This window comes from Pseudomonas sp. CFBP 8758, from assembly GCF_014841725.1.
Classification (GTDB): domain Bacteria; phylum Pseudomonadota; class Gammaproteobacteria; order Pseudomonadales; family Pseudomonadaceae; genus Aquipseudomonas; species Aquipseudomonas baltica.
The window spans coordinates 338,928-454,270 of record NZ_JACYUK010000002.1; the positions used below are offsets into that span (position 1 = coordinate 338,928).

The following is a 115,343-nucleotide window of genomic DNA, read 5'->3' on the forward strand; positions in this document are numbered from 1 at the left end:
TACTACCGCACCGAAGTCTATTCCGTGGACAGTTCGCCCAGAGGCGGCTACTACCCCTACAGCCAGCCCTACGGCAGCGGTTACTACGTGACGCCGGCGCCGCGCTATTACGAGGGGCCGCGCTACTTTTCTTCGCCTCGGTATTACGCGGTGCCGCCGCCGCGCTACTACGGTCCGCCTGCTCCGCACTACCGGCCGGGGTTCAGGCCAGGGCGCGGCCCCGATCCACGCTGGCGCGACGGGCCGGCGCGGCATTACGGCCAGGATTGGAACCGGGGTCGAGGCTCCGACCGCGGCCCGGGCCGGGGCGGTCGGCACTAACCAGCAGCGGCGCCCTCAGGGCGCCGTTTTCGTTTTTCACCTGCCATTCAGTAATCACAAAGATCCGCCAGCGGATGACGGCCTTCCCAGGCCTTGCCGAAATGCGCCTCGACCACTGCCTGCGGTACATGGTCGACATCGGGCCAGTGCCAGTGCGGCTGGTTGTCCTTGTCGATCAGGCGTGCCCGCACGCCTTCGCTGAATTCGGGATGACGGCAGCAGTTCAGGCTCAAGCTGTATTCCATCTGGAACACCTGGGCCAGCGACAAGTGGCGGGCACGGGCCAATTGCGCCCAGATCAAATGGGCAGTCAGCGGGCAGCCCTTGGCGAGGTTGCCGGCGGCCTTGGCCAGCAAGGGGTCGTCGTGTCGTTGCCATTGCACCAGTGCATGCCAGGCGCCCGGCGCATCGCTGACGTCCAGCTGGGCGTCGATGGCGGCACGGCGCGGCAGCCATTGCGCTGCTGGGGCACTGTCGCGCGCATCGTGCTCGAGGGCCTTGAGCAAGCTGTTCAGCTGCATGGGTGTCTGCTCCTGCCAGTTCAGCTGCAGCAGGCCGTCGAGCAGGTCTTCGTATTGGTCGTCGCGCAGGCAGCGGTCGGCTAGGCCCAGGTCGAGGGCATCGCGGGCGTTGATCTGCGCGCCGGTCAGGCCCAGGAACAGACCGAGCTTGCCGGGCATGCGCGAGAGGAATCCGCTGGCACCCACGTCCGGGTACAAGCCGATGGTGATCTCGGGCATGGCCAGGCGGCTGCTCGGCGTGACGATGCGAATGCTCGAAGCCTGCAGCAAGCCCATGCCACCGCCCAGTACGTAGCCGTGGCCCCAGCAGATCACCGGCTTGGGGTAGGTGTGCAGGCGGTAGTCGAAGCGGTATTCGGCAGCGAAGAATCGTGCCGCCAGCGGCGGCACCTCACCGGGGTGGGCTCGGCAGGCCTGGACAAGGCTGCGTACGTCGCCACCGGCGCAAAAGGCTTTCTCGCCTTCGCCGCGCAGCACCACACAGACCACCCGGTCATCCTGCGCCCACTCATCGAATTTTCCCGCGAGCGCTTCGAGCATCGGCAAGGTCAGAGCATTGAGGGTTTTCTCAGCATTCAGGGAGGCGACGCCGATCCGCGCGCCATTACCGGCGCTGAGTTCTTCGAAATTCAAATCCATCCTGACCTCGCATCAAAAGGGGCGGCAGCAGCGCAGCGATGACCGCGAAGGGCCGACGGAGGGTCGCAGTGCGCTGTCCAGTCTGGATTTGACTTTCTGTGTCCGCATTCCTACCGTCCGCCCACTGATTTCTGGTGCCTGTTGTTTTAGGGTGCCTGCTTCTTGTTGAGGAACATATGAGCACAGACGACCGCATCAAACTCGAGCCTAGCTGGAAAGCTGCACTGCGTGAGGAATTCGACAAGCCTTACATGGCCCAGTTGCGCGAATTCCTGCGCCAGGAGCATGCGCTGGGGAAAGAAATCTATCCGCCCGGGCCGATGATCTTCAACGCGCTCAACACCACGCCGTTGGACCAGGTGAAAGTCGTGATTCTCGGTCAGGATCCCTACCACGGTCCGGGCCAGGCGCATGGCTTGTGCTTCTCGGTGCAGCCGGGCATTCCTACGCCGCCTTCGCTGGTGAACATCTACAAGGAGCTCAAGCGCGACCTCAACATCGACATCCCCAAGCATGGCTATCTGCAGAGCTGGGCGGAGCAGGGTGTATTGCTGCTCAACACCACCATGACGGTGGAGAGGGCAAACGCCGCCGCCCATGCCAAGAAAGGCTGGCAGCCGTTCACCGACCGCATCATCGAAGTGGTCAGCGAGCAGCAGTCCAGCGTGGTGTTCATGCTGTGGGGCGCGCATGCGCAGAGCAAGCAGAAGCTGATCGACAACAGCAAGCACCTGGTGCTGACCTCTGTGCATCCCTCGCCGTTGTCGGCGCACAAGGGCTTCATCGGCAACGGCCACTTCAGCCGCGCCAACAAGTTTCTAGAACAGAACGGTCTGACCGCCATCGACTGGCGCCTGCCCTAAGGCACCGGTCGACGCTTCTGCCACTGGCGAAACAGCGGTTCGGCCAGAAACAGCACGAACAGCAGGCGCATCACCTGCATCGCTGTCACCAGCGGTACCGACAGCTGCAGCACCTCGGCGGTCAGGCTCATCTCGGCAATGCCACCGGGCATCATGCCCAAGGTCAGCGAACGCAGGTCGAGGTTGGTCAGGGCGCTCAGGGCCAGTGCGCAGCCGCCGGCAATGGCCATGGTCAAGGCGGTGCTGACCAGCGTACGCGCGAGAAACGATGGCGCGCGGCGGAAAAACGCGCGATTGAAGTGGCAGCCCAGGCCGCTGCCGATCAGCCACTGGCCGATCTGGCTGCCACCGTCCGGCAGGCCGATGTGCAGATCGAAGCTGACGCTCATGGCAGCGCTGACCAGCAGGGGGCCGAACAGCCAGGGGTTGGGCTGGTCCAGTCGCTGCCAGATCCAGGCCGCCACCCCGGCGAGAGGGAAGATCAACGCTAGCCAGGCCCAGTCGACGCCGCCTTCATGGCTGATCGGTGTGCCGTCGCCCATCAGGAATTTGAACAGCGCCGGCACGCACAGCACCACGGCCAGCACCCGCAGGCTCTGCCCTGCAGCGACGCGGCTGAGGTCGGCGCCATTGCGCGCGCCCAGGTTGACCATTTCGCCGGAACCGCCCGGCATGCTGGAAAAAAAAGCCGTGGCCCGGTCTTCACCGGTGCGCAGCATCAGCCACACGCCCACGGCACTGGAAACGCTGGTGATCAGCGCTCCGAAAAAAATCAGGCCGAAATGGCCGCCAACCTGCTCCATCACCAGGGGGGTGAAGTGCAGGCCGATGCCTATGCCGACGATCCACTGGCCCAGCTTGCGGCCATTGGGTATTTCCGCCAATTGCCACGGTGTCAGGCAGCGCACCAGGATGATCGCCAGCAACGAGCCGATCATCCAGGGCAGCGGCCAGCCGATCAGGCTGGCGACATAGCCGCCAGCCAGACCTACGAACGGTGTACCCCACCAGTTGTGCAGGAACCGATCAAACATCGGCAGCGGCACGACGCATGGCAGCGCGCTTGCGCCAGATACGAACCACCGGCAGCAGCAGCATCAGAACGGTGAGTATCCAGACACCTGCGGTGATCGGGCTGCCCCAGAGAATCTGCAGCTCGCCGTTGGAAATCGACAGCGCGCGACGCAGGTTCTGCTCCATCAGGCCACCCAGGATGAAGCCGAGCAGGACGGGCGACAGCGGGAAATCCAACTTGCGCAGGATGTAGCCGAAGATGCCGATGCCGATCATCAGGAACAGGTCGAAGGTGGTCGCGTGGACCGCGTAGACGCCGATGCCGGTGATGATGGCGATGACCGGTACCAGTGCCCAGTTCGGCACGGCGAGGATCTTGGTGAAGATGCGGATCATGGGGATGTTCAGGATCACCAGCATGATGTTGGCGACGAACAGCGAGGCGATCAGGCCCCAGACGATGTCCGGTTGCTGTTGGAACAGCAGCGGGCCTGGCGTGATGTTGTACAGCGACAGGGCGCCGATCATCACTGCAGTGGTGCCCGAACCCGGTACGCCGAGGGTCAGCATCGGCACCAGGGCGCCGCAGGCAGTGGCGCCGATGGCGGTTTCCGGCGCGGCCAGGCCACGCTTGTCACCTTGGCCGAACTTGCCGCTGGCACCCGCCAGGCGCTTCTCGGTGGTGTAGGCCACGGCGCTGGCCAGGGTGGCGCCGGCGCCGGGCAGTACGCCCATGATGAAGCCCAGCACGCCGCAGCGGATGTTCACCCAGAACACCGAAGCGGCTTCCTTGAGGTTGAACATCATGCGCCCGGTGGCTGTGACGGCCACGCTGCCGTGGTGAGTCTTTTCCAGCAGCAGGAGGATTTCACTGATCGAGAACAGGCCCAGCACCAGCACGACGAATTGAATACCGTCGGTCAGGTGGATGTTGTCGCCGGTGAACCGGTACACGCCGCTGTTGGCGTCGATGCCGACACTGGACAGGAACAGGCCGATCAGCGCCGCAATGAACGTCTTCAATGGCCTGTCACCGGCCATGCCGCCCAGGCAGACGATGGCGAACACCATCAACACGAAGTATTCCGCAGGGCCGAAGGCAATCGCCCATTTGGCCAGGATCGGGGCAAACATGACCATGCCGCAGGTGGCGATGAATGCACCGATGAACGAGCTCCACGCGGACAACGACAGCGCAACGCCGGCCAGGCCCTGGCGGGCCATCGGGTAGCCGTCCAGAGTGGTCATCACGGTCGATGCTTCGCCAGGGATGTTGAGCAGGATCGAGCTGATGCGACCGCCGTATTCGCAGCCCAGGTACACCGCCGCCAGCAGGATCAGTGCCGATTCCGGCGGCAGGCCCAGGGCGAAGGCGATCGGGATGAGCAGGGCGACACCGTTGATCGGTCCCAGGCCCGGCAGCAGGCCGACCACGGTGCCGATCAGGGTGCCCGACAGGGCGGTGATGAGGTTGTAAGGGGTCAGTGCAACGCCGAAGCCCTGACCCAGGTAGCCGAGAGTATCCATGTCAGTTCTCCAGAACGCTGAGCAGGCCCAGGGGCAGCGGCACGTCCATGACTTTGTCGAAGAGCACGTACAGGCCGATGCTCATCAAGGTGATGATGATCACGCTGGGCATTGCGCGGCCGCCATACAGCAAGGCCATCGGAATGCCGATCAGGATGCTGCTGAGAATGAAGCCCAGGGGTTCGAACGTCCCGGCGAACACCAGCAGCAGGCCGATGCACATGGCGATCTTCTTCAAGGTCGGACGGTCCAGCGGCGGTTCTTCCTCGCTGTGCACGATCGGAGTGGGACGAAACACCAAGTACAGCAAGGCCAGGCTCATCAGGCCCAGCATCAGCAACGGGTAGGCGCGCGGGCCTACCGGCTCATAGGAAAAGGGTGCCTGGTAAGGCCAGGCCATCAGTGCCAGACCGGCACAGACAAGCAGCAACAGCAGGGCGAAAAGCCGTTGAACGATCATGATCATGGTCATGTTCCTTCGTGAAGGAGGACGATGGTGGTGTCGGCAGGGAAGCCTTCGCGGGCAGAGATCCGCTCTCACGGTGGGCTTGTATATCCAGCCCTGTGGGAGCGGGTCTCTGCCCGCGAATGGCTCCCCGCGGACCCAGGCCGATTACTGAACCAGCCCGAATTCCTTGGCCAGGGTCTTGTACTCGGCGACCTGTTTCTTCACGTAGGTGTCCAGCTCCTGTCCGGTCATGGCGAACGGGAACAGCTCGCGCTGGTCACGCAGCTTGGCGAATTCTTCGGAGGCCAGCAGCTTGTCGAACGCCGCTTTCCACCAGTCGTATTCGGCGTCGGTCACCTTCGGCCCCAGGTAGAAGCCGCGCACCACAGGCCAGACGATGTCGTAGCCCTGCTCCTTGGCAGTGGGGATGTCCTTCATTTCCGGCTCGTCCAGACGCTTGTCGGAGAACACCGCGAGCAGACGCATGTCACCGCTGAGGATGTGCGGCATGGAGTCGGAGATGTCGGTGCTGCCAACCTGGATGTGGCCGCCGAGCAGGGCCGTGGCGATTTCGCCGCCACCTTCCAGGGCGACATAGCGCAGGTCGCGCGGGTTGATCCCGGCGGCCTTGGCGATCAGCGCGGTCTGCATCCAGTCCTGGCTGCCGACGGTGCCGCCGGAGCCGATCACGACTTTGCTCGGGTCGGCCTTGAGCGCCTTGACCAGGTCGTCCAGGGTCTTGTAGGGCGAGTCGCTTTTGACCGCGATGGCGCCATAGCTGGTGCCTACCGCAGCCAGCCAGCGTACGGCGTTCTCGTCGAAACGGCCGAACTTGCCTTGCGCCAGGTTGAGCAGCGAGCCGCTGGACCAAGCCACCAACGTGCCTGCGTCGGCCGGGCGCTGGGCGACTACCGCGTTGTAGGCCACGGCGCCGACACCGCCGGGCATGTAGGTGACGCGCATCGGTTTGGACAGCAGTTTCTCGTTGACCAGCGCGCTTTGCGCAAGTTTGCAGGTCAGGTCGAAGCCACCGCCAGGCGAGGCTGGGGCAATGCATTCAGGACGTTTGGGTTCTTCCTGAGCAAGCAGCGGGGCACTGATGAACAGGCAGCTGACAGCCAGGGCAAGCGGACGCATGGCGCGAATCATGGGTATTTCTCCATTGTTGTTCTTGTTATCGAAAACGTATCGTGACGTTTGCGTGGCAGGTCTCTACGGACTCGCCTTGCTGAAACCTTATGTTGCGAACCTTTCACCAAGCTTTCAGTGGCGGTCAATCTGCCAAGACTGCTTCACAGTCCGGCACGGGCCTGTAAACTCGGGCACATAAAGCGGTTGATGAGCCTTCGCGGCTGGCTCTGGCAGCAGCGAATACCGTACTACGGCAACATCATCCCGACATAGAAAAGATTGGCCGTGAGGAATACCGATGCGTGTCCTGCTTGTAGAAGATCACCTGCAGTTGGCCGAAAGTGTCGCCCAGGCGCTGAAGGCCACCGGCTTGACCGTCGATGTGCTGCACGACGGCGTCGCGGCAGACCTGGCCCTGGCCAGCGAGGAGTACGCCGCCGCGATACTCGACGTCGGCCTGCCCAGGCTCGATGGTTTTGAAGTGCTGGCGCGCCTGCGGGCGCGGGGCAAGAATTTGCCGGTGCTGATGCTCACGGCGCGCAGCGACGTCAAGGATCGCGTTCATGGCCTGAACCTGGGCGCCGACGACTACCTGGCCAAGCCGTTCGAGCTCACCGAGCTGGAAGCCCGGGTCAAGGCCCTGCTGCGGCGCACCGTGCTTGGTGGTGAGCGCCAGCAACGCTGTGGTCCGCTGACCTATGACCTGGATACGCGACGCTTCACCCTGGGCAAGGAACTGCTGACCCTGACCTCGCGCGAACAGGCGGTGCTCGAGGCGCTGATTGCCCGTCCGGGACGGGTGATGAGCAAGGAGCAGTTGGCGGCCCAGGTGTTCGGGCTGGACGAAGAGGCCAGTGCCGACGCCATCGAGATCTACGTGCACCGCCTGCGCAAGAAGCTCGACAAGCAACCGATCGCCATCGTCACCTTCCGCGGTCTGGGCTACCTGCTGGAAAGCCGCGATGCGTGAAGTCAGCAGCCTGCGTTGGCGGCTGCTGTGGAACCTCGCCATGCTGCTGGTCTTCCTGATGCTGGCCAGCGGTCTGAGTGCCTACTGGAATGGCCGCGAAGCGGCCGACACGGCTTATGACCGGACCCTGCTGGCCTCGGCGCGCACCATTGCCGCCGGGCTGTCCCAGCGCGACGGCACGCTCAGTGCCGACGTGCCCTACGTGGCCCTGGATACTTTCGCCTACGACAGCGCCGGGCGCATCTACTACCAGGTCAACGACATCGACCACAAGCTGATCTCCGGCTACGAAAACCTGCCGGCGCCGCCGCGCGGCACTCCGCGCACGGACGACTACCCGGCCCTGGCCACGTTCTACAGCGGCCGTTATCTGGGGCAGAACGTACGTGTGGTGAGCCTGCTCAAGGCGGTCAGCGAACCGAACATGATCGGCATGGCAGAAATTCGCGTGGCCGAGACCGAAGAAGCGCGCGTGTCGATGGCCCGTAGCCTGATGGCCGACACCCTGCTGCGCTTGGGCATGCTCGGCGGCGGCGCCTTGTTGTTGGTGTGGGTCACGGTCAGCGCCGCCCTGCGCCCACTGGAGCGTCTGCGCGACGAAGTCGAAGACCGTCAGCCCGACGATCTGCGGCCCCTGCCGCTGGTCGAGGTCCAGCGCGAACTGTGGCCGCTGGTGCAGGCCCTCAACCATTTCACCGAACGCCTGCGTGTCCAGTTCGAGCGGCAGGCGCAGTTCATTGCCGATGCTGCCCACGAGCTGCGCACGCCGCTGGCAGCGCTCAAGGCGAGGGTGGAGTTGGGCCTGCGCGCCGAACAGCCGGAAGTCTGGCGCACCACTCTGCAGCAGGCAGTGGAAGGCACCGACAAACTCACCCACCTGGCCAATCAGTTGCTGTCACTGGCCCGCGTCGAGAACGGCGCACGAGCCATTGCCGAAGGCGGCGCCCAGCGCCTGGACCTGAGCCAGCTGGCCCGCGAACTAGGCATGGCCATGGCCCCCCTGGCCCACGGCCGGGGTGTGGCGTTGGCGCTGGAGGCCGACGAGCCCATCTGGCTGCGCGGCGAGCCGACGTTGCTCAACGAACTGCTCAGCAACCTGGTGGACAACGCCTTGGCGCATACCCCGGCCGGCGGTAACGTCATTCTGCGCGTGCTGGCCCCTGGCGTCCTTGAGGTCGAGGACGACGGGCCAGGCATTCCGGCGGATGAACGCGATCGAGTCTTCGAGCGCTTCTACCGGCGCAATGCGCAGAGCAGCGGAACCGGGTTGGGGCTGGCCATCGTCGGTGAAATCTGCCGCGCGCACATGGCGCGCATCAGCCTGCACGATGGCGCCAGGGGCGGCTTGAAAGTGCGCGTCGACTTCGCGCTCTAGTTCAGCAGCGACTGTGCCTGCAGCAGATCGCTGGCCAGCAGCACCGGGCTTTGCTTGATTTCCAGGCGTTGATACGCCGGATGCTCGACCAGGGTCGGCAGGCCCGTATTGTGCGGCAGGCGCAACAGCGTGACGATCATCACCAGATCGCCATAATCGGTTTCCGTGTTGTGCCGGTTCAGGTCCAGGAACTGGCCTGGCACCTGCGCGAGCATGGCCGGAAAGTCCCACTTGTGCAGGATGTGGTCGCCTATCCGCGGATGGATATGCTCGATCACATGGGTGAGGCTCACCGGGTCGGCCAGCAGTTCGTTGTGCTCCTGGGCGTAGGTCAGGATCGGCAATACGCCGATCTGGTGCACCAGGCCGGCAAGAGCAGCGCGGTCGGGCTTGAGCGTGGTGAATCGCCGCGCCAGCTCGGTGCACATGCCGGCCACCTCCAGGCTGGTCCGCCAGGCCTCGCGCATGCGGCTCTGCACAGCGGGCGCGCGGGCGTGGAAGATCTGTTCGATGACCAGGCCGATGGCCAGATTGCTGCTGTAGTTGACGCCCAGCCGATTGATCGCCGTGCGCACGTCGGTGACCTCGAAGCTGGCGCGCAGCAGCGGGCTGTTGACCACCTTGAGCAGGCGCGCCGACAGCGCCGCGTCCTGAGCGATGACCTGGCTCAGGCGATTGACGCTGACGTTGTCGTCCTCGGCCGCTTCACGAATTTTCAGGGCCACTTCCGGCATGGTCGGCAACACCAGCTCGTCACGGTCGATGGCGGCCAGCAAATCCCTTTGTACTGTATCGGCCAGCTGATTCATTCGACGCCTCGGCATAGCGGGAGAGGGGTGCGCAGGCCCTGCTACGGGCCGTGTCAGCGCTGTATTTCACGGTCTCGATCAAGTGTATAGGGCAAGGTCAGAAGTGCCAGCGCAGGGCCTTCGAGACTGCCCAGATGAATGCGGCCATCCTCGACGGCGTTGTCCTGCAGTACGGCCAGGGCCTCGTAGCCCTCGGCCGTCGGTGCGGCCAGGGCAATCTCGCCGATGGCACTGCCATGCACCGGCGAGAACAGCGCAGCACCCGGTTCCGGCCGTGTCGGGCCGGCCAGTTGCACGTGGTAGAGACGTCGCTTGAGTTTGCCCAGGTACTGCATGCGCGCCACGATTTCCTGGCCGGTGTAGCAACCCTTCTTGAAGCTCACGCCGCCCACGGCCTGCAGGTTCAGCATCTGTGGGATGAACAGCTCGCGAGTCGGCTCCAGCACTTGGCCGATACCGGCGCGGATCTGCCCCAGCAGCCAATCGTCGAGCGAGCCCTGGGCCAATTGTTCGGCCAGCCGCGTGGCGAGGTCCTCGGCCTGCTCGGCAGGCGCCCACAGTTCGGCCCGAGCCGGCGAGACGCGCACCGCGATCAGCGCGCCGTGACGCACCACGGCATCGGTTTCCAGGGGCAGGTCGAGGCCCAGCGCATTCAGCGCGCCATCGCCGTGCTGCACGCCGAAGCGCACCCAGGCGTCGCTCTCGTCGGTGAGCTTGGACTTGGAGAACACCGCGTACTTCTTCAGGTCCGCCAATTGTGCTTCGAGCAGGCCGCGAGCCATGGCCAGAACACAGCCATCGCCCTGCAAGAGGATGCGAAAGCTGGACTGCATGCGGCCTTTCTGCGTGCAGCGCGCGCCGAGGCCGGCCGTGTGCTCGTCCAGGTAGTTGAGGTTGCAGGTGAGCTGGCCCTGCAGGAACTTGCCGGCGTCCGAGCCGCGAACGGCGAGGACGCCCTCGTGGGTCAGGTTGCAGAACATAGCGCTATCGGACATGGGTCATCGCTGAGTTGAAAAGACTGGACGTCATCATAGAGCCCCGCGCCGGGGGAATGCTATCCCCTCCGCCCTGACACCCCACCGGCGCCTCTGTATACTGCGCGCCTATTCAAGGAGCCCCCCATGGTCGAAAACGTTGAACTCAACCGGCTGTACTGGCACAGCCGTCGCGGCATGCTGGAGCTGGACGTGTTGCTGGTGCCTTTCGTCAAGGAAGTCTATCCCCACTTGAATCAGGTGGATCGCGATGTCTACGTACGCCTGCTCGAATGTGAAGATCAGGACATGTTCGGCTGGTTCATGGAGCGTAACGAGTCCGATGACCCCGAGTTGCAGCGCATGGTTCGGATGATCCTGGATCGTGTCCAGCCCAAGTAACCGCTTCGAGTGCCACTGGCAGCCCTCGCGGAGGCTGCTGGCCTTCTACGTGCTGGCGCAGGCCTCGGCGTGGCTGGCAAACCTGCTGATGGATGCGCCCGTACTCGTGCACCTGGCCGCGGCGGCGCTATGCATCGCGCACGCACTGTACGTATTGCCGCGGCAAGTGTTGCTCGGCAGCCCCCACGCCGTGACCGGCCTGCGCCGTGATCGGAGCGGCTGGTCCGTGTGGACCGAGGCTGGTAGCTGGCAAACGGTGCAGCTGCGCCCCGACAGCATGGCGCTGCCCCATGTGGTCGTGCTGCGCTTCCGCCTGGCCGGTCAGCGACGGGTGCGCAGCGCCTGTGTCATGCCTGACTGCCTGGATGCAGACACCCATCGACGCCTGCGCCTGCGGCTCAAGTTCAGTCGGCAAAGGTGGGCGGTTCCAGAATAGTGTCGTGCGCCTCGGACAGCAGGTCTGGATAGTCGAGCGTGTAGTGCAGGCCTCGGCTTTCCTTGCGCTGCATGGCCGACGCGATCATCAGCTCGGCCACTTGCGCCAGGTTGCGCAGTTCGATCAGGTCGCGGCTGACTTTATAGTTGCTGTAGAACTCGTCGATCTCGTCGAGCAGCAGGCGCACTCGGTGCTGCGCGCGCTGCAGACGTTTGGTGGTGCGCACGATGCCCACGTAGTCCCACATGAAGCGCCGCAATTCGTCCCAGTTGTGGGCGATGATCACGTCTTCGTCCGAATCGGTCACTTGGCTGGCGTCCCACTGCGGCAACGGTCCGGGCGGTGCGACTTCGGCCAGGCAGGAAACGATGTGCTCGGCGGCGGAGCGGGCGTAGACGATGCATTCGAGCAGGGAATTGCTGGCCATGCGGTTGGCGCCGTGCAGGCCGGTGCAACTGGTTTCGCCAATGGCATACAAATGGGGGACGTCGGTGCGGCCGTGCCGGTCCACCTGCACGCCGCCACAGGTGTAGTGAGCGGCTGGCACCACGGGAATGGGCTGGCGGGTGATGTCGATGCCGAACGTCAGGCAGCGTTGGTACACCGTCGGGAAATGGCTGCGGATGAAGTCTGCCGGTTTGTGGCTGATGTCCAGGTACACGCACTCGGCGCCCAGGCGCTTCATTTCGTGGTCGATGGCGCGCGCCACGATATCGCGCGGGGCAAGCTCGGCACGCGAGTCGAAGCGAGGCATGAAACGCTCGCCGTTGGCCAGCTTGAGCAGGGCGCCCTCGCCACGCAGCGCTTCGGTGATGAGAAAACTCTTGGCCTGGGGGTGATACAGGCAGGTCGGGTGGAACTGGTTGAATTCCAGATTGGCGACCCGGCAGCCCGCGCGCCACGCCATGGCAATGCCATCGCCGCAGGCACCGTCGGGGTTGCTGGTGTACAGGTAGACCTTGGCGGCGCCACCGGTTGCCAGCACGGTGAAGCGCGCCGCGTGAGTGTTCACCGCGCCGCTGCGATGATCCAGCACGTAGGCGCCGAGACAGCGGTCCTCAGCGCGGCCCAGGCGCCGTTCGGTAATCAGGTCGATGGCCGCGCACTGCTCCATGAGTTCGATGTTGGGCCGCAGGCGCGCCGCTGCCAACAGCGTGTCGAACATCGCCGCGCCGGTGGCATCCGCCGCATGAATGATCCGGCGCTGGCTGTGGCCGCCTTCACGGGTCAGGTGAAAGGGGAAGCCGGTGTGCTCGGGATCCGATTCGTGTTCACGGGTAAACGGCACGCCCAACTCGACCAGCCACTCAATCGCCGCCCGGCTGTGCTCTACGGTGAAGCGCACGGCCTCTTCATCGCACAGGCCGGCGCCCGCTTCGAGCGTGTCCTGAACGTGAGCCTCGACGGTATCGGTATCGGCCAGTACGGCCGCCACGCCGCCCTGTGCCCAGGGCGTCGAGCCATCGCCCAGCCCACCTTTGCTGATGACCGCGATGCGCAGCGTGTCGGGCAACGCCAGCGCGAGGCTCAAGCCTGCGGCTCCGCTACCGATCACCAGAACATCGTGTTGCAGTTGCTTGCCCATTCGAAGGTCATCCGCAGGTCGAAAGTAAGGTTGCGTGAAGCGCCATCCAGCGTGCCGTTCGCGCCTGTTGTGCACGTCCCGCTGGTATATCCAAGGGGGTAGCGGCACAATAGCGGCACCTTCGACGCACGGAGTCCAGGGTTTTCCGCTGGCGTGGCGCGGCATTTATAGCAGCCGCATCGACGCTTGCGCTACGCGAACAGGCGCTCGACCTGGGCTGCGCGAGCTGAATCACTTCAGTTATAGGAACGGTTGTAGGACCGAGTAAGCCGTGCGTATAGGCCTAAACCTTCGTTTTTGTGGGAACTTTCCAAGAAAGCCTGCAATCAATAGAAGGTTGCCTATAGGAAGGAAACAGCGTCGAACAGTGGTTGCATTGGCAATGCCAGGTTGCAGCGCTCGACGGAAAGATTATCGGCGCAGCCCGGCACGTTCGAGCTGCGCTTTCCGTGCAGGCTTGATCCAGGCCTGCGGGAAACTTGCCTGGAGGGGAGAACTTTTGCGAATAGCCCGAGTCTATGGTTGCAAGCCTGAACGATGGCCTGAGCAGCGCTCCTTCCGGACCCATGAGGAGTGTTCATGCTAACCCAGGAAGAGGATCAGCAGCTGGTCGAGCGTGTACAACGCGGTGATCGGCGAGCGTTTGATCTGTTGGTGCTGAAATACCAGCACAAGATTCTCGGGTTGATCGTGCGGTTCGTGCACGACACCCATGAAGCCCAGGACGTGGCGCAGGAAGCTTTCATCAAGGCTTACCGCGCGTTGGGCAATTTTCGCGGAGACAGCGCGTTCTACACGTGGCTGTACCGTATCGCCATCAACACGGCGAAAAACTATCTGGTGTCCCGCGGACGCAGGCCACCGGACAGTGACGTAAGTTCCGAGGACGCGGAGTTCTATGACGGCGATCATGGCCTCAAGGACCTCGAGTCACCGGAACGTTCACTGCTGCGCGATGAGATCGAGGGCACCGTCCATCGAACCATCCAGCAGCTGCCTGAAGACCTGCGCACGGCATTGACCCTGCGCGAGTTCGACGGTTTGAGTTACGAAGACATTGCCAGTGTCATGCAGTGTCCGGTGGGGACCGTGCGGTCGCGGATTTTCCGTGCCCGGGAAGCCATCGACAAAGCCCTGCAGCCGTTGTTGCAGGAATCCTGAGACAGCGGCGATAGCCAAGAGAGGAACGCCATGAGTCGTGAAGCCCTGCAGGAATCGCTGTCCGCAGTGATGGATAACGAAGCGGACGAATTGGAACTGCGTCGGGTACTGACCGCGCTGGACGATGCCGGAACCCGTGCCACATGGGCACGTTTTCAGGTCGCTCGTGCTGTCATGCACAAGGACCTTCTGGATCCGCGCCTGGACCTGTCGGCTGCAGTGTCGGCAGCCATTGCCGAAGACGTTGCGCCGGCACCGGCTACTCGCGGCCCATGGCGCAGCCTCGGTCGTCTGGCCGTGGCTGCTTCGGTGACCGTCGCCGTGCTGGCAGGCGTGCGCATGTACAACCAGGACGACATTACCGGCGCCGAGCTGGCGCAACAGCAGCCTGCGCAGCAAGCGCCGTCGACGCCGATGGTGCAAGGTCCGGCCGTTCTGGCGGGCTACACGCCCGACAGCTCCGACGCACCAGGGCCGATGGCCAACGGTGTGCTTAAAGGTGAGGAAGGTTTGAACGACCAGCGCCTGCCGGGTTATCTGCGTCAACATTCGCAGGAAGCTGCCGCCAAAGGTTCGGAAAGCGCTCTGCCTTATGCCCGTTCCGCGAGCATGGAAAACCGTTAATCCCGATCATGCGTGCGGCTCTGCTCCTGCCATTTCTCCTTGGCCTGGCCGCACCGGCCGCTGCTGCACCCGATGCAGCTCAGTGGCTCGAAAGCATGACGCGCGCCGAGCGCACGCAGAGTTTCGAAGGCACATTCGTCTACGAACGTGACGGTGATTTCTCCACTTATCAGGTTTGGCACCGTGCTGGCGACGGCGGGGTGCGTGAGCGTGTGCTTAAGCTGGATGGTATCGCGTCCGAGCGTGTCCAGGCCGGTGGCCGTACGGCCTGCGCAACGGGCAACCCAGTGCTCGGCGTGGTGCAAGGTCCTGTTGGCTCCGATGGCGTTGTCGATCCGCTCAAGTTGATGTCGTGGTACGACCTGCGCGTTGCCGGAGCTTCCAGAGTGGCCGGCCGCGAGGCGGTGGTGGTGACCCTGGTTCCCAGGGATCGCGACCGCTATGCCTTCGAGATGCATCTGGACGCACGTACCGGCCTGTTGCTCAAGTCTTTGTTGATCGACGCGCAAGGGCGACTGCTCGAACGCTTGCAGTACACGCGTCTGGCAGTGGGAACCCCTGCGTCTGCTGACTTGAAGGCGACACCAAATTGTAAGCCTGTATTGCACGCGCTCGCTGCCACTGCACCGCGCGATGTCTCCGCGTGGCGCTCCAAATGGATCCCGGCTGGCTTCGAACTGGCCCAGACAGGCCTGCGCAAATCTTCGGCCAGCAATGCCAGTGTGACCAGTCTGCTGTATGCCGATGGGCTTGCGCATTTTTCTGTATTTGTTGAACCGCTCAATGGTGCATCTGCGCGCGATACCCGCGTCCAGCTTGGCCCGACGGCGGCAGTGTCGCGACGGTTGAAGACCTCGGAGGGTGAAATGATGATCACGGTAGTGGGTGAAATCCCGCTGGGCACCGCTGAGCGAATAGCCCTGTCGATGCAACGCCAGGATGTTCAGGCTCGGCGTTGAACTGTGCGCGCCCCAAGGCACCGTCCATGCTTCGCGACAGGCCTTCATGCTGGTTTAATCATCGCGACGTAACGTGAAAGCTGTTTCATGCAGGTTGCAAACCGCCGGTTTTTTTCTTATAGGTCTGTGCTTCGGGGGCGAACCGTTATGCAGTTGCTGGTTCGCTGCCGTGCGCCGCGCTGGAACACGGGATTGCCAGAGGGCCGAATCCCGGTCTTGCCGACCGCACAACCCTATTGCTCAACCATGCTCGTTACGAACGGGAGCCGTATGTCGATAACACGTTTCAACCCCTTTCTTTCACTGTTCGCGGCAGTGCTGATGCTGGGCAACGTTGCCAGCGTGCAGGCTGAAGCGTTGCCTGATTTCACCACGCTGGTCGAACAGGCTTCGCCTGCCGTGGTGAACATCAGTACCACGCAGAAGCTGCCGGATCGCGGTGTGGCTGCCAGCCAGATGCCAGATCTGGAAGGCCTGCCGCCGATGTTTCGCGAGTTCTTCGAGCGCAACATGCCGCGCGGTGGGCCGCGTTCCCCGCAGCGCGGCGATCGTCAGCGCGAAGCGCAGTCGTTGGGTTCGGGTTTCATCGTGTCGGCTGACGGCTATGTACTCACCAACAACCACGTGATCGCCGACGCCGACGAAATCATCGTGCGCCTGTCCGATCGCAGTGAGCTGAAGGCCAAGCTGGTCGGCACCGATCCGCGCACCGACGTGGCGCTGTTGAAAATCGACGGCAAGAACCTGCCTACGGTCAAGCTGGGCGATTCGGCCAAGTTGAAAGTAGGCGAGTGGGTATTGGCCATCGGCTCGCCGTTCGGCTTCGACCATTCGGTCACCAAGGGCATCGTCAGCGCCAAGGGCCGTACACTGCCCAATGACGCCTACGTGCCGTTCATCCAGACCGACGTGGCGATCAACCCGGGCAACTCGGGTGGCCCGCTGTTCAACATGAACGGTGAAGTGGTGGGTATCAATTCGCAGATCTTCACCCGTTCCGGCGGCTTCATGGGCTTGTCCTTCGCCATTCCGATCGACGTTGCTCTGGACGTTTCGGACCAGCTCAAGAAGGACGGCAAGGTCAGCCGCGGCTGGCTGGGCGTGGTCATTCAAGAGGTCAACAAGGACCTGGCCGAGTCGTTCGGCCTGGACAAGCCGGCCGGTGCACTGGTTGCCCAGGTGCTCGAAGAAGGCCCGGCAGCCAAGGGCGGCCTGCAGGTGGGTGATGTGATCCTGAGCATGAATGGCCAGCCGATCGATATGTCGGCCGACCTGCCGCATCTGGTCGGAGGGCTCAAGGCCGGTGCCAAGGCCAGCCTGGAAGTGATCCGGGAAGGCAAGCGCCGCACGATCGACGTGACCGTTGGTGCGATGCCGGATGACGATCAGGATCTGGACACAGGCGCCAAGGCCCAGACCGAGCGCAGCAGCAATCGTTTGGGTGTGTCGGTGGCAGAGCTGACCACCGAGCAGAAAAGGGCACTCGAGCTCAAGGGCGGCGTGGTCATCAAGGAGGTGCAGGACGGTCCCGCGGCGCTGATCGGCCTGCAGCCCGGCGACGTCATCACGCACCTGAACAACCAGGCCATCGAGTCGTCGAAGCAGTTCGCCGATATCGCCAAGGGCCTGCCGAAGAATCGTTCGGTGTCCATGCGCGTGCTGCGTCAGGGCAGGGCGAGCTTTATCACCTTCAAGCTGGCTGAGTAAGCAGGTTGGCTGTATGAACGAAAGGCGGCCTTCGGGTCGCCTTTTTTGTGAGCGGTGGTGTGGCCTTCGCGAGCCCTGTGCCCGCGAAGACGTCCGTACAACCACCCCTCGACCCACCGCTCCCACACCCGAACGTTATTCAGGTACAATTCCCGGCTATTTTTCGTTGGGCGTTCGGCCCGCAGCCTTTTTGAGTGTTGACCCGTGAGTGATTTGAGTCATATCCGTAATTTCTCCATCATCGCCCACATCGATCACGGCAAGTCGACCCTCGCCGATCGGTTCATCCAGATGTGCGGCGGCCTGGCCGACCGCGAAATGGAGGCCCAGGTCCTGGACTCCATGGACCTGGAGCGTGAGCGCGGGATCACCATCAAGGCGCACAGCGTCACCCTGCACTACAAGGCGCAAGACGGCAAAACCTACCAGCTGAATTTCATCGATACCCCAGGGCACGTCGACTTCACCTACGAGGTCAGCCGCTCGCTGGCGGCCTGCGAAGGCGCGCTGCTGGTGGTGGATGCGGGGCAGGGCGTCGAAGCCCAGTCCGTGGCCAACTGTTACACGGCCATCGAGCAAGGCCTGGAAGTGATGCCGGTGCTGAACAAGATGGACCTGCCCCAGGCCGACCCGGACAAGGTCAAGGACGAGATCGAGAAGATCATCGGCATCGACGCCACCGACGCCGTGGCCTGCAGCGCCAAGAGCGGCATGGGCGTGATCGACGTGCTCGAGCGCCTGGTGCAGACCATTCCAGCCCCTACCGGCGATATCGAAGCACCGTTGCAGGCGTTGATCATCGACTCCTGGTTCGACAACTACCTGGGCGTTGTCTCGCTGGTGCGCGTGCGCCATGGCCGGGTGAAGAAGGGCGACAAGATTCTGGTCAAGTCCACCGGCAAGGTGCACCTGGTCGACAGCGTCGGCGTCTTCACGCCCAAGCACACCGCCACGGCCGACCTCAAGGCGGGCGAGGTGGGCTTCATCATCGGCAGCATCAAGGACATTCACGGCGCGCCGGTCGGCGACACCCTGACCTTGAGCAGCACGCCCGATGTTGCCGTGCTGCCCGGCTTCAAGCGCATTCAGCCGCAGGTCTACGCCGGGCTGTTCCCGGTCAGCTCGGAAGACTTCGAAGATTTCCGCGACGCGTTGCAGAAACTGACCCTCAACGATTCCTCGCTGCAGTACCTGCCGGAGAGCTCCGATGCCCTGGGCTTCGGTTTCCGCTGCGGGTTCCTGGGCATGCTGCACATGGAAATCATCCAGGAGCGCCTGGAGCGCGAGTACGACCTGGACCTGATCACCACCGCGCCGAGCGTGATCTTCGAAGTGGTCATGAAGACCGGTGAAACCATTTATGTGGACAACCCGTCGAAGCTTCCGGACGCCTCGTCCGTCGAGGACTTCCGCGAGCCGATCGTGTCGGCGACGATTCTTGTGCCTCAAGAGCACCTGGGCAACGTCATTACCCTGTGCATCGAGAAGCGCGGCGTGCAGCGCGACATGCAATTCCTCGGCAGCCAGGTTCAGGTTCGCTACGACCTGCCGATGAATGAAGTGGTGCTGGACTTCTTCGACCGCCTGAAATCCACCAGCCGTGGCTATGCCTCGCTGGACTACCATTTCGAGCGTTACCAGTCGGCCAACCTGGTCAAGCTGGATGTGTTGATCAACGGCGACAAGGTCGATGCCCTGGCGCTGATCGTGCACCGCGACAATGCGGCCTACAAGGGCCGTGCGTTGACCGAGAAAATGAAGGAGCTGATCCCTCGGCAGATGTTCGATGTGGCAATCCAGGCCGCCATTGGCGGACAGGTCATTGCCCGGACCACTGTCAAGGCGCTCAGAAAGAACGTACTGGCCAAGTGTTACGGTGGCGACGTGAGCCGTAAGCGCAAGCTGTTGGAGAAACAGAAGGCCGGTAAGAAACGCATGAAGCAGGTCGGCAACGTGGAAATTCCACAGGAAGCCTTCCTTGCTGTGCTCAGGTTGGAATAGTCGAGTCCTATGTCACTAAATTTCCCGCTGTTGCTGGTCATCGCCGTAGCCGTTTGTGGTCTGCTGGCCTTGCTTGATCTGGTCGTCCTGGCGCCACGACGACGGGCTGCGATCGCCACCTACGAGGGCAGCGTCAGCCAGCCCGAGCCGGCGGTGGTCGAGCGCCTGGACAAGGAACCGCTGCTGGTCGAGTACGGCAAGTCGTTCTTCCCGGTGCTGTTCATCGTGCTGGTGCTGCGCTCGTTTCTGGTCGAGCCATTCCAGATTCCTTCGGGCTCGATGATCCCGACCCTGGAAGTGGGTGATTTCATCCTCGTGAACAAGTTCTCCTACGGCATTCGCCTGCCGGTGGTGGACAAGAAGATCATCGAGGTCAACGATCCCAAGCGCGGCGACGTCATGGTGTTCCGCTACCCCAGCGACCCCAACGTCAACTACATCAAGCGCGTGATCGGCTTGCCGGGCGACCAGATTCGCTACACCTCGGACAAGCAGCTGTACGTCAACGGCGAATTGATCGCGCGGCAACTGGTTGGCAGCGAGCCGGGCAGCCTGGGCAGCGCCGAGTTGTACAAGGAAAAGCTGGGCGAAGTCGAGCACGTCATCCGCCAGGAAATGTCGCGCTATCGCGCGCCGCCCGACAGCCAGTGGACGGTGCCTTCCGGGCACTACTTCATGATGGGCGACAACCGCGACAACTCGAACGACAGCCGCTACTGGGACGATCCGTCGATTCCCAAGGAACTGCTGGGCATGGTCCCCGACCAGAATATCGTCGGCAAGGCCTTTGCCATCTGGATGAGCTGGCCCGAGCCCAAGCTCAGCCACTTGCCCAACTTCTCGCGAGTCGGGCTGATCAAGTAGCGCCGCCGGCGCCGTCCACGGACGGCGCCGAATGTTTTCAGAGGTGTCCAGCATGAACGCAGTGAAGTCCCAGCAAGGCATGTCCATCGTTGGCTGGTTGCTCACCCTGGCGGTGATCGCGTTCGTGGCCAGTACGGCTTTCAAGCTGGTGCCGCACTACATGGACTACCGGACGCTGACCCAGGCCATCGAGTCGGCGGGTGCCGACAAGTCCACCCGGGTCGATACGGTGGGTGAATTCTATGGCCACGTCAGCCGGGCCATGCAGGTCAACAATATTCAGGATCTGGATTTGAACAAGGTTTTAAGCATCACCGAGGCGGGTAACACGTTCAAGGCCCACCTCAAGTACGAAAAGCGTGAGCCACTGATCCAGAATCTGGATGTGGTGGTCAAGTTCGATCGTGAGTTCAGCGTGGTCAAGCCGTGACTGCTTCCCTGGGCCGCCTCGAACGCCAGCTGGGCTACACTTTCAAGGACCAGGACCTGATGGTGCTGGCACTGACCCATCGCAGCTTCGCCGGGCGCAACAACGAGCGCCTCGAGTTTCTCGGCGATGCTATCCTCAATTTCGTCGCTGGCGAAGCGCTTTTCGAGCGTTTTCCGCAAGCCCGCGAAGGCCAGCTTTCACGCCTGCGGGCGCGTCTGGTCAAGGGTGAAACCCTGGCCATACTGGCCCGCGGCTTCGATCTGGGCGATTACCTGCGCCTGGGCTCGGGCGAATTGAAGAGTGGTGGCTTTCGCCGCGAATCGATCCTGGCCGATGCCCTCGAAGCACTGATCGGGGCCATCTACCTGGACACCGGTATGGATGCAGCGCGTGATCGCGTGCTGGCCTGGCTGGAAGGGCAGTTCGAAGGACTGACGCTGGTCGACACCAACAAAGATCCCAAGACCCGCCTGCAGGAGTTCCTGCAGTCGCGCGGTGCTGAACTGCCGCGCTATGAAGTGGTGGATATCCAGGGCGACCCGCACTGCCGACAGTTCTTCGTCGAGTGTGAAGTCGTCCTTCTGAATGAGAAAAGCCGGGGCCAGGGCGTCAGCCGTCGCATCGCCGAACAGGTGGCCGCCGCGTCTGCCCTGATCGCCCTGGGCGTGGAGAATGGCAATGACTGATGCACCCGTTACCCGTTGTGGCTATGTAGCCATCGTCGGCCGTCCGAATGTCGGCAAGTCGACGTTGCTCAACCACATTCTGGGGCAGAAGCTGGCGATCACGTCGCGCAAGCCGCAGACCACCCGCCACAACATGCTGGGCATCAAGACCGAGGGCGAGATCCAGGCCGTCTATGTCGACACCCCGGGCATGCACAAGGGCAATGAAAAGGCCCTGAACCGCTACATGAACAAGACCGCCTCGGCAGCGTTGAAAGACGTCGACGTGGTGATCTTCGTGGTCGACCGCACCAAGTGGACGGACGAAGACCAACTGGTTCTGGAGCGGGTGCAGTACGTGCAGGGGCCGGTGATCCTGGCGATCAACAAGACCGACCGCATCGAGGACAAGGCTGAGCTGATGCCGCACCTGGCCTGGCTGCAGGAGCAGCTGCCGAACGCCGAGATCGTGCCGATTTCCGCGCAGCACGGGCATAACCTCGAAGCGCTGGAAAAAGTGATTGCCGGGCATCTGCCGGAGAACGAGCATTTCTTCCCGGAAGACCAGATCACCGACCGCAGCAGCCGGTTTCTCGCTGCCGAACTGGTGCGCGAGAAGATCATGCGCCAGCTGGGCGCCGAGCTGCCGTACCAGATCACCGTCGAGATCGAGGAATTCAAGCAGCAGGGCAAGACGCTGCACATCCATGCCTTGATCCTCGTCGAGCGTGATGGTCAGAAGAAAATCATCATTGGTGACAAGGGCGAGCGTATCAAGCGCATCGGCATGGAAGCGCGCAAGGACATGGAGGTGCTGTTCGACTCCAAGGTCATGCTCAATCTATGGGTGAAGGTGAAGGGCGGCTGGTCCGACGACGAGCGAGCGCTGCGTTCGCTGGGTTACAACGACCAGTAATTTCACATCGCGGACGACACCCTGTAGCAGCGGCGCAAGTCGCGTCACAGGGTGCAGCAGATCTTCTGTTCGTTCGCGTGGGTTCGTGACGCGGCTTGCGCCGCTGCTACAGGTTTGCGTAAGTCATGTCCAATGCCCCGACGCCACAACCTGCCTACGTCCTGCACTCGCGCGCCTATCGCGAAACCAGTGCCCTCGTCGATTTCCTCACCCCCCAGGGCCGCCTGCGCGCCGTGCTGCGCAATGCGCGCGGCAAGGCGGGCACCCTGGCGCGTCCGTTCGTACCGCTCGAGGTCGAGTTTCGCGGCAAGGGCGAACTCAAGAACGTTTCGCGTATGGAGTCCGCCGGGGTGGCGGTGTGGATGCTCGGCGACGCGCTGTTCAGCGGCCTGTACCTCAACGAGCTGATCATCCGCCTGTTGCCCAGTGAAGACCCCCACCCCCAGCTGTTCGAGCATTATGCCGCCACCCTTCAGGCACTTGGCGCAGGGCGGGCGCTGGAGCCTTTGCTGCGCTCCTTCGAGTGGCGCCTGTTGGATCAGCTCGGTTATGGCTTTGCCTTGGACGTTGACGTCAATGGTGAGCCTGTGGCGGTCGACGGCTTGTACCGCTTGCTGGTGGATGCTGGCCTGGAACGGGTCGAGCTGTTGCAGCCAGGGTTGTTCCAGGGCGCCGAGTTGCTGGCCATGGCCCAGGCCAGCTGGGAAACGCCAGGTGCACTGGCCGCGGCCAAGCGCCTCATGCGCCAGGCCCTGGCGGTGCACCTGGGCGGTCGGCCGCTGGTCAGTCGCGAGCTGTTTCGCAAGCCCTGACCAACACGTATGCTGTGGCCTGGATTTTTCGGAGAGTTCTCGTGAATACCTGTAACCGCATTCTGCTGGGCGTCAACATCGACCACGTGGCGACGCTGCGCCAGGCCCGTGGCACGCGCTACCCCGATCCGGTCAAGGCCGCGCTCGACGCCGAGGAAGCCGGAGCCGATGGCATCACCGTGCATCTGCGTGAAGACCGTCGGCACATCCAGCCGCGCGACGTGCTGCTGCTCAAGGACGTGTTGCAGACCCGAATGAATTTCGAAATGGGCGTTACCGAGGCCATGCTGACCTTTGCCGAGCAGATTCGCCCGGCTCACGTCTGCCTGGTGCCTGAAACCCGCGAAGAACTGACCACCGAGGGCGGCCTGGACGTCGCCGGTCAGGAAGCCAAGATCAAGGCCGCCGTCGAGCGTCTGGGCAAGCTGGGGTGCGAGGTGTCGCTGTTCATCGATGCCGACGAGCGCCAGATCGAAGCCTCGAAGCGGGTGGGTGCGCCGGCTATCGAACTGCACACCGGCCGCTATGCCGACGCCCAGACCCCGACCGATGTCGCCGATGAGCTGCAACGAATCGTCGACGGCGTGGGTTTCGGTCTGGGCCACGGGCTGATCGTCAACGCCGGCCATGGTCTGCACTATCACAACGTCGAGCCGGTGGCCGCGATTCGCGGGGTCAACGAGCTGAACATCGGTCACGCGCTGGTGGCCCACGCGTTGTTCGTGGGCTTCAAGGCCGCGGTAGCCGAGATGAAGGCGTTGATTCAGGCGGCAAGCAAGCGCTAGTCGCCCAGTGGTTGCAGATAGTCTTCCACCAGTTTCGCCCAGCACGCGGCGCCCAAGGGAATGACCGCGTCGTTGAAGTCATAGTGGTCGTTGTGCACCGAGCAGCCATTGAACGATCCAGTGCCGTTCCCCAGGACGAAATAGCAGCCTGGGCGCTCGTTCAGCATCCAGGCGAAGTCCTCGCTGCCCATCAAGCGCACCGGCATCTGCTCCAACACATTGTCCGCACCCAACACCGCGCAGGCTGCGGCATGCATACGTGCGGTTTCTTCGGGCGCATTGACCAGCACGGGTGCCAGCAACCGGTATTCAATGGCTGCGGTGACGCCGAAGCTGGCTGCCTGCCCCTGCACGATTTCGCGGATCCGTTGCTCCACCTTTTCGCGTACGGCAGGCGTTGCGGTACGCACACCGAGCATCAGGGTGGCGCTCTCTGGAATGATGTTGTAGACGGTACCGGCGCGGACCTTGCCCACACTCACCACCGCAGCGTCGCTGGTCGAAAGGTTGCGCGAAACCACCGTTTGCAACGCCGTGATGATGCCTGCCAGGGCTGGTATAGGGTCAATGGCGCGTTCCGGCATGGCGCCATGGCCACCTCGGCCTGTCAGGGTAATCTGCACTTCTTCCGAAGACGCCATGAAGGCGCCGGACTGAACCACGGCCACCCCGACCGGCAAGCCGGGCATGTTGTGGAAGGCATAGACCGCGTCGCAGGGAAACCTGGCGAACAGGTCGGCTTGCAGCATCGAGCGCGCCCCCGTCAAACCTTCCTCGTCCGGCTGGAAAATCAAATTCAAGGTGCCGTCGAATCGAGCGTCTGCCGCCAGATGCTCCGCCGCCGCCAACAAGGTTGCAGTATGCCCATCGTGGCCACAGGCATGCATGCAGCCTGGGCGCTCGCTTGCCCAGGGCAGCCCGTTACGCTCCAGGATGGGCAATGCATCCATGTCCGCTCGGATGCCCAGCGTACGTGTGGATTGCCCGCGCCTGAGTACGCCCACAACGCCTTTGCCCACGTCGGCATGGACTTCATAACCCCATGCAGCGAGCCGTTCGGCCACGATTGCCGCGGTGCGACAGGTGTCGATCCCCAGTTCGGGGTGGCGGTGAATGTCTTGGCGCAGTGTCGCAAATCGTGTTGCAGTGCTGAGCAGGTGCGGGTGAACCATGGGCTCGCTCATGGGCATCTTCCTCTGTGTTGCAGTGTATTGAACGATCAGTCGCGGCCGGGATGCTCTGGCAGCAGGCGCAGGGCACACAGACTGAGCGCCACGGTGGCCAACAGGTACAGCGCCGGGGTCAATGGGTTGCCGGTGACGTTGATCAGCCATGTCACCAGCAGCGGTGAGAATCCACCGAACAGCGTCACACTGATGCTGTAGATGATCGACATGCCGGTCACGCGCTGTTCCCGGGGGAATGCTTCGAGCAGCATGGCCATGCTCGGCGCCAGTCCGATCGCCATCGGTAGAATCAGCAGGATAATGGCCACGATGCACAGCAGAACGTTCTCGTGGCTCAAGAGCATGAATGCCGGGTAGACCGTCAGCAGCGCCAGCCCGGTAACCCCATAGAGCAACGGCTTGCGGCGAATGAAACCGTCCGCATAACGGCCGGCGATGGGCGTAATGACGACGAGCAGGGCGCTGGCCAGGCCGACCAGGGCAAACCCCAGGCTCTGCGGGCGGCCAAGTGTCTGGGTCAGGTAGGTGGGCATGTAATAGACCACCATGTACATGGTCACGGTGGTCGCCGACATCCAGGCGATGCCTAGCATCAGGGTGCGGCTTTGCGTCTTGAGCAACTGTCCCAGCGAGGGTGCAGTGGCGGTGGCCGTGTGCGTTTCATCCAGATGCTGGCGGATGAACCAGCCGACCGGGCCGATCAGCAGGCCGATCACGAAGGGCACCCGCCATCCCCACTCCAGCAACGATGCCTCGCTGAGACTGCTGGTCAGCAGCAAGCCCGTGCCCGCACCCAGCAATGCGGCAGCGCCTTGACTGGCGCCCTGCCAGCTGACCACGAAGCAACGGTTGTCGGTGCGGCCCGACTCCATCATGAACGCCGACGCGCAACCCACTTCGCCACCGACCGAAAGCCCCTGCAGCAGCCGGGCGATCACCAGCAGGACACTGGCACTGATGCCGATACTGGCGTAGGTGGGTGTGAAGGCGATGATGCCGGTACCCACCGTCATCAGGGCAATGGTCAGCGACAGTGCAGCCTTGCGCCCTCGGCGGTCGGCGACTCGACCGATGAGCAACGCACCCAAGGGCCGCATGACGAAGCCGACGGCAAATGTCGCCAGAGACATGAGCAGCGAGGCCATGGGCGAGGACCCGGGAAAGAACAACTGACCGATGATGACTGCGAAAAAGCTGTACACGGTGAAGTCGTAGATCTCCAGGCCGTTGCCCAGGGAAGAAGCGATGATGACCCGACGCATCTTGTTGGGCTGCGGTGCGGGCGGTGCATCGGCGACAGGAAGAGGTGAATCGCTGGCAAGAGTGCTTTTCATAGGTAAGGCCTGTACCCGGAATCGTGGTGCGGGCCAGTGTCGGGGATGGGCTCAGTCACTGCACATCACATTTAATCAAGGGCTTATGGCTTGGTTTCGCTGGAGGCGTCGACTGATACCGGATGGCGCTGCTGGCGGGGAATGAGCGACCCGAAACCATCCAGATGAGTAGCGGAAAATGGGAAGGTTGGTAACCGTGGGAGCCGTTGCCTGCTGAGCTGAAGCCGTTTCATTCACTGACCGTAGGCTCTAGCCTGGGGATTCGGCAAAGTTGAGGGTCTGAAATTACGGTCCGTGCAAGGGCTTGAGTATTGCTCAACTCGAAATGTCTGAATCCGCTGTTTTGAAGGGGTCGCCGTCAGGGTATTGGTCCAAGTGGCCGTTTACGCAAAGCTGGCCTGCAGTTGACCGAACAACAGGCTCGCGGTCCGGGTCAGGTAGGCCTGGTTCACGCACACCACATTGACCGAAAAATCGGGAACCGCCTCTTGCAACCCAAGCGTATGCAGGTAGTTGGCCATATCGGTCATGCCCGCCCAGCAGGGTCCGAGAGCACTCTCACTGACCACCATCACGGCATCGCTCTCGATCAGCATCTTCAGCGCCAGATTCATTGCGGTGCATTCGAACACCTTGGACGGGCGGCCGAGCGCGCTGCCAGCGAACAGTTGATTGAACTGGGATTGGCTGTCTGCAACAGGATCGACGCTGATCCACTGGGCTTGCTGCAGTAACCGCAGCGATCTCACGTGGCGCAGCGGATGATCCTTGCGCACCGCCACGCTGCCGGGAATGCGGCACAGCGGCTGCCAGTCCAGGCCTACGGCATGGCTTGGCACTTGCGACGTCAGGGCAAAGTCCAGCAGGCCATCGCGCAGATGCTGCAGCAACTGGGCAGGGCGCATCTCCAGTACCTTCAGCGCGGCGTTTGGGTAGGTCTGCTGGAAACGCAGAAGGGTCTGTTGCAGTGGCGGCAGCAGCGCGGTGACGGGCGTCACTCCCAGGGTGATCTCGCTCACGGTCAGCCCCTTCATGTCTTCGATTTCCTGACGCGCTCGCCGCACGCTTTCCAGCGCCTGGCGAGCGTGGGTCAGCATGCGCTGGCCATGCTCGGTCAGGCTCATGCCTTTGTTGGAACGAACCAGAAGGGTAACCCCCAGTTCGTTTTCCAGTTCCTTCATCGCCCGGCTCAATGCCGACTGCGTCAGGTGCAGCACGTGCGAGGCGTCTTGCAGGCTCCCGGTTTCATGAATACAGACAAGTGCGCGCAGTTGATGCAATTTCATTGTGGGTTGATCTCCCTGACCTGTTCAGATGATCAACCGCACATCGAAGGGAAATCAAGGCGAAAACGGCAACACACGTTTGTGATGCGTCTGGTCGTACGCCTTCACGATAATCCCATAGGCTTCGTCGCCCACCGGCTCACCGTGGAGGAACGCGTCGATCTGCTGGTAGCTCACGCCGTGGGCGTCTTCGTCCGGCTTGCCGGGTCGCAGTTCTTCGAGGTCGGCCGTTGGCACTTTCATCACCAGATTGTCCGGTGCCCCAAGCCGGCGGGCGATGGCACGAACCTGGTTTTTCACCAGCCCGCTGAGCGGCGCCAGGTCGCACGCCCCATCACCGAACTTGGTGAAGAACCCCATGACGGCCTCGGCGGCATGGTCCGTGCCGATCACCAGCCCATTGTTGGCATTGGCGATGGTGTACTGTGCGACCATGCGGATCCGTGCCTTGACGTTGCCCATGACGAAATCGCGACGGGCATCGCTCAGACCGTGCAGTTGTGCTGTCTGCTGGGCAAGGCCTTGCACGGCATCGGCGATGTTCACCGTTTCTTCGACATCCGCCTTGATGAAGCGCAACGAGGCGGCAGCGTCGTCCTCGTCGTGCTGGACGTTGTAGGGCAGGCGCACTGCGATGAATCGGTAGTCAGGGTCGCCGCTGCTCTCGCGCAGTTCCTCGATGGCCACCTGGGCCAGGCGCCCGGCCGTGAGCGAATCGACGCCGCCGCTGATGCCCAGTACTAGAGCCTTCAAGCCGGCCGTGGTCAGACACTGCTTGATGAACGCCTTTCGGCGTTCCATTTCCTGGTCGATGGCGTGGTCGTCGGCGAACGGCGGGATCACGGCCAGGGCGGCTGCGATTTCGCTTTGGCGGTTGCTCATGGGCGGACTCCTTGAAGTGGGGGGCGAGCGCGATAGGGCGAAAGCTTACATCACTTCTGATGCTTCTTGACCCACGTCTCCATCTGATCGATTTCCGCCTGCTGGGCTTTGATGATGTCCTCGGCCAGCTTGCGCATCTCAGCGTCCTTGCCGTATTTCAACTCGATCCTGGCCATGTCCAGTGCGGCCTTGTGGTGGGCCAGCATGCCTTTGGCGAAAGCAACGTCGGCGTCGGTTTCCATGCCGCCTTCGTGCATGGATTTCTGCATGGTCTCCATGCTCATCATGTACTCGTGCTGCATTGGGGTCATGTCGCTGTTGCTGTGCGACATTTCGGCGGCAAAGGCTGGGGCGGCCATACAGGCCAGGAGCAGGGCAGCGGTGGTTTTCATGGTAGTGACCAATCCGAGGTGGGTTCGAGGGGTTGACGGGTAACCGTGGGGAAGGTTCCCCGTGCGGTGTTTCGGGATGTGCGAGAACAGCGTCCGCGCGCCGAGCACAAAAAAGCCCGCTTCACGTTACCGTGAGGCGGGCTTCAGGGTCTAGCGGTCGCTTACTGGCAAGCTTCGCAATCCGGCTCGTCGATTGCACAGGCCTTTGGCACGGGTGCCGGGCCTGCTGGCGCGGCCTGCATCGGCGCGCTGTTGCCGCCGCTCGACACTGCATTGAGATTGCTGGTGCTGATGGTCGACTTCTCGGTGCTGGTCGCGGCCAGGGCACGGAGGTAGTAGGTGGTCTTCAGACCACGGTACCAGGCCATGCGGTAGGTCACGTCGAGCTTCTTGCCCGAAGCGCCGGCGATGTACAGGTTCAGCGACTGGGCCTGGTCGATCCACTTCTGGCGACGGCTGGCTGCGTCGACGATCCACTTGGTGTCCACTTCGAACGCGGTCGCATAGAGGTCTTTCAATTCCTGCGGGATGCGTTCGATCTGCTGTACCGAGCCGTCGTAGTACTTCAGGTCGTTGATCATGACCGAGTCCCACAGGCCGCGCTCTTTCAGGTCGCGAACCAGGTAGGGGTTGATCACGGTGAACTCGCCCGACAGGTTCGATTTCACGTACAGGTTCTGGTAGGTCGGTTCGATCGACTGCGACACGCCGGTGATGTTGGCGATGGTCGCGGTCGGCGCGATGGCCATGATGTTCGAGTTGCGAATGCCTTTCTGCACGCGCGCACGTACCGGCGCCCAGTCCAGCGATTCGTTGAGGTCGACATCGATGTACTTCTGGCCACGGGCCTCGATCAGGATCTGTTGCGAATCCAGCGGCAGGATGCCCTTGGACCACAGCGAGCCCTGGAACGTCTCGTAGGCGCCACGCTCGTCGGCGAGGTCGCACGACGCCTGGATGGCGTAGTAGCTGACCGCTTCCATCGACTTGTCGGCGAACTCGACGGCGGCATCGGAACCGTACGGGATGTGCTGTTTGTACAGCGCATCCTGGAAGCCCATGATGCCCAGGCCGACCGGGCGGTGCTTGAAGTTGGAGTTGCGCGCCTGCGGCACCGAGTAGTAGTTGATGTCGATCACGTTGTCGAGCATGCGCACGGCGGTGTTGATGGTGCGCTCGAGCTTGGCGGTGTCCAGCTTGCCGTCGGCAATGTGGTTCGGCAGGTTGATCGAGCCCAGGTTGCAGACCGCGATCTCGTCCTTGTTGGTGTTCAGGGTGATCTCGGTGCACAGGTTCGAGCTGTGGACCACGCCCACGTGCTGCTGCGGCGAGCGCAGGTTGCACGGGTCCTTGAAGGTCAGCCATGGATGGCCGGTTTCGAACAGCATCGAGAGCATCTTGCGCCACAGGTCTTTGGCCTGGACGGTCTTGAATACCTTGATCTTGTTGTACTCGGTCAGCGCTTCGTAGTACTCGTAGCGCTCCTCGAAGGCCTTGCCGGTCAGGTCGTGCAGGTCCGGCACTTCGTTGGGCGAGAACAGGGTCCACTTGCCGTCGTCGAAGACGCGCTTCATGAACAGGTCGGGGATCCAGTTGGCGGTGTTCATGTCGTGGGTACGACGACGGTCATCACCGGTGTTCTTGCGCAGCTCGATGAATTCCTCGATGTCCAGGTGCCAGGTTTCCAGGTACGCGCAGACCGCGCCCTTGCGCTTGCCGCCCTGGTTCACTGCCACGGCGGTGTCGTTGACGACCTTCAGGAAAGGTACGACGCCTTGGGATTTACCGTTGGTGCCCTTGATGTACGAGCCCAGCGCGCGAACGGGGGTCCAGTCGTTGCCCAGGCCGCCGGCGAATTTGGACAGCATGGCGTTGTCGTGGATCGCGCCGTAGATGCCCGACAGGTCGTCCGGTACGGTGGTCAGGTAGCAGCTCGACAGCTGCGGACGCAGGGTGCCGGCGTTGAACAGGGTCGGGGTCGAGGCCATGTAGTCGAAGGACGACAACAGGTTGTAGAACTCGATCGCACGGTCTTCCTTGTTCTTCTCTTCGATCGCCAGGCCCATGGCCACGCGCATGAAGAAGATCTGCGGCAGTTCGAAACGCACGCCATCCTTGTGGATGAAGTAGCGGTCGTACAAGGTCTGCAGGCCCAGGTAGGTGAATTGCTGATCGCGCTCGTGGTTGATCGCCCGGCCCAGTTTTTCCAGGTCGAAGGTGGCCAGCACGGGGTTCAGCAGTTCGAACTCGATACCCTTGGCGATGTAGGAGGGCAGCGCTTTGGCGTACAGGTCGACCATCTCGTGGTGCGTGGCGCTTTCAGCCACTTCCAGGAAGCTCAGGCCTTCGGCGCGCAAGGTGTCCATCAGCAGGCGGGCGGTGACGAACGAGTAGTTCGGCTCGCGCTCGACCAGGGTGCGCGAGGTCATCACCAGGGCGGTGTTGACGTCGGTGAGGGCCACGCCGTCGTACAGGTTCTTCAGGGTTTCCTTCTGGATCAGGCCACCGTCGACTTCGGCCAGGCCTTCGCAGGCTTCGTTGATGATGGTGTTCAGGCGGCCCATGTCCAACGGCGCCAGGCTGCCGTCGGCCTTGGTGATGCGGATGCTGGGGTGCGCTTCGACCGGTGCATCGGCCGGAGTGCGGGTGGCGCGCTCCTTGGAGCGCTCGTTGCGGTAGATCACGTAGTCGCGCGCGACCTTCTGCTCGCCGGCGCGCATCAGGGCCAGTTCGACCTGGTCCTGGATCTCTTCGATGTGGATGGTGCCACCCGATGGCATGCGCCGCTTGAAGGTGGCGGTGACCTGTTCGGTCAGGCGCGCGACGGTGTCGTGGATGCGCGACGAGGCGGCGGCGTTGCCGCCTTCAACTGCAAGGAACGCCTTGGTGATGGCCACGGTGATCTTGTCGTCGGTGTAGCCGACCACGGTACCGTTGCGCTTGATCACGCGCAGTTGGCCTGGAGCGGTCGCGGCCAGATCCAGATTGGCATCGTTGGCCTGCGGCGCCTTGGCCGGCGAGTTCTCGCGAGTTGTGTCGGTTTGCATGGGGTGAGTATCTCCACGTTCAAAAATTTGAGCGGACGCCAATCGTTGGGTCCGTCACCGAAAAGCTGTCCGCGGAAGGCCGAGGCCTTCAGCCGGGTGTAGGAAAGAGCGGAAAATGCGGCCGTCCGCAGGTAGCGGCAGGCGGAGAATTCGTGGGCGAAAAAACTCGGGGAAAGCACGCTGCAAGGGCTTGAGTTCTTGCTTTGACTTATGCTTGGTTTTTCAGGCGAAACCCTACATGTAGTGGTTTTGCGCGCCGGGGATACAAGATAATGCGGTCTGGGGGTCATTGCAAGGTGCCAGACTGTGGATAACATGTGGGTATTGTGTGGGTGACGGCGCTAGCCCGCGCCGTGTCTGGACTGGAGGCAAATGACCGTTTGTCCCCAGACTTTTGGTGAACCTCGCCACAGGCCCACTAGACAACTGACGCTCACCGGGCTTGGCAAGCGACGCTGTCACTTCATGGCTCGACAGGGCGGCGACATGCCGCCCTGCGAGCAGTGTCCGCCGGGCTAGCGGCGGCAGGGATCAAGCCTCGGCAGCGCGCATCGCCAGCACCTCCTCGGCCGTGTCGTTCTCGTCTTCGCTGATGCTGTACCAAGGGGTATGGCGCTGGCGGCGCAACCAGCCCGCCGCAGTCCAGGTTTCCGTCGGCCGTCCCAGGGCGTCATAGCGCTGCAGATCATGGTAGCTGTGCTCGGCATCGCGATGGCTGGCGTCATCGATATAGCGATCACTGTTGGCGAAGTACGGACGGTACACACGAATCACCTGTCCCTTGGTGTCGTACTCCACGCGCTGGCTGACCCGCCAGCGTGGATCGGCATGGGCATCCTCGGCCAGCAGCATGCCGTCACCGTCCACCTGGTGGGCCTTGCCGGGCTCGACCCGCTGCTTGCTTTGCAGGTTGCGCCCGAAGCCGTCGAAGCTCTCGATGCTCATGCGTACCTGGCGCTCGGGGTCGCCGGGGTAGCGATCGGCCTGGAACGCCGCCACGCGAACCGGCTGGCGAGGATAGCTGGCCAGTGGCGCCAGAGTCTCGGCGACCGCGTCGGCCAACAGGCCCTGCTGCCATCCCTTGCGAGCCGAGGCACGCAACTGCCCACTCAGGGTCACGCGACCGGCCATTACCTGCTCGCCCAGCGCGTAGCTGTCGGTCACACCAACGGCGGGCACCTCGCCCATCCAGGCATCGCCTTCATGGATATAGGCCATGGCCCAGTCACCCAGGCCAGCGGCGTCGTCGGCAATCGCTTCGGCAATACTGCCGGCCATGGTCTGGCCCTGCAACGGTGCAAAGCCCACCGGCTCGCCCATCTCGGTGCCGAAGAAGCTGCTCAGCGACAAGCGTCCGAAGGCGTCATAGCTGGCTTGCTGGCGATTGTCGTTGGGGTCGACCACGTCCACCGGCTGCAAGTGCCGGTAGTCATACCGTGCCTGGGTAGTGCAGCCATCGGCGGCGATTACCTTCACTGGCAGCAACTGGTAGGCATCGTACTGCACGCGTGTTTCACCCATCGCGGGGCTCTGCCGGTAGGCCTGGACCTTGTAGAACGCCTGGGCGTCGCCGTAGGTGGCATACCCCTGGCGCACCGACCACAGCACGCGGTCCGGCTCTTCGGGCAGGAATGCCGGCATGGGTTGATAACCCAGTTCCACCAGCTTGGCGTCCAGCGCCTGCGGTTCCAATACCTCTTCATAGGCTTGCAGCGCTGCTTCATCCAGCTCAGCCGCCTCGGCGAAGTCGGCCAGGGCGAGGAAACTGGCGCTGCCGTCACTGCACCCTTGATAGCGTTGCATGCTCAAGGCGGTCAGGGTCCTGGGCGCGCTGTTGCCCAACAGCCCATCGTCACGCAACAGCGCTTCGTAGCCGAGCTGGTCCAGTGTCACGTCGGCCTTGGGCAGCGACCAGGCGTTGCCCCGTGCACGGTAGGGCAGGTGCAAGCGCCAGTACTGTGGGTCATCGGCCAGATGGATGGCTTGGGTACGGCTTTCGCTGAAGTAATAGCGATGCTGGGCCGGGTCGAACGCATCTCGCCACCAGGTCTGCTCGTGTTCGTCGCTGTAGGGCGGGGTGTCGATCTCGTGCTTGCGCCGGGCATAGGCGATGCTGACCGCGTGGGTCACTGCGCCGAACGCATCGGCGCGCAATTGCACGCTGTGGCTGCATTGCGGGTCGTCGGCGATGCGCTCGTACTGGTAGCTCAGGGTTTCCAGGGTCATGGGCAGCAGGGTGGCGTAACGCTGCCCGGCGCTGCGCGGTTGCAGCAGGCGCAGGGCAGGGCGTTGTACCTGCACCGAATAAGGCACCGCCGCGCAGGCTTGACCGTCCAGGCCGAACACTTCGGTGCGCAGCACCTGACCGCTGAGCGCCCGGGCCATGTCGTGGCGCAAGCCTTCGTCCTGTTCGGTGACGATGCTGTCATTGCCGGTCTGGGCATCGTGGCGCAGCAGCAGAATCGGGCCCAGTGTCCGTGCCTGCGGATCATGCTCGACGGTGCCATGCAGGACTTCATCCACTGCTCGGCCGGTGTGGTACCAGGTCTTGGTCAGCAGCACTGGCGAGGTTGGCTCGGCACTCGCCGACGGCGCTTCGGAGTCCGTGGCGATTACCAGGCCGAAGCCACGCATCTCGCGCTCACGGCCATCGTAATGACCTCGGCGATACTGCACGCGCTGGCTCAAGGTATTGCCGGTGATCTCGTCGTGCTGGGTCTGGCCCACCACCACGTGCACCGGAAACGGCAGTTCGGCAACCGGTGTGAGCCCTGCGGCCAGCCGTTCGGCTTTTTCATCCAGCCATTCCTGAGCCGAACTGCGGTAGCAGGCCTGGGTGTCGGCGCCCATGTTGTTGTTCGACCCCACCAGCAGATAGGGCTTGCGACCTGAATTGAAGTCCAGCTGCCAATGCTGTCCCGGCAGGTGCGGTACGCTGAGCACCAGGCTCGAACAGCCCAGCCCCTGCAAGTCGGCGACACTCACCTGCCAAGTGTTGTCGTAGCGCAGGCCTTGGGGCCAGGCCTGCAGCACCGGTTCGGCAAAGCCGTTGCCGCTCTGGTTCAGGAACACCTGCGCATGCTCGCTGCTCAGGTAGATCAGGTCGGCGGCGCCGGAGCCATCCAGGTCAGCCAGACGTACCCGCGACGCATCGAACTCACCGAAGGCAAACGGCAGGCTGGCCATCTTGAAGCTTTTGCCGAACATGCCGCGGCCCAGGTTCGGCCAGCAGCGCAGCTCGTCATGGCGGATGCGGATCAAGTGCTGCTGGCCACTGCCCAGCACGTCGCTGAACGCCACCAACTCATGCTGGCTGTTGCTGGCCAATGGCAGCGCGTCGTCGGCGTGGGCAACGTCACGGGGCAGGGCGAAGCCTTTGTCGCGCGCGCTGGGGTACAGGCGCACGCTGCGGCTGCCGATCATCGCGAAGTCGCGCAGGCCATCCCCAACGAGGTCGGCCATCTGCCCTTCGGCATTGAAGAACTCCAATGGAAAGGCATCGAACGGCTGGAAACCGGACCAGGCTCGATCGTTGCCCAAGGTGAAGAAACCGCTGTACCCGGGCTGGGCAACGATCCAATCCAGACGGCCGTCGCCGGTCAGGTCGCTGAGGAACTGGCGAGCGGGCTTGCGCGCGTCCGCGACCGGTTGCCTGGGCAATTGCTGCCAAGGTGCGTAGGCCACGGCATCTGGGTCGGCCGAGTCATCGCCGCGCACCGGTTCGCGGTAGCGCCAACTGTCGTCCTGGCGGTAGAGCACGCCGGGCAGGCCCTCGCCGTACAGGTCAACCAACTGATAGGTCTGGCCATCGTCGAGGCCCGGCATCGCTTCGAACTCGCGGTAACGCGCGTCTTCGAAGCGTAAATGCTCGTAGCGAAATTCCAGCGGCGGCTGTTCGACCATCTCGGTGCCTTCACAGGCCTGAGCGATGGCGGCCGTCAGCAGGCTGTAACCGTGACACTGGCGATATTCCAGCCACAAGCGGTTGACCAGCACGGGCGCGCTGCCCAGTTCGTCGAACCGATGGAACATCAGCACCTGATGGCACCGCCGCAAGCTGCGCAGTTCGAAACCGTAGGCAAAGTTGGCGATGGGGTCGGGCCGCAGCGGCCAGGGCTGGCTGGCGGCGTAGGTCGGTACGCTGCCCTGCTCGATGGCGCGTTCGCCATAGTCCAGCACCAGGTCGAAATGCCAATGCTCGGGCAGGCTCGCTTCATCCCACAAATACAGCGGTGCATGGGCGGTGAAGTTGCCATAGCGCACGCGGCTCAGGTAGCGCTGGGCGCTGTGGTCGCGTTCATCGCCTTCAGCCAGACCAACGCCGTCTTCGGCGCGGTACTCGTAGACGACGTGATCGCCGGTGGGCGTTACCGATTCCTCCAGCAGCCATTCGCCCACCTGCTGCGGCGCGTGGGCTGGGAAGACGCGCGCACTGGCGCGCTTGCCGTACAGGTGCAGGCCGCCATCGCTCCCATGGACCAGCCAGAACCCGGCGTCGGCATCGTCCAGCTGCCAATGCTCGATACGCGCGAAGCTGCCTTCCACTCTGGGGCAGTGGCGAGTCACTCGGTAACTGGCCCCCAGCGCCTGGCCGCGAAAGGTATGGACGGTGGTGCTGACGATGACGCCTTGGGCGTCGCGCTGTGGCAGCAGGACATCACCGCCCGGGCCGACCATTTCGTCGTCGGCGGTGTACGCCGGCACGCCTTTTTGCGTGCGCCGGGCGATGCTCTGGCGGCTCAGCCCCCAGCCCATGCCGCAGGGGCCGTTACCGGCGCCGCTGCTGTAGCTCAAGCCCAGTTGTGGGGTGGCGCCGCGGCCAGGTGAGAGTGGCAGCGCGATGCTGAACGAGGCAGCGCCGCTGGCGCCCACCGAGCCCCAGCCCTTGCCGATGCTCTGGATGGCGCCGCCGCCTTTGGGGAGTGAAGGCGTGTTGATCGCCAGTGGGGTGTCGTGGTGTGTATTCATGAGTAGGTATCACTGAAGATGGGATAGAGACCGAGCGCGTGGCCCGGTCCTTTGAATGATGAGTCGCCTTGTTTGCGAGCCTTCTGCCCGCGAAAGCGACCGCCCGAACTACGCCGACTTCGCCGTGTAGCTAACCCGCACGATCACATCGCTCAACGCCGCCAACAGCTCGGGCGTGGAGCGGGTGAAACGCAGGTTCCAGGTCGACACCGCGCCGGTGCCCTCGAACGGCAGGTAGCGCTCGTCGTCGAAGTTCAGGGTGAACATGCCGTCGTCGTCGACACCGCTGGACAGGGCGATCTGTTGGCTGGCGCGCATGTTTTCCCAGACGTTGGCACCCACCGTGTCGGCCATTTCCACCTTGCTGTAGGTTTGCGTAAGGACGGCCGCCAGGTCCTCGTAAGGGCCCAGCACCGCTGGCAAGGTCACGCTGACGCGCTTGATGCGGCGCAGGTACTGGCCGGGGTAGTCGTTGTCGAAGAGGCCCTGTTCCAGCTTGATTTCCAGCCCACCGGTCTTGCCCAGGTCCTCGACGATGGTCGCCCACGGCTTGGCCTCGGTTTCCTGCAGACGGCGCACAGATACGGTCTTGGTGATCTCCAGCGAGCGCGCATTGCGTTGCAGGTACGCCGCTTCCATCTTCATCAGGTTCAGCTTGAGCGACTCACCGGCGGTGAGGCCGCGGTAGCTGTCCTTCCAGGCTCCCGGCTGAATGAAACGGGTCTTCAGGTCGGCGATCTCGTACTGCCAGCAGGCTTCGGCCGCCAGGCACAGCGACAGGGTGGTGTCGTAGGCCTGGTAGTAGAAGGTGGCGAACTGGCCGTTGAGCCATTGGTAGAGCTGGGCATTGGTGAAGCGTTTGTTGAGGAACTGATAGGTGGTGGCCGCTTGATCGACCATCAGTTCGGTCTGCCGCAACTGCTCGGCGGTGACCTTGGCCTGCTCGTCGTGCACCGCCAGTTGCGCATCGATCTGCTCGATCTCGCGTTTGGCCTGGTCTTCGGCGTGCATCCATTCCTGATGGCGACGACGGTATTGCTCGGTACGGTCCAGGGCTTCGGCTGCACCATGGAACGCGGTGGCCATGCCCTGCGCCACGGCGGTGGCAATACCGGTGACGCCTTCCAGGCGCCAGCCGCCCGTGGTGGCGCCGACGATTGCGCCACCGGCCATGCCGGCGATCACACCGCCCACTGCACCGACCTGATTGGGCGCTACCTTGAGGCCCTCGCCGATGGCCTGGGAGACGAAGCCCACCCCTTCGGCGACTCGACCTTGCAGGTGCAGGGCGCCGGCAGACACTTCGCCGGCGCTCACGACTTCAGAAGCCAGGGTGGCGTAATGGCTCAAGCGATTTTCAGCGATTGCACGACTGGCCAACAGCGCCTTGCGGCCTTCGGCCTCCACACCCTGAACCAGCTGCTGCAGGACGATGGCCTGCTTGGCCATGTCCCAGGCTTGCTGCTGTTGCATTTCCTGCAGTTGAGCGTTGTCCTTGCGTTCGAGCAGCGACAGCAGCGTACTGCCGAACTGGATCAGGTTTTCCACTGCAGCACTGGCACGGTTGTACATGACGCTGAAACGGTAGTGCGGGATTTCCTGGCCGAGCAACCGACCGCTACCGCCCCCGGCGGCTGCGGAGCCGAACGCCGACATCAGCGCGCGTGGATCCAGCGGTGCGGCGAACAGTGGCAACTGCAGCGGCTTGCCGTCCAGGGTGTGGTTATGGCGCAGGTTGCGCAGCCGCGCTTCGGCAGTGTCCCAGTTCTGCACCAGTTCGCGGTTCAGGGCCACGCGGAAATGCGGGCTGTCGAGTTCGGCCAGCGAAGGGTCGACCGCAAAAGGCATGAGCGCCAGCGGCGGCTGCTGGAAGATGATAAGTGACCGACCGTCGTTCTCGGCGGCACTTTCGGCGACCAGGCGCTCCTGCTCGATCAAACGTTGCTCGAACGCGCGCAGCCCGCCACTGACCGAATCCGACAGCTTTTTCAGCGTCAGCGGCTTCCAGCCACTGACCAGGCGCTTGTCCGGACGCGGGCCCAACAGGTCCAGTACGCGCACATACCAAAGCTTGGCTTCGTTCAACGCATCCGGCGTCAACTGGCGATACGCCGCATCGCCGCGGTCCAGCAGGTTGCGAACGAAGTGGCTGTACACCGCCTTGCGGTAGTGCACCGGGTTGTCGCTGGCGATGCCGTCCGGATCGATCGGCGCGCGGGTGGCACGCTCGCGGCTCAGGTCGTCCACCAGCGGGCGCACGTTCCAGTAGTCGGGACGGCCGCTGCTGTCGGCGCGTCGGCTCGGGTCGAAGATGAAGCTGAGCCAGTGCTCGGCTTCGCTGAACTGTTGCTCGGTGTTCAGGCGGTGGCTGATAAGGAACGGCAGGTGGAAGAACAGTTCCCAGAAGTACAGGCCGTTGGCGCCTTTGAAGTCCATCAGCGGGTCTTGACCCCCCGCGCTCAGCGCTGGTTCTGGTTGGTTCTGCGTTTCCCAGGACAGCAGGTTTTCCAGAGAAATGTTGGCGCGTTCGATCAGATTGCGCGCAAACAGCGTGTTCATGCGAATGGGTCTACGGGCACCATTATTGGCATCGTTTCGGGCGACGGTCGACCCGGTGAAGTCGATGAATTCAGCGGTCCCCAAGGTCGGATGGGCATGCAGGGATATCTTGGGCGCGCGCAGTGCATCCTGGCTGCCGATGGCTTGCAACTCGATCTTGGTGGCTTTGACGCAATGGCCGGCACTACTGACGGCCCCGCTTGTGTCGTGGGTAACATAGACACCGTGCATCACGGTAAAGCTATTGTCAGGCCAACTGGTGGACCAGCCCGGTCGCAGGGTCTCTGGATCAATGGGAATGGTGATGGTCCGCGCATGCTGCGTGGGTAACAGTTCGAAGCTAACACCTGCGACGCTCAAATTTACTTTGTCGAGCATGCTGGCAGGGGTAGGGGTGTTCATCGAGGACGGACGGGCAAGGAAGTGCTGATAGCGAGTGGTCACCGATGGTGGAATCGCGCAGGTATACTCTGCACGAACCGGAAGAATGAAAACTTCAGGCTGATAGATCCATAGGGTTGATCCGCCACCGTTGCCGATATGGTCGATTAGGTATCGCAGCATCGCCATGTTTACGTACTTGCCGACTAAGTTCGCGCTGCCACCAGCAGCGTTCAAGTTCACAGCTCCGCCGCTGGCGCTGTCACTTAGGAGGGAGTTGAATGGTTCGAGACTGGCGAAAATCCAGAATTGAAAGGCACCGTTGCGTTTGTACGGTCCTGTGGCCGAAAACGTCGAGCTCTCCGTCAGTTTCACCCAGCCCGTAGTGGCATTTGTGGCCGGTAGAGAGAGGGAAATGACGCAGTCGTGAGTGCCCGTAACCGTCAACACGATCTTCGTCGGGGTGCTGCGGCGTGTGAAGGCTTGCGCTACATCTGTGGTGAACGTGAGTTTGTTGTCGGCGGCGTTGAATCTTACTGAGCTTCCACTCTGACTCTGAGCGATCCGGCTTTGCCAGCCTTCATGGTTCCAGCCTCTGATGCCAGCCGCGTTATTGGTATGAGGAGCAGTGGTGGTGACTGATTTGATCGTGATCGTTGCCCCGGCCATAGGGAATTGAAAACGACCGGCATTGGCATTTCCCAACAGCCTGCACGCGCGCAATACCAAGGTGCGCATTGCGCCGGTGTCACCGGTGTTGTTGTCCACCAAGCCTCGCATAGGGAAAAGCGCAATCGCGTTGAAGTTCTTGTCAAGCTTCAAGGTCTTGAGCATTTTGTAGGTGTCGTTGCTGCCGTCGGCGCTGCTGCCAGCGTTGTATCCGCCATACATGGCCAGCAATAGCGCCTCTGGCGACGTGGAAGTGTCCACCACAGCGATGACATTCACGTCCAGAGAGCCATCGGCGCTGATTACTGCGTGCTGGTCTGCCTCGACTTCCAGATAGCACTGGGGCGCGCTCCAGCTGTCGTCGTATTTCTTGTAGGTGATATTCAACCTTAGCTTGGCAGAGCTTTTTGGCTTGGCGTTTTCGAGCGTCCGATGCGGATAAGTGTTACCGGTCCCAGGCGGCGTAGCCTCGAGCTCGCCCGTTTGAGCGGGCTCCAGACCCTTTGCGTGCTCCACCCACACCACGAACAAGCGGTTATTGAAGTACACCGGACGGATGGTCTTCTCGATGGCGCCGTCGGAGATCGGCAGGTTTGCCCGTTTCCAATCCGACCAAGCCCCTGGGTTCGGATTGTCCACCTTCGGCCCTTGAGTACCACTGACGTAGGTACGTTCGGCCATGTTCACCGAGCGCCAGTAGTAGGCGCCCTCGGCGCGGGACTTGCCGATGAAGTAGTAGGTGGACTCTTTGAAGTCGGTGCCGGCGATGTAACCGTTGATGATGCTCAGATTGGCCACTTCCTCGAAGCTGGCCAGGTAGTTCTGCACCGCCTCCTGAGTAGTGTCCAAACTGATGCGGTTCTGATTGATGTCGTTCTCGAGCTGCTGGAAATAGCTGGATTTCTTCATCCGCAGCGAGGGGTCAATGTACAGCGAGGGGTACCAGGCCAACTGCTGGTTGGCGGCCCACAACGGGTACTGGCTACGCTGGTCGCGCCATTCGCCGAGCAGCGCTTCGCTGAAGCGTACGTCGTTGTAACCCGGCTCCATGCCCAGCAGCGCGCCGTTGATGTACTGCTGCAGACTGGCGATGGCACTGGCTACGGGGCTGGTTTCCACGGCCTGGGTGACCTGGGTGTCCAGCAGCAGGTATTCGTACAGGTCGTTTTCGGTTTTCAGTTTATTGGCCAGGCCAAGGTCGGCCAGGGTGGCGTCGTTGGGCACGACTTCGCCCAGGTAGTAGGCGACGAGGGCGTCGCGAAAGCTTTCGTTGAGTGTGGCTGCGATGGTCATGCAATGAGTTCCGTTATTGAGGATGTATGGATGGGTGTCAGGCCCGGCCCCCTCGCGGGGAGAGGGCTCAGCCGCCCGCCCCGCTCCCACAGAGTGCTGTGGTGCAGCGACGATCCCCTGTGGGAGTGGGGCGGGCGGCTGAGCCCTCTGCCCGCGAAGGGGCCGGCCTGGACACCCAGTGAATCAGCGGTTTACAGCCGCCATGGCCGCCTGGCCCACCGCTTGCCAGTCAGCTTCGGGGCTGTCGGCATGCAGGGAGCAGGCTTTGAGCAGGGTCGCGGCGTTGAGGCCGGTTTCCAGCGAAAGGGCCTGTGCGCGGCGCACCCAGTCGATATGGGCAACGGTCTTGGCGGTTTGCTGAGGCAGCAGCGCGGTGAGCACCGCCACCTCGCTTTCGCTCCAGCCCAGCAAGCTCGCCAGTGCGGCATTGCAGGTTTGCGACTGGACCGCCAGTTGGCGTTTGCCGGGGCGTTTGGAGACCTGTGCATTGGCCTGCTGCAAGTAGCCGAGCAGGCGCTCTTCTGGCTGGCCCAGGGTGTTGAACAGGCTGTCGTAGGCCTTGAGCAGGTGCAGCGTGTTCAAGGACAACGGCCACAGGCTGTCGCACCCCAGCCACGCCGGGTTGACGACGAAGGTGCGCAGTGCGGCGGCGCCGACCTTGGCCCAGCTGACAGCGCGTGCGCAGGTGCCGATCTGGCGCAGGTCGGCCAGAACCGCACTCACTTTGGCGGCATCGGGCTCGGCGTCCATCGGCCAGGCCTGGAGGGTGCGCTCGAGCAGGCGGTAGGGTGAAACATCGGCGCAGTGAGCGACCCATACCGCCAATTCCGGCAGGAGCGTGGTGTGTTCCTGCAGCAGGCCTTCGACCAAGCGCTGTTGGCGGGCCCAGGCGTCGAGCAAGAAAGCAGTAAGCCGGGTTTCAGCGGCAGCCACGTCGTCACTCCCCAGACCCAGGGTTGCGATCAAGGCGCGGACCTGCGCGGCCAGTTGCGCGTGATCACTGCCTGCCACGTTTGCGTTCGGTGGCTTGATCAACCCTGCACTGTCGATGAAGGCGTTGGCGCCCTTGCCCAGTTCGCTGAACCAGTCGATGGTCGCCCCTGTGGCCTTGCCGGGCAAAGCCAAGGCGGCCACTGCCACCGGTGTCACGGCAGTGCTGCGACCGTCGCTTGCCAGCTGTTGCAGACGTTCGAGCACGCCTGTGGTCGGGCTGGCCTCGGCATCCACCGCAAGTAGCGTCCTCACCTTGGCAACGCTCAACTTGTGGCGCCCCAACCAGTCGACCACGCCATCCAGATGAATGAGGATATCCAGCACGTCCGTTTGCGTTTCATTACCTTGCAGGAGCGTGCCAACAGTGCAATGGCGCAGGTAGGTGCGGCCGCCCAGGCACTCGATCAGGTAAAGACAGTCTTCTACCTCGAGCCTGAACAGGCGTGCGATTCGGGTCAGTCGGTACAAAGCCGACACCGTGAGCAGTGAGCGGTTGAGAGGACCGACATGCTCGATGGTCTGAAGCGCGACCGCGGCGAATGCCTCAGGTGTCAAGCCAAGCCCTGCGCACAGCTGATTGACAGTGGCTTGGTGGGCAGGGTCGTCACTGGTGTGGCTGAATGAGCCGTGGTCCAGAACCAGGGGTGTGCCGAACAGTACCGGGTTGTTGAATACCTGGTCGAACAGCGGTGTGCGGGTGCCGCTGGCGAACGCAGACACATCATGAACGAACGCGGCGAACTCTTCAGCGCCAATGCCATGGCGGCCATTGAGATAGCGATAAGCGCCCAGCATGCGCAATGTATTAGGATTGAGGGTCAAGTCAGGGTTGGCATCGCCTTCCGCGCGCATGGCCGAGACGATCAGGGTATCCAACTCGGCGAATGGCAGTTTGGTCCAACGTTGCAGGCGGATCATGCGCTGCATTCGGTCGAACCTATCCAGTGAGGTATAGGCCAGATAGACAGTACGCTCGCTGCCCAGCGTTTCTTCCACAAGGGAAACAGCGTTGTTGTACTGATAGCTGTTGTCGCGGGGTTTGAAGCGATCAATGGCCCCGTTGCCGTTGATGAAAACAGCGCCATAGTTCATCGGTGTAGGCGAACGTCGCAGCGGGTTGCTGGCACCGGTCTTGTTGCGGATGGGGCAATTGGGCGAGATGTGAGGGCTATGGTCTTTTTGCGAGAGCAGTGCCGTCAGCTGTTCGGCATCGACGCCGGTCTTGTCGCAGAAGACCTTGGCCCGGTTCAACAGCGACTCGCCGAGGTTACGTTGGTCAATTGCCAGGTGGGCCTGGAGATAGTCGCGCTCGGCAACGTTCAAATCACGGCCCAGAACAGGATCGCCAAGCGTACTGACATCGAACACCATCTGGCGACCGATGCGCGATTGGCCGGCAACGGTCACCATGACGTTCAATACCAGAGGGGCATCATAGTGAAGTGCCAACTCCACTCCGGGATTATCTTCGGCTTTGTAATAGAGAACAAAACAAATGCCCAAGTTACCATCCGCGTGCTGATGGCTCATTTTCCAACTGCCGCCAGCACCTTCCTGAAGCACTCGACCACGCAGTTTGACTGTCTGGGATCGGCCATTGTTGATCAGGCGCATTTCTATCAGCGTATCGCTGTCAGTGTGTAAAACGCTTATGACCGACTCTTGCTCAGGTATCTCGATATGAGTGGTGTTGCTGTCCCACAGGTGGATGTTTGAAATGATTGGTGTGTACCAGCTAGGGCCTTGCAGCGACAAGTTGAAGGCTGGAAAGCGCCTTTCGGCCATTAACAGATGTTGCTGCGCAGGGCTCAAACCGGACAACAGCGCCAAGGCGTTACGTTGATCCACAGGATGGGCAGATGCTTGCAGACCCGTCCTCAGCGCCAGGTTCAGCGCACCCAGTACTGGCTTGTCACCTTCCAGCGCCAAACTCACCTGCTGATGGGCAAAGTGATAGGGAAAGACGAACGGGTGTTTCTTCTCGGCCAGCAGTTGATGCACCGGCCGTGGGTCTTCTTTTTCTACCTGATACTTCTCGATGCCCTGGGTGAGCACCGTGTTCACCAAGTCCAGCATCGGGCGGCTCTGGTAGGTGCTCTGCTCGTCGATCACCAGGCTGTCGAGATCCGGCCGGCGCACCGCCAGTGGTATCCGCAGCGGCGAGGTAGATGCGCCTTCGATCTTCTGCTCGGCAAAGCGGCGCAACGAGCCCAGGTAGGCCACCGGGCCGTCCATGGCTTCGATGGCGCCGACCTTGCAGAACTGGTCCCAGTTTTCCTTGAACAGGTTGGGGTAGCTCGGGCCGATGTCGACCAGTGCACGCACGCCGGTCTGCGGGGCGATCAGTGGCAGGTTGCGGCCTGAGGACACGACGTCTTCACGATAGGAACGGGCGATCTGGGTGGCGTAGCACAGGGCATTGTCGTAGGCCAGTTCGCCATCGGCATCGCTGAGGGTACGTAGCTGACGGGTGAATTCGGCCTTGGGTTGGCGAATGATGTCGAACACCGAGCTCATGCCCATTTCCGGCATCGCGTCGGTGAAGCTCATTCTGCTCAGCAGGCGATTTTCCGGAGTGAGTGGAACAAGGTTGTCGAACAGCGGGTTGGGTGTTGGATCCGCCAGCTCGGGCAGCTCGACCTCGGGAAGCAGGTGGTCGCCGTCATCGAAAACTGGGTCGGGGCGTTCAGGTGTGGTCATGCGGGGGCTCGCTCATCAGGCTGATCAAGGCCAATGTTTTAGCGGGCGAGCGAAGGGTGGGGTATCCATAGAACTGATAGGTAGCCAGGGCTGTTCAATGGCGTTATGAGATGCCCTGTTGCTACCTCGAAAGCCCTGAAAACCGGGGCATCCGTGCACTGCACAGGTGTGTACGCCGAGCTGTCGCAAGGACTGGGGCGTTTTGTAGCCGACCACGTTACTGCGGAGAAATAACATCATCGCGGCCAAGCAGATACTGATGCTGGCAGGCGACCAGGTTGAATGCTGAGGTGATGGTGCCGTTTCAGGCACTGTCGATGGTGGGCTGTCGGGTAGGCTGGGTGCCTGGACGAGAAGGTGCTGTAACGGGTGCGAGGTTGCGACGGGGCGAGCTGCGATGTGGCATGACGCGCAGTTGCTGGCGGCTGCAGGTGAGCTGGGGAGGGCGTGGATGCAGGGGCATGCCTGGCCTGCGCGCCTGAGATAAAGCAGGCAGGTGGGCATGTCGTTGATATCGAGCTAAACGAAGCGTCCGGGCAGGACAACAGGGCAGCGGCACTGGCGTGACCGGCCGACCTGGGCTGGTTTCCCAGGGCTGTTGGGTAAGCGAATCACCTTGTAAAAGCGGCGCGGCCTTCGCGGGCAGAGGGCTCTACCCGCGAAGAGGCCTGCCTGAACATCTGGTGAATCAGCGGCTCACGGCCGCCATGGCCGCCTGGCCCACCGCTTGCCAGTCAGCTTCGGGGCTGTCGGCATGCAGGGAGCAGGCTTTGAGCAGGGTCGCGGCGTCGAGGCCGGTTTCCAGCGAAAGGGCCTGTGCGCGGCGCACCCAGTCGATATGGGCAACCGTCTTGGCGGTTTGCTGAGGCAGCAGCGCGGTGAGCACCGCCACCTCGCTTTCGCTCCAGCCCAGCAAGCTCGCCAGTGCGGCATTGCAGGTTTGCGACTGGACCGCCAGTTGGCGTTTGCCGGGGCGTCTGGATACCAATGCATTGGCCTGCTGCACGTAACCGAGCAGGCGCTCTTCCGGCTGGCCCAGGGTGTTGAACAGGCTGTCGTAGGCCTTGAGCAGGTGCAGGGTGTTCAAGGACAACGGCCACAGGCTTTCGCACCCCAGCCACACCGGGTTGACGACGAAGCTGCGCAATGCGGCGGCGCCAACCTTGGCCCAGCTGACAGCGCGTGCGCAGGTGCCGATCTGGCGCAGGTCGGCCAGAACCGTACTCACTTTGGCGGCATCGGGCTCGGCGTCCATCGGCCAGGCCTGGAAGGTGCGCTCGAGCAGGCGGTAAGGTGAAACATCGGCGCAGTGAGCGACCCATACCGCCAATTCCGGCAGGAGCGTGGTGTGTTCCTGCAGCAGGCCTTCCACAAGCCTCTGCTGGCGGCACAGGGCGTTGGCCAGATACGTATTCAGTGTGTCTTCGGCGATCTGGACGTCATTGGCGGCCAGCCCCAGCGAGGCGACCAGGGAGCGAACCTTTTCTGCCAACTGCTGCTGATCGGTGTCGGTCAGCGTTGGTTGAAGCGGCTTCACCAGCCCAGCCGCATCGATAATGGCTGAGGTCCCTTTGCCCAGTTCCGTGTGCCAGTCGATAGCCGCGCCGGTGGCTGTGTTGGGCAGACCGAGGGCGGAAACCGTAGCGGCGTTCACGGCCAAGGTACGGCCCTCATCGGCCATCTGCTGCAGGCGCTCGAGCAGGGCGTCGCATGGCTCCTGTGCAGCGTCCGTGCTCAACAAGGCGAGCAGCCCGGTGACCGTGAGTTTATTGGCCTTGAGCCAGCGCACGGCCCAGTCCAGTTCCATCAGGATGTCGAGGATGTCCTTGCCAGCGGAGTCCAGCGCTTTCAAGCGACCGCTGGCAATCGACCCGCGATAGGCGCTGCCACCCAGCAAGGTCGTCAGCTCCCAGAAGTCGCTGGCCGAGAGACCGAACATCTGCGCGATACGGGCTTGGCGGTAAAGCGAGGACACCACTGCCAGCGAGCGTTTCAATGGCGTCACGGCAGTCAGGGTGTCGGCGACCAAGCGTTCGAACTCTTGCCCTGGTTGAACGCCCAGGCTTGCGCAAAGTTGCGCGACGGTTTTCTGGTGCAGTGGATCAGAGGAGTTCAGGTTGAAACCACCGTCATCGATCACCAAAGGCCTATCGAAGAGCACGGGTGTATTGAACGCTTTGTCGAGCATGGAAACCTGACCCGTCGCGGCGTAGGGCGAGACATGGTGTACGAATGCGGCAAACTCATCAGCCGCAATCGAGTACTCGCGGCTGAAGTAGCGGTACATCCCGAGTGTCCTGAGCGTATTGCCGTTGATTAGCAGTCCAGCATTGGCATCACTTTCAGAACGCATGGCGCCGATCATGAGAATGTCCAGCTGAGCGAACGAGAGGCCGGTAGCCTTCTGCAGCCGGATCATGCGTTGCAGCCGGTCGTATCGCTCGAGGCTGGTATTGGTCAGCTGCCATTTATCGCCAGAGGTGGCTTTGGCCAGGCCGATAGTGTTGTCGTAGTTGTCATAAGATTTTGTGCCTGAGTCCTTCCCACCAATGCCGTTTATGTAGCTGGCTCCGTAGTGATTGGAGCGGGGGAAAGGTCTGGAACCGCGAATGCCGGTGGCCATGCGGTTGAGGGAGATGAAGTTAGGCGACTGTATGGGGGCGAATGCCTTGACTGCGAGCAGGTTTTCCGTGGCCTTACTGTCAAGGTCTGTGGAGTGAAGAAAACGGTCCAGGCCAACCAGTGGATTCATCGAGCCATGGGTAAAATCCACTCCGTAGTGCGTGACAAAAAACGCGCGCTCTTGGTCATTCAGAGCACAGTCGTCGTCAGGCGTGAAGGTGAATTTCCAAGGTGCAACCCGCTTCGAAGGTGCCCAGTCCTCGAGCTGCGACCAGGATTGTGCCGTGATCAACACATCACAGCGGCGGCCAGCGGCGTCGCTCAACGCAGCATCGGTGCCCGAATAGGTAATTATTAGTGTCTTGGTATTCAGCGTGCTGCCGTAGACAGCGTTGTGCATGTGCCATTTTTTGGCGGCTGGAAAATCCTGACTGGCAAACTTGACGGGCAGCTCTCTAATAGACTGCTCGGCCCCTGTGAACACTAGATGAGCAAGTGTGTCATCCCTCGATGAAGACCACTCCAACTGCAAAGCCGGAGGCTCGACCGACTTAACGGAGGTTTGTGACGGCATCAGAAAGCCACTAGTGAAGTGCTTGTGTGACTTGAATTGTTCGGCGCCTGGCGTCAGGAATTGTTTATTACCCAGTAGATCGCGCAGTGATACATAGAAATGGCTGAACGGGGAGGCCGATGTCACCAGCGTCTCGATAGTTGGACTCAAACCTGCCAATCCAATTTGGGCGACGGTAGCGCTTATTCCTACGGATCCATAAGCAGACTCCTCGCCGAGCGGCGAGATACTCATCCGGTAGTTCAACTCCCCCAGCGTCGGCTTTTCACCGCTCAACGCCAAACTCACCTGCTGATGCGCAAAGTGATACGGAAACACGAACGGATGCTTCTTTTCTGCCAGAAGCTGATGAATCGGCCGCGTGTCGCCTTTTTCCGTCTGGTATTTGGCAATGCCCTGGCTCAACACAGTGTTCACCAGGTCCAGCATCGGCACGCTCTGGTAGGTGCTCTGCTCATCGATCACCAGCGTGTCCAGATCGGGCCGGCGCACGGCCAGTGGGATGCGTTTGGGCGACGTGGACGCGCCTTCGATCTTCTGCTCGGCAAAGCGGCGCAGCGAGCCCAGGTAGGCCACCGGGCCGTCCATGGCTTCGATGGCGCCGACCTTGCAGAACTGGTCCCAGTTTTCCTTGAACAGGTTGGGGTAGCTCGGGCCGATGTCGACCAGTGCACGCACGCCGGTCTGCGGAGCGATCAGTGGCAGGTTGCGGCCTGAGGACACGACGTCTTCACGATAGGAACGGGCGATCTGGGTGGCGTAGCACAGGGCATTGTCGTAGGCCAGTTCGCCATCGGCATCGCTGAGGGTACGTAGCTGACGGGTGAATTCGGCCTTGGGTTGGCGAATGATGTCGAACACCGAGCTCATGCCCATTTCCGGCATCGCGTCGGTGAAGCTCATTCTGCTCAGCAGGCGATTTTCCGGAGTGAGTGGAACAAGGTTGTCGAACAGCGGGTTGGGTGTTGGATCCGCCAGCTCGGGCAGCTCGACCTCGGGAGGCAGGTGGTCGCCGTCGTCGAAAACTGGGTCGGGGAGTTCAGGTGTGTTCATGGTGTGCCTCGCTCAAGGGGGTAATCAGGGCCGACTTTTTAGCGGGCCTGCCGAGAGCGGGGTATCCACAGAACTGATAGGTAGGCAAAGCCTGGCAACGCGGTTAGGGTCGCCAGTCCAGCTGAATCCGGCTCATGAACGCAAAAAGCCCGGCACAGGGCCGGGCTTCTCGGTTCAGCACGAAACGCTTACTGCACTTCCACCGCCAGGCTTTCGGCGATCCTGGCTTGCCAGATGGCCGGCCCGGTGATGTGCACCGACTCACCCTTGCTGTCGACGGCGACGGTGACCGGCATGTCCTTGACGTCGAACTCGTAGATCGCTTCCATGCCCAGTTCTTCGAAGGCCACCACGCGCGACTTCTTGATCGCCTGGGCCACCAGGTAGGCGGCGCCACCCACGGCCATCAGGTACACGGCCTTGTGGTCCTTGATCGCCTCGATGGCGGTTGGGCCGCGCTCGGACTTGCCGATCATGCCCAGCAGGCCGGTCTGGTCGAGGATCTGCCGGGTGAACTTGTCCATCCGCGTGGCGGTGGTCGGGCCGGCAGGGCCTACCACTTCTTCGCGGACCGGATCGACCGGGCCGACGTAATAGATGAAGCGGCCCTTGAGGTCGACCGGCAGGGTTTCACCCCTGTTCAGCATCTCGACCATGCGCTTGTGCGCCGCATCGCGGCCGGTGAGCATCTTGCCATTGAGCAGGATGGTTTCACCGGGTTGCCAGCTTTGCACCTCTTCGGGCGTCAGCGTGTCGAGATTGACCCGGCGCGCCGACGGGCCGGCTTCCCAGACGATTTCCGGGTAAGCGTCCAGGTCCGGCGCTTCGAGTTCAGCCGGGCCGGAGCCGTCGAGCACGAAGTGGGCGTGGCGAGTGGCGGCGCAGTTGGGGATCATGCACACCGGCAGCGAGGCAGCGTGGGTCGGGTAGTCCATGATCTTGACGTCGAGCACGGTGGTCAGGCCGCCGAGGCCCTGGGCGCCGATGCCCAGCTGGTTGACTTTCTCGAACAGCTCCAGGCGGATCTCCTCGATGCGGTTCTGTGGGCCACGTGCCTTGAGCTCATGGATGTCGATGGACTCCATCAGCACTTCCTTGGCCATCACCGCAGCCTTTTCGGCCGTGCCGCCGATACCGATGCCGAGCATGCCGGGCGGGCACCAGCCGGCGCCCATGGTTGGCACGGTCTTGAGGACCCAGTCGACGATCGAGTCGGACGGGTTGAGCATGGCCATCTTCGACTTGTTCTCGGAGCCACCGCCCTTGGCGGCCACATCCACCTCCACGGTGTTGCCGGGAACGATGGAGTAGTGGATCACGGCCGGCGTGTTGTCCTTGGTGTTGCGGCGAGCGCCAGCCGGGTCGGCCAGGATGGACGCGCGCAGCACGTTCTCCGGCAGGTTGTAGGCGCGGCGCACGCCCTCGTTGATCATGTCGTCCAGGCTCATGGTGGCGCCGTCCCAGCGCACATCCATGCCTACCCGCACGAACACGGTGACGATGCCGGTGTCCTGGCAGATCGGCCGATGGCCGGTGGCGCACATGCGCGAGTTGATCAGGATCTGGGCGATGGAGTCGCGCGCCGCCGGGGATTCTTCACGCAGGTAGGCCTGGTGCATGGCCTGAATGAAATCCACGGGGTGGTAATAGGAAATGAATTGCAGGGCGTCGGCGACGCTCTGAATCAGGTCGTCTTGTTTGATCACGGTCATGGGGCGCGCTCCTCTTGTGGGGAACATTCGTTGAAAAAGCCGGTCAGGTCTTGCCTGGCGCATGGCTTTCGAGGTGCGTCAACTTGTAGCAGGTCGGCGCGAAAAAGGCGCGGCAGTATACCGCGGCTGGATCGAGCTGACACTCCGCAATGGCGGGTAGGCGTGGTGTCGAGGCGGATACGCCGTTGGTCCGGTAGCCAGTAGACTTCGTCGAGCAATCCAAATTTGAATAGTTATTTCACCCCTTGGCCATTACTATGGCATCACGCCTTTGCACTATTACGGTGCAATCAGGGGAGGGATTCCCATTCAGCACAGCGAGCTTGCGAGTGACCGAGTCCACCCTGCAACATCTACTGATCAAGCGTTTCTCACTGGCCGCCGGCACTTACGCTTTGGTAGTGGCGCTGGTGTGGGTGGCGGTTCTGACGCAGTATTGCCGCGTGTCTCTGGTGACGGCGGTAGGCACCACCTGCCTGGTCGCGATCAGCCAGGGCGCGCTGTATTGGGTATTTCGCAGCGGTGCCAATCAACGTTTCAGCGATCCCAGCCTCACCGAGTTTCAAGTGCTGCTGGCAGTGGCCTGGCACACCTGGTTGATCGGCAATCTGGAAGTGGCACGCGGCACCTTCATGGTGATGTATGTGTTGATCCTGCTGTTCGGCGTTTTCCACCTGCCACGTCGCGCCTTCGTACGCTGTGCGCTGGTGGTGTTCGTCGCCTTCGTCGGGGTCAATCTGTGGGAGGCCTACCGCATGGCCCTGCCGGACCCGGGCCTGGCCACCCTGCAGATCTGCGCCATGCTGGTGGTGCTGTTGTGGTTGTGCATGTATGCAAGCTACGTACAAACCTCGCGCCAACGCATGCGCCAACGCCGTTATGCCTTGCAGGCCCATCAGGACACCCTGCGGGGCATGATGCGCCAGCTTGAAGACCTGGTCGCCACCGATGAGCTGACAGGCTTGTTCAATCGTCGACACTTCCTGCGCCTGGCCTCGCGCGAGCTGGCCACGCTCAAGCCCGATGTCGAGCATGGCCTGGCGCTGATCGACCTCGATCACTTCAAACGCATCAACGATATCCACGGCCATGCGGCCGGTGACCAGGTGCTGCAAGCCTTCGCGGCCTTGACCCAGGATTGCCTGCGCGACGGCGACGTGCTGGCCCGGTACGGCGGTGAAGAATTCGTGCTGCTCATGCCCGAAGTCGACGCAGACCAGCTGGTGCGGTGCTGCGAGCGGCTGCGCAGCGCCTTTGCCGACGCCGATCCGCAAGGGCTGGGCGCAGCCAATCTGAGTCTGTCGGTGGGCATGACGATGCTCAAGCAGGGCGATGATCTGGATGATGCGCTGCAGCGTGCCGACCAGGCGCTGTATCGCGCCAAAGGTGAGGGGCGCAACCGCTGCGCGGCGGCCTGGGACATGGCCGATGCCTGAGCTGGACGTCGGTGGCCGGCGCTGGACGGTGGCGGCGGGCAGTAACCTGCTCGACGCCCTCAACCAGGCCGGCTTGCAGGTGCCCTTCAGTTGTCGCGCCGGCAGTTGCCACGCCTGCCTGGTGCGCTGTGTTGGCGGTGAGCCACAGGACCGCAAGCCCGACGCCTTGAATGCCAGCAAACGTGAACAGGGCTGGCGCCTGGCCTGTCAATGTCAAGTCGTCGAGGATCTGCAGGTGGCAGTCTTCGATCCACAGGGCGACGGCGTGACGGCGCATGTGATCGGCTGTGACTGGCCTTCGGCAAACGTGCTGCGCCTTCGACTAGAGGCGCAGCGCCCGCTGCGGTATCAGGCCGGTCAGCACATGCTGCTGTGGACGGTTGCACCCGACGGCGTGCAAATCGCGCGGCCCTATTCCATCGCCAGCCTCGCCCAGGCCGATGACTTTCTGGAGTTTCATCTGGACTGTCGGCGCCCCGGTGCTTTCATCGACCAGGCTCGTCGCCTGAAGGTTGGCGATACTCTGCAGCTGGGCGAAGTGCGTGGTGGAGCCTTGCACTACGATCCTGAATGGCAGGCCCGGCCATTGTGGTTGTTCGCTGCCGGCACGGGTCTGGCTCCGTTGTGGGGTGTGCTGCGAGAAGCGTTGCGACAAGGTCATCACGGCCCGATCCGGTTGTTGCACATGGCCAACGAGCACTACCTGGATGAACCGTTGCGCGCGCTTGCCCAGCTTCATGCCAACCTTGCGATAGAGCAGTTCCCGGCAGGCGAGCCGCCGCCGTTGCGCCTCCTGTCGCGCCAGACCATCGCCCTGGTGTGCGGCTCGCCGATCAGCGTGGAAGAGTTTTCCCGAAGGCTGTTCCTGGCCGGCCTGCCCAGAAGTCAGCTGTATAGCGATGTCTTCGTCGGCCGCGGCTGAGTCGCAACACGCATTCGCGGGCTCTGCCCGCGAAAGGGTTTAGACGATGCATCTGACCCACCGCAGTGCACCCTTCGCGGCCACAGACCGCTCCTACAGAAATGCAAAAGGCCCCGAGGTGTTCACCTCGGGGCCTTTGGTCTTGCAGCCAATGGCTATCAGTCGACCAGCGGGTCACCCACGTGCAGGATTTTCATCCCGTTCGTGCCACCCGTCTGTGCGTAGCTGTCGCCCTTGGTCAGGATGACCCAGTCGCCCTGTTGCACGATGCCCATCTCGAGCAGCTTGTCGATGGCAGCCTTGCTCACTTCGCTCGGCGGCAGAACGGCCGGATCGAAGTCCACCGGGTAGACCCCGCGGAACATCGCGGCACGGGCCTGGGTGGCCCGCTGTGGCGAGAAGGCGAAGATCGGCACCGATGAGCGCAGGCGCGACATGATCAGCGAGGTATAGCCGGTTTCCGTGAGCGCGATGATTGCCTTCACGCCCGGGAAATGGTTCGCCGTGTACATGGCAGCCAGCGCGATACTTTCGTCGCAACGCTGGAACTGCGTGTACAGGCGATGGCTGGACTTCTTGCTGGTCGGATGCTTCTCCGCGCCGACGATGATCCGCGCCATCGCCTGCACGGCTTCGATCGGGTAGGAGCCGGCAGCGCTTTCGGCCGAAAGCATCACGGCGTCGGTGTAGTCGAGCACGGCGTTGGCCACGTCGGACACTTCGGCGCGGGTCGGCATCGGGTTCTGGATCATCGACTCCATCATCTGGGTCGCCACGATCACCGCCTTGTTGTTGCGGCGAGCGTGCTGGATGATCTTTTTCTGGATGCCGATCAGCTCGGCGTCGCCGATTTCCACTCCCAGGTCGCCGCGCGCCACCATGACCGCGTCACTGGCACGGATCAGGCCGTCGAGGGTTTCGTCGTCGGCGACTGCTTCGGCGCGTTCGATCTTGGCCACCAGCCAGGCGGTACCGCCCGACTCGTCGCGCAACTGACGCGCGTATTCCATGTCCGACGCATCACGCGGGAAAGACACGGCCAGGTAGTCCAGGTCCATCTCGGCGGCAAGCTTGATGTCCGCCTTGTCTTTCTCGGTCAGGGCCGGTGCGGTCAGGCCACCACCGCGGCGGTTGATGCCCTTGTGGTCGGACAACGGACCGCCGATCAGTACCGAGCAGTGCAGCGAGTCGGCGGTGGCGGTTTCCACGCGCATGACCACGCGGCCATCGTCGAGCAACAGTTCGTCGCCCACGCCGCAATCCTTGACCAGGTCCGGGTAGTCGATACCCACGACCTCCTGGTTGCCGTCGGTGAGCGGATGGCTGGTGGAGAAGGTGAAGCGGTCGCCGACCTTCAGTTCGATGCGTTTGTTGGTGAACTTGGCGATGCGGATCTTCGGACCTTGCAGGTCGCCGAGCAGGGCGACGTGACGCCCCAGGCGCGCGGCGATCTCGCGGATCAGACGGGCGCGAGCCTTGTGCTCATCCGGTGTACCGTGGGAAAAGTTCAGGCGAGCGACATCCAGACCAGCCTTGATCAGTTGTTCGATCACTTCCGGCGAGTTGGAGGCGGGGCCCAGGGTGGCAACGATTTTGGTACGGCGAACGGTCATGCACTGACTCCTTTATTGAAGCGCTGCCAAAGGCTACTCCTCAATTGCGCTGTAGTCATCGTTCCTCTGCACAACATGTCCAGGAATTGGCCGGGAGGATTTGCACGCACCGGCATCCAATGCCTGGGTATTGAAGATTCCCGGCAATGGGTCGATAAACCCTGATAACCCCCTGCGGCAGGAGAATCCCATGCGCGCGCTTGTATTGATTGCCCTGGCCATCGCCGTGTCAGGCTGCACCCGCTGGTCGATGGACCAGCACTTGAACAGCGCCTATCGCGCCTACGACGACGACAACTGCGAGAAAGTCGTGCTGGAACTGTCCCAGGTCGACCGCAAAAGCCGGTCGCGGCCCTATGTGCAACCGGAGGTCTCGATGCTGCGTGGCCAGTGCCTGGAGCGCCAGAAGTTGTACGTCGACGCCGCCCAGACCTACCAGTACATCATCAACCGCTATCCCTCCAGCGAGTACGCCTACCGCGCCCAGGCGCGTCTGCAGACACTCGATCAACTGGGCCACGTGGGTCCGGGTGTGCCCGCGCAGCCACGGCCGGCGGCATTCTGAGGTAAATTTCCTGTACTCTGAAACGGCCTTGAAGAAGGCCTGGGCTACGCTGGACGAGTGGAGCTACGAAACGACAGAGGATGAACACGACACATATGCCGGATATCTACAGCAGGCCCATCATGTACACCGAACGTCGGATCGAGCGGCATCAACTGCCGTACTACCTCAAGGTCTACAACCGTCACACCGGTCGTGCCATGGGCTACATGGGCAACGTGTCGGATGTCGGGCTGATGCTGATCAGCGAGCTGCCGTTGCTGGTCGGGCCGGTGTTCGAACTGCAGGTGAAAATCCCTTCGGTCGAAGGCGAGCCCAAGCTCATCGACCTCTCGGCGCAGTGCCTGTGGTGCCATGAAGACGCCACGCCGGGGCACTACGATTCGGGCTTCGAGTTGCAGGGCCAGGTGCCCACCGAGTTCCTCAAGCTGGTCGACGCGCTGCGTCAGTATTTCACGTTCCATCCCCATGGCACGTCGGCCTGACGGGGCATCCAGGGTTCAGGTACGCGGCTGCCGCAGGCTTCGATAGCGCATCAGCGATTCTGCGGCGATCTCGCCAGGCCATGCGTCCACGACATTCACGCCGCCTGCGGCCAGCCGATCATGCAGGCGCTGGCGCAGCAGCAGGCGCTGCATCACTCCGCAGTAGAGCAGTGCTTCGCGGCGGGTTCGGACCGGCTGTTGACGCAGGCGCTCGAGTGCTTCGTCGCGCAGGCTGGCCAGCAATACCGGCCAGCGCTGCGCGGCCCTGCTCAACGCCAGGGGCCAGGTCGATTCGATGCCGGCATGAAAGCCGGTCACCATCACCAGCAATGCGTAGTCGTGTTCGTCGCGGTGCAGGGCATCCAGGACCGTGGCGGGATCGCCGTCTATCGGGCAGGGCTCGAGCTGCGCGAGCGCTTCACCCAGGCGCTGCAACTGTTCGGCGCCGGGTTGCGGTTTCAAGTGTACGGGCGACGTGCTGGAAGACACGTGCAGGCCGACGGCGAATCCGTCAGCCAGTACCGTTTCAGCCAGTTGCAGGCAAGCGTGTACGGCGTGTTTCAGGTCGCTTGAGTGGGCACCTGGGTGACTGGACCACGCGCCACACTCGAGCAGGATCATCACCGCCCGCTCGGCCGGCATGGCGGACGGCCCGACCGTCCCCACTGCAGCAGCGACGGGGTGGCCGGTCCGCGCAGCGGCCGACATCGGCCCCAGGCTGTCCCGCAAGCGTTGCAATTGCGCCACGGTGCGGGTGAACACTCGAGCGGGCATCCGCCGACCGCGCACGGGCATCAGTGCGGCACCGATGCTGCGGGTCGATTGCTGCGAGAGTTGGGCCAGCACCTGCCACTGCTCGGCCACTGCAAGCGCGTCGAAGCCCGGATGGTGCAGGCAGGCACGCTGCAGCAGGTCTTTCTGCAGGGCGGCCAACACTTCTCCCGGCCCCAGCTCGCGCAGGGATCGACGTCCTTGCTCACGAATGCCCTGCAACTGACCTCGGTCCAGCAGGTTCGGCGCACGCTGTGGCCGCTGTCGCGTCCTCATCCACCACAGGCCCGGCACGGCTGCCAGAAGCAGCGCGGCAAACACCCACAACGCGTATCGCCCAGGCGGCTCAGGCACCGGCTCGAACACCCAGGTCACTTCGCTGCCCTGATTCAGGTACCACAGCAGCCAGGCATTGTCGTAGCGCTGGATCTGCTCGTCGGTCCACAAACGGGCATCGCTGACCAGGGTGATGAGGCCCTCGCCGTAGGCCATCTGCATCAGATGCGTGGCGCCGTTGCTGTTGGCCCAGGACTGGACCTTGCCGGTCGGGTCATCCAGATGGCGTTGCGTGTCGAAACCCATGTAGGCCGGCGCCGATTCGTCTTCCAGATAGAGCTTGGTCAGCGAAGGGTAGTCGTCGCCCGCCGCAGGCGGCAGTTGCGGCAACTGCGAGCTCGACTGCACGCGAATCTGCAGGCGATCGAGCAAAGCATCCCCACTGCTGGCGCGGGCCTCGTCCCACAAGGCGTCGGCGACCGCCAGCAGGCGTCCGCCACGCTGCACCCAGCCCAGCAGACGGTCGACTTGCTGGGCCGACAGCGGCGTTTGCCGGTGCAGCAGCATCAGGCTGTGGCCGCGTGCAGGCAGCGTGTCCAGTTCGTCCCAAGTGGTTGTCGCCTGGTTGGCCAGCCCTTGTGCCTGGAGAAAGTCCCGGGCACCTCGATAGGGCGTACTCACCGACGGCTGTGAAGCGAGGATTCGCGCGATGGATTGCCGTGCAGCCTGGCTGTTCAGCGTCTGATCGAGCAGGCGCGGGCTGTCGAGATCGGCGGCGCCGGTGAGGCCGGCCCACAGCGCCAGTGCAACCAGCAAGGCCGCTGCACGCCGAGCACGCTGCCGTCGGGGTGGTCTCAACGGACCGCCACCAGGCTCAACAGCTGCCCATCGAGCCAGGCGAACTGCCCGTCGATTTCGAATCCGCTGGCGAACTGCGGTGAGAGGTCGATCAACAGGCGCAGGCGTGCCTGCCCTTGGGCAGACCAATGCAGCACTTCGGCATGTTCGAAATAGAAGCGCTTGCCGACCAGCGGATACAGCGCCTTGAACAGGCTTTCCTTGAGGGAGAACGTCAGGGTCACCACCATGGCCACCTGGTTGGGGTCCATCCGGGCCTGCTCGTCCAGGGTCAGTATTTCCGCGCGCAGCCGTTCGGCGCGCGCCAGCGGCAGCAGGCTCTCGATGTCCAGGCCCAGTCCCTGGCAGTCATCGCGGCTGGCGACCACGGCTGCGGCCCGACCGCTGCCATGGGTAATCGACCCTACGGTCTGTTCAGGCCAGATCGGCGCGCGGTCGGTGCCGATGACCGGCACCTGCGCTTCGCCGGTGAGGGCCAGCAGTGCCTCGCGTGCGCAGACACGCCCAGCCAGGTACTCGGCCTGGCGCTTGGCCACCGAACGCTGGATCGACGCAGGCGCCACGATGCCGCACCGCGAGAAATCCTCGGTCGTGAACGCGCTGTGCTCGAAACGGTTGCTGAACAACCGTGCGCCGGGCACCGATTCAGGCAGTGGCCAGTGCTGGCGCAGATCGCTCAGGCAAGCGGGGAGGGCTGTATTCATGTGCGCATTCTGCCCAGCCTCGTCGTGCAAGGGAATGACGATCATTGCACGCGCGTTTCACCGCTGAACACCAGGGTCTGGCGGCACCGGCGGCACAGGTAGCGGCGGCCTTTGCCAACCATGCCGTGGCGCTGGGCGGAAAAGGCGAAGTCGCCGTCGGCGCAGGGGCATTTGTAGAGGTAACGGATAACCTGGCGACGTTTCACCGCATAGCTGTGGCAACGGTGGGGTGTCAGCTCGTAGACACCGCGCATGATCAGTTGCCATTCCTCGCCATGGGGCGCAATGCGGTCGCCGAACAACTGATGGGCGACCAGGTGCGCGACTTCGTGGGGCACGGTCTGCCTGAGGAAGTCCTCGGTGTTCTCGCGGTAGAGCTGTGGATTGAAGCGCAGCAGGTTTTCATGCAGGTGCGCGACACCGGCTTTCTGCCCGCGCAGCTTGGTGCTGACCACCGGGCGCCGGAAAGGCCGCTTGAAAAACAGTTCGGCCTGGCAGAAACAGGCTTCGACGCGTTGATTGAGTTGCTCGGGCATTCTTTGACACACTCCAGATGCGCCGATTATGCCGCAACGTCCAGGCATTGCCGAGCCACCCGTCGGTACCACGCGCAGGTATCGCTTGCTGCGGCGCTACACCCAATACATCAAAGCGCGTAAAATGCCCGGCTTTTGTCACACACCTCGCGGATCCTGTCGCCATGGGCACTCTTTCGGTCAACCAGAACAAATTGCAGAAACGCCTTCGCCGGCTGGCCGGTGAAGCCGTCGCCGACTACAACATGATCGAAGACGGCGACAAGGTCATGGTCTGTCTTTCGGGTGGCAAGGACAGCTACACGATGCTCGATGTGCTCCTGCACCTGCAGAAGGTGGCGCCCATCGCTTTCAGCATCGTCGCCGTGAACATGGACCAGAAGCAGCCGGGCTTCCCCGAGCAGGTGCTGCCGGCCTACCTGGAACAACTGGGCGTGGAGTACCACATCGTCGAGAAGGACACCTATTCGGTGGTCAAGGAGCTGATCCCCGAAGGCAAGACCACCTGCTCGCTGTGCTCGCGCCTGCGTCGCGGCACCCTGTACAACTTCGCCGACCAGATCGGTGCAACCAAGATGGCCCTGGGGCACCACCGCGACGACATCGTCGAGACGTTCTTCCTCAACATGTTCTTCAATGGTTCGCTCAAGGCCATGCCGCCCAAGCTGCTTGCCGACGACGGGCGCAACGTGGTGATCCGGCCGTTGGCTTACTGCCACGAGAAGGATATCCAGGCCTACTCCAACTTCAAGCAGTTCCCGATCATTCCCTGCAACCTGTGCGGTTCCCAGGAAAACCTGCAGCGCCAGGTGGTCAAGGACATGCTGGTTGACTGGGAGCGCAAGACGCCCGGCCGCACCGACAGCATCTTCCGCAGCCTGCAGAACGTGATGCCATCGCAGTTGGCCGACCGCAACCTGTTCGACTTTCACAACCTGCGCATCGACGACAGCGCCCCGGTGCGGATCGCCAATGTGGTGAACCTGTAACACCGCGGCGCCCCGTTCGCGGCCGATGGCCGCTCCTACGGGAGATCTGGATCGCCGTAGGAGCGGCCATCGGCCGCGAAAGCCTAGACCCCCTGTAGGAGCGGTCAGTGGCCGCGAAGGGCGCCCCGCTATTTCTCGCCAACCGCCCCTGCCGTGATCACCTGCACACTCAGGCGCGGCGTCGCCAGGTCCAGCCCGGCCTCGTCCATCTGCCGCTTGAGTGCCAGGTTGAAGGCCCGCGACACCTCCCACTGCTTGATCGGGCCGGTCTTGAACCGCGCCCGCAGGATCGCCGTACCCGACTCGAAGCTCTCCACGCCCTGAAACTCCAGCGGCGACCAGATATCGCGCCGATGCAACGGATCGCTGCGCATCTTCTGGCCCACTTCGCGCATCATCTTGATGGCGTCGTCGATGCCCATGCTGTAGGGCACCGCCACGCGGAAGATGGCATAGCCGAATTCCCGCGAGTAGTTCTTGATGCTCTTGATTTCGCTGAACGGAATGGTGTGCACGATGCCGTCGATGTCGCGCAGGCGCACGGTACGGATGGTCAGGCCTTCCACAGTGCCCAGGTGCCCACCTACATCCACGTAGTCATCGATGGCCAGGGAATCCTCGATGATAATGAACAGCCCGGTGATCAGATCCGCCACCAGCGACTGCGCGCCAAAACCGATGGCCAGGCCGATCACACCCGCACCCGCCAGCAGTGGCGTGACGTTCATGCCCATGTTGGCCAGGGCAATGATCGCCGCAATGATGAAAATGGTCACGAACAGCACGTTGCGAATCAGCGGCATCATGGTCTGCGCGCGCGCATTCGCCATGCCCTTGCGCGAGCGCGTGAGGGCATGGTGGATGCCTGTGTCAGCCAGGATCCACACCAGCCAGGCGAAGATCAGCGTGCCCACCAGGCTGGCCAGGCGCACCGAGATCTCGTGGCCATCGCCTTCGGTGAAGCCGATCAGCGACATGCCCCACACGCGCAGGCCCAGATCGACGAAAACCACCCAGATCAGCAGGTGCATCAAGGTGTAGGCAAAGTGACTCAAGCGCTCTGAATACAAGGCATGACGCCGCGGGCCCTTGGGCGGGCGCAAGGCGTGACGCCGGATCAGGCCATTGATGACCATGCACAGGATCAACAGCACCGCACACATCAGCGACTGGCGCAGGGCCGTGCTGGTGTCGCCGGCCGAGAAGAACGTGGCGAACAGCGAGATGCCGACCAGCACCAGCGCCGGCAGGTACCAGAAACTGCCGAGGATCTCGATGGTGTCGCTCAAGGCTCGCCGGGTCAGGCGTCGCGACAGCGGCTGGTTGCGGATCAGATGGGCGATGGGCCGGCGAAAGCGCAGGATGAACAGCCCGGTCGACAGGGCCGCCAGTACATTGGCCAGGGTCGCCGCGCTGTGTGCTAGGTGCTGGCCGAGCGCAGCGACCATCCGTGGGTCGCTCAACGCCTCGCCGAAGGCGGCGAAACTGCCGATCAACCACAGGGGGCGAAACGCACGGTGACGCAGGATGTTCAGCGCGCGGTGTCGATGCGGTCCGTCGAGCAGGGAAAACGCGATCACGCAAATCGCGGAAAACAGTGTGCCGACCACCAGCGCGTAGGCCATCACCATCGCCAGGCTCTTGCCCAATGAAGAGGGCAGGGCGTAGCCCACATAAACGGTAATGACCAGCGCCACCAGCCAGGGCCCGAGCTTGCGCAAGGCAAAGCGCAGCAGGTCGAGGGTACGCGGATGCTGCGGCAACTCTTCCGACAGGCCAAAGCGCACACGCACGCGATGCCCGATCCAGATCAAACTGTAGGCAAGCAGGCTCCACACCAGAATGATCAACAGAAATGCGCCGATGATCGGCGGCCATTCGGCCATCGGCAGGGCCAGCGCCTCTAGCTCTTCATGGGCCAGGGCGACTTCCGCGCCCCAGCGCTGGAACGGACTGTTATCGCCGGAAAACTGCTGGTCGACGTGCGCCAGGGCACTGCCGATCATGCCCAACACGCCCTGCTCGGCCGCAGGTTGGGCTTGCCGGGTGCTGTCCCGCAGTTTTTTCAGGTCGCTCAAGAGTTTGGTGCGTTGCTGGTCGTTTTCCAGGGTCTGGATCACCTGATCCAGGGACTGACCCAAGGGTTGGGCTGGTTGCTCGGCGGGTTTTTCCGAACTCCCCCCCAGCAACCCAGGCAAAGCAACGGCTTGGGCGGTGATCGGCAGTAGCAACAGGACTGCAAGCGCCAGGCGCAGGAAAAGGGCCATCAGTGGAATCACCTGTAGATCGGTGTTTGCGTGGTCCGCCCTGGGCCCGCCGAGGGCCGGCCACGAAGAATGGAACCGTGAGCGTCCCCCGCGTGCGCGCAGCTAGGGCAGCTCGTTGCTGGCGTAGAACGCCCCGAGCACCTTGACCAGATGCGCCAGGTCATGGCTGCCGGCAAGCTCGCGAATCGAATGCATGGCAAACGTCGGCAGGCCGATGTCGACGGTCCTGACCCCCAGGTGGCTGGCGGTGATCGGACCGATGGTCGAGCCGCAACCCATGTCGCTGCGTACCACGAAACTCTGCACCGGCACTTCCACCGCCATGCACAGGTGGCGGAAGAACCCCGCCGTCTCGCTGTTGGTGGCGTAGCGCTGGTTGCTGTTGACCTTGATCACCGGCCCGGCATTGAGCTTGGGCCCGTGGTTGGCGTCGTGCTTGTCGGCATAGTTGGGGTGTACACCATGGGCATTGTCGGCCGATACCAGCAGCGAGCGCTGGATGCTGCGCACATACTCGTCGCCCTCGGGCAACAGGCGCTGCAGGACTTGTTCGAGCATCGGCCCGTCGGCGCCGCAGGCAGAGCTGGAGCCAATTTCTTCGTGGTCGGTGCATACCAGCACGCAGCTTTCATCGCCCTGGACATCGAGCAGGGCCTGCAGGCCTGCATAACAGGACAGCAGGTTGTCGAGCCGCGCGCCGGCGATGAAATCACCGTGCAGGCCGATCACCGCGGCGCTTTGCGTGTCGTAGAAACTGAGTTCGTAATCGAGCACCACGTCGGCGTTCAGCCCGTGTTCGCGTGCCAATTGCTCGGTCAGCAGCGCGCGGAAATCGACCCGCTCGTCGCCGGCCACCTGAGCCAGCACGGGTGGCAGTTCGTTCTGTGCGTTGATCGCCCAGCCCAGGTTGGCCTCGCGGTTCAGATGAATGGCCAGGTTGGGCACCACGGCAATCGGCAGGCGGAAATCGATCAGCTGGCTTTCGACCTTGCCGTCACGGCGAAAGGTGACCCGGCCGGCCAGCGACAGATCGCGGTCGAACCAGGGCGCCAGCAACGCACCGCCATAGACTTCGACGCCCAGCTGGAAGAAGCCCTGGCGCTGCAACTCGGGTTGCGGCTTCACCCGCAGACAGGGGCTGTCGGTGTGAGCGCCAACCAGGCGCAAGCCGCTCAGCAGCGGCGAATGCTTGCCCAGCCTGACGGCAATGATCGAGGAATCGTTGCGCGTTACGTAGTAGCGCCCACCGGGCACCGTGTTCCAGCTTTCGCGCTCGTCCAGCCGCTGGTAACCGGCTGCCTCGAGGCGGCGAGCCAGCGTCGCAGTGGCGTGGAATGGGGTAGGGGAGGCCTTGAGAAAATCGATCAGGCCTTGGTTCAAAGCTTCACGCATAGAAAACTCCAGACAGCAATGCCACCGAGTTTACCCGATTGCCCACCCGTGTGGCTGCTGCTCCCACACAGGACCTGGCATACCGGTAGCAGCGGTCATCGCCCGCGAAAGCCTCACCGCTGTTCAGAAGGGTGCGGCGCACTCGAATTTCATCCGCTCACCCGTCACCGGATGGGTAAACGCCAGCATGCTGGCATGCAGGCACAACCGTTCGTGTGCCTGCAACGCCTCGGGGTGGGCATACAGCCGGTCACCCAGCAGCGGATGACCGATCGACAACAGGTGCACGCGCAATTGGTGGGAACGCCCGGTGATCGGCGTCAGCTCCACGCGACACCACTCGCCGCAGCGCTCCAGCACCTTCCAGAAGGTCAGCGCATGCTTGCCGTGCTCGTGATCCACCACGTGCCGTGGCTTGGTCGGCGGATCGTAGCGCAGCGGCAGGTCGACACTGCCACTGTCCAGCGCAGGCTGGCCCCAGGCCAGGGCGGTATAGGCTTTTTCCGTCTCGCGGTCGTGGAACTGCCGGGACAGCTCGCGGTGGCTGTCGGCATCGCGCGCCAGCAGAATGATGCCGCTGGTTTCCCAGTCCAGGCGATGCACGATGCGCGCCTCGGGGAAGCCGTTTTCCTGCAGGCGGGTGATCAGGCAGTCCTTGTTGTCGTCGGCGCGCCCGGGCACCGACAACAACAGGGTCGGCTTGTCGATGACCAGCACGGCGGCGTCCTGGTGGATGATGCGAATGTTCGACAACGGCATGAAAGGTCTATCTCTCAGAAACGCCAACGGCGGCGCGTCGACCCTTTTCAGCAAAGGGCCGGCGGGCCGCCGTGGAGCCGAGCGCGGGGCTCAGCGGTCGGGCAGGGTAATGTTCAATTCCAGAATCGAGCAGCTACCCTGATTCTCGAGCGCAACCTGTACCTGGTCGCTCTCGATGTTCACATACTTGCGAATCACTTCCACCAGCTCTTTCTGCAGAGCCGGCAGGTAGTCAGGGGTAGTGCGTTGGCCGCGTTCATGCGCCACGATGATCTGTAGACGCTCTTTCGCGACCGACGCGGTGTTGCCTTTCTTGCGGTCACGAAAGAAGTCGAAAATATTCATTAGCGACCTCCAAACAGGCGCTCGACCCAGTTCTTCTTCTTGAAATCAAGGAAGCGGTGGGGCTTTTCCTTGCCCAGCAAGCGGTCGACGGCATCGCTGTACGCCTGGCCGGCGTCGCTCTGGTCGTCGAAAATCACCGGCGTACCCGAGTTGGACGCCTTGAGCACTGCTTCGGATTCCGGAATCACGCCCAGCAGGCGAATGGCCAGGATTTCCTCGACGTCTTCCACGCCCAGCATCTCGCCGCGGCTGACGCGCTCGGGGCTGTAGCGGGTGATCAGCAGGTGTTCCTTGATCGGATCCTCGCCGTTCTCGGCGCGTCGCGACTTGCTCGCCAACAGGCCAAGCATGCGGTCCGAGTCGCGTACCGAGGACACCTCGGGGTTGGTCACCACGATTGCTTCGTCGGCGAAATACATGGCCAGGTGAGCACCTTTCTCGATGCCTGCCGGGGAGTCGCACAGAATGTAGTCGTGGGTCTTGGACAGCTCGGTGATGATTTTCTCGACGCCTTCCTTGGTCAGGGCATCCTTGTCGCGCGTCTGGCTGGCAGCCAGGATGAAGAGGTTCTCGACGCGCTTGTCCTTGATCAGGGCCTGCTGCAGGGTCGCTTCACCGTTCACCACGTTGACGAAGTCGTACACCACGCGGCGTTCGCAGCCCATGATGAGGTCAAGGTTACGCAGGCCGACGTCGAAGTCGATGATGACGGTTTTGTGGCCGCGCAGTGCGAGGCCGGTGCCGATGGCGGCGCTGGTGGTGGTCTTGCCCACACCACCCTTGCCGGATGTAACCACTAGAATCTTGGCCAAGGTGTATCACCCCTACTTAAAAAGGGACTGTTAATCCCCGAAAAAACATGACTTCAAAACATCGGCGGACTGCATGTGCCTGCGGTACCGGAAGCGTACCGCTCGACAACCGCGCTATTTGAAAGTTGCGCTGAAAATGGCGGCAGTATCCGTTAAAGACGGGTGATGTTCAACACATCCCCCGATAAGCTCACCTGAACGGGCGCACCCCACAGCGGGTCGCGACGCAGGTCTTCGGAGACCTTGTACTGCCCGGCGATGGAAAGCAGTTCGGCGCCCAGCTGTTGACAGAAGATGCGGGCCTTGCGGTCGCCCTTGATGCCCGCCAGGGCGCGGCCACGCATCGGGCCGTACACATGAATGTTGCCATCGGCCAGCAGTTCGGCACCCGAGCTCACCGAGCTGATCACCACCAGGTCGCAGCCCTGGGCGTAGATCTGCTGGCCGCCACGGATCGGCGTGGTGATCACGCGAGTCGGCTGGATCAAGGGCTCTGGAGGCTTTTCCGGAGGCTTCTCGGACTTGCGCTCTTCGACTTCCAGCGGTCGTTCGCGGGCACCCGAGGGTGGCAGCACCGGCAAGTCGATGGCGATTGCCGCCGCGATGTCTTCGATGCGGCTGGCACGCAGCGCCAGGGTCCGCAGGCCATGATGACGGCAGATGCGCATCAGGCCCGGCAGGTCGATGCTGCCCTGGTTGGCGGGCAGTTTGTCCAGCGCCAGCACCAGCGGCGTGTTGCTGAAGAAGTTCGGGGCCTGCGCGACCTTGGCCGCCAACTGGCGGTCGAGGCCGGCAAGATCGTTCTTCGCCAACTCAAGCACGGTGATGGCGAGCATGCTGCCCTTGAGTTGGAACACAGGTTCCTGGTCTAGCTGATCGGTCTGGCTCATGGTCGGCAAAACGCGCCTTGTAACTAAAAAAAGTGCCGAGACTTATAGCGAGAACCACCTTCCCCTGCAAGCCGCGACGCAGCGATGGGTGGTCAACCCATGTAGAATGCCCCGCCTTGTAGCCTGTTCGGAATCGTCAATGGACCGCCCGCGTTTTCGCCGATCTTTTCTTCATCCGCGCTTCTGGCCCCTGTGGCTGGGGCTCGGCGCGTTGTGGCTGGTCGTGCAATTGCCCTATCGCGCCTTGCTCAGGCTGGGCCGCTGGCTGGGGATGGGCATGTACCGCGTGGCCAGCGAACGTCGCCGTGTGGCGGCGCGCAACCTCGAGTTGTGCTTCCCGCAGATGCCGCCCGTCGAAAGAAAACGCCTGCTCAAGGAAAACTTCGTATCCACCGGCATTGCATTCTTCGAGATGGCCATGAGCTGGTGGTGGCCACAGGCGCGCCTGGCCAGGCTGGCGCACATCGAAGGTCTCGAACACCTGCAGGCGGCGCAACGTGAGGGCGAGGGCGCAATTCTGATGGCGCTGCATTTCACCACCCTGGAAATCGGTGCAGCGTTGCTGGGCCAGCGCCACACCATCGACGGCATGTACCGCGAGCATCGCAATGCACTGTTCGATTTCGTCCAGCGCCAGGGCCGCGAACGGCACAATCCCGATTCGCTGGCGGTAGAACGCGAGGACGTGCGCGGGATGATCAAGCTGCTGCGCAAGGGCCGCGCTATCTGGTACGCACCCGATCAGGACTATGGCGCCAAGCAGAGCATCTTCGTGCCGCTGTTCGGTATCGAGGCGGCCACGGTGACGGCTACCACGCATTTCGCCCGACTGGGCAAGGCACGGGTCATCCCGTTCACGCAACGGCGGCTGGAAGACGGCTCTGGCTATCGGCTGGTTTTGCATCCACCGCTGCAGGGGTTTCCCGGCGAGAGCGAAGCGGCCGATGCCTTGCGCATCAACCAGTGGGTGGAACAGGCCGTGACCGAATGCCCCGAGCAGTACCTGTGGGCCCATCGCCGCTTCAAGTCGCGGCCTGTCGGCGCACCGAAACTGTACGAGAAGCGCTGAGCGGGGTGGGGTAGACGAACCAGCGTCGACCCCGCTCTCACAATCGCCTGAGGCTCAGCTCTGGTGAGAGCGGTTGCTACCGGCGAAGAGGCCCGTGCGCGATGCGCTTACTCGGCGATCTGCAGCTTGCGCGACTCGGTGTACACGTAACGCACCTTCTCGTACTCGAACGGTGAGTTCAGCTGACCGTAGCGGAAGCTGTTGCTGTAGCGCCGATCCACGGCACGCAACGCCCACAACTCTGGATGATTGCTGCTGACCTCGGACACATTGAGGAAATTGATCTGGTTCTCGACGGCGAAGTCGAACACCAGGCCGGTGGTGTCGCGCAGGTTGGACGGCCCCAGGATCGGCAAGACCAGGTAGGCGCCGTTCGGCACACCGTAGAAGCCCAAAGTCTGGCCGAAGTCTTCGGCCTGCTTCTGCAGGCCGAACCAGGTGGCCGGGTCCCACAGGCCCGCCACGCCCAGCGTGGTGTTCACCAACAACCGTCCAGATGTATCCAGGGCACGCTTGCCCTTGAACTGCAGCAGGCTGTTGACCAGGCTCGGCACTTCGCCCAGGTTGCTGAAGAAGTTGCTCACCCCGGTGCGCAGGAACGACGGCGTGATGTACGTATAGCCGTTGACCACCGGCAGGAATACCCACTCGTCGAAACGATAGTTGAAGTGATACAGGCGCCGGTTCAGGTTTTCCAACGGGTCGTAGACATTCAACGCCGTGAGCGTGGAGCGCTCGAACTCGCGCTGGTCCAGGCCAGGGTTGAACTTGAGTACCTGCAACGGTTGCTTGAAGCCGTCGCTGTCGACCTTCTGGACGGTGCTGTCGTCGGCCTGGGCAACGCCTGCGCACAGCAGCGTTGCCATCAACAGGAATGTTCTAGCCACGGAAGAACTCCAGCATAGCGTCGCTGTTGACGCGGTAATTGAGGTTGCCGCAATGGCCGCCATAAGGGTAAACGGTCAGGCGATCGCCAAAGGTCTTGCGCAAAAAGCCCAGGTCGCCAGGGCCCAGGATCACATCGTCGGCGTTGTGCATGACGCTGATCTTGGTGCTGTTCTGCAGGTAGTCCTTGATGCCATACAGGCTCACCTGATCCACCAACTGCAGCAGGCTGCCACCGTCGGTGCGGGCGCGCCACATCGGAATCACCTGCTCGGTCAGGTAGCAGTCGAAGTCGCACTGCAGCGCCCGGCGCAGGAACGGCGTGAGGCTGGTGCCTTCGCTGATCGGATACTTGGGTGGCGTGATCAGCCCGCGGCGGTTGATCAGGTCGGAGGTGAAGGCGATGTCGGCAGCCGAGAATCGGAACGAGGTGCCGATCAGCATGGCCATCTGCTCGTTGGACAGGTGCTGCTTGGACTGCTGGAAATCGTAGAGCAGCGCGTCGTTGAGGTCGATATAGCCCTTCTGCTGGAAGTAGCGCGTCAGCTTGTTGAGGACCAGCTCGTAGAACGTCGTGCTGTTGTTGATGCCCTTGACCTGGGTCTGCACCAACTTGTCGAGGTTGGTGATCGAGGTGTACAGATTGACCGGCGGGTTGAGCAGCAGCACTTTCTTGAAGTTGAAACTGCGGCGGGTTTCATCCAATTGGCTGACGAACGCGGCGTCCAGCGCACCGAGGCTGTAGCCGGTCAGGTAGAAATCGGTGATCGGCAACTTCGGATGCTGGGCGCGCACGCCCTGCATGACCCGGTACAGGTCTTCGGCATCTTCGCGGGTCACGCCCGGAGTGGCGAAGCGCGACGCGGCGCTGATGAAGTCGAAGCTGGTGGGTGAGGACAACTGCACCACGTGGTAGCCGGCCTGGTAATACAGCTTTTTCAGGTATTCGTTGAGCGAACTGCTGTAGGGCGCACCGGTGCCGGCAATGAGGAAGATCAGCGGCGCGGCATGGTCCTGCTGGGCCAGGCGATAGCGCAGCTTCTTCACGGCCCAGAAATTGTCCGGCAGGATGAACTCTCGCTCCGGGCGCACGTTGAGGCTGTAGTCGGCCTGATCGATGTCTTCGTCCAGGGGCAGCTTGGGCCGTAGCTCCGGCGGTGTCGAAGCGATCGTGGCCTCGAACGGGTTGGTGAGCGGATAGCCATAGGTGGCGGGGTCGATATCCTTCGCCAACGCGGACGCACTCATGATGAGGCCGCCAAGCAGGGCAGCGAAGCGCAATGATCGGAGCATGACGGAGTCCCTAGAGGAGAATGCTGTGTTGACGTTCGAGGCTAGGACAAGCGCACTGGTGGCAAGTTGCCAAGCCGCTGGGTTTTTAACACAACAACTCGTCCTGACCGGCGGCAAGATACACTGAATTCACCACTCGATGCGCGTGCTCCGACCTGCTGCACGCCACAGTGAGCAGTGCTACCGCCGCTGCTTGCGTCGCCGCCATTGGCGACTGACCCACCAGCGCCAGTAAAACATTGTCAGGAAGTATGCCAACGCTCCCAGTACCACGCCAGTCACCACCGAGCCGAGCAGGAACGGCTGCCACAGCGTGGACATCTGGCTCATCACCCAGTCCCAGCTGTAGGAGTCAGGTAGCTGCCGCGGTGGCTGACCCAGCAGCCAGGACCCTACCTTGTACGTGCAATAGAACACCGGCGGCATGGTGATCGGGTTGGTCAGCCACACCAGGCTGACCGCGATGGGCATGTTGCCGCGCACCATGATGGCCAGGGCCGCCGCCAGGAGCATCTGCAGCGGGATGGGCATGAACGCGGCGAACAGGCCGACCGCCATCGCCCGTGCCACGGAATGACGGTTCAGGTGCCAGAGGTTGGCGTCATGCAGGAGGCGACCCAAAAATCGCAGCGACTTGTGTTCACGAATCGTCTCTGGGTCCGGCATGTAGCGCTTGAACAGGCGACGCGGCATAGCGGTCTCGCACGTATCTGTCTGGATGTGTCCGGCAGTATGCACAAGTTGCCTGAAGTCCGAGCTCAGACTTTGTGACATTTGATAAGGCGCGACGCGGCCCGTTTGCCCTTAGCCTTGCCCGGCGGTTTTTCCAGGGAGGAAGGTATGCGCACAGCGATGTTGGCGTTGGCGACCGGGATGGTGTGTCTGCGTTGGCTGCCGGCGCTTCCGTCGCTGGGTTGGTTGGTAGGCATGAGCGCGGGCGGGGTGTTGTTGCTGGCAGTGCGCCGCTGGCATTGCGGGCTTTTCCTGCTGGGTCTGTGCTGGGCCTGCCTGCACGCTCATTGGGCGACGAACGGCCAGTTGGTGGCGGCGCTGGACGGACAAACCCTGTGGCTCGAAGGGGAGGTGGTGGGCCTGCCGGCAACCAACGGCAGCACGGTGCGCTTCGAACTGGCCGAGGCCTGGTCGCGCCGTGCGCAGCTACCGTCGCACCTGCGCCTGGCCTGGTATGGCGGCCCGCGGGTCGTCAGCGGCGAGCGTTGGCGGCTGGCCGTGAAACTCAAGCGGCCGCGGGCATTGGTCAACCCCGGAGGTTTCGACGCCCAGGCCTGGGCCCTGGCCAAGGGCATCGGCGCCACCGGCAGCGTCAAGGCCGGCCAGCGGGTGCGGGCGGCCCGTCTGGCCTGGCGCGATGGCGTGCGCCAGCGGCTGCTGGCTGTGGACAGCCAGCAGCAGGGCGGCACGCTCGCCGCCTTGCTGCTGGGCGACGGTTCGGGCGTGTCCCGCCAGCAGTGGGACGTTCTCCAGGCCACGGGGACCGTGCATCTGTTGGTTATCTCCGGCCAGCACGTCGGCCTGCTTGCGGGGTTGCTGTATGGCCTGGTTGCCCTGTTGGCAAAACTCGGTGTCTGGCCGGCGCGTTGGCCCTGGTTGCCCTGCGCCTGCGCATTTGCGTTCACCGGCGCGTTGGCGTATGGGCTGTTGGCCGGCTTCCAGGTGCCGGTACGCCGAGCCTGCATCATGATCGCCCTGGTGCTGTTGTGGCGGCTGCGCTTCCGCCACCTGGGCGTGTGGTCGCCGCTGCTGCTGGCATTCACCACGGTCTTGCTGGTCGACCCCCTGGTCAGCCTGCAGCCGGGATTCTGGCTGTCGTTTTGCGCGGTGGGAGTGCTGCTGCTGACGTTTTCCGGACGTCTGGGCGGTTGGCGCTGGTGGCAGGCCTGGACGCGCGCGCAGTGCTGCGTGGCGGTGGGTCTGCTGCCGGTGATGGTGGCCTTGGCGTTGCCGGTGAGTATCAGCGGGCCGCTGGTGAATCTGCTGGCCGTGCCCTGGATCAGTCTGCTGGTGCTGCCGGTGGCCATGGCCGGTGCCGTGCTGCTGCCAGTGCCCTGGGTGGGCGAAACCCTGCTGTGGCTGGCCGGAGGCGCACTGCGCGGCCTGTTTCAATGGCTGACCTGGGCCGCCGAGTGGGGGCCTTCCTGGCTGCCGCCGGGGCTGTCGCCCGGGGTATGGCTGGTGCTGGTCATCGGCGTGCTGCTGCTGTTGCTGCCGGCCGGTATTCCATTGCGCTGGTTGGGCGTGCCGATGGCCGGGCTGCTGTTGTTCAGCCCGCGTCAGGCACCGCCCGTGGGCCAGGCCGATATCTGGGTGCTGGATGTCGGCCAGGGGCTGGGTGTGCTCGTGCGCACCGCCCACCACCAGTTGCTCTACGACACCGGTCCCGGCCTGGGCGAAATCGACGCCGGCGCCAGTGTGGTGGTGCCCAGCCTGGTAGCCCTGGGCGTGCGGCGCCTGGATGCGATGATCATCAGTCATGCGCACCTCGATCATTCCGGTGGTGCTGGCACCGTTATGCGACGCCTGCCGGTCGACCAGACGCTGGCCGGTGAGCCCGACCTTTTGCCCGCCGCGTGGCAGGCGCAGCCTTGCGAGCCCGGGCGCAGTTGGGAGTGGGACAAGGTGAAGTTCGTCTTGTGGCGCTGGCCGTCGGCCGTGCCCGGCAATCCCGCCTCGTGCGTACTCTGGGTCGAAGCCAATGGCGAGCGCCTGCTGCTCAGCGGCGACATCGACGCGGCGGCCGAAAAAGCTTTGGTCGCGAGCGGTTTGCCGGTTCAGGCGCACTGGTTGCAGGTGCCGCACCACGGCAGCCGGACGTCATCGAGCAAGCCCTTGCTGGATGCAGTGCGTCCACAGGCAGCGTTGATCTCCAGGGGGCATGGCAATACCTTCGGCCATCCCCATGCCTCCGTACTGGCGCGTTTTCAGGCATTGGGCATCGCCACCCACGACACCGCCGAGGACGGCGCGTTGCGTGTCCGCCTGGGTACCTTTGGCCCGGTGCAGCGGCAGCGCTCCCAGCGACGTTTCTGGCGCGAGGCACCCGACCACCCCTGAGCTTTCCAACGGTCATCGCACGCTTCGACGCGCCTCACCCCTATGGTAGAGTGGCGAACTTTTTCGAGGGGATCGTACCTGTGTGGGAATTGGTTAAGTCTGGCGGCTGGATGATGTTGCCAATCATAGTGAGCTCCATCGTCGCCCTGGCTATCATCGCCGAGCGCTTGTGGACCTTGCGTGCCAGCCGTGTTGCGCCTGCCCACCTGGTCGGCCAGGTCTGGCGCTGGAAGAAAGACAAACAGCTGAGCAAGGAAAAGCTCAAGGAGTTGCGTGCCCACTCGCCGCTTGGCGAGATCCTCGCGGCTGGCCTGGCGAATTCACGCCATGGCCGCGAAATCATGAAGGAAAGCATCGAGGAGGCGGCCAGCCGGGTCATCCACGAGCTGGAACGCTACATCAGTACCCTGGGCACCATTGCCGCCATGGCGCCGCTGCTGGGTCTGCTCGGCACGGTGATCGGCATGATCGAGATCTTCGGCTCGTTCACCGGAGGCGCCGTCAGCGGTAACCCCGGTGTCATGGCAGGCGGTATCTCCAAAGCGCTGGTCACCACGGCTTCCGGCCTCATCGTCGCGATCCCGGCGCTGTTCTTCCATCGCCTGCTGCAACGGCGCATCGACGAGCTGGTGGTGGGCATGGAGCAGGAAGCCATCAAACTGGTGGAAGTCGTGCAGGGTGATCGCGAGGTCGACCTGGCCGAGGAAAAAGCGTGAAGTTTCGTCGTCGCAGTCGGGAAAACATCGAGCTCAACCTGATCTCGCTGATAGACGTCGTGTTCGTGCTGTTGCTGTTTTTCGTCATCACCACCACGTTCACCCGCGAAACCCAGCTGCGTGTCGAGCTGCCGGAAGCGGTGAACGGCGCGCCGGAACAGGCCAGCAACCTCAAACGCATCGACATCGCCATCAGCGCCGAAGGCGTCTATGCGGTGAACAACCAGTTGCTACCGAAAAGCGACCTGCCGACCCTGCTCGACGCCCTGCGTACCGCATCGGCCGGTGACAGCTCGCTGCCACTGTCGATCAGCGCCGACGGCAAGACGCCACATCAAGCGGTCATCAGCGCAATGGACGCGGCCGGCAAGCTGGGTTTCAGCCAGATCAGCATGATCACCGTCGAGGCGCAGGCGAATCCCTGATGAGCTTCGCCGACCGATTGTCCGCCGCCTGGTATGCCGGTCATCGCGCGCTGTGGCTGTTGCGTCCGCTGGAATGTCTGTATCGCAGTGTCGTGGCGCGTAAGCGTCGGCGATTCGAGGCCGGGCAGGGCGCAATCTACCGCGCCCCGGTGCCGGTGCTGGTGGTCGGCAACATCACCGTGGGTGGCACCGGCAAGACCCCGATGATCCTCTGGCTGATCGAGCACTGCCAGGCGCGCGGCCTGCGCGTTGGCGTGGTCAGTCGCGGCTACGGCGCCAGGCCACCGAGCCTGCCATGGCGGGTCCGCGCCGATCAGGACGCTGCCCAGGCGGGCGACGAGCCGTTGCTGATCGTGCGGCGCAGCGGGGTGCCGCTGGTGATCGACCCCGACCGTGGCCGTGCCGTACGTGCGCTGCTCGAAGCCGAGCCTGTGGACCTGGTGCTCAGCGACGATGGCTTGCAACACTACCGCCTGGCGCGCGACATCGAACTGGTGCTGATCGACGCGGCGCGCGGGCTGGGCAACGGTCGCTGCCTGCCCGCCGGCCCGTTACGCGAGCCAGTCGAGCGCCTGCAGTCGGTCGATGCTGTGCTGTGCAACGGTGCCGCCGGCGATTCGGCGCAAGGCTACGGCCTGACCTTGCAAGCCCGGGCGCTGATCCACGTGCGCAGCGGCGAGCGCCGGCCGTTGAGTCACTTCCCGCCAGGGCAGGCAGTACACGCCGTGGCCGGGATCGGCAATCCGCAACGTTTCTTCGACACCTTGCAGGCGCTACACTGGCAGCCTGTCGCTCACGCTTTCGCCGATCATGCCCGGTTAACGCCGCAGGCCCTGTGTTTCGAGCCACCGTTGCCCGTGGTCATGACCGAGAAAGATGCCGTGAAGTGCCGCGAGTTCGCCGCTGCGGATTGGTGGTACCTGGCCGTCGACGCCCAGCCTTCGCCCCATTTCATCGGTTGGCTCGACCAGCGCCTGACCAGCCTTTTGCCCTGATCCCCTTGCCCTGAAGGATTTTTCCATGGACACCAAACTGCTCGATATCCTCGCCTGCCCGATCACCAAGGGTCCGCTCAAGCTCAGCGCCGACAAGCGCGAGCTGATCAGCAAGGGCGCTGGCCTGGCCTATCCCATCCGCGACGGCATTCCGGTGATGCTGGAAACCGAAGCGCGGACCCTGACCGACGACGAGCGCCTGGATAAATGAGCACGGCTTTCACCGTAGTGATACCCGCGCGGTACCAGTCGACCCGCCTGCCGGGCAAGCCACTGCAGATGATCGCCGGCAAGCCGATGATCCAGCATGTCTGGGAACAGGCCTGCAAGAGTTCGGCTGCACGGGTAGTGGTCGCCACCGACGATGGCCGCATCGAGTCCGCCTGCCGTGCCTTCGGCGCCGAAGTGGTGATGACTCGCCCCGACCACGAATCGGGCACCGACCGTTTGGCCGAGGTATGCCAGGCATTGGGGCTGGATGCCGAGTCCATCGTGGTCAACGTGCAAGGCGACGAGCCGTTGATTCCGCCCGTGGTCATCGACCAGGTGGCGGCCAATCTCGCTGCCAGCCACGAGGCCGCCATGGCAACCCTGGCCGAGCCGATCACGGACGTGGAAGCGTTGTTCAACCCCAATGTGGTCAAGGTGGTCACCGACCTGAACGGCCTGGCGCTGACCTTCAGCCGAGCACCGCTGCCGTGGGCGCGCGACGAGTTCGCCAACGATCGCGATGCCCTCCCGGCTCAGGTGCCCTACCGTCGTCACATTGGTATCTATGCCTACCGTGCCGGCTTTCTGCAGGACTTCGTGCAGTGGGGCCCGTGCTGGCTGGAAAACACCGAGCGCCTCGAGCAGCTGCGTGCGCTCTGGCACGGGGTACGCATCCATGTGGCCGATGCCGTGCAGGCGCCGCCCGCCGGTGTCGACACCGAGCAAGACCTGGAGCGCGTACGGCGCCTGCTGGAGGCTTGATGGCAGCCCATGGCAACGTTCCGGCAGGTGAGCTGGTGAACCTGGACATTCGCGCCAATCAGTCGCTCAAGCCGTACAACACCTTTGGTATCGAGGTGAAGGCGGCGTTTCTGGTCGCGGTGCATGACGATATCGAGCTGATCCAGGCCTTGGCCTGGGCCACCACGAACGGTCTGCGTGCGCTGGTGATCGGTGGTGGCAGCAACCTGTTGCTGACCGCCGACCTCTCCGACGTACTGGTGGTGCGCATGGCCAGCCGCGGCGTGCGCGTGCTCGCAGAGGCCGGTGATCAGGTGCTGCTGGAAGCCGAAGCCGGCGAGCCGTGGCATCCCTTCGTATTGCAGACGCTGGAACGGGGTCTGGCGGGCCTGGAAAACCTCAGCCTGATTCCTGGAACCGTGGGTGCGGCGCCGATGCAGAACATCGGTGCCTACGGCGTCGAGATCAAAGACGTGTTCGCCGGCCTCACTGCGCTTGACCGGGATACGTTGCAGATACGCGACTTCAGCGCCGCCGAATGCGCATTCGGCTATCGCGACAGCCTGTTCAAGCGCCAGCCCGGCCGCTGGGTGATCCTGCGCGTGCGCTTCACGCTTTCACGTTCCGCGCCGGTGCATCTGGACTACGGCCCAGTGCGTCAGCGGCTGGCCGAACAGGGTATCCAGCACCCGACGCCCACCGACGTCAGCGCCGCCATCTGCAGCATCCGTCGAGAAAAGCTTCCCGACCCTGCCGAGCTGGGCAATGCCGGCAGCTTCTTCAAGAACCCGGTCGTGACCGCCTCGGTGCTGGACGCCATTCGCAGCGAGCATCCCGATGTGGTTGCCTATCCCCAGGCCGATGGCCTGTACAAACTGGCGGCGGGTTGGCTGATCGAGCGCGCCGGCTGGAAGGGCCATCGCGAGGGCGACGCCGGCGTGCACCGCTTGCAGTCATTGGTGCTGGTCAATCACGGCAATGCATCGGGCAAGCAGCTGCATGCCCTGGCCCAGCGGATCCAGGACGATATCCAGTCACGCTTCGGTGTGGTGCTGGAGATGGAACCCAATCTGTATTGAGCGTCCGTACGGCGCATCGTGACTATCGGAGCTTACCCCCATGTCAGCCATCACCGCCCCCTGTGCCTTGATTCTCGCTGCAGGGCAAGGGCGCCGTTTCCAGGACGCCGCAGGGCAGGGCAGCGACAAACTGCTTGCACGGTGCAGCGGGCTGGACGGCATCGAGCGCAGCGTCATCGAACAGGTGATGCGCAACCTCGGTGATACGCTCGAGCGGCGTGTGCTGGTCACCCGTGCGCACAAGACGCAGCTGATACAGCTGGCCGAAACCTACGGCTGCGAGGTGGTATTGCTCGACTCCGCAGGCATGGGCGACAGCCTGCGCACGGGTGTCGAAGCCAGTCTGGATGCCGATGGCTGGCTGGTGTGCCTGGGCGACATGCCGTTCGTGACTCCCGCAACGTTCGCCAGGGTAAGCCAGTGCATGGCGCCGGAGCGTATCTGCGTTGCCCATGGCGCTCAGGGTCACGGGCACCCGGTAGGCTTTGGCCGCACCTTTCGTGAGCAGTTGCTGTCGCTGCAGGGTGATCAGGGGGCTCGACGATTGTTCGCCGAGGCACACACGCAGCGGGTGGCGTGCGACGACCCAGGGATCTATCGCGATGTGGATCGGCCAGGCGACCTCGTGGGGTAACAGGTCGGCGAACAAATTGCAGGCAACAAAAAAGGCCACTTTTTCAAGTGGCCTTCTTCGTTGTTTGGTTGCGGGAGCCGGATTTGAACCGACGACCTTCGGGTTATGAGCCCGACGAGCTACCAGACTGCTCCATCCCGCGTCTGTGTGGGCTATTCTACAGCGCAGCGCCTGCTTGTCAAACCCTGATTTCAAGAAAACTCTTTTCCATCAATCGCTTAGCTTTGCCGATAGTGCTACGAGTCAGGCGGGGCGGGGCTTCCAGCGGTATTGGGGGGATTTGTCGATGGGCAAAAGAATGCGCGCCGGGCTTTGGCCATGGCGCTTATCGCTGCGAGTGAGATAATACCGTTGTTTTTGTACGATCTTTTACCAGCTTGGTACCCCGCCCAGACCATGACGCAGCGCAAGATCATCCATGTCGACTGTGACTGCTTCTATGCCGCCATCGAAATGCGTGACGACCCCCGGCTGGCCGGCAAGCCACTGGCCGTCGGCGGCTCGGCGGAGCGTCGCGGGGTGATCGCCACCTGCAACTATGAAGCCCGCGCCTATGGTGTGCGTTCAGCCATGAGCTCGCGGCACGCGCTCAAGCTGTGCCCTGACCTGACCATCGTCAAACCGCGCATGGATGCCTATAAAGAAGCGTCGCGGGAGATTCAGGGGATTTTTCGCGAATACACCGACCTGATCGAGCCGCTGTCGTTGGACGAGGCCTACCTCGACGTTTCCGACTGCCCGCATTTTTCCGGCAGCGCCACGCGAATTGCCCAGGACATCCGGCGCAAGGTATCCAAGCGCCTGCACATCACGGTTTCGGCGGGGGTGGCGCCGAACAAATTTCTGGCCAAGATTGCCAGCGACTGGCGCAAGCCGGATGGCCTGTTCGTCATCACCCCGGCACAGATCGAAGACTTCGTCGCCGCCTTGCCGGTCACCAAGCTGCATGGCGTAGGCAAGGTCACCGCCGACAAGCTGGCCCGCCTGGGGATCGACAGCTGCCTGGAACTGCGTGAATGGACCAAGCTGGCGCTGGTGCGCGAATTCGGCAGCTTTGGCGAGCGTCTCTACAGCCTGGCACGGGGCATCGACGAGCGTGTGGTGCAGAACGACAGTCGGCGCCAGTCCATCAGCGTGGAAAACACCTACGAGACGGACCTGCCGGATCTGGCCAGTTGCCTGGACAAGCTTCCAGAGCTGATGCAGACCCTGGCCGAGCGCATCGACCGGATCGACAGCAGCTATCGTCCGGGCAAGCCTTTCGTCAAAGTGAAGTTTCACGACTTTACCCAGACCACCCTGGAACAGGCAGGGGCGGGCAGGGACCTGGAAAGCTACCGGCAGCTACTGGGTCAGGCCTTCGCCCGTGGCGGCAAGCCGGTGCGCCTGTTGGGCATCGGCGCGCGCCTGCTGGACCTGCGTGGGGCCCACGAGCAGCTGGAACTGTTCAGCGACGGCTGACCGGCTGGCTCAGGTCCCGGGATCGGCGACCAGTCGGCCGGTGTCCCTGCGCAGCGACTTGAGGAAATCCTGCTGCAATTCGGGGTCGTTGCGGGTCAGCTCGATCAGGCTCTGTTCCAGTTCGCTGGCTTCGTCTTCCAGGCCCAGTTCGGCCAGGCGCTTGACCCGATACACCCACTGACCGATCTCGTCACCTTCCAGGTCGTCGAAGATCAGCGTGTGCGCTTCGGCCAGTTTGCCGCGCAGGTCCGGGCTCACCGGCAGCAGGGCGCTGGCCCGGGTCTGGGTTTCCTCGTCCACCACGCTCAGTTGCAGACGTGTGACGTGGGTCAGATCCTGTTCCGCAAACGGGTTGTCGAGCAGGTTGATGCGCAACACACCGTTGGCGTCGGTTTCCAGGTCATAGGTCTTGCGGCCGGTGCCCACTTGTACAGGCCGCTCGCTCCATGGCGTGCTGTCGTGCTCCACGCGCCTGTCGGTCTGCACCTCGTCGATACCGGCAAGGTTCTGCTCGGCACGGCCGTTGGACTGCACGTTCATGAACGGATTGAGTCCGGCGAAACCATAGCTGACCCAGTCCTTGGTCACGCTGTCGGGCAGGCTGCCGAAGGTCGCCACGTTCACCACGTTGGCGCCGACGCCGGCGACCACGGCCACCACCCCTAGCGGAATCTCGTAGACTTCACGCCAGGGTTGATAGGGTGTGTAGCGGTCGTAGTGACGTGTGGTCTCGAACGCCGTGACCTCGAAATCCTTCAGTTCGCGAATGCGCACGCGACGTTGCGGCGTCTGCAGCACCTCGGGCTTGCCCAGGTCGATCTGCACGCTGTGTTCGAGCAGCTTGCGCTCGATGCGCTCTTCGTGTTCGTTGCGCTGCGACATCTGGTTGGCACAGCCACTGACCAGCAGGGTGCTGCACAGGGCAGCACCACCGAAGGCCAAGGTAGTTCGCTTGAACATGGTTTCTCGAATCTGTCAGCGGCGCACGCGAGCCTGGATGAAAGACAGGACGTCGTCGACAGGCAAGGCCTGTGCGGCTTCCTCGGTACGGCTCTTGTATTCCAGGTTGCCTTCGGCCAGGCCACGGTCGCTGATGACGATCCGATGGGGAATGCCGATCAGCTCCATGTCGGCGAACTTGATCCCGGGGCTGGTTTTCTTGTCGCGGTCGTCCAGCAGCACTTCGAAGCCCGCCTCGGTCAATTCCGCGTACAGCCGGTCGGTGGCTTCGCGCACTTGCTCGGTTTCGTAGCGCAACGGCACCAGGGCGACCTGGAAAGGCGCCAGGGTATCGCTCCAGATGATGCCGCCAGCATCGTTGTTCTGCTCGATGGCAGCGGCCACCACGCGCGACACACCGATGCCGTAGCAGCCCATGGCCAAGGTCACCGGCTTGCCGTTCTCACCCAGCACCTGGCACTTCATGGCTTCGCTGTACTTGGTGCCCAGCTGGAAGATGTGACCCACCTCGATACCGCGCTTGATGGTCAGGGTGCCCTGGCCATCCGGGCTGGTGTCGCCGTCGACCACGTTGCGCAGATCGGCAATCTCCGGGAGGGGCAGATCGCGCTCCCAGTTGACGCCGAAGTAATGCTTGTCGTCGATGTTGGCGCCCACGGCGAAGTCGCTCATGAAAGCTACCGAGCGATCGATGATGCAGGTCAGGGGCAGGTTCATTGGGCCCAGGGAGCCTGCGCCCGCGCCGATGGCATCACGCAGTTCCGCTTCGCTGGCCATGACCAGCGGATTGGCAACCAGCGGTTGGTTGGCGGCCTTGATCTCGTTCAGCTCGTGATCGCCACGGATGATCAAGGCAATCAATTTGCCTTCTTCGGCGGCGTGGACCACCAGCGTCTTCACGGTCTTCTCGATCGGCAGGCCGAAGTTTTCCACCAGTTGGGCGATGGTCTTGGCGTTGGGCGTGTCGACCAGGCGCAGTTCCTCGAGTGCGGCGCCACGCTCGGTTTCACGGGGGATCGCCTCGGCCTTCTCGATGTTGGCTGCGTAGTCGGACGTATCGCTGAAGACGATGTCGTCTTCGCCGGACTCTGCCAGCACATGGAATTCGTGGGAGCCGGCGCCGCCGATGGAGCCGTTGTCGGCTTCCACTGCGCGAAATTTCAGGCCCAGGCGGGTGAAGATGTTGCTGTAGGCCAGGTGCATGCGGTCATAGGTGGCCTGCAGCGAGGGCTGGTCGGCGTGGAAGGAGTACGCATCCTTCATGATGAACTCGCGACCGCGCATCAGGCCGAAGCGCGGACGGATCTCGTCACGGAACTTGGTCTGGATCTGGTAGAGATTGATGGGCAACTGCTTGTAGCTGTTGAGCTCGTTGCGCATCAGGTCGGTGATGACTTCTTCGTGGGTGGGGCCGGCGCAGAAGTCACGGTCGTGGCGGTCCTTGAGGCGCAGCAACTCGGGACCGTACTGCTCCCAGCGTCCCGACTCCTGCCACAGTTCGGCCGGCTGGATGCCGGGCATGAGCACTTCGAGAGCGCCGGCGGCGTCCATTTCCTCGCGCACGATCCGCTCAACCTTGCGCATCACCCGAAGACCCATCGGCAACCATGTGTACAGGCCCGAAGCGAGCTTGCGGATCATGCCGGCACGCAGCATCAGCTGATGGCTGATCACGACCGCATCGGAAGGGGTTTCTTTCTGTGTGGCGAGCAGATATTGACTGGTGCGCATGGTTGACCGTTGTCTTCGCGAAATTTTATCGAGGTCTGGCATTGTACGGGGGTGATTGGGCGACGTACAGGCGTAGGGCCGGGCTTTGCCGGGCGTTGCCGTCCAGACGCAGAAAAGCCCGGCAGAGCCGGGCTTTTCGAGGTGAAGCGACCTGCTGGGCGGTTACATGATGCTCAGAGGGTACTCGACGATGAAACGCAGGTCGTTGTTCGACGGACCGTAGTCGGCATCGTAGGCGTTGTTGGCGCGGTAGATGGCGCTACGCAGGCGGAAGGACATGTCCTTGATCGGGCCTTGCTGAACCACGTACTTGGTTTCGAAGTCCCACTCGTGCTCTTTGCCTTCTTCGCCGTTGCTGGCTTCGATGTTGTCGCCAGTGATGTAGCGAGTCATGAAGCTCAGGCCGGGTACGCCGTAGGTTGCCATGTTGATGTCGTAGCGAACCTGCCACGATTTCTCTTCGGCGCCGACGAAGTCGGAGTACTGAACGGAGTTGTTCAGGAACACGGTGCCGCCGCCGTCCACGCCGTAGGCGTAGCCGGTGTCGCCGGAACTGCGCTGGTAGCCCAGGGTGAACTTGTGCGCGCCCAGGCTATAGGCAACCGCGGTGCTCCAGATCTTGTTGTCGACGTCGCCGCCCAGATCTTCGCCCTGGCTCTTGGTGCGATAGGCGTTGAAGTCGAAGTTCAGCGACTGCAGGTCGTCGATCGGCAGGGTGTAGTTCAGGTTGACGTACTGACGCTTCCAGTAATCTTCCACGTCGGACGCAGCGACCGTACCGGTGAAGTTCTTGGTGAAGGCGTAGGTGGCGCCGGCGATGTCGGCGGACTTCAGGCCCAGGGAGTCGTGACCCATGCCGGTCTGCGCGCTCATCGAGGTGAAGCGACCGATGTTCAGGGTCAGGTTGTCGATTTCGTTGCTGGTGATCGACGTGCCGGTAGCGACTTCAGGCAACAGACGGCCGTCATCGGTCGCGAAGACCGGGCTGGCAACGATCTGCTGGCCGTATTTGAGTACGGTGTTGGAGAAGCGGAACTTGACGGCCGCTCCGCCCTTGGTCTGGCTGTGTTCCAGGTTGCCTTCGTCGTCGGCTGCGAACAGGCCGTTGCTGCGGCGACCGGTACCGCCGTCCAGGCGTACCGAACCGAAGCCCATTGCATCGACACCGGCACCGATGGTGCCTTGGGTGAAGCCCGATTCGTAGAACATCTGGGCGCCAAGGCCAGTGTCTTCACGATAGCCCTTGTCGCTGCCTGCGGTAGGGTTGCCTGCGCCGTGCTTGTAGTCACGGTTCATGTACAAGGCACGCAGCTTGAGGTTCAGGGTGCTGTCTTCCACGAAACCCTTGGACTCGTCCTGGGCGGAGGCCAAAGCCAACTGCGAGGTGCCGGCTGTTACAGCCAGTGCGATCATGCTCCACTTCATCACGCGCATCGTGATTTGCTCCTTTGGTTTTTAAGAAGAGTAACCACTGCCTCACCTGTTTTTTTATCTGAGGCAGTTCTTTCTTTTTATGACGGCGCGGAACGTATACCACGCCGGTCATGTTGGCGATACTTCAAGTCCGCTGTTGCATGTCCAGGCTTACAACCACACTTGGGTTGTGTGCCTGCACTAACGTGCGTCATTGATTCACTGTTTCCGTTTGTTCCGGTTTCGTCTTCCCACGTCCCCGGTGACCGTGCTGGGATGAATGCAACAAGCGTGCACAAACGTGCCAGCAGTTCACATATTTTTCACTTTTCTTCCAGTGGTTCGGCCAAGCCCGCGTAAAACCGGCGCATCGGGCCATTCCTGCTTTCCTCGGTAACGAATACCGCTGTGCGAGTGAATCCTGTTTCGCGGCGCAAACGTTACCGCAGGGTGACAAGAGTGGGTAGATTGCGAGGCCTTCATGCACCGAGACCTTCCCTGGTGGACCTTTTTGGTGCGAAAGGTGACGTCCTGAATGGCAAGGCTAGACCACCGACAGGAATTGGCAACGCTGTGCCCACGTAAAGAAGGACCGCTTGTCAGGCAGTTACGCGCGGTACTGCATAAAGCGCGTGAACTGCAGCGAAAGGCGGTTCTGCAAGCCCTGATGCCGCGGGCGATCCTGGGGCGGAAGGCACCAAAACCGTGCTTCCCTTACGACTCGGTGCGAGATGCGCCGGTTGCAGGCATATCGAGTTGATGCCGGTGGGTTCGGAAAAAACCGATCAGGCACGCTATCCTTGGCATTCGATGATTCGCGGCCATGCCTCGATCCCCCATTCCTTCCTGTGGAGAACGCCCGTGTTCAGCCTGGATGCCCGACTTGCCGGAGACGCTCATGTCATCGGTGACTTCGCACTTTGTCGCCTGCTGCTCAGTAATGACGCCAGGTATCCCTGGTTCATCCTGGTGCCGCGACGGCCGGAGATCACCGAGGTGTTCGAACTCGATGACGCAGACCGTGAAGTGCTGTGGAGCGAAACCAATGCATTGGCAAAGTTGCTTCACCAGCACTATGGCGCCGACAAGATCAACATCGCAACCCTGGGCAATGTCGTGAGTCAGTTGCACATGCACGTGATCGTTCGCTACCGGGCCGACGCGGCCTGGCCTGCGCCCGTGTGGGGCAAGCTGCCGTCCATGCCTTACACTGCCGAGCAATTGGTGGCGGTTCGCCAAAGGCTGGCAGGCGTGCTGGGCACCGATTTCGTTTTCACGGAGGGCAGGGCATGAGCCTGGAAGATCGCGTGATGGAGCTGGAGACACGTCTGGCTTTTCAGGATGACACCCTGTCTTCGCTCAGCGACGAACTGATCCTGCAACAGCGGGCGATCGAGCGCCTGCAGATGCAGTTGGCCGCGCTGCTCAAGCGTCAGGAAGAAATGGTCGGCCAGTTCGAAACGGCTACCCAGGAGGCGCCACCGCCGCATTACTGAAGCCTTTTTCGCGGCAATGAAAAACGCGGGCAGTGCCCGCGTTTTTTTATTGCCTCTATAGAGTCAGCGACGTGGCGATGCCGCAATCACGTCTTCGGCCTGCAGACCCTTGTCACGGTTCATGACCGAGAACTCGACCCGTTGACCTTCGACCAGCACGCGATGGCCTTCACCACGAATGGCACGAAAATGCACGAAGATGTCGTCGCCCGAATCACGCGAAATGAAGCCGAAGCCCTTCGACGTGTTGAACCACTTCACCGTACCGGTATCGCGGTTGGTCATGTCGTACTGCACGGCGCTGGGTGCCGGTGACGCGCGGTAGAAGCTGATCGACAGGTGCGCCAGGCACGCGAGCAGTGCGCACAACAGGCCCGGCAGGATGCCGATGGCCGGCAGCGGCACCAGCAACGTCAGGGTCTGGGTGATCACCGAGGCAACCAGCAGCACACTGACCAGATTTTGCAACAGATGACGTGGGCCTTTGTTCCAGCGCGGTATCACTGGAGCCAAAAGCAGGTTGAGCAGACCGAACAGCGCCAGGTAGATTGCGTCGGGTTGTTGCAGGTAAGGCGCTACATCGGCCCGCAGGCTTGGTATGAACGACAACAGCACGGCCGCTGCGCCCGTCAGGAGGTGGACGATTTTCAACATTTGATTGGCTCACTCTAAGATCAGGCATCAGGAAGAGCTGATACCGCAACAAGCACAGCGTTGGGGTGACAATAATTGCCGAGCATCTGCAGGGATCAGCCTATGCGCCACGGCTTGATGAATCGCCCCGGCGGCACGCGGTCTATTTAACAGCAAAGCCCGATCCTTCTCAAATCGGCCAGAGCGGCGCCCGACGCCGTCGGGCGGATAGCCTGCGCAACTTGCCCGAGGCCGGAGCTGCGTGGGTCGATGGGTCTTGGTAAAGTGGGCATCCACCCGTGGTGGTATACATTCATCGTCATCAAGGACATCACATGGCAATCGATATCGGCATCAGCGAAGAAGATCGCAAATCGATCGTGGACGGCCTGTCCCGTCTGCTTTCCGACACCTACGTCCTGTACCTCAAGACGCACAACTTCCACTGGAACGTGACCGGCCCGGCTTTCCGTACCCTGCACCTGATGTTCGAAGAGCAATACACCGAACTGGCGCTGGCCGTGGACTCCATCGCCGAGCGTATCCGTGCCCTCGGTTTTCCCGCGCCTGGCGCCTATTCGGTCTATGCCCGCCTGTCTTCGATCAAGGAAGAGGAAGGGGTGCCCTCGGCCCAGGACATGATCAAGCAACTGGTCGAAGGCCAGGAAGCCGTTACCCGCACGGCCCGCGGTATCTTCCCGCTGCTGGACAAGGTCAGCGACGAGCCGACGGCCGACCTGCTGACCCAGCGCATGCAGGTGCACGAGAAGACTGCCTGGATGTTGCGTTCGCTGCTCGAAGGCTGATCCCTGGCGACACGGCGGCGCCTTTTGCACTGCTGCGCCCGCCGTGTCGATCCAGCTTTTCCCGCTTGCCACCGGCCTGGGTGCGGGGGTTCGCTCCTACCCAACGACGCCGCTCTTCGTACGTATGCACTTCCGTATTCCCCTGTCGTCATCGTTCGCCGATACGCTTCCATAGATCCGTCAGCACACCTCCAGGGTTGGAGGGGCGATCATCAAGGAAGCACTGATCCATGGAACGGAACATCATCGTCACCCGGGCGCGCCAGCTCGATCGATCGAGCAAGCTTGCCGTCGATCCCTACTCGGACAACTTCGACATGGGCCTGGCCAGGCCTGTCTCGCGTTCGGTTCGCTTGAACGGTTTCGCCACCTGCCTGCGCCTGGAACGGATCTACTGGGAGATTCTCGAGCGCATCGCCCTGGCCAATGAATGCACGGTGAACGCGCTGCTTTCCTACGTCGACCGCGAAGTGCACCTGCGCCATGGCGGCGTCAAGAATTTCAGCGGACTGGTGCGGGTAGTCTGTGTCACCTACTTGATGGGACGTGATCGAACGTCGTCTGTTACCTTGGACGGCTGCGCAGCGTCGATTAACCGGATATAATCCCGCGTTTCGCCCTGGCGCCGCTTGCGCCGCGGTCATTTGGTTGCCGAGACACTACCCATGCCGATGTACGACTATCAATGTGCTTCCTGCGGTCATCAGATGGAAGTCATTCAAAAGATCAGCGCCGAGCCTTTGACCGATTGCCCTGCCTGCCAGGCGCCACAACTGAAAAAGGTGCTTTCCATGCCGGGCTTCCGCCTCAGCGGCACCGGCTGGTACGAGACCGATTTCAAGACCGGCAACAAGAAGAATCTGGCAGGCGGCGACAAGGCCGAGTGAATTGCCCGGCCCCGGCCTGCTCCTGCACTATGTCCAGGGTGCCGCGTGTCCAGCTACACGCCGTCATCGAATCATGAATTACGAGAAGTGAAACCACTACTATGATGCGCAGCCACTATTGCGGCCAACTGAACGAGACCCTGGAAGGTCAGGAAATCACCCTGTGCGGCTGGGTCCATCGCCGTCGCGACCATGGCGGGGTGATCTTCCTCGACATTCGGGATCGTGAAGGCATGGCCCAGGTGGTCTTCGACCCCGATCGCGCCGACAGCTTCGCCGCCGCCGATCGCGTGCGCAGCGAGTACGTGGTCAAGGTCACCGGCAAGGTCCGTGCGCGGCCCGCCGGCGCAGTCAATCCGAACATGGCGTCTGGCGCCATCGAAGTGCTGGGCTACGAGCTCGAAGTGCTGAACGAAGCGGAAACCCCGCCGTTTCCGCTCAACGAGTACTCCGACGTGGGTGAGGAAACGCGCCTGCGCTATCGCTTCATCGACCTGCGTCGTCCCGAAATGGCCGAGAAGCTGCGCCTGCGCTCGCGCATCACCACCAGCATTCGCCGCTACCTCGACGAAAACGGTTTCCTCGACGTCGAAACGCCGATCCTGACCCGTGCCACCCCCGAAGGCGCACGTGACTACCTGGTGCCCAGCCGTACCCACCCCGGCAGCTTCTTCGCCCTGCCGCAGTCGCCCCAGCTGTTCAAGCAGTTGCTGATGGTGGCCGGTTTCGACCGTTACTACCAGATCGCCAAGTGCTTCCGCGATGAAGACCTGCGTGCCGATCGTCAGCCCGAGTTCACTCAGATCGACATCGAGACAAGTTTCCTCGACGAGAGCGAAATCATCGGCATCACCGAAACCATGGTGCGCAAGCTGTTCAAGGAAGTGCTCGACGTCGAGTTCGGCGATTTCCCGCACATGACCTTCGAAGAAGCCATGCGCCGCTACGGCTCGGACAAGCCCGACCTGCGCAATCCGATGGAACTGGTCGACGTCGCCGATCAGCTCAAGGATGTCGAGTTCAAGGTCTTCAGCGGTCCGGCCAACGACGCCAAGTGCCGCGTTGCCGCACTGCGCGTTCCAGGCGGGGCGAGCATGCCGCGCAAGCAGATCGACGATTACACCAAGTTCGTCGGCATCTACGGCGCCAAGGGCCTGGCCTACATCAAGGTCAACGAGCGCGCCAAGGGGGTCGAGGGCCTGCAGTCGCCGATCGTCAAGAACATCCCTGAAGCCAACCTCGACGTGATCCTGGATCGCGTTGGCGCGGTCGATGGCGACATCGTGTTCTTCGGTGCCGACAAGGCCAAGATCGTCAGCGAGGCATTGGGTGCGCTGCGCATCAAGCTGGGCAACGATCTCGACCTGCTGACCTGCGAATGGGCGCCGATGTGGGTCGTCGACTTCCCGATGTTCGAAGAGAACGACGACGGCAGCTTCAGTGCGCTGCACCATCCGTTCACCGCACCCAAGTGCACGCCTGCAGAGCTGGAGGCCAACCCGGCCACTGCCCTGTCGCGCGCCTATGACATGGTCCTCAACGGCACCGAGCTGGGCGGCGGTTCGATCCGTATCCACCGCAAGGACATGCAGCAGGCCGTGTTCCGCCTGCTCGGTATCGAAGCTGCGGAACAGGAAGAGAAGTTCGGCTTCCTGCTCGACGCGCTGAAATACGGTGCACCACCCCATGGTGGCCTGGCCTTCGGCCTGGACCGTCTGGTCATGCTGATGACCGGTGCGCAGTCGATCCGTGAAGTCATCGCCTTCCCGAAAACCCAGAGCGCCGCCGACGTCATGACCCAGGCGCCTGGCGTGGTCGATGCCAAGGCGCTGCGTGAACTGCACATTCGCCTGCGCGAACAGCCCAAGGCCGAGTAACTGCTGACAGGGCGCATCTTCGGATGCGCCCTTGCGTTGGGCGGTGGAAAAACCTTGCCAGGGGCAGGGTTCGTATGGGTAACACACAGAAACTGGAGTTGCGTTATGGCTGGTCATTCCAAGTGGGCGAACATCAAGCACCGCAAAGAGCGCCAGGATGCCAAGAGGGGCAAGATCTTCACCAAGTGGATTCGTGAACTGACCGTCGCTGCCCGCCAGGGCGGCGGCGAGCCAGGTTCCAATCCGCGTCTGCGCCTGGCGCTGGACAAGGCCCTGAGCGCCAACATGAGTCGCGACATCATCGATCGCGCGATTGCACGGGGCACCGGGGCAGCCGGCAGCGACGACGTGGTCGAGCTGAGCTACGAGGGCTACGGTCCCGGTGGCGTCGCCGTACTGGTCGAATGCATGACCGACAACCGCAATCGCACCGCTGCCGCCGTGCGTCATGCGTTCAGCAAATGCGGGGGCAATCTGGGCACCGATGGTTCGGTGGCGTATCTGTTCGAGCGCAAGGGGCAGTTGTCCTTCGCACCGGGCGTGGACGAGGATGCGTTGATGGAGGCGGCCATGGAGGCCGATGCCGACGACATCGTGACCCATGGCGACGGCTCGATGGACGTGTTCACCTCGTTCGCCAGCTTCTACTCGGTGGGCAATGCGCTGCAGGCGGCCGGTTTCAATGCCGATGAAGCCGAGATCGTCATGGCGCCGACGACCAGTGCCGAACTCGATGCGGAAGGTGCCGAGAAGGTGCTGAAGCTGATCGACATGCTCGAAGATCTGGATGATGTGCAAAACGTCTATTCCAACGCCGAGATATCCGACGCCGTGATGGAGCAGCTTGGCTGATCGGCCCGTGTGTTTCATCTAAGCCATGCTTTACCAGTGCCGGCCTCTTGGCCGGTAGATGGCTCGCCGCCCGCAGCGTTCCCACATGCTATGCACACCCATGTGGGAGCGGGTTATACCCGCGAAGGCGTCAGCCGTGTTTCTCACTACTGCAGGCTTTATGACATTAATTCTTGGAATCGACCCAGGCTCGCGCATCACCGGGTTTGGCGTCGTGCGTGAAACCGGCCGCGGGTGCGAATACGTGGCTTCGGGTTGTATTCGTACCGGCGGCGGACTGCTGCATGATCGTCTGCAGATCGTTTTTCGTGGGGTGCGTGAGGTGATCCAGACCTACGGTCCGGTGACCATGGGCATCGAGCGGGTGTTCATGGCGCGCAACGCCGACTCGGCCCTGAAACTGGGCCAGGCGCGTGGCGCTGCCATCGTCGCGGCGGCGGAGGAGGGGCTGGAGATCGCCGAGTACAGTGCCACCCAGGTCAAGCAGGCCATCGTCGGCACCGGCGCGGCCAACAAGGAACAGGTACAAATGATGGTCATGCACCTGCTCAAACTGACCCAGAAACCCCAGATCGATGCCTCCGACGCCCTGGCCATCGCACTCACCCACGCGCACACCCGATCCAGCCTCATGCCCCACGGCCTGAGCGCCGCCCGCAGTCGCGGTGGGCGCCTGCGCCTGTAGCGGCTTACATCGTTTCAAACTTTTTTGCTTGCAGCTCACCTCAGTCCTGTAATGATGGCCCTTGAACTGGCCCGCATGAACAGGGCGTGACTGCGCCTTCCGACAAAGGATTCATACGTGATTGGACGCCTGCGCGGTACCTTGGCTGAAAAGCAGCCGCCGCACCTGATTCTCGACGTCAACGGGCTGGGCTATGAGCTCGAAGTGCCGATGACCACGCTCTATCGGCTGCCGCCGGTCGGCGAAAGCGTGACCCTGCACACCCACCTGGTTGTGCGTGAAGACGCTCAGTTACTCTATGGCTTCTATGAAAAGCGCGAGCGCGAGCTGTTCCGTGAGCTGATCCGCCTCAACGGCGTCGGCCCCAAGCTGGCACTGGCGCTGATGTCGGGGTTGGACGTCGACGAACTCGTGCGCTGCGTGCAGGCTCAGGACACCTCGGCGCTGGTGAAGATACCCGGCGTGGGCAAGAAGACCGCCGAGCGGCTTCTGGTCGAACTCAAGGATCGCTTCAAGGCCTGGCAGACCACGCCGAGCATGTTCGAGCTGGTGCCCAGTGGGCCGCAGGGGCCGGCGCCGGTCAACAGCGCCGAAGCCGATGCCGTCAGTGCGCTCATCTCCCTGGGCTACAAGCCCCAGGAGGCCAGTCGCGCCGTGGCGGCCATCGACGCCAAGGGGCTGAGCAGCGAAGAATTGATCCGCCGCTCGTTGAAGGGAATGATCTAAGTGATCGAAGCCGACCGTCTGATCGCCGCCACCGGCCGCGATCGGGAAGAAGTACAGGATCGGGCCATCCGCCCGCTCAGCCTGGCCGACTACATTGGCCAGCCCACCGTGCGCGAGCAGATGGAGCTGTTCATCCAGGCTGCGCGCGGGCGCAGTGAATCCCTGGATCACACCTTGATCTTCGGCCCGCCCGGGTTGGGCAAGACGACCCTGGCCAATATCATCGCCCAGGAAATGGGCGTGTCGATCAAGAGCACGTCGGGGCCGGTACTGGAACGGCCGGGCGACCTGGCTGCCCTGCTTACCAACCTGGAACCCCACGATGTGCTGTTCATCGACGAGATCCACCGGCTGTCGCCCATCGTCGAGGAAGTCCTGTATCCGGCCATGGAGGACTTCCAGCTCGACATCATGATTGGCGAGGGTCCCGCGGCACGTTCCATCAAGCTCGATCTGCCGCCGTTCACCCTGGTCGGGGCCACCACCAGGGCAGGCATGCTGACCAATCCGCTGCGTGACCGCTTCGGTATCGTCCAGCGCCTGGAGTTCTACAGCACCGCGGACCTTGCAACCATCGTCAGTCGATCGGGCAATATCCTCAACCTAGAGATCGAGGACGAAGGCGCCTTCGAGATCGCCCGCCGCGCCCGCGGTACGCCGCGAATCGCCAATCGCCTGCTGCGCCGCGTGCGCGACTTCGCCCAGGTGCGTGGCAAGGGGCACATCACCAAGCCCATCGCCGACCTGGCGCTGAACATGCTCGACGTCGACGAGCGCGGCTTCGACCACCAGGATCGCCGGCTGCTGCTGACCATGATCGAGAAGTTCGACGGTGGGCCGGTGGGTGTCGACAGTCTCGCCGCAGCGATCAGCGAAGAGCGCCACACCATCGAGGACGTCCTGGAGCCTTACCTCATTCAGCAGGGCTACATCATGCGTACCCCGCGCGGCCGGGTCGTGACGCGCCACGCCTACCTGCATTTCGGTCTGAACATTCCCAACCGGCTGGGCGACATGCCGGGCAGCGATGCCATGTCCGAAGAAATCGACGCATGAAAGGCCCCTCGCACAGCGACCTAATTCGGCTTTCCGTGGTCCTAGGGGCTGACACGGCTTTTGCATGGCCCTTGCCTGCACACGCGACGAAAAAACAGTTGCCCGGGCGGATTGGCAACCTGAGGAGTAAGCACTAGAGTATGCGCGCGCAAAACGGGGTTCAGGCGTTCGCCCATCAGTGTCGGGTCTATTACGAAGACACCGACGCCGGCGGCGTCGTCTATTACGTCAACTACCTCAAATTCATGGAGCGGGCTCGTACCGAGCACCTGCGTGCGCTGGGTTTCGTCCAGTCGCAGCTGGCAGGTGAGAACCTGCTGTTCGTCGTGCATTCGGCAGAGGCGCGCTACCATGCGCCGGCGCGGTTGGACGACGAGCTGACGGTGACCGCCGAAATAACCGAATTGAATCGCGCCAGCCTGCGTTTCAAACAGCAGGTCTGGCGTGTGAAAGATACAACGCTGCTCTGCGAAGGGCAGTTCATGGTGGCCTGTGTGCGCGCCGATAACTTCAGACCCCGGGCCATTCCCCCAGCCTTGCGTACGGCCTTTGCCGACGCAGGCGGCCTGGGCAAACAATCCAGTGCAGGAGATTAAGCGTGGAAGCTAACGTCGTCGACCATACCTCCATGTGGAGTTTGGTCAGCAATGCCAGTGTCGTGGTGCAGTTGGTAATGCTTATTCTGGTGGCCGCCTCGGTCACCTCGTGGGTCATGATCTTTCAGCGCAGTTCGATGCTGCGCGCCGGCCGTCGTGCCCTGGACAGCTTCGAGGAACGCTTCTGGTCGGGCATCGACCTGTCCAAGCTGTACCGCCAGGCCGGCAGCAATCCCGACCCGGATTCGGGTGTCGAGCAGATCTTTCGCGCCGGCTTCAAGGAATTTTCCCGCTTGCGTCAGCAGCAGGGCGTCGATCCCGATGCCGTGATGGAGGGGGTGGGGCGCGCCATGCGCGTGGCGATTTCGCGCGAGGAAGAGAAGCTCGAACAGGGCCTGCCATTCCTGGCAACCGTCGGTTCCACCAGCCCCTACGTGGGCCTGTTCGGTACCGTATGGGGCATCATGAACTCGTTCCGCGGCCTCGCCTCGGCCCAGCAGGCCACTCTGGCCACCGTTGCGCCAGGTATTGCCGAAGCACTGATTGCCACGGCCATCGGCCTGTTCGCAGCGATTCCGGCCGTCATCGCCTACAACCGTTTCGCTGCCCGCAGCGAAACCCTGATCAACCGCTACTACACGTTCGCTGACGAGTTCCAGGCCATCCTGCACCGTAAAGTGCACACCAGCGAAGAGTGAGCAGGGATAACCCAATGACTCGAGGTCGTCGCCCAAAACGCAAGCCGGTCGCCGAGATGAACGTGGTGCCCTACATCGACGTGATGTTGGTACTGCTGGTCATCTTCATGGTCACCGCTCCGATGATCAACCAAGGTGTGAAGGTCGATCTGCCCAAGGTTTCCAGCGAAGCGTTGCCGCAGGACAACAACACTCAGGTGCTCACCATTTCCATCAAGGCCGACAAGACCTACTACTGGAACGTCGGCAAGGAAGTAGACACTGAAAAGCAGCAGGACAAGGCCATGACGCTGGCGCAGATGACCCAGGCCGCCACCGCGATCATCAACCAGGGCAATGCCAGCGGCAAGAAGACCCAGGTCTTCATTCGCGGTGACAAGACCGTGGATTACGGTGCTGTCATGGGCGCCATGGGTGGTTTGCAGCAGGCAGGTGTCGGTAACGTTGGCTTGATTACCGAGGCCCCCTGATGCGAAAGCGAGAGCATTCAGCCTCGGAAAGCTTCTTCTGGCCCACGGTCTGGGCGGTAGCCCTGCACGTGCTGATCTTCGGGATGCTGTTCGTCAGTTTCGCCATGACGCCCGAACTGCCTGAAGCGCGACCCATCGTGCAGGCTACGCTCTATCAGCTCAAGTCCAAGAGCCAGGCCACCACCCAGACCAACCAGAAACTGGCGGGCGAGGCGAAGAAGTCTGCTGCGCGGCAGACCGAAGTCGAGCAGATGGAGACCAAGAAGCTGGAGCAGGAAGCCATCAAGGCCGCGGAACAAAAGAAAGAGGAAACCGCTCAAAAGGCCGAAGCGGCGAAGAAGGCCGACGAAGCCAAGAAGTCCGATGTTGCCGCCAAGGCGGAAGCCGCCTCTGCGGCAGCGGCCAAGGCTGAGGCTGCCAAGGCCGAAGCCGCTGAAAAAGCGGCCGAAGCCAAGAAGAGCGAGCTGGCCGACATCGCCAAGAAGAAGGCCGAGCAGGAAGAGGCCAAGAAGGAGGCAGCCGAGGACGCCAAGAAGAAGGCTGCCGAGGACGCCAAGAAAAAGGCCGCCGAAGACGCGAAGAAGAAAGCCGAAGACGACGCCAAGAAAGCCACTGCGGCCGAGGAAGCGAAGAAGAAGGCCGCCGAGGACGCGAAGAAGAAGGCTGCGGCCGATGCTGCGAAGAAGAAGGCTCAGGACGCAGCTCGCAAGGCAGCGGAGGACAAGAAGGCGCAGGCATTGGCCGATCTGCTTTCCGACAAGCCTGAACGCCAGCAGGCGCTCGCCGACGAGCAGGGTGATGAGGTCGCGGGCAACTTCGACGATCTGATCCGCTCGCGAGCAGCCGAAGGGTGGGCGCGTCCGCCTTCGGCACGCAAGAACATGACCGTGGTATTGCAGATCAACATGTTGCCCGATGGCACCGTCACCAATGTCAGCGTCTCACGCTCCAGTGGCGATGGTCCCTTCGACAGTTCGGCGGTTGCTGCGGTCAAGAACATTGGCCGTTTAACGGAAATGCAGGGCTTGAAACCAGCTGACTTCAACCCCTATCGTTCCTTCAAGATGACATTTACACCTGAGGATCTTGCCTTGTGATTACCCTTCTTCGAGGACTGCTCGTCGTCCTTTGCTGCGCAGCCGGCATGGCCTCTGCGGACGAAAAGAACATTCTGGTCACCAGCGGTGCCGACCGTGCCACGCCGATTGCCGTCGTGCCGTTCGGTTTCCAGGGCGGCAGCGTGTTGCCTGACAACATTGCCGAGATCGTCGGCAACGACCTGCGCAACTCGGGCTACTACGCACCCATTCCACCGCAGAACATGATCAGCCAGCCTTCCCAGGCCAGCGAAGTCATCTACCGCGACTGGCAGGCGCTGGGTGCCCAGTACGTCATGGTCGGCAGCATCACCCCGGCCGGCGGCCGCTTGCAGGTGCAATACGCACTGCTCAACGTCAACACCCAGCAACAGGTGTTGACCGGCAGCGTCTCGGGCACCACCGACCAGCTGCGTGACATGGCCCACTTCATCTCCGATCAGTCGTTCGAGAAGCTGACCGGGATCAAGGGTGCGTTCTCTACGCGCATGCTCTACGTGACCGCCGAACGGGCCGGCACCAATGCCACCCGTTATACCCTGCAGCGTTCGGACTACGACGGCGCCCGTGCGGTGACCCTGTTGCAGTCGCGCGAGCCGATCCTGTCGCCACGCTACTCGCCGAACGGCCGCAACATTGCCTATGTATCGTTCGAACAGCGCCGTCCGCGGATCTTCCTGCAGAACGTCGACACCGGTCGCCGCGAGCAGTTGACCAACTTCGAAGGCCTCAACGGTGCACCGGCGTTCTCGCCGGACGGCAATCGCCTGGCGCTGGTGCTGTCCAAGGACGGCAACCCGGAGATCTACGTGATGAACCTGGCGTCGCGCGCGCTGACCCGCGTGACCAACAGCCCGGCCATCGACACCGAACCCTTCTGGGGCAAGGATGGTTCGACCCTGTACTTCACGTCGGACCGTGGCGGCAAGCCACAGATCTACAAGACCAGCACATCCGGTGGCGCCAATGCCGAGCGTGTGACGTTCGTCGGCAACTACAATGCCAACCCGAAACTTTCGGCTGATGAAAAGACCCTTGTAATGATCCATCGGCAAGATGGTTTCACCAATTTCAAGGTGGCGGCGCAGGACCTGGAGCGCGGAAGCGTAAAGATCCTCACAGATTCAACTCTTGATGAGTCGCCTACTGTTGCGCCCAACGGCACCATGGTAATCTACGCCACCCGCCAGCAGGGCCGGGGAGTCTTGATGCTCGTGTCGCTAAACGGCCGCGTGAGGCTCCCGCTTCCTACCGCTCAAGGCGAAGTCAGAGAACCGTCCTGGTCCCCTTACCTGAACTGACGCGGCGTAATACGTTGTACTTAACACATTGGGGTTCATTAGGAGTTTCACGATGGAAATGCTGAAGTTTGGTAAGTTCGCTGCGCTGGCCCTGGCCTTGTCCGTAGCTGTAGGTTGCTCGTCCAAAGGCGGCGAAGATGCTGGTCAAGGCGGCGCTGCTGTCGACCCTAACGCTGGTTACGGCGCAAACACCGGTGCCGTTGACGGTTCCCTGAGCGAAGAAGCTGCTCTGCGCGCTATCACCACGTTCTACTTCGAATACGACAGCTCGGACCTGAAGCCAGAAGCCATGCGCGCTCTGGACGTTCACGCCAAGGACCTGAAAGCCAACGGCGCTCGCGTCGTCCTGGAAGGTAACACCGACGAGCGCGGTACTCGCGAGTACAACCTGGCACTGGGCGAGCGTCGTGCCAAGGCCGTTCAGCGTTACCTGGTACTGCAAGGCGTTTCGCCAGCCCAGCTGGAACTGGTTTCCTACGGTGAAGAGCGTCCAGTGGCTACTGGCAACGACGAACAGTCGTGGGCTCAGAACCGTCGCGTCGAACTGCGTAAGTAATTCGTCATGCGAACGTGCCGTCGTGCTGTAACTGTTCTGGCTTTCGCCCTGCCTGTGATGGCTTGGGGCGCGGTGCCTGTGGTCGATAGCAACAACAATGGAGGCTACGGTAACAGTGGCGCCGTTGGTGGCAGCTATCCGCCCTCAGGTTACGGTACGAACGGCGCCTCGGCCGGGACAGTCGCGCAAGCGCCTGTCTCGGCTCAGGGCGAGCTGTTCATGCAACTGCAGCAAATGCAGGAAGACATCGCACGTCTGCGAGGTCAGGTCGAAGTCCAGCAGAACGATATCCAGCGCCTGAAACAGGAAGGGCTCGAGCGGTATCAGGAACTCGATCGTCGGATTGGCTCGGGGGTTGCACCTGCACCCAGTGCCCAACCGGATAATTCTTCAGCCAGCGGCGCGTCTAGCGGCGCTGGTGCTTCATCGGCTGCCGGCCAGTCGTCCGCAGGCGCCGAGCCTGGCGATCCGGCCAAGGAGAAGCTGTATTACGATGCAGCCTTCGACCTGATCAAGGCCAAGGATTTCGACAAGGCCAGCCAGGCCTTCGCCGCGTTCCTGCGCAAATACCCGAACAGCCAGTATGCGGGCAATGCCCAGTACTGGCTGGGCGAGGTCAACCTCGCCAAGGGTGACCTGCAGGGCGCAGGCCAGGCTTTCGCCAAGGTCAGCCAGCTCTATCCCAAGCACAACAAGGTGCCGGATTCGCTCTACAAGCTGGCCGACGTCGAGCGCCGCCTGGGCCATACCGACCGAGTCAAAGGCATTCTGCAGCAGGTTGTGACCCAATATCCGGGCACGTCCGCTGCGCAGTTGGCGCAGAAAGACCTGCAAAGATTGTGAAGCCTGCCATGTGATTCGAAGAAACCCGCGCCTGTCGCGGGTTTTTTCGTTAGAATTTGCCGCCATTTTATGAACACGCTTCCTGAGGCCGCGCGATCGCGGGCCGCCTGAAGTGCCCAACGGAGGCGGTCAGCCTGTTTCGCTGTCACGCCCGTGGACCCTATGCAAGACACACTACGTATTACCGAAGTCTTCTACTCGTTGCAGGGTGAGACGCGGACCGCCGGCTTGCCCACGGTTTTCGTACGCCTGACTGGTTGCCCCTTGCGCTGCCAATATTGCGACAGCGCCTACGCGTTCAGTGGGGGAACCCAGCGCACGCTCGATTCGCTCATGGAACAGGTGGCCAGCTACAAGCCTCGCTATGTATGCGTTACCGGAGGCGAGCCATTGGCTCAGCCCAATGCCATCCCGTTGATGCAGCGGCTCTGCGATGCCGGCTATGAAGTTTCCGTGGAAACCAGCGGCGCACTCGACATCAGCGCGGTCGACACCCGCGTCAGTCGCGTGCTCGACTTGAAGACACCGGGTTCTCTCGAAGTCCATCGCAACCGTTACGAGAACATCGAGCTGCTGACCCGCAACGACCAGGTCAAGTTCGTCCTGTGCTCGCGCGAGGACTATGACTGGGCCGTGTCCAAGCTGATTCAGTACGGGCTGGACGGTCGTGCCGGCGAAGTGCTGTTCTCGCCGAGCAAGGATCAACTGCGCGCTACCGATCTGGCCGACTGGATCGTGGCCGACAACCTGCCGGTGCGCCTGCAGATGCAGCTGCACAAACTTCTTTGGAACGACGAGCCGGGGCGCTGAGATGAACCATACCCAACACGAGAAAAAGGCAGTCATTCTGCTTTCCGGCGGCCTGGATTCCGCCACTGTCGTGGCGATGGCCAAGGCCCAGGGCTATGCCTGCTATACCATGAGCTTCGACTATGGCCAGCGCCATCGGGCCGAGCTCGATGCCGCGGCACGTGTGGCGCGGGACCTGGGCGTGATACAGCACAAGGTCATCAGGCTCGACCTGGATGGCATGGGCGGCTCGGCACTGACCGACACCTCGATCGACGTCCCGGAAACCTTGGGTGAGGGCATCCCGGTCACCTACGTTCCAGCACGCAACACGGTGTTTCTGTCTCTGGCGCTGGGTTGGGCCGAGGTGCTCGAAGCGCGCGACATCTTCATTGGCGTCAATGCGGTGGACTATTCGGGCTATCCGGATTGTCGACCCGAGTTCATCGAGGCTTTCGAGCGCCTGGCCAACCTGGCCACCAAGGCGGGAGTGCAAGGCAATGGCTTCACCATACAGGCACCGCTGCAGAACATGAGCAAGGCTGACATCGTCAAGGCAGGCGTGGCGCTAGGTGTGGACTATGGCCTGACAGTGTCGTGCTACCAGGCCGATGATCAGGGTCAAGCCTGTGGCAAGTGTGACAGCTGCCGCCTGCGTGCCGAGGGCTTCGCTGCGGCAGGTGTCAGCGATCCCACACGCTATTTTTGATTTATTTTCTGTAGGGTGTTGAATTACCAAAAGAATTCGGTATTATACGCCCCACGAAACGGGTCGTTAGCTCAGTTGGTAGAGCAGTTGGCTTTTAACCAATTGGTCGTAGGTTCGAATCCCACACGACCCACCATTTCGAAACCCGCAGCTTGCAAAGGCTGCGGGTTTTTTTATGCCCGTGATTCGGCGCTGGTGCCTGCCACGTCTATAAGGCTTTGCTAACGGCTGGTTTCTCTGTAGCCTGCGCCAGCCCTCAAAAGCCTCACGAAAGCCAGGGCATATACTCCCAGGCCTTGTCGGCCCGGCCTATACTCGACTCTCGCGCATCAGCGCCCGCAGGTCTTGCCCCATGACGCAGATATCCGAACGCCTTCTGGTCCAGGCTCACCTGGATGCCAAGCAGCCCCGGCCTCTGACACCGGAACAGGAAGCCGACTATCGTGCTGCCATCGCCGCCGAGCTCAAGGCTCAGGATGCGGTTCTGGTTGCCCACTACTACTGCGATCCCGTGATCCAGGCATTGGCCGAGGAAACCGGTGGCTGCGTCTCCGACTCGCTGGAGATGGCGCGGTTTGGCAATCAGCATCCGGCCCGAACGGTGCTGGTGGCAGGTGTCAGGTTCATGGGCGAAACGGCGAAGATTCTCAATCCGGAAAAGCGTGTGCTGATGCCCACCCTGGAGGCGACCTGTTCGCTGGACCTGGGTTGCCCGGTGGACGCGTTCTCGGCCTTCTGCGACCAGCATCCCGAACGCACCGTGGTGGTTTACGCCAATACTTCGGCTGCGGTGAAAGCCCGTGCCGATTGGGTCGTGACGTCGAGTTGCGCGCTGGAGATCGTCGAAAGCCTGATGGACAACGGCGAGAAGATCATCTGGGCGCCCGACAAGCACTTGGGCAACTACATCCAGACCCACACTGGCGCGGACATGTTGATGTGGGACGGTGCCTGCATCGTTCACGAGGAGTTCAAGGCGCGGCAGTTGGCCGACATGCGGGCGCTGTACCCCGACGCCGCGATTCTGGTGCATCCCGAGTCGCCGGCCGAAGTGATCGCTCTCGCGGACGCCGTGGGTTCGACCAGCCAACTGATTGCCGCCGCCCGAACACTGCCGCAGCAGACCCTGATCGTGGCCACCGACCGCGGTATCTTCTACAAGATGCAGCAGGCAGTTCCCGGCAAGACCTTGATCGAGGCCCCTACGGCCGGCAACGGTGCCGCCTGTCGCAGTTGTGCGCATTGCCCGTGGATGGCCATGAACACCCTGCAGCGCACCCTGGAATGCCTGCGCGCGGGCAGCAACGAAATCACTGTGGATGCGGCGCTGATTCCCCAGGCCATCCGGCCGCTCAAGCGCATGCTGGACTTCACCCAGGCCGCGCGCCTGAAGCTGGCCGGCAACGCCTGATCAGAGGCTTTTGCCCAGCGCGACCACAGGCCGTTCGGACTTCGCCAGCTCAAGCTTCGGCAACTCTGGCCGCGGACGGCCGAGTCGTTTGTTCAGTTCCAGCCATTCGGCCAGGGCCAGCATCAGGCCCGCGCCCACCAGCGCACTTGCGATCTGCATCGCGAGTTGGTCGTCGGCCAGGGCATTGGCCATGTCGGCCAGCGGTGCCAGGACCACGCTGAGGCAGAAGACCTCGAGCGAATAACGTCCCATCAGCGCGACTTTGCGTGCCAGCAGGTTATTCACCCACTCGCCTTGAGGTATCAGCTTGGCCACGCAGTAGGCCAGGGCCACGAAATGCAAAAGGCGTGACGGCGACAGGTTGGTCTTGTCGATGGGGTAGAGCAGTTCGCCAAACCAGCCGGGCACCAGCGCCTCGTGCAGCACCGGCCAGCGCCAGCCCAGGGCGACCAGCGCGCTGAATGTCACCAGTGTGGCGCACGCGAGAAACAGCGGCTGGCGGCCCAACGGGCGTGCCACCGCGACTGGCGCGCGTGCCGCATGCAGCGCCGTGGCGCCACCCAGTACGAACAGCACTTGCCAGGCCAAGGGGTTGAAATACCACAGGCCGTTGTCGTGCGCCGGGATGTTCCAGCCCAGCCATTGCACTGCCAGGTACAACACCAGCGACAAGCCGATGGCCTGCGCTGGCCGCTTGATCAGCAGTGGCAGGACGATCGGCAGGCCGAGCAGCAACACGATGTACAGCGGCAAAGGGTCCATCAGGTTGGGTTTGAAGCGCAGCAGCAGTTCGTCGACCATGGCCTGTTGCGGGTTGGAGACGAAATAGGTGAGGTTCATTTCCTGGATCATGTCGCGCGTTTCGACGTGATTGTTGGCAACGAAAATGATGCCCATCAGCACCGCCAGGAGGAAGATGTGCACCACGTACAACACCCAGGCGCGGCGCAGTATGCGCACCGTGGCGACCAGGTAGCCGTCGCGCAGGGCGATCTTGCCGTAGGCCAGCACGGCTGCGTAGCCGGCGAGAAACACGAACACCTCCGCCGCATCGCTGAAGCCGAAGTTGCGCAGCGTGAAGCTGGCCAGTGGGTTTTGCGGTATGTGATCCCAGAAAATGAAGATCAACGCCAAACCTCGATAGAAATCGATCCGATGGTCTCGATCGTTAGTCATGGCGACAGGCTCTTGCGAATAGGAAGGATGTAGTAGGGATTGGGCACCGGGCATTACGGTTCCGTATCGGCGGCCATTATCGATCAGCGGCGCGGAGGTTGGCCGGTTTCGCAACGAATTGCAAAAGTTTGGCTATTACGGAATGTCACAAGGCTGAGTTGACGCAGCCCTTGTGGTCGCGGCGCAAGCTGTGTCCGGCCTCACCGCTTTCAGGCTCACCGTGCGCACCCATGACCCGGCTTGCGCCGCTGCTACAGGGATGGGTGGATCAGTTGCCAGCGCACTTCCGTGGTTTCTTCGCTCCAGTACACCGGTTTGCCTGCGATCAACGCCGCCACGGGCAGCCCGTCGCGGTACAGCACGCGGTTGCCCGGCAGCGCCGGCACACTTTTCTGGATCTGCAGTGGGTCGGCTCCGGGCAGTGGCAGCAGGGTACCGACCAGGTTCAACGGGTCGCTGGCCGTGATCGACACCAGGGTGCCATCGACCGGTCGCTTGCGCACCTCGCGCAGGGCTGGGATAGCCTCGGGCAGTGCGAACTGCTCACCGGACAAACCATCGATGAAACGCCCCCCGCGGATCTGCCCACGTGCCTCCAGGCGCTGCAGCGCGCGCAACAGGTCGCGCCAGCTGGGCAGCCAGTCGGCTTCGCGTTGCAGCAGACGCCAGAACACCACGCCGTAGCGGCGCAGCAGCACCAGCGCGACCTGTTCCACGGCTTCATCGGGCGCGCAACCGGGCGCCTGCAGCAGAGCCCAGCGGCCGGCATCGTCCATGCCACCGATGAACGCGCCACGACCGCGGCGACTGCTGCGCGCCTGGCGTTTGCCGGCCGGGGTGATCAGCGCGCGCAGGCCGGCGAAACTGTCGGCATTCACGCGACCCGCGGCGACCAGCTCCTGCAGGGCGTTCTCGGCTTCGGTGCGCAGCAGGCGTGTCTGGTGGACCAAGTCGTCGAAAAACATGGCGCCTTGCGCGGCCAGGGTCTGCTCCAGCTTCTGCGCACGCATGGACAGTTCCTGCGGCTGCACTGCCGCAGCCAGGCTGCGCCACAAAGGCAGGCGCGCGCGCGGCAGCAGCACGATCGGCGTGTTGCGCAGGGTCGCACCCTTGCCACTGCTGGCCAGCCGCGCCCAGACCGTCTTGCCGCTGCGGCTGGCGCGGTCCAGCCACGACGGATCGTATCCGCGCAGTCGAGCCGGCAGCAGGTCGTTCTCCCAGGCGCTGGCCGGCGCGCTGTAGCCTTCGAGCTGGTCGAGCAAGCGGCTCATTGCCGCTTCGCCTTGCAGGCGCGTACCGGGCGCGAGGCACTGCCAGTCGAGGAGGAAGCGCATGAACACTTGCAGGCTGACCGGTTCGATCTCGCGGCGCAGACGCTTCACCGTGTAGCGGTGGATGCGCGCCAGCAGGTGCCGTTCGCACCACTGGGTTTCCTCGAGGTGTGCGATAAACCGGCCACGCATGACGTAGCCCTGGTTTTCCAACACCAGCAGGGCTTGTTCGACGAGCGCGGGATGCAGGTTCAGCGGGGCGGCGATTTCACCCAGCCGCTGCGGGCCGAACCCGCTCAAGCGAGCGCGGATCAGTTCCAGTGTCGCTTCCTGCTTCGTCCGCGTCTGCGCCAAGTGCGCGGGCATCCGCAATGCTGGCGACAGCTCGATACCCCCATAGATGGCCTGCAGGCAGGCCACCCGTTCCAGGGCCAGCCACAGGTGGCTGCCGTCGCCCAGGGTCAGGCGTGCCGCGCGACCTGTACCGGCCAGGGCCTTCAACAGCAGTAGCTCGCTGGCCCCAACCTCGCGTTCGGCCAATGCGCCCAGGCTCATCAACGCCTCGTGCATCTCGTCATTGCTGACAGGGGAGGGCCATGCTTCGGCGGCTACTGCCGCGATGGCATCCTTGTCCAGTTCGCCCATGTCGTCCGCTGTGCGCGGTTCGTCCCAGCGCCGGTTGAGCACCGCCTGGGTACGTCGCTCTTCCAGCGGAGCGTCGTCGAGAAACGCATAGGGCCTGGCATTGAGGATCGCTGCCGCCAGCGGCGAAGGGCGGGGCAGATCACGCTGGATGAGGCTGATCCGACCGGTTTCGATGCGCCGCAGCAGGGCCAGCCAGCCCTCGCTGTCCATGGCGTCGTGCAGGCAGTCGTCGAGGGTTTGCGCGACCAGCGGGTGGTCGGGAATCTCCCGTTCGCCGACGATGTTCTCCAGGCAGGCGATCTGGTCGGGGAATACCGTGGCGATCAGGTCCTCGCTTTTCATTCGCTGCAGCTGCGGGGCCACCTTGCGTCCGCCACTGTAACGGGGCAGGGCCAGGGCCGTAGCGGCGTTCCAGCGCCAGCGCACGCCGAACAGCGGAGCGTCGAGCAGCGCCTGGGTCAATATCGATTCGGCACTGTTGCTGTGCAGGTAGTGCCAGACGTCCTCCAAGGCGAAGCTGTGGCTGGTCGACAGCGACAGCACGATGGCATCTTCGCTGGCTGCCGCTTGCAGCTCGAAATTGAACGTGCGACAGAACCGCTTGCGCAAGGCCAGGCCCCAGGCCCGGTTGATGCGGCTGCCGAATGGCGTGTGGATGACCAGCTGCGTGGCACCCGAGGCATCGAAGAAACGCTCCATGATCAGCGTGTCCTGGGACGGCAGCGCGCCAAGCGCCTCGCGCGTACGGGAGAGATAATCGAGCAATTGCCCAGCGCTGTCCTGGGCCAGGTCGAGCGCGTCCTGCAGCCACGGCAGCACGGGCTCGGGTAGCCCGTCACTGAGCGCCAGGCGTTGGTCTATCGAGGCCTGCAGGCGCGCCACGCCCGCTGACAGCTCGGCGCTGCGTCCGGGTATTTCGCCGAGCCAGAAGGGGATGTTCGGCGCCTGACCGTGGGCATCTTCGACCCGTACCTTGCCGCCTTCGATGCGCAGGATGCGGTAGGAGCGATTGCCCAGCTGGAAGATGTCGCCAGCGAGGCTTTCCACGGCAAAATCCTCGTTGACGCTGCCGATGCTCAACGCCTGGGGCTCCAGCAGCACCGCATAGTCGGCGTTGTCGGCTATGGCGCCTCCGCTGGTGACCGCAGTCAACTTGCTGCCGCGCCGGCCGCGCAGGCTCTGGGTGACTGCATCACGGTGCAGATAGGCGGCGCGCACGCCCTGACGCCCGCTGTAACCTTCGGCCAACATGCGCAGCAACGCTTCATAGCGCGTATCGTCCAAGGCCGCATAGGGCGTTGCCTGACGGAACATCTGCAGCAACGCCTGCTCCGGCCATTCCTGGCAGCTGACCTCGGCGATGATCTGCTGGGCCAGTACGTCCAGCGGCGCCTGGGGAATGCGCAGGATGTCCAGTTCGCCGCGCCGCACGCAGTCCAGCAACGCTACGCATTCGATCAGGTCATCCCGAGAAATTGCAAACAGGCGGCCCTTGGGAATACCGCCGACGTGGTGGCCGGAACGGCCCACCCGTTGTAGAAACGCTGAAATGGAGCCGGGCGAGCCGATCTGGCAGACCAGGTCCACGTCACCGATGTCGATGCCCAGCTCCAGCGAGGCCGTGGCGACCAGCACCTGCAGGTCGCCACGCTTGAGCCGTTGTTCGGCATCCAGACGCTGCTCCTTCGCCAGGCTGCCATGGTGGGCCGCCACTTGCTCGCGCCCGAGCCGCTCGCTCAGATGGCGCGCCAGACGCTCGGCCAGGCGCCGGGTATTGACGAACACCAGGGTGGTCCGGTGCGCCTGGGCAAGCTCGGCCAGGCGGTTGTAGACCAACTCCCAGACGTCATTGGGCATGACCGCCGCCAGCGGCACCGCGGGTACTTCGATGGCCAGGTCGCGGGGGCGGGCGTGACCGATGTCGACGATCGAACACATCCGCTGCGCACCGACCAGGAACTGCGCCACCTGAGCGATCGGCTTTTGCGTGGCGGACAGGCCGATACGTCGCAGCGGCTTGCTGCACAGTGCCTGCAGACGCTCCAGGCTCAAGGCCAGATGGCTGCCGCGCTTGCTGCCGGCCACTGCATGGATCTCATCGACGATCACCGTGCCGACATCCGCGAGCATGCGGCGGCCGGAGTCGGATCCGAGCAGCACATAGAGCGATTCGGGCGTGGTAACCAGGATGTGCGGAGGGTGCCGGCGCATGGCGGCCCGCTCTTTCTGCGGCGTATCGCCGGTACGTACCCCGGCGGTGAGGGTCAGCGCGGGCAGGTCCATGCCGGCCAATTGCTCGGCAATACCCTGCAGTGGACGTTGCAGGTTCAGCTGGATGTCGTTGGACAAGGCCTTGAGCGGTGAGACGTACAGCACCAGGGTGCGTCGCGGCAGCTCGCCTCCTTGCGCGAGGCCCAGCTGCACCAACTCGTCGAGAACGGCCAGGAAGGCCGTCAGGGTCTTGCCCGAGCCGGTGGGTGCGGCGATCAGGGTCGAGTGGCCCTGCTGGATCAACGGCCAGGCCTGGGCCTGGGCGGGAGTGACGGCAGCAAATTGCCGGCGGAACCAGGCGCTTACTGCTGGATGGAAGTTGGCCAGTGCCGAATCGTGCTGTGCAGGTAGGTTCATGATCTATTGATGGGGAACGCGCAGCGAAGTTGCAACCGGCAGGGGGTCGCAGGTGCATTGCCGCAACCCACAAAAAAGGGCGACTCGCGTCGCCCTCGATCAAGCCCGTTGCATTCAACCGCGACGGCGCAGCGCTTCGATACGGTCTTCCAGTGGCGGGTGGGTCATGAGCAGGCAGGCCAGGCCATGCTTGAGTCCACCGTTGATGCCGAAGGCGTTCAGCGAGTCTGGCATCTGCACGGGAACGCCCTGCTCGGAGCGCAGGCGCTGCAGCGCACCGATCATCGCGTTGGTGCCGGCCAGCCGGGCACCGGCTTCGTCGGCGCGGAACTCACGGCGGCGCGAGAACCACATGACGATGACGCTGGCCAGGATACCCAGCACCAGTTCGGCGACGATGGTCGCGATGTAGTAGGCGATGCCCTGGCCTTGCTCGTTCTTGAAGATCACCTTGTCGACGAAGTTGCCGATGATTCGTGCGAAGAACATCACGAAGGTGTTCACCACGCCCTGCACCAGCGCCAGGGTGACCATGTCGCCGTTGGCCACGTGGCCGATCTCGTGGGCCAGCACCGCCTTGACTTCGTCGGGGGAGAAACGCTCGAGCAGGCCCTGGCTGACGGCCACCAGGGCGTCGTTCTTGTTCCAGCCGGTGGCGAAGGCGTTGGCCTCGTAGGCCGGGAAGATGCCGACTTCGGGCATCTTGATGCCTGCCTCGCGCGACAGCTCCTCGACGGTCTGCAGCAGCCATTGTTCGTGACGGGTGCGCGGTTGGGTGATGATCTGCGTGCCGGTGCTCATCTTCGCCATCCACTTGGAGATGAACAGCGAGAACAGCGAACCGGCGAAGCCGAACACGGCGCAGAAGATCAGCAGCTGATTGAGGTTCAGATCCACCCCGTTGGCCGCCATGAACCCATTGAAGCCAAACAGGCTCAGGGTAATGCTGGCAATCAGCACAACCGCAAGGTTAGTGGCCAGAAACAGCAAGATGCGCATCATGGTTGTAACGTTCTCCTGACGGATAGAAGTGTTGCGTATGCGCTATATAAGGCCCGAGCCCGGTCGATTCAACCGGGGGACTATTTCAAACTGTGTATATGCGCACGGACACTTGAACACGTTCGGTTTTTACTGGCGATAATTCTTCAGGAAGCGGCCGATGCGACCGATGGCCTGCTCGAGGTCGTCGACCCGCGGCAGCGTCACTACCCGGAAATGGTCCGGGTTGGGCCAGTTGAACGCCGTGCCCTGGACCACCAGCAGCTTTTCCGACAACAGCAGGTCGAGCACGAACTTCTCGTCGTTGAGGATCGGGCAGACCTTGGGATCGATGCGCGGGAAGGCGTAAAGCGCACCCATGGGCTTGACGCAGCTGACGCCGGGAATGTCGTTGAGCAGCTCCCAGGTGCGGTTGCGCTGTTCCAGCAGGCGACCGTTGGGCAGCACCAGGTCGTTGATGCTCTGGTAGCCGCCCAGCGCGGTCTGGATCGCGTGCTGGCTCGGCACGTTGGCGCACAGGCGCATGTTGGCGAGGATGTCGATGCCTTCGATGTAGCTCTGGGCGTTGTGCTTGGGCCCCGAAATGGCGATCCAGCCGGAACGGAAACCGGCCACGCGGTAGGATTTGGACAGGCCGTTGAAGGTCAGGCACAACAGGTCCGGGGCCAGCGAGGCGGTGCAGATGTGTACGGCATCGTCGTAGAGGATCTTGTCGTAGATCTCGTCGGAAAACACCACGAGGTTGTGCTGGCGAGCGATTTCCAGCATGCCCAGCAGCACTTCCCTGGAATACACGGCGCCGGTGGGGTTGTTCGGATTGATGATCACCATGGCCTTGGTGTTGGGGGTGATCTTGGCCTTGATATCGGCCAGGTCTGGCCACCAGTTGGCCTGCTCGTCGCAGAGGTAGTGCACGGCATGGCCGCCGGCCAGGCTGACCGACGCTGTCCACAGCGGGTAGTCGGGCGCCGGGATCAGCACTTCGTCGCCATTGTTGAGTAAGGCCTGCAGCGACATGACGATCAGCTCGGAGACGCCGTTGCCCAGGTAGATGTCCTCGATGCCGACCCCTTCCACCTGCTTCTGCTGGTAGTACTGCATGACCGCCTTGCGCGCACTGAACAGGCCCTTGGAGTCGCTGTAGCCCTGGGCGGTGGGCAGGTTGCGGATGACATCCTGAAGAATTTCCACGGGTGCCTCGAAGCCGAACGGCGCCGGGTTGCCGATGTTCAGCTTGAGGATGCGGTGGCCTTCCTCTTCCAGGCGCTTGGCGTGCTTGAGCACCGGCCCGCGGATGTCATAGCAGACGTTGGCGAGCTTGTTCGATTTGCTGAACTGCATGGTGAGGTCCCGAAAGATGGCAAGGCCCGCGCCGGCCCTGATGATGAAAAAAACGATTCGCTGCAACGCGGGTGACAGATTGCTGTCCAAAGGCGCAATCATACGTGCCGCCTGATCGTTGCAAAAGACACAGATCGGGCTTTTTGAACTGCCGAGGTGTACCGATGGGCAAGCTCACGCGAAGCGAAGAAGAATGGAAGAAAATGCTCGATCCCGAGCAGTACAATGTGTGTCGCCTGAGCGCGACCGAGCGGCCTTTCACGGGCAAGTACAACGACTTCAAGGGTGACGGCATCTTCACCTGCGTCGGCTGCGAAGAGCCGTTGTTCGACTCGCGCAGCAAATTCGATTCCGGCTGCGGCTGGCCGAGTTTCTCCGCACCGATCGGCGAGCAGGCGATGGTCGAGATCCGCGATACCACCCACGGCATGGTCCGTACCGAGGTCAAGTGCGCCACGTGCGACTCGCACCTGGGTCACGTGTTTCCCGACGGCCCGGCCCCGACCGGCCTGCGCTACTGCATCAACTCGGTGTGCCTGGACTTCCAGCCGCGGGCCGACCAGCCGGCATGACCTCTGACAAGAAAGCGACCATGAGCAAAGACCTTCTTTCCATCCCGTGCATCACCCTGGACGGCCAGCACAAGACCATCGGCGATTTCGCCGGCAAGGTCCTGCTGGTGGTCAATACGGCCAGCCAGTGTGGCTTTACGCCACAGTACAAGGGGTTGGAGGAGCTGTGGCAGACGTATCGCAAGCAGGGCCTGGTGGTGCTGGGGTTTCCCTGCAACCAGTTCGGCAATCAGGAGCCCGGCGATACCCTGGACATCGTGCAGTTCTGTGAAAAGAACTTCGGCGTGAGCTTCCCGATGTTTCGCAAGATCGATGTCAACGGCGACCTGACCCACCCGCTGTTCGTGCAGCTCAAAAAGCGCGCACCGGGGCTGTTCGGGTCGGAGAAAGTGAAATGGAATTTCACCAAGTTCCTGGTGGCGCCCGACGGCCGCGTCAAGCGCTTCGCGCCGTTGACCAAACCCGCCGCGCTGGCCCACGAGATCGAAATGGCGCTGCGCTGAATCTGGAAATAGCGCTGCGCTGAACCTGGTTGCTATTCAGGTACCCACTGGTCGATCAGCATGACCAGTTCCTCTCGGCGGAACGGCTTGGCCAGATAGTCGCTCATGCCCGCCGCGCGGCAGCGCTCGCGTTCTTCGGGCATGGCATTGGCCGTCAGCGCCACGATCGGCAGCTGCGGCCAGCGCCCGCTTCGACGAATCTGCCGGCTGGCTTCGTAGCCATCCATGACCGGCATGTTGCAGTCCATCAGCACCAGGTCGAACTCGTGCTTCTCCAACTCGCTGAGTGCCTCGCCGCCGTGCGCGGCCACGGTGACCTCGCACCCCAGCTTGCTCAGCATGCCTTTGGCCACCAGCTGATTCACCGGGTTGTCCTCCACCAGCAGGATGCGTGCCCGCCGTTGCGCGCTGCGCCGGTTGGCCAAGTGGTCGAGCGCGGTGGGTTCGTCACCCACCAGGCTGCGGCGCAACGCCTGATACAGCGCATTGCGTGCCAGCGGCCGGGCTTGTTGCTGCAACGGCATCAGCGCGTTGGCCTGCTCGGTGGGCAGGAAGTTGCCGTAGGCGGTCACCAGCAGAATCGGTGCCTGGATACCGGGACGCAGGCCGAACAGGCAGTCCAGGCTGTCGGTGACGACCAGGTCTGGAGTGATATTGGTAAGGTCCGCGCCCAGGTCGTAGCGCTGGTAATCGATGCCCCATAGCGGCAGCAGATCGTGCAACAGTTCTGCCAGGCCGCTGCCGGCGTGCCCGACCAGCAACACCTGGCCACGCAGCAACGGCGGAACGTAGGCCGGACTGTGCGCCATGAGCGGCAGGTCGGCATAGAACTGGCTGCCGAAACCGGCTTCCGAGCTGATGCTCAAGCGCCCCTGCATGGCCTCGCAAAGGTTGTTGGTCAGGGCCAGGCCCAGGCCCGTGCCGCCGAACTGCCGGGTGATGCCGGCGCCGGCCTGGGTGAAGGGCTGGAAGATCTTGACCTGCGCTTCCTGGGCGATACCGATCCCGGTGTCACTGACTTCGATGCGCACGCCACCCGGACGGGTATAGAGGCGCACGTCGACGCGGCCGAAGCGGGTGAATTTCAATGCGTTGGACAACAGGTTGCTGACGATCTGCCGCACCCGGGTGGGGTCGCCCAGGACCAGGGCGGGAAAGTGCGGATCGATCAGGCAGGTCAGCTCGACGCTGGGCGCCGCGTTCTGCGACAGCAGGTTGGCGGTGTCTTCGATCAGGGCGCCGAGGTCGAAGGGGATGCGCTCCAGCTCCAACTGGCCGGCGTCGAACTTGGACAGGTCGAGGATATCGTTGAGCAACTCGACCAGCACCTTGCCCGAGTCGTGCGCGATGGACAGCTGCTGACGCTGCTCGGCGTTGAGCGGGCTGTCCAGCGAAAGGGCAATCATGCCCAGCAGGCCGTTGAGCGGGGTACGAATCTCATGACTCATGTTGGCCAGGAAGGAGGCGCGCGCCTGGGCCATGTCCAGGGCAGTGCGGCGGGCCTTTTCCAATTCTTCGTTGGACATGCTCAGGCGCGTATTGCTGGCCTTGAGCTCGGTGGTGCGCGCCGACACGATGTTTTCCAGCTCACCCAGGTACTCGGTCAAGCGATTCTCGGCACTGCGCCGCTGCTGGATCTCCGTGGCCATGCTGATGAACTGCTGGTTGGCGACCTTCACCAGCACGCCGATCTCGTCGTGCTCGTGGCCCGGCGGGTAGTCCAGGCGCGCGGGCTTGGGCTGGTGCGGATCGCTGCTGCTCAAGGCGCGGATGACCCGGTTGAGGGGCTTGGTCAGCATCAGGTAGAAAAACCCCAGCAGCATGCCGGTGAGCAGCGCCGTGCGCAGGAAGCCGCTGGCCAGGGTGATTTCGGCGCGGCGCAGGAATCGGTTGCCGATGGCGAAGGTGTCGACGCTCAGTTGCAGGGTGCCCAGGCGGTCGTTGGGCATGTGCGACAGAAACAGGGGGTCTTCGTACTGGCGCTGAGCGTCGAAGAGTATGTCGCTGAGGAAGCGGTAGCTGCTTTCCAGGCGCGGTCGCTGCACGCTGGCGAGCACGTTGCCGTTGTTGTCCGTCAGCCGCGCGCCGGTGATCGACTCCGACTGCAGCAGGCCCAGGGTGAGTTCCTTGGCGAGTTCGGCATCGATGTTGTAGGCGATACGCGAGGCCGGGTTGTGGCTGATTTCGAGCAGCGAGCGCATCTGCCGATCGATGGCTTCGTTGACGTTGGAATAATCGATGCCGATCTGGATAACACTGAGCAAAGCCCCCAGAATGAAGCCGACCAGTACCGTCAGGCGTGCTTGTTTATAGGACAGCCGCTGGGTGAATTTTATATCCATGGGTACTGGGCCAATTTCCATTCCGTGCGCAGGGCCAAAGCATGGACCATGTGTGTGCGCCGCAGCGTGCGACGGCATGTCCGCCTTGCCGAACCTTTTACACGCAACTTGCCTTGAGGAAAAGTCGTGGACTCTCGTTTGAATGCCTTTCTTGAGCGCGCCGAATCCGTGCTGGCGCGGCTCGAGCCGTTGCTGCCCGCGCTTCGCAGCGAAATCGACTGGAATCAGTGCCTGGCCGCGCGCTGGCAGCGTGAAGGCCGCAGCGGCTACCTGTTGCCGCTGGAGGTCAGCCTGGACATGCGTCTGAGCGACCTCATCGGTGTCGACCAGCAGCGCCAGCAGCTGGCGCGCAACACCCAGCAGTTTCTCGATGGCCACCCAGCCAATCATGCGTTGCTGTGGGGATCGCGCGGCACCGGCAAGTCATCGCTGGTGCGAGCGCTGCTTGCCGAACATGCGGGCGCAGGGCTGCGCCTGATCGAGATCGAGCGCGACCATCTGGCCGACCTGCCGCGGGTGGTCGAGCAGTTGCAGAAACTGCCGCAGCGTTTCGTGCTGTTTTGCGACGACCTTTCGTTCGAAGCGGGCGAGGGCGACTACCGGGTGCTCAAGAGCGTGCTCGACGGCTCCCTCGAGCAGGCGCCTGACAATGTGCTGCTGTATGCAACCTCCAACCGTCGCCATCTGGTCCCCGAGCATCAGAGCGACAACGAGAACTGGTCCCGGGTCGACGGCGAGTTGCACCCCAGCGAAGCGGTCGAAGACAAGATCGCTCTGTCCGACCGGTTTGGCCTGTGGCTGTCGTTCTATCCGTTCACCCAGGAGCACTTCCTGCGTGTGGTGGAGCACTGGATCGGCGAACTCGCTCGCGACAGCGGCCTGCAATGGTCGCGTGACGAGCAACTGGATATCCTTGCCGTGCGCTGGGCGACCGGACGGGGCAACCGCAACGGCCGCTGCGCCTATCAATTCGCCCGTTACTGGGTAGGCCTCAAACTGCTGGAGCAACAAGCATGATCGATTTGCACGCCGCAGGCGCGGGGCTGGAAGGCTACCGCATGCTGTGCGCTCAACTGCAATCGCTGTTGGCCGACGAGCGTGACTTCGTCGCCAATGCGGCGCAATTCTCGGCGTTTCTGTTCAACCAGGTCGACGACCTGAACTGGGCGGGCTTCTACCTCAACCGCAACGAGGAGCTGGTACTGGGGCCCTTCCAGGGGCAGGTGGCCTGCGTGCGCATTGCGTTTGACCGTGGCGTCTGCGGGGCCGCTGCGGCGACCCGGCAGACCCAGCGGGTCGAGGACGTGCATGCGTTCCCCGGGCACATCGCCTGCGACAGCGCATCGAACAGCGAACTGGTGATTCCGCTGGTCAAGGACGGCGTGCTGATCGGCGTACTGGATCTGGACAGCCCACGTACTGCCCGCTTCAGCGAAGCGGACCAGCAGGGCCTGGAACAGCTGGCGGCGATCTTCCTCGAAGCGACCGACTGCAGCCGCTACTGAAGCGCCAGCCTGTTCAGTCGTAGTTGGTCTTCTTCTGGAATGGGTCTTCCTTCTCGTCGGCCTTCAAGCCGTCGGTGAGTTCGTTGACTTCGTTCCCGGTCGGCTCCATCTGGCTGAGCACCATGGCATTGGTGCGCTTGAGCATCTTCTGCAAGTACTCCAGCTGCTCTTGGTAGAGCGCAGCGTCGGGCTGACCCTTGAGGTATTGCACGCCCCGCTCGAATGCCAGCCGCGCGCGGCCCGGCTGGCCCTCTCCCAGCAGTTGCTGGCCCAGGTTGTTGAAGAATTCGATGTGCAGCAGGACCAGAATGCTGCGGATCTCGCGGCCCCAGTGCTTGGTTTCGGCCGGGTTGAGAAAGCCCTCCTGAGCGGCACGCGTGACCTGCGCATGCAAAGCTTCGAGCAGAAAGCGCACTTCCTTGGCCTGGTCTTCGGTCAGGATCGGGAAGGGCGGATTGCCGATTGCAATGTCATCGCCCTTGGCGATCTCACCTTGCAGCTCTTCAAGGCGCGTCTTGAGCGGCGCGTTCTGCCTGTCGAGCAGCAGCAGGCGCTGGCTGATGTTCAGCTCCAGCCGGGTAAGCAGTTGCTTTAGGGCAGGGGTCATCAGCTGGCCGGGGAACGTCTCGCCGATGCGCCCGCAGCGGCGCAGGCGGTCGGTGAGCTCGAGCTTGTCGCGCGCCTTGGCCAGCTTGTTGCTCTCGACCATGTTGTTGAGCAGGCCGATGACGATAAGGATGGCGATCCCCGTTACGATGAACAGGGTGATCATGAGTGGAGTCACCGGGGAGCTCTCGAGGTTGAGTGAGGTTGAAGTGTAGGGCCGGTCTGCCGACACCGATAGCACAACACGCTGCAACGCATTTATAGAGGTACCAGCGCTGTCCGTCGCAACTATGGCTTTGTGCTATTACTGCTGTCAAAAGCTTATTCATGTCCACGTGTCTCGCTGCTTCATCAGCACGCCCGGCTGGC

At 62.7% G+C, this 115,343-nt stretch carries 98 protein-coding genes and 2 tRNA genes (1 of these 100 only partly in view); 57 read left to right on the plus strand and 43 right to left on the minus strand.

Going from position 1 to position 115,343, the window contains the following annotated elements:
* Nucleotides 1-321, plus strand: partial view of a hypothetical protein gene (locus IFT75_RS05390; protein ID WP_192050790.1) — the 3' portion only. The gene continues 75 nt to the left of window position 1, outside the view; only the last 321 of its 396 coding nucleotides appear in the window; its start codon lies off the left edge, out of view; it ends in the stop codon at nt 319-321.
* A gap of 47 nt (nt 322-368) precedes the next feature.
* Here IFT75_RS05390 and IFT75_RS05395 read toward each other — a convergent pair whose 3' ends face one another.
* Entirely contained in the window at nt 369-1,481 is a 1,113-nt protein-coding gene (locus IFT75_RS05395; protein ID WP_192053677.1) for an enoyl-CoA hydratase/isomerase family protein, read from the minus strand.
* Between the two features lie 176 nt (nt 1,482-1,657).
* On the opposite strand from IFT75_RS05395, the gene ung reads away from it, so the two are divergent.
* Entirely contained in the window at nt 1,658-2,344 is a 687-nt protein-coding gene (ung, locus tag IFT75_RS05400) for a uracil-DNA glycosylase (RefSeq protein ID WP_122797200.1), read from the plus strand.
* On the opposite strand, the gene IFT75_RS05405 is transcribed toward ung, so the two are convergent.
* From IFT75_RS05405 to IFT75_RS05420, 4 genes are all read right to left on the minus strand, one after another.
* Nucleotides 2,341-3,378: an AbrB family transcriptional regulator gene (locus IFT75_RS05405; protein ID WP_122479724.1), complete on the minus strand. Its 1,038-nt coding sequence runs from the start codon at nt 3,376-3,378 to the stop codon at nt 2,341-2,343. The two genes, ung and IFT75_RS05405, sit on opposite strands and share 4 nt — an antisense overlap.
* On the minus strand, nt 3,371-4,885 hold the full coding sequence (locus IFT75_RS05410) for a tripartite tricarboxylate transporter permease (RefSeq protein ID WP_185793979.1): 1,515 nt from the start codon (nt 4,883-4,885) through the stop codon (nt 3,371-3,373). Before IFT75_RS05410 ends, IFT75_RS05405 begins: the two co-directional genes overlap by 8 nt.
* 1 nt (nt 4,886) lies before the next feature.
* The gene (locus IFT75_RS05415) at nt 4,887-5,345 is read right to left on the minus strand and encodes a tripartite tricarboxylate transporter TctB family protein (protein WP_192050843.1); all 459 of its coding nucleotides are present in this window, start codon (nt 5,343-5,345) and stop codon (nt 4,887-4,889) included.
* Between the two features lie 153 nt (nt 5,346-5,498).
* On the minus strand, nt 5,499-6,482 hold the full coding sequence (locus tag IFT75_RS05420) for a Bug family tripartite tricarboxylate transporter substrate binding protein (RefSeq protein WP_122479372.1): 984 nt from the start codon (nt 6,480-6,482) through the stop codon (nt 5,499-5,501).
* Between the two features lie 280 nt (nt 6,483-6,762).
* Here IFT75_RS05420 and IFT75_RS05425 point away from each other — a divergent pair, with 280 nt between their 5' ends.
* Both IFT75_RS05425 and IFT75_RS05430 read left to right on the plus strand, forming a co-directional pair.
* Nucleotides 6,763-7,434 (plus strand): response regulator, encoded by a 672-nt coding sequence (locus tag IFT75_RS05425; RefSeq protein ID WP_192053679.1) that lies wholly within the window; start codon nt 6,763-6,765, stop codon nt 7,432-7,434.
* Nucleotides 7,427-8,809, plus strand: a complete 1,383-nt coding sequence (locus IFT75_RS05430) for a sensor histidine kinase (protein WP_185793978.1) — start codon at nt 7,427-7,429, stop codon at nt 8,807-8,809. The genes IFT75_RS05425 and IFT75_RS05430 overlap by 8 nt, the downstream gene beginning before the upstream one ends.
* Here IFT75_RS05430 and IFT75_RS05435 read toward each other — a convergent pair.
* Together IFT75_RS05435 and ygfZ are read right to left on the minus strand one after the other, a co-directional pair.
* Nucleotides 8,806-9,618, minus strand: a complete 813-nt coding sequence (locus IFT75_RS05435; protein ID WP_122797203.1) for an HDOD domain-containing protein — start codon at nt 9,616-9,618, stop codon at nt 8,806-8,808. The two genes, IFT75_RS05430 and IFT75_RS05435, sit on opposite strands and share 4 nt — an antisense overlap.
* A gap of 53 nt (nt 9,619-9,671) precedes the next feature.
* Nucleotides 9,672-10,613, minus strand: coding sequence for a CAF17-like 4Fe-4S cluster assembly/insertion protein YgfZ (ygfZ, locus tag IFT75_RS05440; RefSeq protein ID WP_192053681.1), 942 nt, complete (start codon nt 10,611-10,613; stop codon nt 9,672-9,674).
* A 126-nt stretch (nt 10,614-10,739) separates the two neighbouring features.
* On the opposite strand from ygfZ, the gene IFT75_RS05445 reads away from it, so the two are divergent.
* Entirely contained in the window at nt 10,740-10,994 is a 255-nt protein-coding gene (locus tag IFT75_RS05445) for an FAD assembly factor SdhE (RefSeq protein WP_122479368.1), read from the plus strand.
* Nucleotides 10,978-11,430, plus strand: coding sequence for a protein YgfX (locus IFT75_RS05450; protein WP_192053683.1), 453 nt, complete (start codon nt 10,978-10,980; stop codon nt 11,428-11,430). The genes IFT75_RS05445 and IFT75_RS05450 overlap by 17 nt, the downstream gene beginning before the upstream one ends.
* On the opposite strand, the gene nadB is transcribed toward IFT75_RS05450, so the two are convergent.
* Nucleotides 11,399-13,015: an L-aspartate oxidase gene (gene nadB / locus IFT75_RS05455; protein WP_192053685.1), complete on the minus strand. Its 1,617-nt coding sequence runs from the start codon at nt 13,013-13,015 to the stop codon at nt 11,399-11,401. The genes IFT75_RS05450 and nadB overlap by 32 nt on opposite strands.
* Nucleotides 13,016-13,594: 579 nt before the next feature.
* On the opposite strand from nadB, the gene rpoE reads away from it, so the two are divergent.
* The 11 genes from rpoE (at nt 13,595) to pdxJ (ending at nt 23,939) form a co-directional block, all read left to right on the plus strand.
* Nucleotides 13,595-14,176, plus strand: a complete 582-nt coding sequence (gene rpoE, locus IFT75_RS05460; RefSeq protein ID WP_011535354.1) for an RNA polymerase sigma factor RpoE — start codon at nt 13,595-13,597, stop codon at nt 14,174-14,176.
* Between the two features lie 30 nt (nt 14,177-14,206).
* On the plus strand, nt 14,207-14,800 hold the full coding sequence (locus IFT75_RS05465) for a sigma-E factor negative regulatory protein (protein WP_192053687.1): 594 nt from the start codon (nt 14,207-14,209) through the stop codon (nt 14,798-14,800).
* A gap of 8 nt (nt 14,801-14,808) precedes the next feature.
* Complete coding sequence (locus IFT75_RS05470; protein WP_192053688.1) at nt 14,809-15,759, plus strand: MucB/RseB C-terminal domain-containing protein; 951 nt, start codon at nt 14,809-14,811, stop codon at nt 15,757-15,759.
* Nucleotides 15,760-16,080: 321 nt separating this feature from the next.
* Entirely contained in the window at nt 16,081-17,466 is a 1,386-nt protein-coding gene (locus IFT75_RS05475; protein ID WP_244652713.1) for a DegQ family serine endoprotease, read from the plus strand.
* A 204-nt stretch (nt 17,467-17,670) separates the two neighbouring features.
* Nucleotides 17,671-19,467, plus strand: a complete 1,797-nt coding sequence (gene lepA / locus IFT75_RS05480; RefSeq protein WP_122479362.1) for a translation elongation factor 4 — start codon at nt 17,671-17,673, stop codon at nt 19,465-19,467.
* A gap of 9 nt (nt 19,468-19,476) precedes the next feature.
* Nucleotides 19,477-20,331, plus strand: coding sequence for a signal peptidase I (gene lepB, locus IFT75_RS05485; RefSeq protein ID WP_192053692.1), 855 nt, complete (start codon nt 19,477-19,479; stop codon nt 20,329-20,331).
* A gap of 52 nt (nt 20,332-20,383) precedes the next feature.
* The gene (locus tag IFT75_RS05490; protein ID WP_122479722.1) at nt 20,384-20,761 is read left to right on the plus strand and encodes a DUF4845 domain-containing protein; all 378 of its coding nucleotides are present in this window, start codon (nt 20,384-20,386) and stop codon (nt 20,759-20,761) included.
* On the plus strand, nt 20,758-21,447 hold the full coding sequence (gene rnc, locus IFT75_RS05495) for a ribonuclease III (protein WP_122479360.1): 690 nt from the start codon (nt 20,758-20,760) through the stop codon (nt 21,445-21,447). Before IFT75_RS05490 ends, rnc begins: the two co-directional genes overlap by 4 nt.
* A complete protein-coding gene (gene era, locus IFT75_RS05500; protein ID WP_122797209.1) occupies nt 21,440-22,342 on the plus strand; it encodes a GTPase Era in 903 nt (300 codons plus the stop codon). The genes rnc and era overlap by 8 nt, the downstream gene beginning before the upstream one ends.
* A gap of 125 nt (nt 22,343-22,467) precedes the next feature.
* A complete protein-coding gene (recO, locus tag IFT75_RS05505; protein ID WP_185793973.1) occupies nt 22,468-23,154 on the plus strand; it encodes a DNA repair protein RecO in 687 nt (228 codons plus the stop codon).
* Nucleotides 23,155-23,195: 41 nt separating this feature from the next.
* Entirely contained in the window at nt 23,196-23,939 is a 744-nt protein-coding gene (gene pdxJ / locus IFT75_RS05510) for a pyridoxine 5'-phosphate synthase (protein WP_192053694.1), read from the plus strand.
* On the opposite strand, the gene IFT75_RS05515 is transcribed toward pdxJ, so the two are convergent.
* From IFT75_RS05515 to IFT75_RS05565, 11 genes are all read right to left on the minus strand, one after another.
* Complete coding sequence (locus IFT75_RS05515) at nt 23,936-25,123, minus strand: M20 aminoacylase family protein (RefSeq protein WP_192053696.1); 1,188 nt, start codon at nt 25,121-25,123, stop codon at nt 23,936-23,938. The two genes, pdxJ and IFT75_RS05515, sit on opposite strands and share 4 nt — an antisense overlap.
* Nucleotides 25,124-25,158: 35 nt before the next feature.
* Entirely contained in the window at nt 25,159-26,460 is a 1,302-nt protein-coding gene (locus tag IFT75_RS05520; protein ID WP_192053698.1) for an MFS transporter, read from the minus strand.
* A gap of 383 nt (nt 26,461-26,843) precedes the next feature.
* Nucleotides 26,844-27,746, minus strand: a complete 903-nt coding sequence (locus IFT75_RS05525) for a LysR family transcriptional regulator (protein WP_192053700.1) — start codon at nt 27,744-27,746, stop codon at nt 26,844-26,846.
* 54 nt (nt 27,747-27,800) lie between these two features.
* Entirely contained in the window at nt 27,801-28,628 is an 828-nt protein-coding gene (gene nadE, locus IFT75_RS05530; protein WP_192053702.1) for an ammonia-dependent NAD(+) synthetase, read from the minus strand.
* A 50-nt stretch (nt 28,629-28,678) separates the two neighbouring features.
* Complete coding sequence (gene copM, locus IFT75_RS05535) at nt 28,679-29,020, minus strand: CopM family metallochaperone (protein WP_122479352.1); 342 nt, start codon at nt 29,018-29,020, stop codon at nt 28,679-28,681.
* 161 nt (nt 29,021-29,181) lie between these two features.
* On the minus strand, nt 29,182-32,067 hold the full coding sequence (locus IFT75_RS05540; protein ID WP_122479351.1) for a ribonucleoside-diphosphate reductase subunit alpha: 2,886 nt from the start codon (nt 32,065-32,067) through the stop codon (nt 29,182-29,184).
* A 531-nt stretch (nt 32,068-32,598) separates the two neighbouring features.
* Complete coding sequence (locus IFT75_RS05545; protein ID WP_192053704.1) at nt 32,599-37,035, minus strand: SpvB/TcaC N-terminal domain-containing protein; 4,437 nt, start codon at nt 37,033-37,035, stop codon at nt 32,599-32,601.
* 108 nt (nt 37,036-37,143) lie between these two features.
* On the minus strand, nt 37,144-41,937 hold the full coding sequence (locus tag IFT75_RS05550; RefSeq protein ID WP_192053706.1) for a Tc toxin subunit A-related protein: 4,794 nt from the start codon (nt 41,935-41,937) through the stop codon (nt 37,144-37,146).
* 183 nt (nt 41,938-42,120) lie between these two features.
* Complete coding sequence (locus IFT75_RS05555) at nt 42,121-45,630, minus strand: Tc toxin subunit A (RefSeq protein WP_192053708.1); 3,510 nt, start codon at nt 45,628-45,630, stop codon at nt 42,121-42,123.
* 688 nt (nt 45,631-46,318) lie between these two features.
* Entirely contained in the window at nt 46,319-49,879 is a 3,561-nt protein-coding gene (locus tag IFT75_RS05560) for a Tc toxin subunit A (RefSeq protein WP_192053710.1), read from the minus strand.
* Nucleotides 49,880-50,067: 188 nt separating this feature from the next.
* The gene (locus IFT75_RS05565) at nt 50,068-51,591 is read right to left on the minus strand and encodes a fumarate hydratase (protein WP_122479347.1); all 1,524 of its coding nucleotides are present in this window, start codon (nt 51,589-51,591) and stop codon (nt 50,068-50,070) included.
* A gap of 329 nt (nt 51,592-51,920) precedes the next feature.
* On the opposite strand from IFT75_RS05565, the gene IFT75_RS05570 reads away from it, so the two are divergent.
* The gene (locus IFT75_RS05570) at nt 51,921-53,027 is read left to right on the plus strand and encodes a GGDEF domain-containing protein (protein ID WP_122479346.1); all 1,107 of its coding nucleotides are present in this window, start codon (nt 51,921-51,923) and stop codon (nt 53,025-53,027) included.
* On the plus strand, nt 53,020-53,949 hold the full coding sequence (locus IFT75_RS05575) for an iron-sulfur-binding ferredoxin reductase (RefSeq protein ID WP_192053712.1): 930 nt from the start codon (nt 53,020-53,022) through the stop codon (nt 53,947-53,949). The genes IFT75_RS05570 and IFT75_RS05575 overlap by 8 nt, the downstream gene beginning before the upstream one ends.
* A 158-nt stretch (nt 53,950-54,107) precedes the next feature.
* Here the strand turns inward: IFT75_RS05575 and pyk are convergent, their stop codons facing one another.
* A complete protein-coding gene (gene pyk / locus IFT75_RS05580) occupies nt 54,108-55,562 on the minus strand; it encodes a pyruvate kinase (protein ID WP_122479344.1) in 1,455 nt (484 codons plus the stop codon).
* A gap of 190 nt (nt 55,563-55,752) precedes the next feature.
* On the opposite strand from pyk, the gene IFT75_RS05585 reads away from it, so the two are divergent.
* Together IFT75_RS05585 and IFT75_RS05590 are read left to right on the plus strand one after the other, a co-directional pair.
* Nucleotides 55,753-56,127: a tetratricopeptide repeat protein gene (locus IFT75_RS05585; RefSeq protein WP_192053714.1), complete on the plus strand. Its 375-nt coding sequence runs from the start codon at nt 55,753-55,755 to the stop codon at nt 56,125-56,127.
* 122 nt (nt 56,128-56,249) lie between these two features.
* Nucleotides 56,250-56,612, plus strand: a complete 363-nt coding sequence (locus IFT75_RS05590; RefSeq protein ID WP_122479721.1) for a PilZ domain-containing protein — start codon at nt 56,250-56,252, stop codon at nt 56,610-56,612.
* Between the two features lie 15 nt (nt 56,613-56,627).
* Here IFT75_RS05590 and IFT75_RS05595 read toward each other — a convergent pair whose 3' ends face one another.
* The 3 genes from IFT75_RS05595 to IFT75_RS05605 are packed head-to-tail and all read right to left on the minus strand — an operon-like array spanning nt 56,628 to nt 59,757.
* The gene (locus tag IFT75_RS05595) at nt 56,628-58,517 is read right to left on the minus strand and encodes a DUF4350 domain-containing protein (protein ID WP_192053716.1); all 1,890 of its coding nucleotides are present in this window, start codon (nt 58,515-58,517) and stop codon (nt 56,628-56,630) included.
* A complete protein-coding gene (locus tag IFT75_RS05600) occupies nt 58,514-59,221 on the minus strand; it encodes a 4'-phosphopantetheinyl transferase family protein (RefSeq protein ID WP_185793959.1) in 708 nt (235 codons plus the stop codon). The genes IFT75_RS05595 and IFT75_RS05600 overlap by 4 nt, the downstream gene beginning before the upstream one ends.
* Nucleotides 59,222-59,262: 41 nt before the next feature.
* Nucleotides 59,263-59,757, minus strand: a complete 495-nt coding sequence (locus tag IFT75_RS05605) for a SprT family zinc-dependent metalloprotease (protein WP_122479342.1) — start codon at nt 59,755-59,757, stop codon at nt 59,263-59,265.
* Nucleotides 59,758-59,921: 164 nt separating this feature from the next.
* Here IFT75_RS05605 and ttcA point away from each other — a divergent pair, with 164 nt between their 5' ends.
* On the plus strand, nt 59,922-60,746 hold the full coding sequence (ttcA, locus tag IFT75_RS05610; RefSeq protein ID WP_185793958.1) for a tRNA 2-thiocytidine(32) synthetase TtcA: 825 nt from the start codon (nt 59,922-59,924) through the stop codon (nt 60,744-60,746).
* 128 nt (nt 60,747-60,874) lie between these two features.
* On the opposite strand, the gene IFT75_RS05615 is transcribed toward ttcA, so the two are convergent.
* The 6 genes from IFT75_RS05615 to minC all read right to left on the minus strand — a co-directional run bounded on the left by IFT75_RS05615 (nt 60,875) and on the right by minC (nt 67,211).
* Entirely contained in the window at nt 60,875-63,013 is a 2,139-nt protein-coding gene (locus IFT75_RS05615; RefSeq protein ID WP_192053718.1) for a mechanosensitive ion channel family protein, read from the minus strand.
* A 102-nt stretch (nt 63,014-63,115) separates the two neighbouring features.
* Complete coding sequence (locus IFT75_RS05620; RefSeq protein ID WP_185793956.1) at nt 63,116-64,405, minus strand: M18 family aminopeptidase; 1,290 nt, start codon at nt 64,403-64,405, stop codon at nt 63,116-63,118.
* Between the two features lie 123 nt (nt 64,406-64,528).
* Nucleotides 64,529-65,164 (minus strand): RluA family pseudouridine synthase, encoded by a 636-nt coding sequence (locus IFT75_RS05625; protein WP_122479338.1) that lies wholly within the window; start codon nt 65,162-65,164, stop codon nt 64,529-64,531.
* Between the two features lie 90 nt (nt 65,165-65,254).
* Nucleotides 65,255-65,509, minus strand: a complete 255-nt coding sequence (gene minE, locus IFT75_RS05630; protein ID WP_122479337.1) for a cell division topological specificity factor MinE — start codon at nt 65,507-65,509, stop codon at nt 65,255-65,257.
* Nucleotides 65,509-66,321, minus strand: coding sequence for a septum site-determining protein MinD (minD, locus tag IFT75_RS05635; RefSeq protein WP_122479336.1), 813 nt, complete (start codon nt 66,319-66,321; stop codon nt 65,509-65,511). Before minD ends, minE begins: the two co-directional genes overlap by 1 nt.
* Before the next feature lie 152 nt (nt 66,322-66,473).
* Entirely contained in the window at nt 66,474-67,211 is a 738-nt protein-coding gene (gene minC / locus IFT75_RS05640; RefSeq protein WP_192053720.1) for a septum site-determining protein MinC, read from the minus strand.
* A gap of 139 nt (nt 67,212-67,350) precedes the next feature.
* Between minC and IFT75_RS05645 the strand changes: the two genes are divergently transcribed.
* A complete protein-coding gene (locus tag IFT75_RS05645; protein WP_185793955.1) occupies nt 67,351-68,280 on the plus strand; it encodes a lipid A biosynthesis lauroyl acyltransferase in 930 nt (309 codons plus the stop codon).
* Between the two features lie 107 nt (nt 68,281-68,387).
* Here IFT75_RS05645 and IFT75_RS05650 read toward each other — a convergent pair whose 3' ends face one another.
* The 3 genes from IFT75_RS05650 to IFT75_RS05660 all read right to left on the minus strand — a co-directional run bounded on the left by IFT75_RS05650 (nt 68,388) and on the right by IFT75_RS05660 (nt 71,151).
* Entirely contained in the window at nt 68,388-69,167 is a 780-nt protein-coding gene (locus tag IFT75_RS05650) for an MlaA family lipoprotein (RefSeq protein ID WP_122479333.1), read from the minus strand.
* Nucleotides 69,160-70,458: a serine/threonine protein kinase gene (locus IFT75_RS05655; RefSeq protein ID WP_122479332.1), complete on the minus strand. Its 1,299-nt coding sequence runs from the start codon at nt 70,456-70,458 to the stop codon at nt 69,160-69,162. Before IFT75_RS05655 ends, IFT75_RS05650 begins: the two co-directional genes overlap by 8 nt.
* A gap of 180 nt (nt 70,459-70,638) precedes the next feature.
* Nucleotides 70,639-71,151, minus strand: coding sequence for a DUF2062 domain-containing protein (locus IFT75_RS05660; RefSeq protein ID WP_185793954.1), 513 nt, complete (start codon nt 71,149-71,151; stop codon nt 70,639-70,641).
* A gap of 147 nt (nt 71,152-71,298) precedes the next feature.
* On the opposite strand from IFT75_RS05660, the gene IFT75_RS05665 reads away from it, so the two are divergent.
* The 8 genes from IFT75_RS05665 (at nt 71,299) to IFT75_RS05700 (ending at nt 78,330) form a co-directional block, all read left to right on the plus strand.
* Entirely contained in the window at nt 71,299-73,530 is a 2,232-nt protein-coding gene (locus IFT75_RS05665; RefSeq protein ID WP_185793953.1) for a DNA internalization-related competence protein ComEC/Rec2, read from the plus strand.
* An 80-nt stretch (nt 73,531-73,610) separates the two neighbouring features.
* Entirely contained in the window at nt 73,611-74,246 is a 636-nt protein-coding gene (locus IFT75_RS05670; protein WP_163007608.1) for a MotA/TolQ/ExbB proton channel family protein, read from the plus strand.
* Nucleotides 74,243-74,671 carry an ExbD/TolR family protein gene (locus IFT75_RS05675; protein ID WP_122479328.1) on the plus strand — a complete coding sequence of 143 codons (429 nt, stop codon included), beginning with the start codon at nt 74,243-74,245 and terminating at the stop codon, nt 74,669-74,671. The genes IFT75_RS05670 and IFT75_RS05675 overlap by 4 nt, the downstream gene beginning before the upstream one ends.
* Entirely contained in the window at nt 74,671-75,666 is a 996-nt protein-coding gene (lpxK, locus tag IFT75_RS05680; protein ID WP_185793952.1) for a tetraacyldisaccharide 4'-kinase, read from the plus strand. Before IFT75_RS05675 ends, lpxK begins: the two co-directional genes overlap by 1 nt.
* A 25-nt stretch (nt 75,667-75,691) precedes the next feature.
* Complete coding sequence (locus IFT75_RS05685) at nt 75,692-75,877, plus strand: Trm112 family protein (protein WP_122479326.1); 186 nt, start codon at nt 75,692-75,694, stop codon at nt 75,875-75,877.
* The gene (gene kdsB, locus IFT75_RS05690) at nt 75,874-76,638 is read left to right on the plus strand and encodes a 3-deoxy-manno-octulosonate cytidylyltransferase (RefSeq protein WP_185793951.1); all 765 of its coding nucleotides are present in this window, start codon (nt 75,874-75,876) and stop codon (nt 76,636-76,638) included. Before IFT75_RS05685 ends, kdsB begins: the two co-directional genes overlap by 4 nt.
* A 35-nt stretch (nt 76,639-76,673) precedes the next feature.
* A complete protein-coding gene (gene murB, locus IFT75_RS05695) occupies nt 76,674-77,696 on the plus strand; it encodes a UDP-N-acetylmuramate dehydrogenase (RefSeq protein WP_342214369.1) in 1,023 nt (340 codons plus the stop codon).
* 40 nt (nt 77,697-77,736) lie between these two features.
* Nucleotides 77,737-78,330: a nucleotidyltransferase family protein gene (locus IFT75_RS05700; protein ID WP_185793949.1), complete on the plus strand. Its 594-nt coding sequence runs from the start codon at nt 77,737-77,739 to the stop codon at nt 78,328-78,330.
* Between the two features lie 65 nt (nt 78,331-78,395).
* Here the strand turns inward: IFT75_RS05700 and IFT75_RS05705 are convergent.
* A tRNA-Met gene (locus IFT75_RS05705) sits at nt 78,396-78,472 on the minus strand.
* 254 nt (nt 78,473-78,726) lie between these two features.
* Between IFT75_RS05705 and dinB the strand changes: the two genes are divergently transcribed.
* Nucleotides 78,727-79,791: a DNA polymerase IV gene (gene dinB / locus IFT75_RS05710; protein ID WP_185793948.1), complete on the plus strand. Its 1,065-nt coding sequence runs from the start codon at nt 78,727-78,729 to the stop codon at nt 79,789-79,791.
* Nucleotides 79,792-79,800: 9 nt separating this feature from the next.
* On the opposite strand, the gene IFT75_RS05715 is transcribed toward dinB, so the two are convergent.
* The 3 genes from IFT75_RS05715 to IFT75_RS05725 all read right to left on the minus strand — a co-directional run bounded on the left by IFT75_RS05715 (nt 79,801) and on the right by IFT75_RS05725 (nt 83,916).
* Nucleotides 79,801-80,751, minus strand: coding sequence for a hypothetical protein (locus IFT75_RS05715; protein ID WP_185793947.1), 951 nt, complete (start codon nt 80,749-80,751; stop codon nt 79,801-79,803).
* A 15-nt stretch (nt 80,752-80,766) separates the two neighbouring features.
* On the minus strand, nt 80,767-82,482 hold the full coding sequence (locus tag IFT75_RS05720; RefSeq protein WP_185793946.1) for a proline--tRNA ligase: 1,716 nt from the start codon (nt 82,480-82,482) through the stop codon (nt 80,767-80,769).
* Nucleotides 82,483-82,644: 162 nt separating this feature from the next.
* Complete coding sequence (locus tag IFT75_RS05725) at nt 82,645-83,916, minus strand: OprD family porin (protein WP_122479320.1); 1,272 nt, start codon at nt 83,914-83,916, stop codon at nt 82,645-82,647.
* An 840-nt stretch (nt 83,917-84,756) separates the two neighbouring features.
* Here IFT75_RS05725 and IFT75_RS05730 point away from each other — a divergent pair.
* Nucleotides 84,757-85,188, plus strand: coding sequence for an HIT domain-containing protein (locus IFT75_RS05730; protein ID WP_192053959.1), 432 nt, complete (start codon nt 84,757-84,759; stop codon nt 85,186-85,188).
* The gene (locus tag IFT75_RS05735; protein ID WP_049861523.1) at nt 85,185-85,391 is read left to right on the plus strand and encodes a SlyX family protein; all 207 of its coding nucleotides are present in this window, start codon (nt 85,185-85,187) and stop codon (nt 85,389-85,391) included. Before IFT75_RS05730 ends, IFT75_RS05735 begins: the two co-directional genes overlap by 4 nt.
* Before the next feature lie 63 nt (nt 85,392-85,454).
* On the opposite strand, the gene IFT75_RS21490 is transcribed toward IFT75_RS05735, so the two are convergent.
* Nucleotides 85,455-86,045, minus strand: coding sequence for a cold-shock protein (locus tag IFT75_RS21490; RefSeq protein ID WP_049861522.1), 591 nt, complete (start codon nt 86,043-86,045; stop codon nt 85,455-85,457).
* 314 nt (nt 86,046-86,359) lie between these two features.
* Here IFT75_RS21490 and IFT75_RS05745 point away from each other — a divergent pair, with 314 nt between their 5' ends.
* From IFT75_RS05745 to nadA, 19 genes are all read left to right on the plus strand, one after another.
* Nucleotides 86,360-86,830, plus strand: coding sequence for a Dps family protein (locus IFT75_RS05745; protein ID WP_090356750.1), 471 nt, complete (start codon nt 86,360-86,362; stop codon nt 86,828-86,830).
* Between the two features lie 317 nt (nt 86,831-87,147).
* Nucleotides 87,148-87,435 carry a ribbon-helix-helix domain-containing protein gene (locus IFT75_RS05750; RefSeq protein WP_122479717.1) on the plus strand — a complete coding sequence of 96 codons (288 nt, stop codon included), beginning with the start codon at nt 87,148-87,150 and terminating at the stop codon, nt 87,433-87,435.
* 60 nt (nt 87,436-87,495) lie between these two features.
* Nucleotides 87,496-87,717 carry an FmdB family zinc ribbon protein gene (locus tag IFT75_RS05755; protein ID WP_122479318.1) on the plus strand — a complete coding sequence of 74 codons (222 nt, stop codon included), beginning with the start codon at nt 87,496-87,498 and terminating at the stop codon, nt 87,715-87,717.
* 101 nt (nt 87,718-87,818) lie between these two features.
* The gene (aspS, locus tag IFT75_RS05760) at nt 87,819-89,594 is read left to right on the plus strand and encodes an aspartate--tRNA ligase (protein WP_122479317.1); all 1,776 of its coding nucleotides are present in this window, start codon (nt 87,819-87,821) and stop codon (nt 89,592-89,594) included.
* 105 nt (nt 89,595-89,699) lie between these two features.
* The gene (locus tag IFT75_RS05765) at nt 89,700-90,446 is read left to right on the plus strand and encodes a YebC/PmpR family DNA-binding transcriptional regulator (protein ID WP_122479316.1); all 747 of its coding nucleotides are present in this window, start codon (nt 89,700-89,702) and stop codon (nt 90,444-90,446) included.
* 160 nt (nt 90,447-90,606) lie between these two features.
* Entirely contained in the window at nt 90,607-91,131 is a 525-nt protein-coding gene (gene ruvC, locus IFT75_RS05770) for a crossover junction endodeoxyribonuclease RuvC (RefSeq protein WP_122479315.1), read from the plus strand.
* Between the two features lie 117 nt (nt 91,132-91,248).
* A complete protein-coding gene (gene ruvA / locus IFT75_RS05775) occupies nt 91,249-91,857 on the plus strand; it encodes a Holliday junction branch migration protein RuvA (protein ID WP_122479314.1) in 609 nt (202 codons plus the stop codon).
* Nucleotides 91,858-92,913 (plus strand): Holliday junction branch migration DNA helicase RuvB, encoded by a 1,056-nt coding sequence (gene ruvB / locus IFT75_RS05780; RefSeq protein ID WP_122479313.1) that lies wholly within the window; start codon nt 91,858-91,860, stop codon nt 92,911-92,913.
* Between the two features lie 140 nt (nt 92,914-93,053).
* On the plus strand, nt 93,054-93,509 hold the full coding sequence (gene ybgC, locus IFT75_RS05785; RefSeq protein ID WP_185793944.1) for a tol-pal system-associated acyl-CoA thioesterase: 456 nt from the start codon (nt 93,054-93,056) through the stop codon (nt 93,507-93,509).
* A 2-nt stretch (nt 93,510-93,511) separates the two neighbouring features.
* Nucleotides 93,512-94,207 carry a protein TolQ gene (tolQ, locus tag IFT75_RS05790; protein ID WP_122479311.1) on the plus strand — a complete coding sequence of 232 codons (696 nt, stop codon included), beginning with the start codon at nt 93,512-93,514 and terminating at the stop codon, nt 94,205-94,207.
* 14 nt (nt 94,208-94,221) lie between these two features.
* Nucleotides 94,222-94,677, plus strand: a complete 456-nt coding sequence (gene tolR / locus IFT75_RS05795) for a protein TolR (RefSeq protein WP_122479310.1) — start codon at nt 94,222-94,224, stop codon at nt 94,675-94,677.
* Nucleotides 94,677-95,774, plus strand: coding sequence for a cell envelope integrity protein TolA (tolA, locus tag IFT75_RS05800; protein ID WP_446731055.1), 1,098 nt, complete (start codon nt 94,677-94,679; stop codon nt 95,772-95,774). The genes tolR and tolA overlap by 1 nt, the downstream gene beginning before the upstream one ends.
* Nucleotides 95,771-97,075, plus strand: coding sequence for a Tol-Pal system beta propeller repeat protein TolB (tolB, locus tag IFT75_RS05805; RefSeq protein WP_122479308.1), 1,305 nt, complete (start codon nt 95,771-95,773; stop codon nt 97,073-97,075). The genes tolA and tolB overlap by 4 nt, the downstream gene beginning before the upstream one ends.
* 52 nt (nt 97,076-97,127) lie before the next feature.
* On the plus strand, nt 97,128-97,631 hold the full coding sequence (gene pal, locus IFT75_RS05810) for a peptidoglycan-associated lipoprotein Pal (protein ID WP_043187198.1): 504 nt from the start codon (nt 97,128-97,130) through the stop codon (nt 97,629-97,631).
* Between the two features lie 6 nt (nt 97,632-97,637).
* Entirely contained in the window at nt 97,638-98,474 is an 837-nt protein-coding gene (gene ybgF, locus IFT75_RS05815) for a tol-pal system protein YbgF (RefSeq protein ID WP_185793943.1), read from the plus strand.
* Between the two features lie 162 nt (nt 98,475-98,636).
* Entirely contained in the window at nt 98,637-99,284 is a 648-nt protein-coding gene (gene queE, locus IFT75_RS05820; RefSeq protein WP_122479306.1) for a 7-carboxy-7-deazaguanine synthase QueE, read from the plus strand.
* A 1-nt stretch (nt 99,285) separates the two neighbouring features.
* Nucleotides 99,286-99,972 carry a 7-cyano-7-deazaguanine synthase QueC gene (gene queC, locus IFT75_RS05825; protein WP_192053721.1) on the plus strand — a complete coding sequence of 229 codons (687 nt, stop codon included), beginning with the start codon at nt 99,286-99,288 and terminating at the stop codon, nt 99,970-99,972.
* 60 nt (nt 99,973-100,032) lie between these two features.
* Nucleotides 100,033-100,108: transfer RNA gene (locus IFT75_RS05830), tRNA-Lys, on the plus strand.
* A gap of 216 nt (nt 100,109-100,324) precedes the next feature.
* Complete coding sequence (nadA, locus tag IFT75_RS05835; RefSeq protein ID WP_192053723.1) at nt 100,325-101,383, plus strand: quinolinate synthase NadA; 1,059 nt, start codon at nt 100,325-100,327, stop codon at nt 101,381-101,383.
* Here the strand turns inward: nadA and IFT75_RS05840 are convergent, their stop codons facing one another.
* The 4 genes from IFT75_RS05840 to IFT75_RS05855 form a co-directional block, all read right to left on the minus strand.
* Nucleotides 101,384-102,559 carry an OpgC family protein gene (locus IFT75_RS05840; protein WP_192053725.1) on the minus strand — a complete coding sequence of 392 codons (1,176 nt, stop codon included), beginning with the start codon at nt 102,557-102,559 and terminating at the stop codon, nt 101,384-101,386.
* A gap of 251 nt (nt 102,560-102,810) precedes the next feature.
* Complete coding sequence (locus IFT75_RS05845; protein ID WP_192053727.1) at nt 102,811-107,103, minus strand: DEAD/DEAH box helicase; 4,293 nt, start codon at nt 107,101-107,103, stop codon at nt 102,811-102,813.
* 114 nt (nt 107,104-107,217) lie between these two features.
* Nucleotides 107,218-108,105: a protease HtpX gene (gene htpX, locus IFT75_RS05850; RefSeq protein WP_192053729.1), complete on the minus strand. Its 888-nt coding sequence runs from the start codon at nt 108,103-108,105 to the stop codon at nt 107,218-107,220.
* Between the two features lie 129 nt (nt 108,106-108,234).
* Nucleotides 108,235-109,446 carry a pyridoxal phosphate-dependent aminotransferase gene (locus tag IFT75_RS05855; RefSeq protein ID WP_185793939.1) on the minus strand — a complete coding sequence of 404 codons (1,212 nt, stop codon included), beginning with the start codon at nt 109,444-109,446 and terminating at the stop codon, nt 108,235-108,237.
* Between the two features lie 164 nt (nt 109,447-109,610).
* Here IFT75_RS05855 and msrB point away from each other — a divergent pair, with 164 nt between their 5' ends.
* Complete coding sequence (gene msrB, locus IFT75_RS05860) at nt 109,611-110,018, plus strand: peptide-methionine (R)-S-oxide reductase MsrB (RefSeq protein ID WP_122479301.1); 408 nt, start codon at nt 109,611-109,613, stop codon at nt 110,016-110,018.
* A 20-nt stretch (nt 110,019-110,038) separates the two neighbouring features.
* Nucleotides 110,039-110,521, plus strand: a complete 483-nt coding sequence (locus IFT75_RS05865) for a glutathione peroxidase (protein ID WP_192053731.1) — start codon at nt 110,039-110,041, stop codon at nt 110,519-110,521.
* A 32-nt stretch (nt 110,522-110,553) separates the two neighbouring features.
* Here the strand turns inward: IFT75_RS05865 and IFT75_RS05870 are convergent, their stop codons facing one another.
* A complete protein-coding gene (locus IFT75_RS05870; protein WP_192053733.1) occupies nt 110,554-112,863 on the minus strand; it encodes a response regulator in 2,310 nt (769 codons plus the stop codon).
* A 126-nt stretch (nt 112,864-112,989) separates the two neighbouring features.
* On the opposite strand from IFT75_RS05870, the gene IFT75_RS05875 reads away from it, so the two are divergent.
* A complete protein-coding gene (locus IFT75_RS05875; protein ID WP_185793938.1) occupies nt 112,990-113,880 on the plus strand; it encodes a DUF815 domain-containing protein in 891 nt (296 codons plus the stop codon).
* The gene (locus IFT75_RS05880) at nt 113,877-114,368 is read left to right on the plus strand and encodes a GAF domain-containing protein (protein WP_192053736.1); all 492 of its coding nucleotides are present in this window, start codon (nt 113,877-113,879) and stop codon (nt 114,366-114,368) included. The genes IFT75_RS05875 and IFT75_RS05880 overlap by 4 nt, the downstream gene beginning before the upstream one ends.
* A 13-nt stretch (nt 114,369-114,381) precedes the next feature.
* Here the strand turns inward: IFT75_RS05880 and IFT75_RS05885 are convergent, their stop codons facing one another.
* Nucleotides 114,382-115,152, minus strand: coding sequence for a hypothetical protein (locus IFT75_RS05885; protein ID WP_192053738.1), 771 nt, complete (start codon nt 115,150-115,152; stop codon nt 114,382-114,384).
* Nucleotides 115,153-115,343: the final 191 nt, after the last annotated feature.

Bases quoted from the DNA above. Each gene is read 5' to 3' on its own strand.
- IFT75_RS05395 (WP_192053677.1), bottom strand. From the start codon at position 1,481: ATGGATTTGAATTTCGAAGAACTCAGCGCCGGTAATGGCGCGCGGATC.
- ung (WP_122797200.1), top strand. From the start codon at position 1,658: ATGAGCACAGACGACCGCATCAAACTCGAGCCTAGCTGGAAAGCTGCA.
- IFT75_RS05405 (WP_122479724.1), bottom strand. From the start codon at position 3,378: ATGTTTGATCGGTTCCTGCACAACTGGTGGGGTACACCGTTCGTAGGT.
- IFT75_RS05410 (WP_185793979.1), bottom strand. From the start codon at position 4,885: ATGGATACTCTCGGCTACCTGGGTCAGGGCTTCGGCGTTGCACTGACC.
- IFT75_RS05415 (WP_192050843.1), bottom strand. From the start codon at position 5,345: ATGATCGTTCAACGGCTTTTCGCCCTGCTGTTGCTGCTTGTCTGTGCC.
- IFT75_RS05420 (WP_122479372.1), bottom strand. From the start codon at position 6,482: ATGATTCGCGCCATGCGTCCGCTTGCCCTGGCTGTCAGCTGCCTGTTC.
- IFT75_RS05425 (WP_192053679.1), top strand. From the start codon at position 6,763: ATGCGTGTCCTGCTTGTAGAAGATCACCTGCAGTTGGCCGAAAGTGTC.
- IFT75_RS05430 (WP_185793978.1), top strand. From the start codon at position 7,427: ATGCGTGAAGTCAGCAGCCTGCGTTGGCGGCTGCTGTGGAACCTCGCC.
- IFT75_RS05435 (WP_122797203.1), bottom strand. From the start codon at position 9,618: ATGAATCAGCTGGCCGATACAGTACAAAGGGATTTGCTGGCCGCCATC.
- ygfZ (WP_192053681.1), bottom strand. From the start codon at position 10,613: ATGTCCGATAGCGCTATGTTCTGCAACCTGACCCACGAGGGCGTCCTC.
- IFT75_RS05445 (WP_122479368.1), top strand. From the start codon at position 10,740: ATGGTCGAAAACGTTGAACTCAACCGGCTGTACTGGCACAGCCGTCGC.
- nadB (WP_192053685.1), bottom strand. From the start codon at position 13,015: ATGGGCAAGCAACTGCAACACGATGTTCTGGTGATCGGTAGCGGAGCC.
- rpoE (WP_011535354.1), top strand. From the start codon at position 13,595: ATGCTAACCCAGGAAGAGGATCAGCAGCTGGTCGAGCGTGTACAACGC.
- IFT75_RS05465 (WP_192053687.1), top strand. From the start codon at position 14,207: ATGAGTCGTGAAGCCCTGCAGGAATCGCTGTCCGCAGTGATGGATAAC.
- IFT75_RS05470 (WP_192053688.1), top strand. From the start codon at position 14,809: ATGCGTGCGGCTCTGCTCCTGCCATTTCTCCTTGGCCTGGCCGCACCG.
- IFT75_RS05475 (WP_244652713.1), top strand. From the start codon at position 16,081: ATGCTGGGCAACGTTGCCAGCGTGCAGGCTGAAGCGTTGCCTGATTTC.
- lepB (WP_192053692.1), top strand. From the start codon at position 19,477: ATGTCACTAAATTTCCCGCTGTTGCTGGTCATCGCCGTAGCCGTTTGT.
- IFT75_RS05490 (WP_122479722.1), top strand. From the start codon at position 20,384: ATGAACGCAGTGAAGTCCCAGCAAGGCATGTCCATCGTTGGCTGGTTG.
- era (WP_122797209.1), top strand. From the start codon at position 21,440: ATGACTGATGCACCCGTTACCCGTTGTGGCTATGTAGCCATCGTCGGC.
- recO (WP_185793973.1), top strand. From the start codon at position 22,468: ATGTCCAATGCCCCGACGCCACAACCTGCCTACGTCCTGCACTCGCGC.
- IFT75_RS05515 (WP_192053696.1), bottom strand. From the start codon at position 25,123: ATGAGCGAGCCCATGGTTCACCCGCACCTGCTCAGCACTGCAACACGA.
- IFT75_RS05520 (WP_192053698.1), bottom strand. From the start codon at position 26,460: ATGAAAAGCACTCTTGCCAGCGATTCACCTCTTCCTGTCGCCGATGCA.
- IFT75_RS05525 (WP_192053700.1), bottom strand. From the start codon at position 27,746: ATGAAATTGCATCAACTGCGCGCACTTGTCTGTATTCATGAAACCGGG.
- nadE (WP_192053702.1), bottom strand. From the start codon at position 28,628: ATGAGCAACCGCCAAAGCGAAATCGCAGCCGCCCTGGCCGTGATCCCG.
- copM (WP_122479352.1), bottom strand. From the start codon at position 29,020: ATGAAAACCACCGCTGCCCTGCTCCTGGCCTGTATGGCCGCCCCAGCC.
- IFT75_RS05540 (WP_122479351.1), bottom strand. From the start codon at position 32,067: ATGCAAACCGACACAACTCGCGAGAACTCGCCGGCCAAGGCGCCGCAG.
- IFT75_RS05545 (WP_192053704.1), bottom strand. From the start codon at position 37,035: ATGAATACACACCACGACACCCCACTGGCGATCAACACGCCTTCACTC.
- IFT75_RS05550 (WP_192053706.1), bottom strand. From the start codon at position 41,937: ATGACCATCGCAGCCACACTCAACGAAAGCTTTCGCGACGCCCTCGTC.
- IFT75_RS05555 (WP_192053708.1), bottom strand. From the start codon at position 45,630: ATGACCACACCTGAACGCCCCGACCCAGTTTTCGATGACGGCGACCAC.
- IFT75_RS05560 (WP_192053710.1), bottom strand. From the start codon at position 49,879: ATGAACACACCTGAACTCCCCGACCCAGTTTTCGACGACGGCGACCAC.
- IFT75_RS05565 (WP_122479347.1), bottom strand. From the start codon at position 51,591: ATGACCGTGATCAAACAAGACGACCTGATTCAGAGCGTCGCCGACGCC.
- IFT75_RS05575 (WP_192053712.1), top strand. From the start codon at position 53,020: ATGCCTGAGCTGGACGTCGGTGGCCGGCGCTGGACGGTGGCGGCGGGC.
- pyk (WP_122479344.1), bottom strand. From the start codon at position 55,562: ATGACCGTTCGCCGTACCAAAATCGTTGCCACCCTGGGCCCCGCCTCC.
- IFT75_RS05585 (WP_192053714.1), top strand. From the start codon at position 55,753: ATGCGCGCGCTTGTATTGATTGCCCTGGCCATCGCCGTGTCAGGCTGC.
- IFT75_RS05590 (WP_122479721.1), top strand. From the start codon at position 56,250: ATGTACACCGAACGTCGGATCGAGCGGCATCAACTGCCGTACTACCTC.
- IFT75_RS05600 (WP_185793959.1), bottom strand. From the start codon at position 59,221: ATGAATACAGCCCTCCCCGCTTGCCTGAGCGATCTGCGCCAGCACTGG.
- IFT75_RS05605 (WP_122479342.1), bottom strand. From the start codon at position 59,757: ATGCCCGAGCAACTCAATCAACGCGTCGAAGCCTGTTTCTGCCAGGCC.
- ttcA (WP_185793958.1), top strand. From the start codon at position 59,922: ATGGGCACTCTTTCGGTCAACCAGAACAAATTGCAGAAACGCCTTCGC.
- IFT75_RS05615 (WP_192053718.1), bottom strand. From the start codon at position 63,013: ATGGCCCTTTTCCTGCGCCTGGCGCTTGCAGTCCTGTTGCTACTGCCG.
- IFT75_RS05620 (WP_185793956.1), bottom strand. From the start codon at position 64,405: ATGCGTGAAGCTTTGAACCAAGGCCTGATCGATTTTCTCAAGGCCTCC.
- IFT75_RS05625 (WP_122479338.1), bottom strand. From the start codon at position 65,164: ATGCCGTTGTCGAACATTCGCATCATCCACCAGGACGCCGCCGTGCTG.
- minE (WP_122479337.1), bottom strand. From the start codon at position 65,509: ATGAATATTTTCGACTTCTTTCGTGACCGCAAGAAAGGCAACACCGCG.
- minC (WP_192053720.1), bottom strand. From the start codon at position 67,211: ATGAGCCAGACCGATCAGCTAGACCAGGAACCTGTGTTCCAACTCAAG.
- IFT75_RS05645 (WP_185793955.1), top strand. From the start codon at position 67,351: ATGGACCGCCCGCGTTTTCGCCGATCTTTTCTTCATCCGCGCTTCTGG.
- IFT75_RS05655 (WP_122479332.1), bottom strand. From the start codon at position 70,458: ATGCTCCGATCATTGCGCTTCGCTGCCCTGCTTGGCGGCCTCATCATG.
- IFT75_RS05660 (WP_185793954.1), bottom strand. From the start codon at position 71,151: ATGCCGCGTCGCCTGTTCAAGCGCTACATGCCGGACCCAGAGACGATT.
- IFT75_RS05665 (WP_185793953.1), top strand. From the start codon at position 71,299: ATGCGCACAGCGATGTTGGCGTTGGCGACCGGGATGGTGTGTCTGCGT.
- lpxK (WP_185793952.1), top strand. From the start codon at position 74,671: ATGAGCTTCGCCGACCGATTGTCCGCCGCCTGGTATGCCGGTCATCGC.
- IFT75_RS05685 (WP_122479326.1), top strand. From the start codon at position 75,692: ATGGACACCAAACTGCTCGATATCCTCGCCTGCCCGATCACCAAGGGT.
- kdsB (WP_185793951.1), top strand. From the start codon at position 75,874: ATGAGCACGGCTTTCACCGTAGTGATACCCGCGCGGTACCAGTCGACC.
- IFT75_RS05700 (WP_185793949.1), top strand. From the start codon at position 77,737: ATGTCAGCCATCACCGCCCCCTGTGCCTTGATTCTCGCTGCAGGGCAA.
- dinB (WP_185793948.1), top strand. From the start codon at position 78,727: ATGACGCAGCGCAAGATCATCCATGTCGACTGTGACTGCTTCTATGCC.
- IFT75_RS05715 (WP_185793947.1), bottom strand. From the start codon at position 80,751: ATGTTCAAGCGAACTACCTTGGCCTTCGGTGGTGCTGCCCTGTGCAGC.
- IFT75_RS05720 (WP_185793946.1), bottom strand. From the start codon at position 82,482: ATGCGCACCAGTCAATATCTGCTCGCCACACAGAAAGAAACCCCTTCC.
- IFT75_RS05725 (WP_122479320.1), bottom strand. From the start codon at position 83,916: ATGCGCGTGATGAAGTGGAGCATGATCGCACTGGCTGTAACAGCCGGC.
- IFT75_RS05735 (WP_049861523.1), top strand. From the start codon at position 85,185: ATGAGCCTGGAAGATCGCGTGATGGAGCTGGAGACACGTCTGGCTTTT.
- IFT75_RS21490 (WP_049861522.1), bottom strand. From the start codon at position 86,045: ATGTTGAAAATCGTCCACCTCCTGACGGGCGCAGCGGCCGTGCTGTTG.
- IFT75_RS05745 (WP_090356750.1), top strand. From the start codon at position 86,360: ATGGCAATCGATATCGGCATCAGCGAAGAAGATCGCAAATCGATCGTG.
- IFT75_RS05750 (WP_122479717.1), top strand. From the start codon at position 87,148: ATGGGCCTGGCCAGGCCTGTCTCGCGTTCGGTTCGCTTGAACGGTTTC.
- IFT75_RS05755 (WP_122479318.1), top strand. From the start codon at position 87,496: ATGCCGATGTACGACTATCAATGTGCTTCCTGCGGTCATCAGATGGAA.
- aspS (WP_122479317.1), top strand. From the start codon at position 87,819: ATGATGCGCAGCCACTATTGCGGCCAACTGAACGAGACCCTGGAAGGT.
- IFT75_RS05765 (WP_122479316.1), top strand. From the start codon at position 89,700: ATGGCTGGTCATTCCAAGTGGGCGAACATCAAGCACCGCAAAGAGCGC.
- ruvC (WP_122479315.1), top strand. From the start codon at position 90,607: ATGACATTAATTCTTGGAATCGACCCAGGCTCGCGCATCACCGGGTTT.
- ybgC (WP_185793944.1), top strand. From the start codon at position 93,054: ATGCGCGCGCAAAACGGGGTTCAGGCGTTCGCCCATCAGTGTCGGGTC.
- tolR (WP_122479310.1), top strand. From the start codon at position 94,222: ATGACTCGAGGTCGTCGCCCAAAACGCAAGCCGGTCGCCGAGATGAAC.
- tolA (WP_446731055.1), top strand. From the start codon at position 94,677: ATGCGAAAGCGAGAGCATTCAGCCTCGGAAAGCTTCTTCTGGCCCACG.
- pal (WP_043187198.1), top strand. From the start codon at position 97,128: ATGGAAATGCTGAAGTTTGGTAAGTTCGCTGCGCTGGCCCTGGCCTTG.
- ybgF (WP_185793943.1), top strand. From the start codon at position 97,638: ATGCGAACGTGCCGTCGTGCTGTAACTGTTCTGGCTTTCGCCCTGCCT.
- queE (WP_122479306.1), top strand. From the start codon at position 98,637: ATGCAAGACACACTACGTATTACCGAAGTCTTCTACTCGTTGCAGGGT.
- queC (WP_192053721.1), top strand. From the start codon at position 99,286: ATGAACCATACCCAACACGAGAAAAAGGCAGTCATTCTGCTTTCCGGC.
- nadA (WP_192053723.1), top strand. From the start codon at position 100,325: ATGACGCAGATATCCGAACGCCTTCTGGTCCAGGCTCACCTGGATGCC.
- IFT75_RS05840 (WP_192053725.1), bottom strand. From the start codon at position 102,559: ATGACTAACGATCGAGACCATCGGATCGATTTCTATCGAGGTTTGGCG.
- IFT75_RS05845 (WP_192053727.1), bottom strand. From the start codon at position 107,103: ATGAACCTACCTGCACAGCACGATTCGGCACTGGCCAACTTCCATCCA.
- htpX (WP_192053729.1), bottom strand. From the start codon at position 108,105: ATGATGCGCATCTTGCTGTTTCTGGCCACTAACCTTGCGGTTGTGCTG.
- IFT75_RS05855 (WP_185793939.1), bottom strand. From the start codon at position 109,446: ATGCAGTTCAGCAAATCGAACAAGCTCGCCAACGTCTGCTATGACATC.
- msrB (WP_122479301.1), top strand. From the start codon at position 109,611: ATGGGCAAGCTCACGCGAAGCGAAGAAGAATGGAAGAAAATGCTCGAT.
- IFT75_RS05865 (WP_192053731.1), top strand. From the start codon at position 110,039: ATGAGCAAAGACCTTCTTTCCATCCCGTGCATCACCCTGGACGGCCAG.
- IFT75_RS05870 (WP_192053733.1), bottom strand. From the start codon at position 112,863: ATGGATATAAAATTCACCCAGCGGCTGTCCTATAAACAAGCACGCCTG.
- IFT75_RS05880 (WP_192053736.1), top strand. From the start codon at position 113,877: ATGATCGATTTGCACGCCGCAGGCGCGGGGCTGGAAGGCTACCGCATG.